Consider the following 115343-nt stretch of genomic DNA (forward strand, 5'->3'; position numbering starts at 1 on the left):
CTGGCCCGCCTCCCCAAACAGGCCCTGCCACAGCTGGCCACCATTATTGCTCAGGGCGGCGAATTCGACTTCGTGCTGCTGGCAGCCGCTGTCAGTGCCGGTGTTTTCGATCAGCGTATCGCCAGTCTCTGTGTTGCTGCCGTCACACTTTCCATGGCCGTCACTCCCCTGCTTTACCAGCTGGGTGGCCGCCTTGGGGCGCAACTCCGGGAATCCCGCCCCTGGGACAGCGACTTCGGCGACCATACGCCTCCGGTATTGATTGCCGGCCTGGGGCGTTTCGGACAAATCGTGGCTCGTATGCTCAGCACCCAGAATATCGCCTTCACCGCACTTGATCCCAATATTGCTCAGGTCGAATTCATTCGCCGCTTCGGATCACGCATCTACTACGCTGACGCCACACGCCTGGAGCTGTTGCATGCAGCTGGCGCCAGTGAGGCTCGAGTGCTGGTGATTGCCGTGGACGACAGTGAAGCTGCGCTGACCATTGCCCGACTGGCACGCGCTCACTTTCCCCAACTGCAGGTCTACGCTCGTGCTCGCAATCGACACCACGCATGGCAATTAATGGAGCTGGGCGTTGAACATGTGGTCAGGGAGACTTTTGCCGCCAGCCTTGAAATGTGTGATGAGTTGCTGCGAGGCATGGGCTATCCCGGATCGACAGCCGGTGAGGCCGTCAGGACATTTCGCGAATTCGATACCGAGCTGTTCCACCACTCCTATCAGCACCGGGATGACAATCAGGCGTTATTGCACAGTGACCGGGCGGCCATGGCGGAACTCCAGGCACTGTTTCAGCATGAACGGCATGAACAACGCCATAACGATACTGATACCGACGATTCCGCCAATGACAGGCAGTCTTCATCCACCTGAGCGACTCGAGTGATCGCTCATCGGACCAGCAGGAGAAGCAGGCATGGCACAGGCTGACCCTATTGCCATCATCGAACAGCTTGCGCTTACCCCAAGCGGCCGTCCGCAACCTCTCAGTGGCGGAGATATCGGCGATCTCTGGCGAGTCGATACCGATCAGGGCGCCGTTGTGGTCAAGCAGGCGACGGCCTATGCCATTCAGGCTGAAGCCGATGGCCTGCAGGCGCTGCGCGACGCGAATACCCCTCTGATCATTCCGGAGCTGCTGGGGGTCTTCGACGATGTACTGGTCATGGAATATCTGACACCCACACGTGGCACGCCGCAAAGCGCCACCCAGCTGGGCGAAGGGTTACGCCAATTGCACGCCAATACTGCCGATGAACATGGCTGGCAGGTTGATAACGCTGCTGGCAATACCCGCCAGATCAATACGCGTTACCGCGATGGACGGGTATTCCAGCGAGAGTGTCGTTTGCTGCCGCTGGGACGCGCGTGCCGCGACCAGGGGGGGCTGGACGGCACCAGCTTCGATCGACTTGAACGTCTGGCCCATGAGCTGGAGAACTGGCTCCCTGACGCCCCCGCCAGCCTGTTACATGGCGATCTGTGGCTGGGCAACGTTCATTTTTGTGATCGCGGTGCAGCTCTCATAGATCCGGCCGTCTATCGCCATTATCCGGATGTCGATATCGCCGCACTGGAACTGTTTGGCAAACCACCACAGGAAACCTTCGAAGCCTACTGGGATGGTGCTCCACCTGAAAACTGGCCAATGCGGCGGACCCTCTTTCAGCTCTATCCACTACTCAATCATCTGCTGATGTTTGGCGGCGGCTATCGTAGCGCTGTAACGCGCGCCATCGATCAGCTGCTACAACCCTGAACTCAGGCTGACTCCAGCTCGAGCTCAAGCTGATGAGGCTCGTAACGGGGATCAAGATCGACATAGTGCGAACTTTCTACCGGAGCCGTGGGCACCCACGGCTCCTGTGCAATTTCCGGTTGCCAGCTGCGTCGCCCTCTCAGACGCGTCATCACAAACAGCGCCAGCACCAGTGAGGCGCCTCCCAGGAAGAGCCATAATCCCCCCGGGCCGAAAAACTCCATCGACAGGGAAGCACTGTAGGGCCCGATGATCGAGCCAATGCCGTACCAGATCAATAACTTGCCGTTGGCCTGAATGGTCTCCTCCGGCTCCAGCCAATCATTGGTATGCGCCAGACTCATTGAATAGAGCGTATGGAGCATGGCCGTATGCAGACAGGCTGCAATCAACAGGATCAGGTAATCAAAACGAGCCACCACGGAGATCACGGCACCTGATGTTGTCATGACGATGGTCATGAACAGGATAACCTTGCGCCGATCAAACCGATCCGAGATACGGCCCAGCGTCCATTGAGCCACCAGAGCTACCAGCGTCGTGATCGACATGAAACGGGCTGTCTGGCTGGTAGAAAGCCCGATTTCCTGACCGTAATAAGGGGTCATGGCAAAGAAGGCCTGCACCATCATGCCGGCGATAAAAGCGCCAACCAGCCCGACTGGTGCGCGTCGATACAGGGTTTTGAGAGGCAGTTTGAGCGCGGTGTCATGACTGCTTTGCGAAGGCCCGTGAATCCGGTGAATCGACAGGGGAATCAACGACAGGGTAAAAAGAATACCGGTAACGGTGAAAAGCATCATGGTTGCAGGATCAGCCGTATTGAGCAGCCACTGTCCGCCTGCCAGCGAAGTAGTCGAAATGACCATGTACCAACCCAGCACCCGACCTCTATTGTCGTTACTGGACTCCCCCGAGACCCAGGATTCCATGACCATCAGCATACCGGCAGTCGCCGCCCCTCCGAATACACGCCAGACCAGCCATGCCCAGGGATTGATCCATAAACCATGCAGTAGCGCCGTGATGGCAAGTACGGCAGCACATGCTGCAAAAACCCGGATATGCCCGACCGATCGGATACGTTTCTCCAATGCATAGCTGCCCAGCACAAAGCCCAGTGAAAAACTCGACATCAGCAGCCCGGCCATCTGGGATGGGAATCCTTCAAGTGACATCCGTACCCCCAGCAAGGTCATGATCAACCCATGACCCAGCAGGAAAAAGATTTCACACAAAAAGAGAATGGGCAGTGTCCTGGGCAGACTGCGCAAGTGGCACCTCGCATGAGTAATCGTGGGCAGCCCGGATAAACGGGGTGATGAGTCATTTCATGACGGCGCTTATTGTAGTGGCGAACGGCTCAATGAACAGGGGCTGAGCGCAAATCACCTCCAGGACTGGGCAGTCAGGAACTGTTCCATTACGATGAACACTGTTCGGAATACTCTGGCGAAGCCTCGTCATTCTTGTAATCTATTGATGCGAAACATCAATGTCGCTCATCAAAGGTGCTGTCAGCGTACTTCTGCTGACACTGAATACCCTGCTATGGTGCCCCCCGGTGATCGTGCTGGCGCTGTTCAAGCTACTGCCCTCTGTCTGGCTGAGGCGCCACCTGCTTGATGCGCTGGAATGGCTCGCCAATGGGTGGATTGCGACCAACAATCTCTGGATACGCTACTGGCTGAAGCCGGACATCAGGTTCACATTACCGAATTCTCTATCACCTGATCAGTGGTGGCTGGTCATGGCCAATCACCGCAGCTGGACCGATATCTTTATTCTGCAGTACGCTCTTGCCGGCCGCTTGCCTACGCCACGTTTCTTTATCAAACGCGAGCTGCTTTGGCTTCCCATCATGGGGCTGGCATGGTGGGCACTCGAATTCCCGTTCGTCAGACGCTATTCACGCGAACAGCTTGAACGCGACCCGGGCCTGGCCCAGCGCGATCAGCAAGCGACTCGTCGCATGTGCGCCAATGCTCGGCAACGTCCAATGGCCATTTACAATTTTCTCGAAGGAACACGCTTCACACCTGAGAAGCACCGGCGCCAACAAAGCCCCTATCAACATTTACTGCGACCACGCGCCGGCGGCTGCGCACAGGTCGTGGATCTGCTTGGAGATCGACTGGCCGGTATCATCGATATCACGCTGGACTACCGTGCCGGCCAATCCGGATTCGGTGCTTTTCTATGCGGACGCACTGGCACCATCAGTATGAATGTTCGCCATCTTGATATCCCTTCATGGATGCATGAAGGCAATTATTCCAGTGACGCGATTTACCGGGAACGCTTTCAGGCATGGGTCAACACAGTCTGGCAGGAAAAGGATCAACAGTTATCTTCTCAAGAGTTCTGATACTGAGCATGCTGTTGCTGCTTTCAGGTTGTGCCGGTCTGGCAGGACCCTATTCTTCCAGCCGTCCGGGTTGGGTCACGGTTCATCGCGGCGACACGCTCTCCGGTATTGCACGGGAAGCCGGCATTCCGCTACTGCGTCTGCAGCGGTTTAATCCAAATGCCGATTCACGTCATCTTGAAGTGGGTCAGCAACTGCTGCTTCCCAACCATAGTGAACGTGCTCCGGGAAATGGCCGCTATCGCTATCGCATTCGTCCGGGAGATACACTTGCCGGTATTGCCAGACAACTCGGTAGCAACGTCAACCGTATTCAAAATGCCAATTCCGGATTGAATGAGCGTCACCTCGTCATCGGACGGGTGATTACGGTGCCTGTGGGCGGCGCTTCAGCAGCCGGTAGCAAGCTACGTCCTGCTCGACCCGCACCTGCCCGGCCAAGTACGGCGCCTCTCCCTTCCGGAGTAGGCAACTGGCCCTGGCCATTGCGGGGTGGTACCGTCAAACGTAACTTTGGTCCGGACCAAAGGGGACAACTACAGCCCATGATTATTGCAGCCGGTAATGACCGTACTGCCAGAGCAGTATCCGGCGGCTCGGTCAGGTTTGCCGGCACCATGCGTCATCTGGGCGGTGTGGTTATCGTGCATCACCCCCATAACCTGCAGACTGTCTATGCCCAGTGTGGTCAGTTAAAGGTCGACGAAGGCAGCAGCGTCCAGGCGGGCACTCCGATATGCAATATCGCCAACTCTGCCAGTACCGGGCGCTTCGATCTATTGTTCGATATTCGTCATGCCGGTCGCCCCGTCAATCCCAGAAGACTACTGAAATAATGTCGTCACGGGTATCTGCTGCATGACAGAGCAGGCATCATTAACGACAGCGCCGCATTCGGGTGACATGCGATATCATGCATCCGTGTACTAACATCGAACGGTCACAGGAGCGTCGTGCCGTCGTCATGGACAAGCCGTTATTATCGAGTGCGGACAATCAACCCGGCTCCCGGGCACGTATCGCCTTCGTCAGCGAAACATGGCTGCCTGAAATCAATGGCGTTACGCATACACTGCATCATCTCTCACAACATCTGATTGAAAGGGGCTACAGGGTGCAGCTGGTTCGTCCCCGGCCCGAGGACCATACAACGGCCCCCATGATGAGCGAGGAACTGCAGGTTCGGGCGATACCAATTCCCGATTACGACGGGGTCAGCATGGGCATGCCGGCCTCCAGGCAACTGCGCCATTTCTGGAAAACCCATCGTCCCGATGTCATCTATATTGCCACCGAAGGGCCACTGGGTCTCGCCGCCCTGCGCGTAGCACGCCGCCTGAAGATTCCGGTCATCAGTGGCTACCATACGAACTTCGATCAGTACAGCCGCTATTATATTCTGCTTCAGATGCTGCGGCCGCTGGTGCGCCCTTTTCTAAAACGCTTTCATAACCGCACCCTGATGACCCTGGTACCTACCCAGGGTCAGGCATGTACTCTGACAAACCAGGGTTACGGCAATATTCAGGTGCTCGGTCGTGGTCTGGACTGTCAGCAGTTCAGTCCGGACAAGCGCAGTCAGGTATTGCGCCATGAGTGGAATGCTTCGCCCAAGACCCCGGTGGTCATGCATGTTGGTCGCCTGGCCGCCGAAAAGAACATCGAATTGCTTGAACGAGCGCTCAACACATTACGTAAGCATCACCCTGAACTTCGCGCCGTACTGGTAGGTGATGGCCCCCTGCGCGCTCAGCTCGAAGAACGACTGCCATGGGCGATCTTTGCCGGTTTTCAGCGTGGAGAATCCCTGACACGCTATTATGCCAGTGCCGACATGTTTCTGTTTCCATCACTATCAGAGACTTTTGGCAATGTCGTGACAGAAGCGATGGCCAGTGGTCTGGCTGTGGTAGCCTTCGACTATGCGGCGGCAGGGGAAATTATCGAGGATGGCCTTGATGGCAAACTGGCCCCCGTTGGAGATCCGGATGCCTTCATCGCAGCTGCGCTGACACTCAGCAATGATATGGCACTCGTTGAACAAATGGGGAAGGCGGCACGCGAACGGGTATTGGCCCTGGAGTGGCCCCGAATCGGCGACACCTTCATTGAATATCTAGCCCAGGCACAGGAGGTGACCGATGCGAGAAGAGCGCGTGTACCCGGTATTTAAACGGCTGGATACGCTGGAATGGAAAGCCTGCAATCGGCTGGCTCGTCTGGGCGCCTACCGACCACTATTAAGAGTGCTACGGCTGGCCAGTCGTCTGGGAGATGCACCTGCCTGGGTCGCATTATGCTTTACCGTACCCATCTTTCGTGGCTTATACGGCTGGTTACTGGCTGTGTGTTTTGGGCTTTCTGCCGCGGTGGGAGGGCTATTCTACCGTTTCGTCAAGAATCGGCTATGCCGCGAGCGCCCTTATATCTCTTTCGAGATTCCCTGCACCATGCCGCCACTGGACCGCTATAGCTTTCCCAGCGGGCATACCCTGCATGCGGTCATGTTTACCACTCTATTTGCCACCTATGTGCCAATTCTACTGATAATTGTGCTGCCATTTGCCATTCTGGTCATGTTATCGCGGGTGATTCTCGGCCTGCATTATCTGACGGATGTCGCTGCCGGAGCGCTGATCGGTTTTCTGCTGGCTGAAGCCTGGGTAGGGATCATTACCTGGCTGACTCCCCTGCTGCCTTTATCCCTTCAGGCGGGGTGACCCCCGCCTCCACTGATCAATATGAATAACAAGCATGACAAATGAGTTTATTTGTCGCGAAAGATAACGGTATAAATCAGCCTCGATAATAGCGGGGCTTTATAAAAGGCATGGCAGATACCTGCATCGGTTGCCGCTTGCCACGCACTTCAGCATATACAGTCTGGTTTCGCTCGGTCCACGCGCGCTCGAGATAGGCCATGGCAATGGGTGCGCCAACACTGGGGCCAAAGGTTCCGGAAGTTACCTGACCAATTTCTACATCAGCTTCATCATACAGCAGCGTCCCTTCACGTACGGGGGTGCGGGTTTCACCCTGCAGGCCCACCCGCAGACGCGGGCTATCACGATTGGCCAGTTGCGTCAGAATGACATCAGCGCCAGGGAACCCCCCTTCACGCTCCCCTCCCTGACGTCGAGCCTTGCCTATCGCCCAACCCAGATTCGCATCCGCGGGAGTCGTTGTTTCATCAAGATCATGCCCATAAAGACACAGCCCGGCTTCCAGACGCAGTGAATCACGGGCTCCGAGCCCGATCGGCTCAACGGATTCGAATGACAGCAGACGTTGTGCCAGCGTTTCGGCCTGCTCCTTCGGTACCGAGAGTTCATAGCCATCTTCTCCGGTATAACCCGAACAACTGACCCAGGTCGGAACACCTTCGATCTCAACCCTTCGGTGATCCATGAAAATCATCTCTCCCACCTCAGGACAAAGCTCACTCAGAACGGTTCGCGCCTCGGGCCCCTGAAGCGCCAGTAGAGCCCTGTCTTCGAGGACTTCGATCTCTACATCTTCACCCAGTCCGGTCTGCAGCAACACCAGGTCGGCACTACGCCGCGCTGCATTGACCACCAGGTAGAAATGATCACCGGCATTGACGGCCATGAAGTCGTCATGAACCCCACCATTGTTATTGGTGAAAAGACCATAGCGCTGTCGTCCGGTTTTCAGCCCTTGTGCATCAATAGGCGCTATCTGCTCCAGGGCCATTGCCGCCTGGTTGCCATGGAGCAGGATTTGCCCCATGTGCGAAACATCGAACAGACCACATCGCTGGCGGACATGCTCATGTTCACGCTTGACACCCATCGCAAACTGCACGGGCATCGCATAACCGGCAAAAGGAACAAATTTTGCCCCTGACCGCTGATGCAGATCGTAGAGTGAGGTATGCAGTAGATCATCGGACATGGAATCCAGCCTCCCGGCAGAAATGAAATCGCTGTGTACAAGCACATGAAGAAGATAACCGGATCAGGTCATGCCAGGGAGCTACAGCTCCAGCACTCCATTCTGCAGGGCATGACCGATGACAGGCTATCTCGCCACATGCGCCGAATGAGAACCGCGCGTTTTTTTTATCCGAGCCCTTTTCGTTAACGCTGAAGGTGCTTACGATAGGCAAAAAGTTTCCGATCGGAAACTCAAGAATGAGAAGACATGATGCCGTTGCGCTGACGTCACCGGTTTGCAATGCTCACAAGAGCGGTCATGACACGCCTGCCGGGGCGCAGACACCAGAAACCGTTAGCGGCTTCCGTCATCGCATGAGAGTTCTCAGCTCCTGTCGATGCGGGCTCGATCAATAACAGGATATTCATCATCATGAGCCAGATCCCTGACAATCTTCACTATACCGATAGTCATGAGTGGATTCAGGATAATGGGGACGGTACTGCCACCATTGGAATTACCGACCATGCCCAGCAGTCACTGGGCGATGTAGTGTTCGTTGAACTGCCCGAGCTCGGGCGGACACTGCAAGCAGGTGAAGAATTCGGCGTGGTCGAATCCGTCAAGGCGGCTTCCGACCTCTATGCGCCTCTGGGTGGAGAAGTCATTGAAATCAACGAGGCTCTCGAGGATGCACCAGAAAGCGTCAATGAAAGCCCCTATGACAATGCCTGGCTGATCAAACTCCGTCTTGGTGACACCGCAGAACTCGAGCAACTGCTCAGCAGTGAAGCCTATGGCGAGCTGTTGGCGAACAGCGAAGACTGAATACCCTGCAGCACCCATGAGTCAGTGGTGCTGCTCTCCTCCCTCGTTTTGATATTCTGGCGCCCGGCCCATTGCGGATTGGACGCCATTCATCCTACCAGGTGCCACGGCGCCATTCCTCTCGGAAGACAGGATACTTCATGGCTTTTGACGCTCGTTCATTGACTGACCTGAATCACCGGGATGCCTTTATCGGTCGCCATATCGGACCCGATACTCGCGCCATCGCCACCATGCTGGATACGCTTGGCGAGAGCAGTATCGCTTCCCTGATTGATCGTACTATCCCATCGGATATCCGGCTCAAGGGTGAACTGCCGCTGGCCGGCCCGCGGAGTGAGCAGGAAACGCTCGAGCAGCTCAGAGCCATGATGAGTCAGAATCGCGTCGCGCGCAGTCATATCGGCGCCGGCTATTACGACACCATCATGCCAGCGGTAATTGCACGCAATGTGCTGGAAAACCCGGGATGGTATACGGCCTACACTCCCTACCAGCCGGAAATTGCCCAGGGAAGGCTGGAGGGATTGCTCAATTTTCAGCAGATGGTCATGGACCTTACCGGCATGAGTGTGGCCAATGCCTCTCTGCTGGACGAAGCGACAGCAGCGGCAGAAGCCATGACGCTATGTCGGCGAGCCAACCGCAAGGCAAAAAGCCGGCGTTTTTTCGTAGCACGTGATGTTTTCCCGCAAACCCTCGATGTACTACGTACACGTGCCGGCTGGCAGGATATCGAGCTGATCGTGGATGATGCCGAGCGTGTTGGCGACTATCAGGTCTTTGGTGCCCTGCTTCAATATCCCGGAGATGACGGCCGAATCATTGATCTGCACCCACTGATCGATAGTGCTCGCCATAATGGCGCCATGGTTGCAGTCGCTGCTGACCTGCTGGGGCTGACACTGTTGACACCGCCCGGTGAAATGGGCGCTGACATCGTACTCGGTTCTGCCCAGCGTTTTGGCATTCCAATGGGGTTCGGTGGACCACATGCCGCCTATCTTGCCGTTTCCAACAACCTCAAGCGTTCTATTCCGGGACGGGTGATCGGTGTCTCGCGTGATCGACATGGCGAAGTTGCCCTGCGCATGGCGATGCAGACCCGCGAACAGCATATCCGTCGTGAAAAGGCGACCTCCAACATCTGCACTGCCCAGGCGCTGCTGGCCAATCTGGCAGGATTCTATGCGGTTTATCATGGTGCTGAAGGACTATTCACCATCGCCAGTCGAATCCATCGCCTGACCACACTGCTGACCGAAGGCCTGGCACCCCTGGGTGTTCGACCCGACAACGAGTGGTTTTTCGACACTCTGACTTTCAGCGGGCTGGACCATAATACCATTGAATCCAGGGCCGTGGCCGATAATCGCAACCTGCGCTATCACGATGACGGACGCATTGGTATCAGCCTCGATGAAACCACTACGGCTGAGGATGTCGCTGCATTGATCCGGATTCTGTCCGGTCATGATAGCGAGATCGATATTGCTGCTCTTGATCGTCGAGTCATCGAAACTGGCGAAGCGCACATTCCGCTTCCCTGTCAGCGGCAGAGTAATTACCTGACTCACCCTGTCTTCCAACGCTATCGCAGTGAAACCGAAATGCTGCGTTACCTGAAGCGCCTGGAAAACCGGGATCTTTCCCTGACGCATGCGATGATTCCGCTGGGTTCATGCACCATGAAGCTTAATGCCACCACCGAGATGGCACCGCTATCATGGCCGGAATGTGCGCGAATCCACCCCTTTGCACCGCGGGATCAGGTCGAAGGCTATCATCGTCTGATTGAAGATCTTATTGCTCAGTTGGCCAGTATCACCGGGTACGATACCGTCTCCATGCAACCCAACTCGGGGGCCCAGGGTGAATATGCCGGACTGGTAGCCATTCGGCGTTATCAGCAGAGTCAGGGAGAAGGGCATCGGGATATCTGCCTGATCCCCGGTTCAGCACATGGCACCAATCCCGCTTCAGCCGCCATGGCACAAATGAAGGTGGTGGTCGTGGAGTGTGACATCCGCGGCAATATTGACATGGATGATCTGCGTCGAAAGGCAGCAGAATACTCCGATCGAATTTCCGCCATCATGCTGACCTACCCGTCCACTCACGGCGTCTTCGAAGCCGATATCCAGGAGGCCTGCCGCATCGTTCATGAACAGGGCGGACAGGTCTACATCGATGGCGCCAATATGAATGCGCAGACCGGTCTCTGCCGTCCTGGCGACTATGGCGGCGATGTTTCCCATCTCAACCTGCACAAGACTTTCTGCATCCCTCATGGCGGCGGCGGCCCGGGTATGGGGCCGATTGGTGTCAAGGCGCATTTGGCACCATACCTGCCAGGACATGTGTATGGTGGCCAAAAGCAGTTCACTCCCGGGACAGCGGTATCAGCTGCTGCCTATGGCAGTGCGTTGATTCTTCCGATCTCGTGGGCGTATATCACCATGATGGGCGCACGAGGGCTGAGGGAGGCCAGTGAGGTCGCCATCCTTGGTGCCAATTATATCGCCGAGCGATTGCAGGATTACTATCCGGTTCTCTATCGCGGTGACAAAGGGACGGTAGCGCATGAGTGCATCATCGATATCCGCCCGATCAAAAATGCCTGCAGTATCGATGAGGAAGATATTGCCAAGCGCCTGATGGACTACGGTTTCCATGCACCTACCATGTCTTTCCCGGTCGCCGGAACAATGATGGTGGAACCGACCGAGTCCGAATCACTGCTCGAACTGGATCGTTTCTGCGATGCCATGATCGCCATTCGAGAAGAGATTCGTCGAATCGAAAACGAAGAGTGGCCGCGCGATAACAATCCTCTGGTTAATGCACCACACACGCAGAGGGATCTCTATAGTGAAGAGTGGCCTCATACCTACAGCCGGGAATTGGCTGCATTTCCCAGCAATGCCGTCAAACAGGCCAAGTTCTGGCCCTCGGTGAATCGGGTAGACAACGTCCATGGCGATCGTAACCTGATCTGTAGCTGCCCGAGTATTGATGAATATCGCGACTGAACCCGGACAGCACCGTCTGTTTCTGGCACTACTGCCCGACGCATCCACGCGTCGGGCGCTGTTACGTCTTCGCAGTCGCGCTATTACTTTCGGGGTTTCGGAGGACCTTCAGGGCACAGGATGGATAGCTCCGGAAAACTGGCACATTACTCTGGCCTTTCTGGGGGCATGCAGCGTTGAAGAACGTCAGACGTTAAGCGAACTCGGCCCCGGATTGTTCGAAGATTTCCAGGGCGTTCGGCTTACGACTCAGGCAATGCAGGGGTTTCCCGAAGCCAAACAGCCCGAGCGCATCTGGGCAGTGACTTTCGCGCCCCTGGCAGGAGAAGATACAGAGCATGGAGCCAGCCCAGGCTCATGGCGGGAACATCTGTTGAGTTTTTCCGACATTGCCGAACTGGTTCAGGATCGGCACGAGTTCAGCCCCCACATCACCATGGCACGCAGTCGTCAGCCCATGTCATGGCCGCAGCGAAACTTTGCCATACAGTGTCATTTCGACCGCATTGCCTTATTGGAAAGTATCAACGATCGACGAGAAGGTCGCATTTATCAATCGCTATCAGTTGCCGGAGCTTCACTATAGCCATAAAGCGCATTACGGCGTTCCTGGCGGAAATCAGCCAACAACTGCCCATAACGGCGTGGCAATTCGCTTCCCTGTCGGGTGACAAGATAGAGCGCTTCATACACCGAAGTAATCAACGGTAACTCTCTGACCTGACGCTGCCAGGGAGACGTTTCCAATACCGAGCGCGGCACCACCGTGAATCCGAGCCCCCGGGCAACCGCATCCAGTACCACGCCGACATCATTGGTATACCCCTTCTGGGGAAAATGGCTGATCGAGCGGAATTCGCCAGCGTAATTTTCCCGCAGCAATTGACTGGCGTTATGCACACCATCGGCATAGTTGACGAACCCGAGCGCCATCAGCTCATTGAGAGAATTGCCGCGAAAATCAGCAGGGACCACCAGGCAAAGCGGTTCATGATGCCAGAGCTCGAATGAAAGGTCCGGATGCCGGGATAACGACGTCACAATGCCTACATCACAACGCCCCGCAAGCACGTCCTGAACGATCTCATCGTTGAAGGCAAAATTATAGCTGATGGTCAGCCCTGCATGGATCTGCTGATATCCGAGCGCAAACGGATAAAAAATCAGTCCGATACTGGCCGGACTGGCCATGCGGCAATCTCCGGTATCAAGCGATTCATCATCAAGTGAATGACGAAACTGCTCATGCTCGGCAAACAGACGAATGGCATAATCGTAACTGCGTCTGCCGGCTTCAGTCAGAGTAAAGCGACGGCCATGGCGACGCAGCAACGTTCGCCCAAGATATTGCTCAAGCTTGCGGATGTGCTGGCTAACGCCGGGCTGGGTCATTTCCAGCTTGCGCGCGGTATGCGTAAAGCTACCGGTTTCCACCAGCGTAATGAAGGTTCTGAAGTACTGGGCGTTGAACATCGGCGCTCAAGTATCACTCGACAGGTTGCGCCAGGGCAGCAACCGCACGATGCGAATCGTCCTATATCAAGGAAAGGTAAGATTTGCATCATAACAGACTCGAAGCCGCACCGCATGAGCTTCGTTGCTACGCATGTTAGCATCAGGAGTAATCGACAAAACACAAGGTGCCCGATCATGCAGGACCCGTTCGTCGCACGAGCCTATGAACTGAAAAGCACACTGCTGACAATGGAGCAGGAAGCTGGCGACGAGGATCTTTTCTCGATCGGCTACATGATTCCACAGCTTGAACTGGTATTGGAGATGGCCGAATACGATCCTGATAATGTCGAAACAGAAGACTTTGATCAGACATATCAGGATTGGCTGGAAGTCGCTTTTGATCAGGATGGAATGGATCAGTCGGATCGTCATCGTACCAGGCAACTCTGGCAACAGGCGTTGAGTCGCACCCATAACGCCACTGAAGCCCGGGACCAGTGACAACCCCATACTCATACCGCGCAAAGTGACCTCAGGGGAGTTTGCACGGCCACAAGGACAGAAACAGAGTCATGAACTACCCCGAAAAGCTTTCAACCACCATTGCGCCGGAAGGCAGTCTGGAGGTGCTATCACAGCACGAAGTCAATCGTCTGCGTGATACCTCTCGCCAGGGCATTCATGACGTTTTGCGTCGTTGCGCGCTGGCCATACTCAATTATGGCGGCAGTACCGACGACAGCCGGAGTGTGCTGGAGACCTACCATGATTTCGATATCGAGGTCGTTCAGCAGGACCGCGGCGTGCGGCTCAAGCTGACCAATGCCCCGGCCCAGGCTTTCGTGGATGGGCGTATGATCCGCGGTATTCGTGAGCTGCTCTCTTCGGTGTTGCGCGATATCGTCTATGTATCCAATGAAATCGAACAGCAGCACCGTTTCGACCTGCACTCGCCGGAAGGTATTACCAACGCCGTTTTTCACATCCTTCGCAATGCCGGCGTCATGAAACCCTCTCGGGAACCAAGCCTGATTGTCTGCTGGGGCGGACACTCCATCTCGCGAGAGGAGTACGACTACAGCAAGTTTGTCGGCTATCACCTGGGATTGCGCGATCTGGATATTTGTACGGGCTGTGGCCCGGGCGCCATGAAAGGGCCAATGAAAGGGGCCAATGTCGCACATGCCAAACAGCGCCGACGTGACAGCCGTTATCTGGGTATTTCCGAGCCCGGAATCATTGCTGCCGAGTCTCCCAACCCGATCGTCAATGAGCTGGTAATCATGCCGGACATTGAAAAACGGCTTGAGGCATTTATTCGTTTGGGACACGGCATCATTGTCTTTCCGGGCGGCGCCGGTACTGCCGAGGAAATTCTTTATTTACTCGGCGTACTGCTTCATCCCGCCAATGCCGATATTCCCTTCCCGGTCATTCTCACCGGCCCGGCATCCAGCGCTGACTATTTCCGTCGTATCGATGAGTTCATTGCTTACACGCTGGGCGAGGAAGCACGTCACCGGTATCGCATCATCATTGATGATCCGGTCGAAGTGGCTCGCGCCATGCTCAAGGGTGTTGATGAAGTATCCGACTTCCGACGGGATAATCAGGATGCCTTCTATTTCAATTGGCGTCTGACAATCCCCGATGATTTCCAGATGCCATTCACACCAACCCATGAAAGCATGGCCGGACTGCATCTGCATCCCGACCAGGGCACTCATGAACTGGCCGCCAATCTGCGCCGAGCATTTTCAGGTATCGTGGCTGGCAACGTCAAGGAATTCGGCATTCGCGCCATCGAGCAGAATGGTCCCTTTCAGTTGAACGCCGAAGCAGGATTGATGCAGCACCTGGATGAATTGCTGAAGTCTTTCGTGGCACAAAAGAGAATGAAACTACCGGGAAGCGAGTACGAGCCCTGTTACACTCTGGCCTCGCATTGATGCGCTAATAAACGAAATCGTGCGGCTGCCTCAGGCCTCATCCCGAGGCAGTCGCCACCAGCATATCACGACATGCAGCAACAGCCCTGTTGTGGTACCGGCGGGTAGCATGGTTGCCCAACGAGGCAACTGTCGAATATCGGCGCTCAGCTCGCTCCAGATGCTCATGATGGCGCAGCCGATCACAAAGCAAAGCATCAGTTGCATCCCCAGCCGCCAAAGCCGTTGACGCTGAGCCGAACTCATTCGCCATAAAAGCAGCAGAGAAAGCATCGCAGCACCCACGCATAAACTGATGGCCAGCATCAGGCGTTCGTGGTCGCCCAGTAGCCAATAACCAGGCATGGCTGAAAGCATCACCAGCAACAGCCCAATCAACGATGATACGCGCTCGGCCGAAAGCCGTTCACGCAGTCCGGATTGGCTCACTGCAGGCTTTCCCGAGCAATGGGCAGCCAGGACTCGATCCATGGCAGCGCCTCATCATCCGCCATGGGGGTGCGTGAGGCATCAATTTCCAGCCGTTCTCCAATACGCTGAGCACCGCATTGCTGCAGCACGTTATCCAGCTTTCGACCAGCGCCGCAAAAAGTATCGTAGCTGCTATCCCCCATCGCTATCAGCCCATAACGCTGATGAGACAGATCGGGCAGCTGATTCGCCATATTATCCGCAAAGCGCATGAAGTTACCCGGAAAATCCCCTGACCCCGTAGTGGAGATACAAAATAAAGCGATATCCGGCGGGGCATTCACAAGATCTTCCAGTTCAGGCTCTTCAAGAATATTGACCTGAAATCCGGCTTGCTCACACAAGGGTTGTGATAGTTCGGCAACATCGAGTGCGCCACCATAAACGGTCGCCACAAAAATACGCATGCTGGGCACAGCTATTCGGCTCCTTATTGAACGCAAATCGTCATCGTATCATGACGCCGCCATGCATGGGTCGCACTTGCAGGGACAATCAAAGGCAAGACGCCAGCGCCAGGAAAGGCTTTCTGGCGTCATCTGCCTGAAGAGCTAAGTCGAAGAGGTATCGGCAGTCGAATCCGAATGCTGATGATCGTGATGCTCAATTCGATTCTTGAGTTTCTGCCCGGGACGAAATGTAACGACCCGACGAGCAGAAATGGGGATCTCTTCACCTGTTTTGGGATTGCGTCCCGGGCGTTCGCGCTTGTCACGCAGATCAAAGTTACCGAATCCTGAAAGCTTGACCTGCTCGTTTTCGCGCAGGCAACTGCGAATCTCGTCAAAGAAACGCTCCACCATCAGCTTGGCTTCCCGTTTCGAGAAGCCAAGCTCGGCGTGCAGATGTTCGGCGAGTTCCGCCTTGGTCAACGCGCTCATGTTCATGTTTTCCCTGTCAGGCGCTTTCCCCCTGACCTCGCAGGGTAGCTCCGAAGCGATTGGATGCCTCGTTGACGATGGCATCAACCAGGTGGTTGATTTCTTCATCAGTGAGCGTGCGCGAAGCATGCTGCCAGGTCAACCCCAGAGCAATGCTCTTGTACCCCGTTTCTACTCCGGCGCCCTGATAAACGTCAAACAGGCGCAGCTCTCTCAGATGCTCACCACCATATTCACGTACAAGCGCCAACAGCTCTGCTACCGGCAGATGCTCGCTGACAATCATTGCCAGGTCGCGCCTTACCTCAGGATAACGCGATAGTGGAGAAAACATCGGCAAGGCTGCCTGACGGATGGCTTCGAGCTCAACTTCGAAGACGAATACTCCCATCCTGATGTCGAGTTCTTCACATATCCGTGGATGAAGCGCCCCAAGCCAGCCTACCGGCCGCTCTCGATAGAATATCTGCGCTGATTGCCCCGGATGCAGCACGGGGTGCTCAGTCGCTTCGAAACGCCAGGCCGAGGGCTGACCGCCAAGAGAAATCAGTGCCTCCACATCTCCCTTGAGATCGTAAAAGTCCACCGACTCACGGCCCGACAACCACCCTTCCGACTCGCGCGATCCACAGATGGCACCTGCCAGCGTGGAATATTGTTTCAGCGACTCGATATCGCCCTGAAAAACCTGACCGATCTCGAAGAGTCGGACGCGTGTTTGTTGGCGATTGAGATTATGCTGAATGGCGCGTAGCAATCCGGGCCATAGACTCGAACGCATGACCGCCATATCCGATGATATCGGGTTGGCCAGTTCAGGGGCCTGAGTATCCGGGGTGAGTAGCGCCTGCTGCTCGCGGGAGATGAAACTGTAGGTAATGGCTTCCTGATAACCGGCAGCTACCAGATGATGACGCAATCGATCCAGTGGCAGCCGCTCTTCGTGCAGTCGCTTCGGCACCATTCGCGCCTGAGGGGCACGTGAAGAGAAGCGATTGTAGCCATGAACGCGTGCCAATTCTTCAATGAGATCCACATCCTGGCTGATATCAAAACGCCAGCTGGGCACTTCCACCTGCCAATGACCATTCATCAGCTCATTCAGTGACATGCCAAGACGGGTCAGGATATCAACGATTTCATCGTTTCCCAGAGGGCTGCCCAGCAGCCGGGTCACGCGAGCGCTATCGAGCGTCACCTGCTGAGTGGTTGGCAGGTAATCAGGGCTTGCGATTTCAACAACCGGGCCGGGTTGTCCACCACAGATATCCATCAACAAACGAGTAGCGCGCTCTAGAGCCAGCAATTGCAATGCCGGATCGACGCCACGCTCAAAGCGATGCGACGCATCCGTATGAAGACCATAGGAGCGTGCTCGACCGGCAACACTGAGCGGAGCAAAAAACGCCGACTCCAGTACCACATGACGAGTCTGGCGGCCAACACCCGAGCGCTCACCTCCCATGATCCCTGCAATGGCAATCGGACCACTCGCATCGGTAATCAGCAGTGTCTCTTCATGCAGCTCAATCGTTTGCCCATCCAGAAGGGTCAGTTCTTCACCCGCCTGCGCCATGCGCACATCGATGTGCTGATCAAGCTGATCAAGATCGAACGCATGCATCGGCTGGCCAAGCTCAAGCATGACGTAGTTGGTTACATCAACCACGGGATCAATCGAGCGAACGCCACTACGCCGCAAGCGTTCCTTCATCCACAGCGGTGTTTCCGCCGTTACATCAATATGCTCGATGACTCGGGCCGCATAGCGCGGGCAGGCACGGGAAGCGGAGACACTGACATCAAAGGCCGTAGAAGTCTCAGCGGGCACATCGGAAATTTCAGGGAAGCTCACTGCCTGACGGTTGAGCACCCCCAGCTCACGTGCAAGACCCGCGACACTCAGACAATCCCCCCGATTGGGCGTCAGATCAATGTCGACCATGGCATCATCAAGCTGCAACCAGCTGCGCAGGTCCTCCCCCACTGGCGCATCGGAAGGCAGCACCCATATCCCCGGGGATTTCTCGTCGACCAATCCCAGCTCGGACTCGGCACAAATCATGCCATTCGACTCCACCCCACGCAGGGTAGTCCGGCTGATACGGAAATCACCGGGCAATACCGCGCCGGTGCGGGCAAATGCCACTTTCTGGTTTACCGCTACGTTCGGTGCACCGCAAACAACCTGCAGATTCTCGGCAGCACCGATATCCACCTGGCAAACACTGAGTCGATTGGCATCAGGATGAGGCTGAATCGATACCACTTGTGCCACAACTACGCCACTGAACGCACCAGCAACCTGTTCAATACTGTCCACTTCCAGGCCAGCCATGGTGAGCTGATCAGCCATTGCCTGGGCGTCCAGCGTCAGAGGGAGCCACTGACGCAGCCACTGCTGTGAAACTTTCATCTTGCCTCGCTAAACCGGTAACTATGACGCTGACGACTGCATCAATCAGCCGAACTGACGCAGGAAACGCAGATCATTGTCGAAGAACAGGCGTAAGTCGTTGACGGCATAACGCAACATCGCCAGCCGTTCGGCCCCCATGCCGAAAGCAAAACCACTATAACGGCCGGCATCGATATTAACGTGACCAAATACATTGGGATGCACCATGCCGCACCCCATGACCTCAAGCCATCCGGTGTGAGAGCAAACACGACAACCATGGCCGCTGCACATTACACACTGAATATCGACCTCGGCTGAAGGCTCGGTAAAAGGAAAATAGGAAGGCCGAAATCGCACATCCAGCTGATCGCGTTCGAAGAAGGCCTTGAGAAAAGCTTCGATCGTCCCCTTGAGATCACTGAAGCTGATGCCTTCATCCACTACCAGGCCTTCCACCTGATGAAACATGGGACTATGCGTCAGATCGGAATCATGTCGATAGACCCGGCCAGGACAGACAATACGCACCGGTGGTGTCTGCTCGGTCATTGTTCGGATCTGTACCGGCGAGGTATGGGTTCGTAACAGATGGCGAGCATCGAAATAGAAGGTATCGTGCATGGCCCGCGCAGGATGGTGTGCCGGGATATTCAGGGCTTCGAAGTTATGATAGTCGTCTTCGATTTCCGGCCCTTCGGCGACATCGAAACCTATTTCTGCAAATAATCGCTCGATACGCTGCAGAGTGCGCGTAACCGGATGCAGTCCTCCGGAAACACTTTTCCGACCCGGAAGTGTGACATCGAGCCGTTCGGCTTCCAGACGAGCCTCCATGGCTTCAGCGTTCAACCTTTCACGGCGCGCCTCGAGCTCGCTTCCCAGGGTCTGCTTGGCCTGGTTGATCGCTTCTCCAGCCTGGGGGCGCTCTTCAGGGGGCAACTTTCCCAGTCCCTTGAGTAGCGCAGTCAGTTCACCCTTCTTGCCCAGATAGCGCACTCGAATATCATCAAGTGTAGCCAGATCCTCGGCGGCCTCGATCGCCGCGCGTGCCTTTGCCACCAGCGAGGATAGGTGCTCCATCCCTTTGCTCCATGTTTTGCGCTCGGATCCGATGATGCCCGAGTGAGAACTTCACCTCAGCGCTCGGCAAGCTGCCCGATCATCTTCAGGGCGTCCATAAAAAACAAGGGAAGAGTTTTGACTCTTCCCCTGCAGCCCGTATGGGCTATCGGATCACGAAGATCCGTTCAAGGCGACCATCAGGCTGCTTTTGCCTTTTCGACAATAGCAGTAAATGCCGCTTTTTCATGCACAGCCAGGTCAGCAAGCACTTTACGGTCGATTTCGATGCCGGCTTTTTTCATGCCCGCAACGAAACGGCTGTAAGACATGCCATTGGCGCGAGCAGCAGCATTGATACGTGCAATCCAGAGCGCACGAAACTGACGCTTGCGCTGACGGCGGTCACGATAGGCATACTGGCCAGCCTTGATAACCGCCTGTTTGGCAACGCGGAAAGTGCGAGAGCGGGCGCCATAATAACCGCGGGCCTGCTTGAGTATCTTTTTGTGACGGCGGCGTGCGACGACACCACGTTTAACGCGAGGCATAGTTCAACTCCTGACTAAAGAAAAATCCGGTAAGGGTCAGATATAAGGCAGCATACGATTGATCAGCTGCCGATCGGCTTCATGAATCTGCTTCATGCCGCGCAGATGACGCTTACGTTTGGTGGATTTTTTGGTCAGGATATGGCTTCGATATGACTGCTTGTGTTTGAAGCCATTGGCAGTGCGACGGAAACGCTTGGCCGCACCACTGTTGCTCTTGATTTTCGGCATGAGATAACTCCGCACGATTTCTTTAGAAAACCCGAGGCCGATGCCCATAGACACCCGTTAAACTGCCAGCGGATCACTTTTTCCGAGGGGCCAGCATCATGATCATCTGACGGCCCTCCATTTTCGGACGGGACTCCACGGTAGCCAGCTCCTGGAGATCATTTTCAATGCGCTCCATAAGCCGGCGACCGATTTCCTGGTGGGCCATTTCACGACCGCGAAAACGCAGCGTGACCTTGCCCTTGTCACCGTCCTCGAGAAAGCGAATCAGGTTTTTCATCTTGACCTGATAATCGCCCTCATCTGTGCCAGGCCGGAATTTGACTTCCTTGACCTGAATTTGTTTTTGCTTCTTCTTCTGAGCAGCCTTCTGTTTTTTCTGCTCGAAAAGGTACTTACCGTAATCCATGATCTTGCAGACGATCGGATCGGCGTTGGAGATCTGAACAAGATCCAGATCTGCCTCAGCTGCCCGATTCAGGGCATCTTCAAGAGATACGACGCCCAGCTGCTCACCTTCATTATCGATGAGCCGAACCTCGTCGGCGCGAATACGGTCATTGATCGGGGCCCGTTTGTCCTGGGGCCGTCCACGCTGATTATTACGCTTGATCGTTAGGTCTCCGTCGTTGAGATGAAACTGCGTTCACCCGGTCTCCGCGGTCAGCCGCTCAATCAGTGCGGGGACAGGCATCGATCCCAGATCTTCACCCGACCGCGTCCGGACGGCAACGCTGCCGCTTTCAATTTCCTTATCTCCGACCACCAGCAGATAAGGAATTTTCTGCAGGGTATGTTCACGGATTTTAAAACCGATTTTTTCGTTCCTCAAGTCCGACTTGACACGTAGTCCAGCCTGTTGCAGCTGTTCAGTCAGACTTGCGGCATACTCGGCCTGGGCATCCGTGATGGTCATGACCATGGCCTGAACCGGCGCAAGCCAAGGTGGCATCGCCCCGGCATAATGCTCAATCAGGATACCAATAAAGCGCTCCATGGAGCCAACAATAGCACGATGCAGCATAACCGGAGTATGTCGACTGCCATCTTCTGCCACGTACTGGGCGCCCAAGCGGGAAGGCATCATGAAATCCACCTGCATGGTGCCCACCTGCCATTCACGGCCCAGACAATCCTTCATGTGATATTCGATCTTGGGGCCGTAAAAAGCGCCTTCGCCTGGCAGCTCTTCCCATTCGACATCATGACTGGCCAAAGCGCCACGCAGAGCCTGCTCGGCACGATCCCATTCGGCATCTTCACCCAGCCGTTTTTCGGGCCTCAAGGCAATCTTGACCGCGATATCATGGAACCCGAAGTCACTATAGACCTTCAGTGCCTGCTGGTGAAAAGCGGTAACCTCCGGCTCCACCTGCTCTTCTGTGCAGAAGACATGACCATCATCCTGGGTAAAGGCACGCACCCGCATGATGCCATGAAGCGCACCCGAAGGCTCATTGCGATGGCAACCACCGAACTCACCATAGCGCACCGGCAGTTCGCGATAACTGCGCAGACCTGAATTGAACACCTGAACATGGCCCGGACAATTCATCGGCTTGAGCGCATATTCCCGCTTCTCCGATTCCGTGAAAAACATGTTCTCGGCATAGTTATCCCAGTGTCCGGACTTTTTCCATAGAGAAACATCCATGACCTGCGGACAACGGATCTCCTGGTAGCCACCAGCTCTATAGACACCCCGCATGTACTGTTCGATTACCTGCCAAAGCGTCCAGCCGAGTGGATGCCAGAACACCATGCCGGGCGCTTCTTCCTGCGTATGGAAGAGGTCGAGCTTGCGTGCCAGCTTTCTATGATCTCGTTTCTCGGCTTCTTCAATACGACGGATGTAGGCGTTCAATTGCTTTTTATCCGCCCAGGCCGTGCCATAAATACGAGTCAGCATGGGACGCTCGGAATCACCACGCCAATAGGCACCAGCCAGTTTCATCAGACGAAAGACCTTGAGATGGCGGGTATTCGGCACATGAGGCCCCCGACACATATCAATGTATTCCTGATGATGATAAAGCCGAATGGTTTCGCCCGGCGGGATATCGCGCACAATCTCCTGCTTATACGGCTCATTGCGCTCGCTAAAGGTCGCCAGTGCCTGATCACGATCAACGTACTCACGTCGAACTTCATAGTCCTGGTCAATAAGCTCTTTCATGCGAGCTTCAATCTTTTCGAGATCATCCGGGGTCACGGAATGACCGAAATCGATATCGTAATAGAACCCATCTTCAATAACCGGGCCAATAGCCATTTTGGCTTCCGGATAAAGTTGCTTGACAGCATGTCCGAGCAAATGCGCACAGGAATGACGCACGATATCCAAACCATCGTCTTCGCGAACAGTGACTATTTCAACCGAAGCATCCTGACTGAGTGTATCGGCCGTATCCACCAACACTCCATCGACCCGTCCGGCTACTGCAGCCTTTGCGAGTCCAGTCCCGATGGATTGTGCAATTTCCATAATGGAAACAGGATGATCGAATTGACGTTGACTACCGTCGGGTAGCGAAATGACGGGCATGGAACTTCCTCGATTATTCAGTGGTGACCACCTACCAAGGGCCACTTGAAGGGCTGATCAAATACTGGGCAAAGATAATTCAATGCTCGGAAAAATCCATCCTGAGCAATAAACGGCTGAAAACGTTACCAGTGACGCGCACCGGCGTCCAGCTACAACCGCTTGATGCTGTTGCCGGCTACAGGCGCTTCATATAAAAAAAGAGAGCGCCCAAAGGCGCTCTCTGATCAAACGGGCTTTTCAGGAAAAGCCCGTTTGCAACAACAGCCATATTACATGGAACTGTTATTCTGGGTACGGTCCATTGTCTGACCAGCATCACCCAGCGGTTCAACTTCCGTACGACGGTTTTGTGCACGGCCTTCAGCAGTGCTGTTGGTCGCAACCGGGTTGGACTCGCCATAACCCTGGGTTTCGATACGGTCAGTGCTCACTCCCTGGCTGACCAGGTACTGCTTGACCGAATCGGCGCGACGCTGCGACAGATCCTTGTTGTAGGCTTCAGTGCCGATGGAATCGGTGTAGCCTTTCAGCTTGACGCGAACAGACTCGTTAGCGTTCAGCTTCTGAGCAACGCCATCAAGGATCTGCTGAGCATTGGAAGTCAGCTCGGCGGAGTCAAACTTGAAGTTGACGTTTTTCAGCACCAGGTTGGCAACACAGCCCAGCGCGTTGACCTTGGCGCCAGCCGGGGTATTCGGACACTGGTCCTGATAGTCCGGTACGCCGTCACCGTCGCTGTCCAGCGGGCAACCCTGTGCGTTGACTTCAACGCCTGCCGGAGTTCCCGGGCACTGGTCCTGATAGTCCGGCACGCCGTCACCGTCGCTGTCCAGCGGGCAACCCTGCGCATCGACAGCAACGCCAGCCGGGGTACCCGGGCACTGGTCGCGATCATCCGGTACGCCGTCGTTGTCGGAATCCAGCACTTCAGGTTCGTTGTTGGAGCACAACAGAGCGCCTGCCGTTGCACCAGCAACACCACCCACGGCACTACCGGTCTCTTCATCGTCATGTCCGCTGACGCCGTAGCCGATACCACCACCGATCAGACCACCGGCCAGGCCGCAGACGAAAGGCGAAGAATACCAGGCGTCGTTATTACTGCTGCTCGACATGGAAGACTGTGAACCGGAACTGGCACAGCCGGAGAGGCCCAGCACCAGCGCAGATCCCAGCAGTAAGCCAGTTGCAGATTTGTTCATGCAAGACTCCTTCTTTATATAAAGCGCCGGGTGATCATGGATCACTCAGCGGCTCTGGTTCAGGCGCTCAAGCCGTCGCAGGAAGAAACTGCCTTCCTGCATGGCAAAAGAAAGCACATTTGTACTATTTCAGCCAGTCGGTGCGCCTTCTTTCATCAAGGCAATTCCGTGCCCTGATGACATTAACAACGTGCCCCATACAGGGGGACGATGCAATAGTAGAACAGTGTTTTGCAGCATGCGAGCCCGCTTGTCAAACACTGTTTTCCCTATAATAGTATCCTGCCTTTCCAATGACCGACTCAAACCGGCACGCATGCCAGAGGCATGATGAAAAACCGGCCTTTTTTCGATGCATCAATAACGCCAGGACTCGAGCATGAAATCACACAGGGCTGATATTATATCACTTACAGGTACCTGTGGTTCCATTTCGTGCAGAGCGTCCCGCCGGTATGCTTTTGACATGGGCATCATCCATCCCGGCACTGTCAATCCATGCACACCTGAAAAGCTCCGATAGTCCTTGCCTCACCCAGCCTGGAAAGCTATTGCAGTTGACTACCCAACTTCCCGGAAGATGCGATAAAAGGGCCAGACCTTTACCTGGCAGCAAAATTCCTGGCGTAGCCCAACAACTGCTCGACCCTTTCATGAACGGCTTCGCGTTCTTCGGCTGCAATATGCAAGCGATCCTTATCCTCATGCATGCGTTCAGCGGGAGTCAGTTTCCTGCGTGCCTCATGTCTATGAAGATGATCCGTTCGTCGGCGAATGCGATCGAAGATAACAAATGCCCCCTGCGGATCGAACTCCCGACCCAATAGATCCAGCATGACACTGATGCGGATACACCCCTCAACAAGATCGACCTGATCCGCCAGTACGGCCCGACCAATAATATCCAGGTTCTTCAGGCAATTATCACGCGCCTGACGTTGCTCTCTTCGGTAAGCCTCTCGGCGTCTGACCACTTCACGGCGCAGTCGCAAGGCATAAACAGCCAAAGCGAATACAATCAGTATCGCCAGCAACAATAGCGATAAACTCAAGGCCATTGACATGAGACGACTCCGGGTAAATGACAAGGCAGTATAGTAAGTCGTTGATAATATCGTCATCCTGCCATCACCAGTGCAGCACGAGAATAGCTGTTGGCGAAGCGTGGCGTTACAATTATCGTTCAAAGTCGAAAGCAGGGGCTGTAGTCCATGACCCAGCGAATTGTGCTGGTGGTTCGTACTCTGCGTGTTGGAGGTATTGAGCGTGTCACGGTCAATCTGGCCAATACGCTCAATCGGCTCGGGCATGAAGTCCATGTGCTTGTGTTAAAGGGGGGACGCGAGCTTGTCCCCGACCCGGGTGTCGTCGTTCATGAGCAGGATTTTGACAAGGCTTTTCGCCGAACGGGCGTCGGACTTTTTTACGATCTGATAACACGCCTGGTGTTTAAACCCTTGATAAAGGAATCCGGTTTCATCTGGCGAGGCTGGTACGGTGGCCACTATCTGAAGCGCTTTATCGCCCGTCTGGAACACCAGTATGGTCAGGTAGATCGGATCATCATACGCGGCCAGGGCGCCTACGAAACCGTCTGGTCGTGGCGTGATCCACGACTCTGGCAGGTCAGTGTTGCCTGGCCCGGCAGCACTAATGGAGGCCTCCGGCGAAGGTGGTTATTAAGACATCTGTTTGAAGACAAGCAAATCATATGCAACTCCAGCGGCGTCATGAATCGGCTGCAGATGCTGTTGACTCATCATGGTATTCACCCGAAGCGCTGGGCCCGAATCATGAACCCCTGCGACATCGAAGCCATTCGCGAAATGGCCGACGCCCCCGTCGAGCTGCCCGAGCGTCCTTTTATTGTACATGTCGCCCGCCTGTCAAAAGTCAAAAGGCAGGCATTGTTGATTCGCGCTTACCATGCAGCAAACATCGCAGAGGATCTGGTGATCGTGGGCGATGGCCCCCTTCTCGAGTCACTGAAAGCGCTCATCACTGAACTCGGTCTTGAGCAACGCGTTCACTTGGTCGGCCACCAGCTCAACCCCTACCCATGGATGAAACATGCTCGTCTTTTTGTGCTGAGCTCCAGTAGTGAAGGACTAGGCATGGTGTTGGTAGAAAGCCTCATTTGTGGCACGCCATGTACTGCCATTAACGCACCGGGCGGGATCGCCGATGTGCTGGTGGAAGATCAGGCCCGTTTGCTGACTGACGATACCACTGAAGCTCTGGCCGAAGGTATTCGGGAAGGATTACGTCATCCACCCGAGATTCGAAGCGAGTGGATTGAGCGCTTTCGCGATACCCGAATTGCTACTGCCTTTCTTGAACTTCCCACCCATGACGAGTCAACAACCCCCTCATGAGTGAACGCTACGCAGAATTGCGTGATTATAACTATCCGCTTCAGCCGGATATCACATACCGTGTCGGGCTCAGGAACAACCAATTGTTCTCTTCCGAGAACAGCACGTTGAACCTTTCTGGCGCCTTCAGCTGGCTATTACCCCTTCATATCCGGACGACGGCGCTGGGAAGATGGCGTGAGCCCAGCGTAGAAGTTCGAATAGATGGCCAACCATATGGACGGCAGTATTTCGAACCCGGTGCGAATGGCAGACGTTTTCTCGATCTCGGTCAACCGGGTAATACCAGTGCACTCCCTGAGCTGATCGCGCACGACTGCCAATTGAATGTATCGGAACCACTCATGGGCTGGCGTCTACCCCAACTGGCAGATGGTCCATTACTGATCCTTGCACCACATCCCGATGATGCCGAGATAGCAGCCTATGGATTATATCGGCACTTTCATGAGCAGGTATGGATCATCACCCTGACCCCCGGCGAACGCTTGCCTCGTCTTGATCGCCAGTATCTGCAAGGCCTTGACGATGACCTCTCGAAGGCCACCCGCCGCAAGGGTGAATTACGCAGCTGGAATGCAGCAACAACCCCCATGCTGGCCGGCGTTCCTATACAACAGCATGTCATGCTCGGACATTTCAATCGTCACCTGAATGAGATGCTGGCCACGCCTGAACATTCCTTTTCCCATCCGGTCGTTGCTGGACTGACGCCAGATCACTTTCGCTGCCACAACCAACTCTCCCTGCCTACCGATTCACGGGCAGCATGCCGAGGATATGATCTAATGGAAGAGCTGGAGTTTCTTCTTGGCCACATTCAGCCCACAACCATTGTGCTACCCGATCCTCTGCTTGATCCCCATCCGGATCATATCGCGACCGGTCATGCGCTGCGGCATGCCATCAGTCGACAAGGAACAGCACCACAACGTTTGCTGAGCTATACCAATCATTTACGAGGAACAACGCTATTTCCTTATGGCCCGGCAGGTGCCCGCACCAGCCTCCCCCCGGCAAACCTCGTTGATCAGCCGGCCGGGGGCTACTTCAGCTTTTCACTCTCGCCGGAGCTGCAACGGGAAAAAACGACAGCGCTGATGACAATGAGCGACCTCCAGGCACCGGTCAGCCTCGAGCGTCAGCTTAAACGGCGACTAAAGGATCGCCTGTTACATCAGCATTGGCGCGACCCAGCAAGGCATGCTTACTTTCGCACTGCCATCAAGCATAACGAGGTTTTTCGACTATTTGGAAGAATCGAAGAGCTGGTACCTGAACATCAAAAGGTCTGAAGCCTTGCAGCCGCTGTTATTTCTTCAACCTGTTTTTTGCTGCAGGGAAGCAAACGAGGTACGCAACTTCTCATATTGGTGCTGATGAGAATACGAAGACGCTCGCTCGGCCAATTGCGGACCCAGCGTATCCCGCAACTCGGGCATAGCAAGCAACTCAACCATGTGTTCAGCCCACATTTCGGCATCCTGCTCTTGCATGATCAGTTGCTCGAAGCCATCTTCCAGCAGTTCGGCGCTCCCTACATTTCGGGATACCAGTACCGGTGTCGCACAGGCCATCGCTTCAAGCACCACACGCCCGAACTCCTCGATATGCGCTGGTAATACGAACAGATCCAGAGCGCCATAAAGTTTTTCTACCTCGGGCACGGTGGTGCGCCAGATAAAATCTTCGGCCACCCCGCTTTCACGTGCATGGCGTTGCAAAGGCGCCATATCATCCTTGCCAACGACCAGAAAACGGCATTGTCCCGGCAAGCGTTTCGCCAGTATTGCAGCAATATCAATGAACCCTTTCACATTGCGCTTGACGAAATTTCCGGAGGTGACCAGCCCGATCAGTTGCATACCCCGGTCAACTCCCAGGGCATCACGCGTTTCCTCACGTTGCTGCCGTGCTCGCTCCGGCGAGAACTGCTGCGGATCATAGCCTGGATAGCTGATCTCGATCTGCGCCATCGGGATGCCATAGCGTGTCTGAAAATCCTCCGCCATGAGCTTTGAATTTACAGCGACCCGACGATAGCGTTTCCCACCCAGCACATGATCATGAATGGCAGCGACTTCATGCCCAGCGGGCAATTCACGCCCATGAATCCGCTGGCTCGCCAGGTGGACGCAGTTATGCATATAAACGACATCATCGGTTTCCACATCGCCATGGCTGATCAGCAAGGCAGGCTGATGACGGCGACACCACGCGTGGACACGGCGATTGAACCAGAATCGCCGAAAAGGTCCCTTGAGGGGCCAGCGATGCAAACGCACCAGTTCAGCACCAACCGATCTGACGATATCGGGCGCACCACGTTCAGCCAGAATCACAACCCGATACCCCAGCTCTCGTAGCGCAGCAGTCTGCTCAAGCGCATTGCGGCTGGCACCGGTTCGCTTTTCCACCTGCCGAATGGCAATGACAGCCAGTGGATATTCGGACATGGCCATCAATCGGTCATCGCTACCCGAGGTGCCGACTGCAGGGACTCTCCGCGCCCCACGGCGTAATACATCAGACCAGCCTGACGCACCGTTTCGGGATCGTAAAGATTACGCCCGTCTACCAGCACCGGCATTGAAAGCTGGGCCTTGAGCCATTCGAAATCCAGAGTACGAAACTCTTTCCATTCGGTCACAATGACCAGGGCATCCGCTCCCTGAACGGCCTGAACACGATCGGCCACCAGCGACAGATCAGCGCGCTCCCCATAGAGACGACGGCACTCGTGCATGGCCTCCGGGTCATAGGCCTGTACTCGGGCCCCGGCAGACCATAGCGCTTCCATCAGGGTACGGCTGGGAGCTTCACGCATATCATCGGTATTGGGCTTGAAGGCCAGACCCCAGAGCGCAATCGTTCGACCGGCCAGTTCACCGTCAAAGGCCCGCAACAGTTTCTGGAACAGCGTCTGCTTCTGCCGATAATTCACACTTTCCACGGCATTGAGCAGCTCGGCATTGTAATCGTTCTGATGTGCCGTACGGGCAAGCGCCTGAACATCCTTGGGGAAGCAGGAGCCACCGTAACCGCAGCCAGGATAAATGAAGTGATAACCAATACGCGGGTCACTGCCGATACCGCGTCGAACAGCTTCGATATCAGCGCCCAGCCGCTCGGCCAGATTGGCAATCTCGTTCATGAAGCTGATTTTGGTCGCCAGCATGGCATTGGCAGCATACTTGGTCAGTTCAGCTGCCCGGATACCCATGAACATCAGCTTGTCGTGATTGCGATTGTAGGGCGCGTAGCACTCACGCATCAGTTCCTGCACCCGCTCACTGTCCGTGCCGACAATGATGCGTGCGCCACGGGTAAAGTCCTCGATGGCAGCCCCTTCCTTCAGAAACTCGGGGTTGGAGCAGACATCGTACTCCAGCTCGACACCCCGCGCCTCGAGCGCATCCGCTACACGGTGGCTAACGCGATCCGCAGTACCCACGGGGACCGTGGACTTGTCCACGATTACCCGATAATCCTTCATGTACCGGCCAATGGTTTCGGCAACCGCCAGCACATACTGTAGATCAGCACTGCCATCTTCATCCGGTGGTGTTCCCACGGCGATGAACTGCAAAACGCCGAACTCGACCGCCTGCTGGGCATCGGTCGTAAAGGTCAGTCGTCCGGCTTCGACATTGCGCGCCACCATCTCGGCCAGTCCCGGTTCAAAAATCGGGATCTCACCGGCTTCCAGACGAGCGATCTTGCCAGCGTCGATATCCATGCACATGACATTGTGGCCGACGTCGGCAAGACAACTTCCGGTAACCAGACCCACGTAACCGGTGCCGAAAACCGTAATCTTCATTGCTTATCCCTGTATCAATGCCGCATTGAGGGCGGCAGGATGCCGAATCCTACCACGCCTCTCCCAGTGAGCGAATCTTCCGCTCATGTCGTGCAGAGGTCTTTCCTTTATTGTTGCTCATAGCCCTGCGGATTCTGTTGCTGCCAGCGCCAGGTATCCGCCATCATGCGCTCAATACCATACTGCGCCCGCCATCCCAGCATGCTTTCTGCATAGGCAGGGTCAGCATAACAACAGGCAATATCCCCCGGCCGACGTGGCTTGATTTCATGGGGAATATCACGGCCGCTAACCCGTGCAAAGGCATTGGTCACCTCAAGCACGCTATATCCCTTGCCGGTCCCCAGGTTAAAGGTATGCACGCCCTGATGCTGCGCAAGGAAATCCAGCGCTTTCAGATGGCCATCAGCCAGATCCACAACATGGATATAGTCACGCACCCCTGTGCCATCAGGGGTATCATAATCGTTTCCGAACACGGAAAGGGTTTCGCGTCTCCCGATGGCGACCTGACTGATAAAGGGTACAAGATTGTTGGGAATACCATGTGGGTCTTCCCCGATCATGCCGCTCTCATGCGCCCCTACGGGGTTGAAGTAGCGCAGTAGCGCCACCCGCCACTCATCATCTGCCTGACACAGGTCACGCAGAATCTCTTCCACCATCAGTTTGGAACGCCCATAAGGATTGGTCGCCGAGGTCGGGAAGCTCTCCTGAATCGGCACTGTTTCAGGATCACCGTAGACGGTTGCCGACGAGCTGAACACAATACTCTTGACCCCTGCTCTTGCCATTGCACGGCAAAGCACCAGCGTGCCATTGACGTTATTGTCAAAATAGGCGAGAGGCTTTTCCACGCTCTCTCCTACTGCCTTGAGACCGGCAAAATGTACCACGGCTGAAATGTCATAGCGTTCAAACAGGCTATCCAGCAGCGCTTCGTTGCGAATATCGCCCTCGACCAGAGGCACTTCCCGGCCAGCCAGAGTAGCTACCCGTTCGAGCGCCAGAGGACTGGAATTGGTGAGGCTATCCAGCACTACCACTTCATGTCCGGCCTGTAATAGCGCCAATACCGTATGCGAACCGATATAACCGGCTCCACCTGTCACCAGGATCATTTGCGCCTCCTCCCAATTCGCGTTTCAAAAATGTCTCGAAAATGAACATGACCCAGCATAGCGTCACTGTCGGCTAGCTCCAGCCGCGCCATTCTTAAGCCAGACTGACGACCCTTCCTGGCGGCGTGATTTCGACAGCTCGCGTGACCATTCTTGCAATACTGAAATGTGATTTGTGACCGCTCTATATCAAGTCATGGGGTAATATCATGACAGAAATTTCGGATAGTACTCATCAGCAATCTGCTCGCGCCCCAACGATCGGACTCTGATCAAGCCTGATCCTTCTCATTCCTGCCCTGGGTGATTTGGCCGAGCCTGCCTGGCACTGCCTCGGGCTTGCAATGTTGAGAGCATGCTGGTGATCCTCCGAAGCACTACCTATTCCGGCAACATCGTTACCCCCGATCATTCTGGCCCCGGCTGCCGGCATCGGCACGCTGAATGACGTCACGGCGGCCTACGGCAATCCGATTATCTTTTTGTTTCTGGGCGGTTTCTTGCTTGGTCTGGCCATGTAGCGCTGGAACCTTCACCGTCGCATCGCCCTGCGCATCCTGATCCTGGTAGGCACTAGGCCACGTCGACAAATCGGTAGTTTCATGCTGGCCACCGGTTTCCTCAGTATGTGGGTCTCCAATACCGCCACCGTTATCATGATGCTGCCGATCGGCACATCCGTGTTATCCCTGTTAAAGAATAACGACGGTGATGAGAACCGGCATCGGGAGCAACAACGCTATGCAACAGCACTGCTTCTGGCCATTGCCTATTCAGCCAGTATTGGCGGCATTGCCACTCTGATCGGTACTCCCCCCAACGCCCTACTGGCTGGTTATCTTGCTGATGATCGCCAGATCGAACTGGGTTTCGCACAATGGATGACTGTGGGGTTGCCTGTTTCCGTGATCATGATGCTGATTACCTGGTGGTGGCTGACACGACAGGGTTTCCAGCTTGACCAGCAGGATCAAGGGCGGGAAATGCTTCAACGTGAGCTCTCTGATATGGGCGCCATGTCTTCAGCAGAGACACGGGTAGGCGTTATTTTTCTGATGACAGCTACTGCCTGGATCGTTCGCCCTCTGTTGACCGATTCTGGCCTTGACTGGCTCTCGGATACCAGTATTGCCATGGCGGCCGGCATTGCCCTGTTTTTACTTCCAGCGGGTACTACCCGGCATGACCGTTTGATGACGTGGGAGAAGGCTGCCGAATTGCCCTGGGGCGTGCTGCTACTGTTCGGGGGTGGGCTCGCGCTTGCAGGCCTGATCCGCAGCTCGGGCCTTGCGGAATGGATTGCCCAGCAACCGAGTGTCTTTGGTGCCCTCCCACTGCTTGGGCTGATTGGCGTAGTCGTACTGGTTATCATTTTTTTGACCGAAGTTACCTCGAATACGCCCACGGCGGCTGCCTTCCTTCCATTGCTGGGAGCGCTGGCACTGTCACTGGATATTTCACCACTACTGATTACTGCACCAGCTGCCATTGCCGCCAGCTGCGCCTTCATGATGCCCGTGGCCACACCACCCAACGCTATCGTTTTTGCAGCCGGAGAGATGCGTATCCAATCGATGATCCGTGCCGGCCTATTGCTCAACCTGGTTGGCTCGCTTGTCATTACCGGACTGGTTACCCTTTTGACCAGTTGGCTCTGGTAGTTATTGGGCATGGCTACGTTATTTTTATTTAAATAACTGTTTTGGCCAGAAGCAAAGCAGAACGATATATAACCCCATCTTTTTTTGGCCTGAAAAAAGTGTCGAATGATGGTCAGGCAAGGCGAAAACGCAGCGAAGACAAGGGTAAAATAGCGTGCCGGTTCACAAGAGGTAAATAATTTTTAAACCTGCTTTTTAACACACCATGAAAAAGCGCAAGCATCTTTCCGACAGAACCTGATCAATATTCAAGAGCGCATTCCTGAGGATTTAAAACCACCTCCAAGCCTTCAAATAGAAATCCAACCCTTACTTTTCCATTCCCGAACAAGCTGATCTTCCAGTTCGGGGAAAGTTTCAAAACACCGTCGCATCTGAATGTCATTCGCCCCATTCTTTATGTTTTCATCGTGCAGTGCTTCAATTGCCGCGGCTTGGGTAGGTAAAAACTCCAAATTGGAATGATTGATACGAACGCATTTTGTTCCGCGTTTCAGGGAAGCCATCTTGAACCAGATATCATCTGCGCTTGGCGCCATTTCAAGAAACCTCTCACTATCAGTGGCCATCTCATCAAGAGATCCAGGGAAATACAATACTCCGCTATTTCCTGTCGGCATAAGTGATAACGAGGGTGTCTCGGCCTCTCTCCCTCCCTTGTTTTTCATCAAGCCATAAGACCATTTACCGTTCATCGCTTCTGGTGTAAACATGTGGCCACGATGACATATTATACATCCCGGAAAACGTCTGCTACCTTCTAGCAAGCGCCATAACCAGTCTTTTGGATAAATAGCATCGTCATCTGCTGTAACAATATTACAGTCCGGGTACTCCCTCAACGCAAAAACAAGCTTATTGTACGATCGGAAATCATTTTTCGTAGAAACAATTCTCAGCCCCCTTCTTTCCAAACGCTTCAGTTTGTCAGGCAACCCTCCCATGGATTTAATATCTTTTTCCGAAAGATATAAACACACTATAAAATTGCATCCTTTCTGTGCAAAAATTGATTCCAAAGTTACATGAACCTGGTCTATTCTGGCAGGATAAGTTGTAAGAGAGACAACTACATCACACCCCTTTTCTTTCAGCTTTTCGCCAGCCCCTACAATATTTATTATATTGTAATAATGGTACAATAAAAAAGCGTTTACCTTCCTGAAAAACCTTTCACTCTTTCTTTTAATATTCATAAATCAGAAATAACCCGGTTAAAGTCTCAGATCCGTCACTGCCTTGGGCAACATATGCTTGAGATCATAGAGAATATGATTCTCTCTTCCCCAGTGACGGATTTGCTCAACTGACAACTCACGAAACGGGGTATGGGCTACCGCCATGATAATGGCGTCATAGGCGCCCTCTTCGGGCTGTTCGATGGGCAAAATGCCATACTCTCTGTCCGCATCCGCAGCGGTTGCCAGCGGATCATAGACTTCAACCGTCACATTGTATTCTCGCAGTTCGCTAATGATGTCAATGACACGCGTATTGCGCAGATCAGGGCAGTTCTCCTTGAAGGTTAGCCCCATGATCAGAATACGTGCGCTTTCGACATGAATGCGACGCTGCGTCATCTTCTTGACAAGCTGACTGGCTACGTAGGCTCCCATTCCATCATTGATACGACGGCCTGCAAGAATCATGTCCGGATGATAGCCAGTCGCCTGAGCCTTGTGCGTCAGGTAGTAGGGATCGACACCAATGCAATGCCCGCCGACCAGTCCAGGGCGAAAAGGCAGAAAGTTCCATTTGGTCCCTGCCGCTTCCAGCACCTCTTCAGTATCAATACCCAGCCTGCTGAAGATCATGGCCAGTTCATTGATCAGCGCAATATTGATATCACGCTGAGTGTTTTCAATTACCTTGGCCGCCTCGGCAACACGAATCGAGCTGGCCCGCCAGGTACCCGCCTCAACGATCGAGCCATAGAGTGCATCTACAAAATCAGCCGCCTCAGGTGTTGAGCCGGCGGTTACTTTCGTAACTGATGTAATCCGATGAATTTTGTCACCCGGGTTGATGCGCTCAGGGCTGTAGCCTGCATAAAAGTCTTCATTGAATCGCAACCCTGACAAACGCTCGATCACGGGCATGCAATCTTCTTCGGTGGCTCCCGGATAGACCGTAGACTCATAGATCACGACTGCCCCACGATCGATCACGCGCCCTACCGTTGCGCTTGCGCCCAACAAGGGAGTCAGATCAGGACGCTTGTGCGCATCGATCGGTGTTGGAACGGTAACGATATAAACATCGCAACCTGTTAGCGCCGATTCGTCATCGGTAAACACCAGTCCCCGAGCTGCATGCAAACGCTCGGACTCAACTTCCCTCGTATCATCCCGACCGGTACGCAGCGATGCTATACGCGCGGCATTGATATCAAATCCGATGACCCGATAGTGGCGTCCGAACTCTACCGCCAAGGGCAATCCGACATAGCCCAACCCGATCACACCGATACGCAACTCGGGAGTCAATTCATGCATGAAACAATCCTGATTTTTTCAAATCCCGGGTGATGAAACTTCAACTCAGCGTAACATGCAATACTACCGTATCATTTCTGCTCTGACTTCAGCCCCTGGTGCCCCTTATCATAAAGAAAGCCGCGGATCGAAGGGCCGCGGCTCTTTTCAACAGCAGATACTCAGGGCTTAATGCTGATTCTGGTGAGTCTCCACACCGTTATCGCTGCTCTTACCAGGACTGCGACCCAGCTTTCGTCCCAACCATTCCGAAGCCTGGATGATCATGACATAAGTCGCCGGAACAAACAGACTCGCCAGTACGGTAATGGTGATCATACCGCCCACCACTGGTGTACCGATCTGGTGACGATTGGCCGCACCCGCGCCTTCTGCCAATGCCAGCGGTAACGTCCCCCCAATAAAGGCCAGCGAAGTCATGACGATCGGCCGGAAACGCATCTCGGCGGCGCGCATGGCCGCATCGGTCACCGAAAGCCCTTCATGCTCGCGCTGTTGCTGGGCAAATTCCACGATCAGAATGGCATTCTTGGCTGCCAGCCCGACTACTGTCAGCAAGCCGATCTGCAGATAGACGCTGGTCCCCATGCCTCGTAACCATACGGCCATGATGGCCCCGACAAAGGCAAACGGCACTGCAGTCACCACGGCCAGTGGCAATGTCCATCGCTCGTATTGCGCCGCCAGGATCAGGAATACCATGATGATCCCGAAGGAGATGGCCAGCATGGCGGCATTACCCTGGCCGAGCTCCTGGTAGGCAACACCGGTCCACCCCATGCCATATTGCGAGCCAAGCTGCTTCGAGATCACCTCCTGCATGGCCTCGATCGCCTGACCGGAGCTATAGCCCGGGGCAGCACCCCCCTGGAAGCGGGCCGCAGGATAAACGTTATAGCGATCCACAATAGTGGGGGCATTGGTACGGTGCAGTGTCACGAAGGTGGAAAGCGGAATACGCTCGCCATCACCACCTCGTACATAGACCTTGGAAAGATCCTCCGGTTTGCGGCGGAAACTGTCATCCGACTGCAGATAAACCTGAAAATTACGACTGTTCTTCTGGAAGTAGTTGACGAAAGCGCTACCAAAGGTGCTGGACAGCGTAGTGTTGAGATCCGAGATACTGACCCCGTAACTCTGGGCCTTCTGTTCATCCACTGTCGCCCTGTAGCTCGGCACCCCGGCATCCAGAGTGGTAAACACCTGAGACAGTTCCGGCCGCTTGCTCGCAGCCTGCATGACCTTGACCGAGGCCTGATAGAGCTCCTTGGGCGTATCGCCTCCAAAGGACTGGAGGTAGCCAGTGAAGCCCCCCGTGGTCGAGAGCCCCAGAATGGGCGGTAGATTGAACGCCATGATATTGCCGCCATCAACCTGACTACCCACCTGCTGCAGTTTGGCAATCATCTGATCGGCTGAAATATCACGTTTGCCCCAGGGCTTGAGCGATACAAAGATAACCCCCTTGGCCGGATTGGCACCACTCGAGAGGAAGTCATAACCGGAAACTGCCGTCGCATAATTAACAGCAGGATTTGCCATCATCTGCTTCGAGACCTTCTGCAGATACTCATCAGTACGTGCAACCGATGAGCCGGCTGGTAGTGAGGCAATACCCAGTACCACACCCTGGTCGGTCGATGGCAGCAGGCTACCCGGCAAGCGGGAATAGACCAGCACCGAAATGACACAGACCGCAATCACACCCACCAGCGAGATCAGCAGGTGACGGATCAGGAAAGAGACACATTTCAAAAAGCCCCGTGTAATACGTGCAAAGCCACGATTGAACCAGTCAAAGGGCTTTTTGACGATGCGAACAAACTTCGACTCCCTCAGATTCTCCTTGTGCTTGATGAAAATCGCACACATGGCCGGCGTAAAGGACAGCGCCACCAGCGCAGAGATAGAGACCGAAACCGCAATGGTAATCGCAAACTGACGATACATTTCGCCCGTCAGGCCGGAAAGGAAACCAACCGGCACAAACACGGAGGCCATGATCAGAGCAGTAGCGATAACCGGGCCGGACACTTCTCGCATGGCTTCCAGAGAAGCCGACATGGGTGTCGCCTCGGGGTCATGCTCGAGAATGCGCTCAACGTTCTCGATCACCACGATCGCATCATCCACCACGATCCCGATGGCCAGTATCATGCCGAATAGCGACAACAGGTTGATCGAAAAATCCAGCATATACATGCCGGCAAAGGTACCAACAACTGATACCGGCACGACCGACATCGCCACCAGCGTCGAACGCCAGTTCTGCAGGAAGATGAAAATGATCGCTGCAACCAGAATCAGCGCTTCGATGAAAGTATGCTCGACAGACTCGATCGAAGCGTTGATGAACAGCGTCGTGTCATAAGGGATTGAATAATCGATCCCGGCCGGGAAGCGCTGCTTGAGCTCACGCATCCGACTCTTGACTTCCTTCGCCACCTCCAACGCATTGGCACCCGGCTGGGTATAGATGGCAATCGGCGCCATCGGGTTATTATTCACCCGCCCCCGAACGGCATAGCTGGACGCACCCAGCTCAACCCGTGCCACATCACTCAAACGCAGTGACCCGCCATCCTGCTGAGTGCGCAATACGATATTGCGGAATTGATCAACGCTGGTAAAACGCCCCTGGGTACTGATGGTGTAGGTATAAGCCGTAGGATCACGCTGTGGCGCTCCCCCCAGCTTGCCCGCTGAAACTACCGTGTTCTGCGACTGAATGGCACTGGAAATCTCGGCCGGCGTAATATCGTATTGAGCCATCTTGTCCGGGTTGAGCCAGACACGCATGGCAAATTCCTGATTCCCCAGGACCTGCGACTGCCCCACGCCGGGGAGCATATTGAGTTCATCAATGATATTGAGATTGGCGTAGTTGTTCAGATACAGCGAATCATATTGATGATTGGGCGAATACAGACCAACGAACAGCAGTACGCTGTTGGACTGTTTCTCCACGGTCACGCCCTGATTCTGCACCTGCTGTGGCAGCTGTGACAGCGCTCGCTGCACCCGGTTATTGACGTTGATCGTCGCCATATCCGGATCAGTGCCAATGTTGAAATACACGCTCATGTTCAACTGACCACTGTCGGAACTCGACGAGGTCAGGTAGATCATGTCCTGCGTACCGTTGATCTCTTCAGCCAATGGCGACGCCACGGTGTTGGAAACCGTTTCGGCATCGGCACCCGGGAAGGTCGCCATCACACTGACCGTGGGCGGCACCACACTGGGGTATTGTTGAATCGGCAGCACCCGTACTGCCATCAACCCCATCAGGGTAATAATGATGGAAACGACCGTGGCGAAAATCGGCCGATGGATGAAAAAGCTTGCAAAATTCATTCGGCTGCCCCGTTGTGGTTACTCACCGCCACTTTCACCTGTACTGGAATTGGCGCTGCTACCACCCTGTTTCGCCTGCTGTGACTGATCCGATTCCCGCTGCTCGGTCACACCTGTATTACCGGTGCCCTGTTTGGGCTCACGCTCATGACGCAACGGATGGCCCGAGGGATTGGTCGGCTGCTCGGAGCTGCCCTGATACGGCTGTGGGTCTACCTTTTGGCCGACACTGACACTACCAATGCTGCCCGCCACGATACGCTCGCCGGCCTTGAGCCCCTCGGTAATGATGGTCCGAGATCCTGCCTGCTCTCCCAGTGAGACAAAACGGCTCTGAATCACGTTGTCATCATTGAGCACATAAAGCTGCGGCCCCTTGAGGCCTTCGGTGACAGCCACATTGGGTACAGCCAGCACATGAAAGCGTTTGAGGTTTTGAAGTTCGATACGAACGAACTGACCCGGAAGAAAAAGGTGATCGGGGTTCTTGAAGATGGCCCTGGCCTGCACAGTACTGGTGGACTCATCGACCCGGGAGCCGAGGAAATCGATTTTCCCCTTCAGGGTATTGGCCGTCGTGTCCTGCTGATTGGCATAAGGAAACTTGAGCGTTGCCGTCACCTCAGGCGCATCCTGCATCTGCCGCTGACGGCGCAATGCGAACGCATCCTCCTGAGGCAGAGAGAAACGCACTTCCAAGGGATCCAGCGGTGTGACAGTGGCCAGCTCGGTATTCTGTGTCACGTAGTTGCCCACGTTGACCTCATTGAGACTCACCATGCCACTCACAGGTGATTTTACCGTGGTGTAATCAAGATCGATTCTGGCGCTTTCGAGTGCTGCTTTCGCCTGAGCAACGGAGGCCTGAGCTGTCTGCAGGGTATTCAGCGCCGTATCACGCTGTTGCTGACTGATGGCACCACGAGAATAAAGCCGCTTGTAGCGAGCCCAGTTGCGCTGCGCTTCTTCCAGATCGGCACGTGCGCTTTGCAGATCAGCCTCACGCTGATCCACCGTCGCCTGATAGGGAGGCTGCTCGATGGTAAACAGCTTCTGACCCTTTTGAACCATCTCCCCGGGCTGGTAGTGCTTCTTCTCCAGTACACCGGCGACCCGGGCCACGATATCCGCTGACAGATCACTACGGATCATCGCCGGATATTCCATGTCGAGTTCCAGATCGCGGGATTGAACCGTCATGACAGCAACCTTGCGTGGGGGTTGCTCCCCGCCACCCTTCTGACTTTGCTGTTGATCTTCATCGCTACCGCCGCAGGCGGCCAACAACAAGGCCATGACTCCGATGAGCCCCCATTGCGGGGCCCGACTGGCAAACATCCGGATCATTGGAATATCCACGATTGTCCTGATTTTCGATACATGGAATTTTAGATGCATTCCTGTATGTATGTAAACGAACCCTGTCGGGTAGCCTACGAAGAGCACCAGCATAGCCCGTGCATCCGGTTTCGGATAGCACAGTGGCCGCTCAAATGATCATGACACCCGTCTCGGCACCCTGAATTTTCGGAAAATCAATATAAAGAAAGGTGCCCGATCCATAAGAATCGGGCACCTTTCTTCACCACGTCAGACGTCTGCTTATTCGACAGGCACCAGCAATTCCATACTGCTCAGGCCAGCATCGCGCCGCCCTTCCCGATAGAGCACACGACTATGATCTACCCGCACCTGCTCATCATTCATCATCGCCCAGTTCAGCGCCATGTGCTGAAATGAGGATTCATAATCCTTCCAGCTGGCAAGCTGTGTGCTCATGCAGCGCCCTGCCGGAACAGTGACCCAGCGCAATGGCAGTGGCGGATGCCAGGTTTCGCGTCGAGCCATGCGATAACCGATGTCCTTGCGAACCCGATGCGCCGGGGTCACGCGGGGATCATCATATAAAAAGCAGACTGATTCGAGTATCGATTCCTTGGCACGCTGAGGGCAGAGCGTCAGCAGATGTTGGCGAAGACTCTCCTCACTCAGGCCACTGTCGCCAAAATCCCGAATAACCAGATAATACTCTTCTTCATTTTCACGCATTTCTACATGCGGTGTAGCATCAGGTACCCGAGGCAGAGTGCTCAGTGTATTACGCATCTGCTCGCGGTAGGCACGCGGCGAAAGGTCGAAGTGACGGCGAAAAACCCGGCTGAAGGCGGCATGATCCTGATAGCCACACTCAAGTGCTACTTCCATGATCGACTTGCGCGTATAAATGAGCAGCATGGCTGCCCGATCAAGGCGGATCGTCGCATGGTAATCCGTCGGCGTCACACCGAAGGACTGTTTGAACTTGCGCCGCAAATGTGAGGTGGACAGCCCTACCTGGCGCGCCACCATGGTCATGGGCATCAGTTCATTGGTGTGCTCATGCAGAATGACTTCTGTCGCGGCAACGTCGAATTCTCTGCAATCCATATCGTATCCCATCCCATAGGCGATATAAGTCAATTGCTGGCGTTTTGTACGCCTCTCATTATCCTGTTCTCATTTCGGCCTGTTTGACCGTTGAACGACATGTTCCATCAGGTCGTCTTTTATGAGAATCAGGCAAGTCAATACAAAAGATGATGTTGGTATGGATCTTTATATCCTCGCTCACCATCTCTTGATGACCCAAAGGGTGATTGAATCACCAGCCAGGCAATCCTTTTTTTATTATTTCCATCTGTAATGATCGCCAGACAGGTTGCAGATTAATTTATGCCAGCAACAAGTAAAGTATGAAAATTACGAAGACTATAAAATTGACCCTTTATGTTAATCGGCCACCCGTCCATTTCTCATTACTCGAAGGCATATCAACTAATCCAACACCGCCGGTTTTGCGACAAAAGGATTAGTTATTCCGATCAGAAAAGTACCAAAAAAATAGCACTATCATCATTTACCATTGTTTTTGAAGGTTTTTCCTACTGAAACACAACGTTTCACAATCAAGCGTCAGCGTTACTCTCGGTAGTGTATTGGACTGGTATCAGTCAGCCTTGCTTTTTTGCTCCGCTGTCTTTCTTTCCAAGGCTGTGGCCGGATGTCGCTATCCTGCGACAATTGGAACAATTTGTTATTCATTGAAAGCTGATATCGGTGAAAAGAGGTTTTGGCTGAAATCGATATTTAAGATTGCGGTAAGTTTGTGCAATAAAAAAACCCGGACACCAGGTCCGGGTAGCATATTGACAACAGTTTGAAGCCCTGTGTTTATCGTGATATCGGCTTTATTTTCATGAGGCATTGGGCATATGCGTGCTGCCACAAATACAGGTTTTCCTTGCTTTAATCATCGTCTTCATGAGATAGCGCCACACGAAGTCGCGCTACAGCCTGGCCGTGTAACTGACAAACGCGGGACTCACTGACACCCATGACAGCGCCAATTTCCTTGAGATTAAGCTCTTCCTGATAATAAAGCGCCAGCAACAGCCGTTCACGCTCAGGGAGCTTATCAATTGCTGCCATGAGCTGCTCGCGCTGAGCATGAGCAAGCCATTGATCATGTGGCGTATCCGGACGCTCAACACTATGGTCAACGTGTGAGGCTTCAGACTCATCCGTGCTGACATCTTCGTAAGGCATGAGGAAACCGTTATTCACATCAGTCAGCGTCTGATGATACTCATCCAGAGAAATATCCAGTTCAGCGGCAATTTCACGCTCACTGGGCGCTCGACCATTCTGCTGTTCGAGTCGCCATACCACTCGATCAATATCACGGGATACCCGGCGTACGCTGCGCGGCAGCCAGTCGCGGGAGCGCAACTCGTCGATCATGGCCCCTCTTACACGTTGCGAAGCATAGGTGGTAAAGGTTGCACCCTGACCGGCATCGAAACGATTGAAGGCATCCAGCAAACCGACCAATCCAGCCTGAATCAGATCATCGAGATCCACACAGGCCGGCAATCGAACCTGCATGGATAACGCCTGACGCCGGACCATCGGCATGTACTGATCCATCAGCTGTGAGTGATCGATTCTACCCTGAGCCGTATACATGCGCGTGGCATCCCCTGGTCTCTACACGGTTGTGCGCCCATGCGCCTGATGCGCGCAGCGCTGATGGAGAGCATTATGCGCGTTGCCTTACACTTCGAAACAATAAACAGGCCATGAATGCACGGCCTTCTTTGGCAATAGCCATACTGCCCCCCTACCGCCGCCCTTCTCCCCAAGGTCTTTTGCAGGAGCGACTTCAGTCGCGATCATCCGACCACCCAACCTCCCTAATTGGCGTAGGAGCGACTTCAGTCGCGATTGATCTACCATGCAAGCAACCCCATCGCGACTGAAGTCGCTCCTACAAGAACCTCAATAACCTGCCCCACCTCGATCACCCTCCTGTCATATGACGATTCGAGGAAATTTATCGCCTTTCCCTAAAGCCGCGCTCAAAGGTGACGTTAATCCCCTTGCCAACGCAGAGCAGGCGCTAAGCTCCAAACCCGGAATAAAATTTCGGGCTGCGCTAAAGAAAAGTCGGGATAACCCGATAACTGAATCAGGCGGCAGGCAGTGCCGCGAATACCGGCGAAATACGCCGCTTCCTTTTGAAACGCAATAGGGAATCGCAACCATGGCAATGGTCGTCAATACCAACTCGCTGTCGCTGATGGCTCAGCAGAACCTGAACAAGTCCCAGAACCAGCTCAACACGGCAATCGAGCGTCTCTCCTCCGGCTCGCGCATCAACAGTGCCAAGGACGATGCCGCCGGCCAGGCCATCGCCAACCGCATGACCTCCCAGGTCACCGGGCTCAACCAGGCCAGCCGCAACGCCAACGACGGTATCTCGCTGGCCCAGACCGCCGAAGGCGCCCTGGATCAGGTCAACGACAACCTGCAGCGCATCCGTGAACTGACCGTTCAGGCCCAGAACGGCACCAACTCCGCCAGCGACATCGACTCCATCCAGAAGGAAGTCAACCAGCGTCTGGAAGAGATCAACCGCGTCACGACCGACACTTCCTTTAACGGCACGGAAGTGTTCAGCAGCGCCTCTGCTGGTACCTCGTTCAGCATCCAGGTAGGTGCCAACGATGGCGAAACCATCAGCATCAACATCGGTCAGTCCGAGGGCGCCGTGGGCAGCACCGGCGGTTCTGGATGGAACATGTACACAAGTTCCGCAGCCAGCGGTGCCGGTAACGCCAACATTACTGCCGCCGATCGGAATGTTAAAACCAACGGCTTTGACGTCCTGAGCTCCGGCGCTCTGGCCACACTGGACGACAAGCTGAAGTCGGTCGACAACAACCGCAGTGATCTGGGTGCCGTGCAGAATCGCTTCGAATCGGCTATCGAAAACATCAACACCACCTCGACCAACCTGAGCTCTGCTCGCTCACGGATCGAAGATGCCGACTACGCCACCGAAGTGTCGAACATGTCCAAGGCGCAGATCCTGCAGCAGGCCGGCACCTCAGTACTGGCCCAGGCCAACCAGACCACCCAGAGCGTGCTCTCGCTGCTCCGCTGATCGCTGTCATACCCTTTCCTTTCGGGTAGTGCTCAAGGCCGGCTTATGCCGGCCTTTTTCCGTTGGGTAGCACCACAATATATTGAACAAAAAAGAAATGATGACAGGCACTAAAGAATCACCGTAAGCGACCGATAATTGAATCAGGCGGCAGGCAGTGCCGCGAATACCGGCGAAACACGCCGCTTCCTTTTGAAACGCAATAGGGAATCGCAACCATGGCAATGGTCGTCAATACCAACTCGCTGTCGCTGATGGCTCAGCAGAACCTGAACAAGTCCCAGAACTCGCTCAACACGGCAATCGAGCGTCTCTCCTCCGGCTCGCGCATCAACAGTGCCAAGGACGATGCCGCCGGCCAGGCCATCGCCAACCGCATGACCTCCCAGGTCACCGGGCTCAACCAGGCCAGCCGCAACGCCAACGACGGTATCTCGCTGGCCCAGACCGCCGAAGGCGCCCTGGATCAGGTCAACGACAACCTGCAGCGCATCCGTGAACTGACCGTTCAGGCCCAGAACGGCACCAACTCCGCCAGCGACATCGACTCCATCCAGAAGGAAGTCAACCAGCGTCTGGAAGAGATCAACCGCGTCACGACCGACACTTCCTTTAACGGCACGGAAGTGTTCAGCAGCGCCTCTGCTGGTACCTCGTTCAGCATCCAGGTAGGTGCCAACGATGGCGAAACCATCAGCATCAACATCGGTCAGTCCGAGGGCGCCGTGGGCAGCACCGGCGGTTCTGGATGGAACATGTACACAAGTTCCGCAGCCAGCGGTGCCGGTAACGCCAACATTACTGCCGCCGATCGGAATGTTAAAACCAACGGCTTTGACGTCCTGAGCTCCGGCGCTCTGGCCACACTGGACGACAAGCTGAAGTCGGTCGACAACAACCGTAGTGATCTGGGTGCCGTGCAGAACCGCTTCGAATCGGCCATCGAGAACATCAACACCACCTCGACCAACCTGAGTTCTGCCCGTTCGCGGATCGAGGATGCGGACTACGCCACTGAAGTGTCGAACATGTCCAAGGCACAGATCCTGCAGCAGGCTGGCACCTCGGTTCTGGCACAGGCCAATCAGACCAGCCAAAGCGTGCTCTCGCTGCTCCGCTGATCGCTTTCATACCCTTCCCTTTCGGGTAGTGCTCAAGGCCGGCTTATGCCGGCCTTTTTATTGTCTGGTCACCCTGCCCTCTAAAATGCCGGATTGGAACGGCTAACGGCTTCTATTCAAACGCTTCGCGATGCCGAGTGACTCTAGAATGGCTTCAGGTCCTACTCTCAGAGTCAGCAGGTATATTCATGAGCGCTCGCAAGCAAAAACGATCCTCAAATCGTTCAAAGCATAATGCTTCCAATTCTGCGGCTATGCTGCCACCGCACGAGCAGAAAAAACTTCTGGGGATTTACGAGTCCAGAAACTTTTCAGCAGCAGAACGCTATGCAGAAACTCTAACTCAGCGCTACCCACATGATGCTTTTGGTTGGAAAGTGCTGGGAAGCTGCCTGCACAAGAATGGTCATATCAAAAAAGCTCAGGAAACATTACAACGCTCACTGGACATCAAGGCAAATGACGCGCAAACCCAACACTTGATGGCCCGAGCCTGGTATGATCTGGGCGAGCCTCAAAAGGCATTAGGCTATGCTCGAGAAGCGATTGCCCTGGAACCCGGTTTTGCTCAGGGCCATTTTACTGTGGCCGAAATTCTGACCGAAAGCGACCTGGATAAAGAAGCACTGGAGCATGCTTTAAAAGCGGAGGAACTCGGTTATGAGAAAACCGCTTGCCTCTTTATTCGCGGCCATATTCAGACCAAGCGACGCCATTATCAGGAAGCCCTAAATATTGTTCAGGAGTTGGTCAGAGTTGATCCTGACAACCCTTTTGTTCAAAACGAGATTGCCAATCTCTACAAGGATCTGGGGCAGTTCGATCAGGCAGAAGCAGCCTACCGAAAGGCAATGGCACTGGATGCGGATTTCGATGTAGCTTTTTCCAACCTGTTGGTCTGCATGCATTATAATCCGGACGTCAGCTCGGAAAATATCCTTGACACTATCAAGCAGTGGGAAAATCAATTTCCCAGCCAGCCTGATCAATATCAGCATGCTTCCAGTAGTGCAGTAGCCAACAAGGTCATCCGCCTTGGCATGGTGTCGTCCGGGTTTCGTATGCACCCGGTAGGACAAATGATTCTGACGGGCCTGGAACGTTTGAATCCCGGCTTCGAGCTACATTTTTATAGTACCAATAATGCCGACGACGACCTGACTCAGCGCCTGAAAAAAGTAGCCACATCCTGGAATCTGGTGCGCCATCTCGAACAGGATGAACTCGCCGACCGTATTCATCAGGATGGCATTGATATCCTGCTGGATCTTTCCGGCTATGGTGAAGGCAGCCGACTGCGTACCATGTCTTATAAACCAGCGCCGCTTATTATAAAATGGGTAGGTGGTTTAATTAACACTATGGGGCTTTCAAGTTTCGATTATCTGATTTCAGATAATATTGAGACTCCTGAAGGCGTAGATGACTGGTATACGGAAAAACTGATTCGTATGCCAAACGACTACATCTGCTATCTCCCCGCCCCGGACGCACCGCCCATTACGGCCCTGCCCGCCATGAGCAATGGCTATATCACATTGGGCTGCTTTAACAACCCAGCCAAGATTAATCCGGAATTGTTAGGTGAATGGGCAAAACTGATGCACGAACTGCCCAACAGTCGATTATTCCTGAAAAGCGGGCAATATGACAGTCAGGATTACTGTGATCGCATTCGCACTATCATGCATGAACACGGTATTTCGGCTGAACGCCTGCTCCTTGAAGGGCCCTCTAACCATCGCCAACTGCTTGAAGCTTACAATAAGGTCGATATTGCGCTCGATACCTGGCCTTACTCGGGCGGGCTGACAACCTGTGAAGCTTTCATGATGGGTGTTCCGGTAGTCACCTACCCTGGCCCAACCTTTGCTGGACGACATTCAGCAACGCATCTTATCAATGCAGGAATGTCGGAGTTGGTTACCGGGAGCTGGGATGAATACCGTCAGCGTGTCATTGAGTTGGCCTCCGATATACCCAATCTGAGTGTTATCCGGGCTTGCCTGCGTCAGTTCCTGATGCAATCGCCGGTTTGTGATGCAGAAAAGTTCGGCAAACATTTTTCGACAGCCATGCGGGCTGTATGGCAACGGCACTGTGAAAGCAAAAAACCTGCTGCCTTGAGCCTGAATTCAGAAGGTAGTGCTTATTTTGATAACGAGAAGACTGCTGTAAGCATTCAGAAGCCTAGTACAGAGGGCATTACGGCTATTGATGCACATATTACTCAATCTTTGCAATCCCAATGGGCACAAGTCTCTTTCAATATATTATTGAGCAACAATCCGGCCAACAAGAAATCACATGACTTACCTGCTCCTTTAATAGTATCACTTACTTCCTACCCGAAGCGCTTTTCGACGCTACCTTTCACCTTGCAGGCCCTGTTATCACAAACCATAAAAGCAGATCACATTGTCCTCTGGATCGCTCATGAAGATAGAGAATGTTTAGATGGAAATATACGCTCTTTTGAAAACAGAGGTATTGAAATTCGTTTCTGTGAAGATTTACGCTCTTATAAAAAGATAATCCCAGCACTAGAATATTATAAAGATTGCTTCATCGTTACTGCAGACGACGACCTTTATTACAAACCTACTTGGCTAGAAGAGCTAACGGGCTCTTATAGACATGAAAAAGAGGTTGTCGCTCACAGAGCCCACAAGATCGTTCTTGACAAGAATGGTAGTCCAGCACCCTATAAAATGTGGGAATGGGAGTATTCCAATAGCCAAACAGCCTCTGAACTTATTTTTCCAACCACAGGCTATGGAACACTATTTCCGCCCAACATATTTCATCCTGATGTCAGAAAAAGAGAGATTTTTGAAAAGCTATCCCCAGATGCGGATGATGTGTGGCTTTATTGGATGTGCAGGCTCAATAACGCAACTTTCAGAGTTACGGGTGGGCAGCCTCCCTTTACGACTTGGCCTGAAAGTCAGCTTGAAACTTTATGGCACCATAATGTGCTTGATGCAGGTAATGACGAGAAGCTTAGTTCTCTGATAGGGCACTACGGTTCAATTTTTGACAAAAAAAATAAAAGTGGTCAAAGACAACACCCACTCACCAACTATAAGGATGAAAACTTTCTTTTCATTATCGGCTGTGGTCGTTCAGGCAATACACTTATGCGAAAATTGCTTATGGAACATTTGGATGTATTTATACCACCTGAGAACTATGTTCTTGGCACTCAAATTCATCATTTTTTGAGAATGAGCAACACTGAGTGGCCACATATAGTACAAGATTTCCTGAACACCTTTAAGTCACAAAAAGATTTTGAGGCTTTTGGTGTTAACGACATTTCATCTTTTAAGAAAAAAGCGATTACTTGGCCTGAAAGTGAAAGAAATTTTTCAAGGCTTGTTATAAGACTTTATAATTGGCTTGCAGCACAGCAAGGCATATCTCCAAAATGGCTAGGAGATAAAACCCCTTTAAACACATTAAACCTAGAATATATTTTAAACGCCTTCCCCAATGCTAAATTCATTTTTATGGAAAGGGATCCATTTGATGTCGTTTCTTCCTATATGGAAGCAGGAATTTATACAGATGCTACAGAAGCTGCCAGACGCTGGAAAAACTCCTACCTTAGCTGGAAAAAACAGCTTTCACATAAAGGCAAAAACCAACAAGTACTTATAAAGTATGAAGACTTTGTTACCAAACCTGAAGAAACAGTAAAAAATATAGGAAAAACTTTCGGTGTTCCGAAAAGAAGCAACAATAAAGACAGGAAAATAGCTTTAGGAGATGTGGATCTTTTGGCGCATCATGGAAATGTCAAAAAAACGACCTTTACATCTTCAATTGGGAAAGGAAGGAAAAAATTGAAAAGTGACGACATTTTTGCCATCGAAAAAGAGCTAGGCGATCTCATCACCCAGAGAAGTTATAGCTTATAACTATATATGGTCCAGTCTCGTTCAAATCAGATTTGACCATTTTTGAACGAGACTGGGTATCAAAGGTATGCAGCAATGATAACTCTCCACGAAAGCGAAGATTTAAAGATAGGTCTTTTAAACAAACCCGGGAAGCATGTCTGCATTTGCTTTACAGGGGTCGGGCATGCTTTAGGTGGCATAGATGTTCAAAAGGAAGAATTCAAGAATATTGAAAAAATAGGGAATATTATATATATTGTCGACAAAAAAAGATCTTGGGGAAACAATCTTGACATTAATGGTATTGTCGATTTTTTAACTCCTTATACTCGAGGCAGAGAAGTTTATACGATCGGAAATAGTATGGGCGGATTTCTTGGCATATTGTTTTCCAAACATTTGAAAACCAAGTGTTCAATAAGCTTCGCCCCTCAATATAGTATATGCAAATCAGTAGTCCCAAATGAGACAAGATGGAAAAACTATATTAGCGAAATAAGTAAAATAGAACATGTTTCTCTTGAAAACAGCTTTTCCCAAAGCACTAGCTATTTCTCTTTTTTTGGTGACGATACGGTAGAAAGGCAACATTGGGAGAATTTCCCTATAGCTAGCAACATGTATAGCTTCATCATTAAAAACCAATCTCATGATCTTGCAAAATCATTCAAAGAGCGGGGGATCCTTTATAAAATTATTGAGCAATGCTTTTTATTTAAAAATATTGAAACATGCCTTAAAGAAGGTAACTTTCGATACAGCTTACTTGAAATAGACTGATTTTTTCATATTATGATCAACACAACCAAAGCTCATTAATCTAATTACTGCGTTTTTAGAAACATACGGCATTAAAATGATAACAAAATTCTAAACAATATTTTTCGCTATATGATCTTCACTCTTACAAAATAAATAACGAGGGTTTCGACACCAGCCTAAAGTTGCGGGCAAGAGCGGCCAAGGATGACCAAAACCAAAGCCGCTCCCACAGGAAATGGTAGGGCCGATCTTATAGGAGCGGCTTTGCCCGCGAAGCTTTTTCCTGAGACAGCATGACAATCGGCGACGGCTCTCCCCCTTTCATACCCCAAACCAGCCTTTTGTTCAGTAGCCTCACCTTCTGCGCCCTGCTAAAAGTAAACGCTCATACTATTACAAGCGTTACCCGGGTCTTTATGGGGGCTTCGGCAATGACCAACATTTCTCAGACAGCAACGGCTGCCTCACCGCTTTCACATCAACGTTCTGCCGTTATTACCGATCCAGCCGACGTCTCCTCATCGGCCACTGTTATCAATACAGAAAAGGAAAAAACCACAAAAGCCAATCCGACCGGGCAAACTCTGGATGAAGCCATTGGCCAGCTCAATCAGACCCTGCATCGGTTTGGCGTGGAATTCGAGATCGATGGTGACATCGAGCGGGTCATCACCCGCGTGATTGATCGCGAAAGCGGTAAGCAGATTCGTCAGATCCCAGCGGAGGACGTAGTGAAAATCCTGCATCGTCTGGCCAATCAGCCAGCCGCAGCAGAGTCCGGGTTGCTATTCAGCGAGATGGTTTGATCATTCGGCCACGGCTGCGATGCTTTAACCAGACCATTCGCGACTGAAGTCGCTCCTACGTTAAGAGCTATTGGTAGGCCAATTCAGCCATCTAGCGCTCATCCACCTTGTCGTCCTTTTCACCACTGTCCGTAGTGTAAGGCGGGCGCTCCGGATGAGAGGGGAAGCGCGCGGAACCATAGCGGACAATCAGAATGGAGATGGAGAGCAGCAGTACAGAGACGGCGATATAGATGATGCCCATATCCGGGTCGTGATGACTGTGCTGAATATCGCCGATCATCATTCGTGTCAGGGCAGTAATGGCCACATAGATCAAAAACCGTACAGGCATGTGATTGGTGCGAAAGTAGATGCCAACCATCGCCCCCAGTTCCAGGTAGATGAACAGCAACAGGATATCATCGACCCCTGGTACACCTTCGGCCAGCATATCCAGAAAGGTAAACAGTGCCCCCCATGCGATCGCGCCGCCTATGGCAAAGAGAGCCATGAAGTGAAAACCACCTACCAGCAATTTGCCAATTCGGTCGGTTCTTTGATGCAGGCGGTGACTCCAGTCATTCTTCGGCATCGTGACTCGGCTCTACGAAAACAGGGGGGATTGAAAGACCATAAGGGCTCTTGAGCACCTACTTTGGCACATACAATATGGCAATCGTAACGACTTTTTTCTTCCGATCATTTGCTGACTGATAATTATCCGGTTTTTCGATCGACAAAGCTGGGAGTAGCTTCACCAGATTCCGACCGAGGAGGTAGGGTGCATCCTGCATCGGCAGGCCAGCCAGCCGCTGCAGCTCCGAGCTATTGTTCAGTCAACTGGTGTGAGTATTACTTGAGCAATTTTCGCGACTGAAATCGCTCCTACGTTAAATGGCGCAGCCATCAGGAACCTGACCCGGCCCGGGATTTGACTTGAGTTAACGGTGCTGTCTCATGGGAATGCACATCCAAAGACAGATTTGACGACCCGGCGGAAAAAATGCCACTGTGGACGTGGATAGGCGCAAGAGGCCTATGGTTGGTTGTCATCGAATCATCGATGTGCCGCTGTATAGTAGTCTTGCCCTACCCTCGCACGACCGGGTAGAACCGGCACTCTTTGTACGAATAGCGCATGATGCGCGCAGGAAGATCGAATATGGCAACTGGCACGGTTAAGTGGTTCAACGACGCCAAGGGTTATGGCTTCATCGCTCCCAACGACGGCGGTGATGACGTTTTTGCCCATTTCTCTGAAGTCCAGCAGGACGGCTTCAAGTCTCTGCAGGAAGGTCAGAAGGTTTCCTTCGAGATTACTCAGGGCAAAAAGGGGCTCCAGGCCTCCAACATCCAACCCGAATAACGCTTTATCCGGACTGATTGTCCGATAATTCGGGAAGGCATACAGGGCTCGCTTCGGCGGGCCCTGTTTTTTGTGCCTGCAGGATGTATCCAGGTGCCAGTTACCATCGCGACTGAAGTCGCTCCTACAAAACCCGAGCCAGCCGATAAGCGGAAGGCAAGCCAATCGCGGCTAAAGCCCTGTCCGCAGGAGAGCCACTGCCAACCGGCATTTCAACCACTCACACTCACCTCTGCAAAACCCGACTGCAGCAGCGACTTCAGTCGCGATTACCCGGCCTTTTGTAACAGTGCAACGGTGCTTCTCATGGAGTGAGACTGCCATTACACCTGCATATTCATGATGTCCTTGTACGCCGTCATCAGTCGATTACGCACCTGGATGCCCATCTGGAAAGATACGCTGGCCTTCTGCATATCGACCATGACATCGTTGAGTTCCACGCCGGGATCACCTCGTTCGAAAGCCATGGTTTTGGCCGCCGCAGCCTTCTTCATGCCATCTACACGATCGATGGCATTCTTGAGCTCACCGGCAAAACTGATGTCATCGGACTGTACGGGCGCTGCCTGCTGCTGGCCACCGGCCTGCTGCGCCACCTGCTGCATCTGTTGAACGAGGGCCTGTAGGCCGGCACCTGCAACTGCCATGGTCCACTCCGCTGTTTGTTACGGGAACAGGGTAAAATAATTCCCGATGTAACCAAGTGTCACGGAGCTTATAGCCTGTCGTCGCAATGTGATCCGGTCAAATAGTAAGGAAAAGGTCGGCTTTTCAATCCTTCAAAAAAAACTGTACCCGGAATAATGGCGCCATTTCGCCAGCAGCACTTTTGCGCCTGTGCAGGCGCAGCTGACCATTTGGCGGGTACTACAAGGAAGGCACTTCGTGAAATCGATCGCTCCCCTTATCACTGATTGCAGTCTGGCTCGTCAGCGTTCGTCCCGTAGCCCCGTTAACGCTCAAAGAGGAAGCCGTCGATGAGTGAAGCCAACGCGACGGCCAATTCATCTCGAGCCTTGCTTGAGCGATTGAAAGCCAACCCGCGTCTACCGCTGATCATTGCAGTCGCAGCGGTGGCAGCCATTCTGGTAGCACTGCTGCTCTGGGCACGCTCACCCGATTACCGTGTGCTTTTTTCCAATCTGAGCAATGCCGATGGCGGCACGATTGTCAGTCGCCTGGAACAGATGCAGGTGCCCTACCGGCTCACCTCGGGCGGTCAGGCCATCATGGTACCGGCCGACAAGGTCGATCAGGTACGCCTCTCACTGGCAAGTGAAGGGCTCCCCAAGGGAGGCGGCGTCGGTTTCGAACTGATGGACAACCAGTCCTTCGGCGTCAGCCAGTTCGTGGAGCACGTCAACTATCAACGTGCGCTGGAAGGAGAACTGGCCCGCTCGATCGAATCGATCGACGCTGTACAAACTGCTCGCGTGCACCTGGCCATGCCGCAGGAATCAGTGTTTGTGCGTGATCGCAAGCAGCCTACTGCTTCGGTCATCCTGACACTCTATCAGGGGCGTGCCATGGGGGATGGCCAGGTGAGTGCCATCGCGCACCTGGTATCTTCGAGTGTTACCAATCTGCCGGTCGATGCCGTCACGGTCGTTGATCAGAACGGACGTCTTCTTTCACAAGCCGGGTCGGAAGGCGGTAGCGGGCTTGACGACACACAGCTCAAATACACCGCCCAGATTGAACAGAATCTGCGTAACCGCATCGAAACCATTCTGGCTCCCGTCGTGGGCCGTGAGAACGTTCGTGCGCAGGTCACTGCCAATATCGACTTTTCCAGAGCCGAACATACCAGAGAACAATACGCACCCAATCAGGACCCCAATCAGGCTGCCGTTCGCAGCAAGCAGCTCAGTGAAAGTGACCAGCTGGGCGGCAGTGGTATCGGTGGCGTTCCGGGCGCACTGAGCAATCAGCCGACGCCTCAGGAAGCTTCCCCGATCCAGAATCAGAATGCGAATAATGGCCAGGGCCAGAATGGCAATAACGGTCAGGGAAATAATAATCAGGGGAACAACCAGAATAATCAGAACAATAATGGTGCCAACAACGCACAACAGAACGCCATGCCGCGTTCAAGCAACAGCAGCTCAACCATCAACTATGAGCTGGATCGCACCATTCGTCATGTCCAGGAAGATTCCGGACGCATTCAACGTCTTTCGGTCGGTGTGGTTGTAGATTATCGCTCTCAAACAGGCGAAGACGGCCAGGTGACCCAGGTGCCGCTGAGCGATGACCAGATGGCGAAAATTCAGCGTCTGGTGCGTGAGGCTGTCGGCTACTCGGAACAGCGCGGTGATTCGGTAGAAGTCGTCAACGCCGAATTCAGTGAAAAGATGGACCCCCAGCCTGCAGCACCCGCCTGGTGGGAGAATCCGCAGCTGATCTCGCTGGCCATGACCCTCGGTCGATACCTGCTGATCGCACTGGTGGCCTTTATCCTCTGGCGCAAGCTGATCAAGCCTCTGCTGGATCGCCAGCGTGAGAGCCTGGCCCCGGCCACCGCGGGAGGGGGCGCCAGCGGTACCTTCTCTACTGTTGCAGGTGATGATGAAGACGGCGAAGCCGGTGAAGATGATGAAGCCGAATTCAACCGCAACATGGCAGAGATGGCCCGCAAGCGGCAGCGCAAGGTCTACGACAGCCAGCTGTCGGAGGCACAGGAGCGCGCCAAGGAAGACCCCCGTCTGGTAGCGATGATTCTCAGAGGCTGGATGAATGGCAAAGACTAGTTTCAATGAAGCCGGGGTCGAACGCAGCGCCCTGCTGCTGATGGCACTCGATGAAGATACGGCAGCCGAGGTCTTCAAAAGCCTGGCGCCCCGGGAGGTCCAGCAGATCGGTATGGCCATGGCAAGCCTCGGCCAAGTATCGATGGAGCGCATGAGTGAGGTGATCAAGCAGTTCAACGAGGAACTGGGCCAGTACGATGCCATCAGCATGCACTCCAGCGACCATATCCGTGCGGTGTTGGTCAAGGCCATGGGAGAAGAACGCGCCTCCAGCCTGCTGGAAGATATCTTCGAGTCCAATCAGGATAATGGCATCGATGCGCTTAACCTGATGGAGCCCAGTGTGGTCGCCGAGATGATCCGCGATGAACATCCGCAGATCATTGCCACCATCATGGTCCACCTGGAGCGTGGTCAGGCCTCCGATGTTCTCGCACTGTTCGATGATGGTTTACGCAACGATGTGGTCATGCGCATTGCGACCTTCAGTGGCGTGCAGCCAGCAGCGCTGCAGGAACTGACCGAAGTGCTGGGCGGTCTGCTGGAAGGTCAGAATCTCAAGCGCGCCAAGATGGGGGGTATTCGTACTGCGGCGGAAATCCTCAACCTGATGAATTCCACTCAGGAAGAGAGCGTGCTCGACAGCGTACGCAATTACGACGAAAACATTGCGCAGCAGATCATCGACGAGATGTTTGTCTTCGACAATCTGGCCGATGTCGACGATCGCAGTATCAAGCGCATCCTGCAGGATATCGATACCAACTCGCTGGTTATCGCGCTCAAGGGCGCACCGGAAGAAGTCCGCGATCGTTTCACCGCCAACATGTCCAGTCGTGCTGCCGAAATGCTGCTCGAAGACATGCAGATGCGCGGGCCGATTCGTCTCTCCCAGGTGGAAGCCGAGCAGAAGAATATTCTTACGCTGGTCAAGCGGTTGGCGGATGCCGGCGAAGTAGCACTGGGAGGCGGCGACGACGCCTATGTCTGATCGTACGCACAACGATCGCAACGCCCATTGGCAGCGCTGGGAAATGGGTCAGCTTGAGCGACGCCAGTCGCGCCGCCAGGGCGATATTGATGCTGGCCGTCAATCTCAGGCAACCAGTGACGAGCTGCAACGCCGCAAGGAGGATGAATTCCGGCGGCAGGCAGTGGAACGCGGTTTCGAAGAGGGGCACTCGAGTGGTTACGAGACCGGCCATGGCGAGGGGTACGCGGCGGGTTACCAGGCCGGACTCGATCAGGCACTGGCCGATCATCAGGCACGCCTGGATGAAGAGCTGCAAACCACCCTGGAGCCCATGGCACGTTTGGCGCGTCATTTCGAACGCGCCATTTCACAGCTTGATGACGATGTCGCATATGCCCTGGTCGAACTGGCACTGGAAACCGGTCGTCAACTTGCAGGTAGACAACTGGAGCTGGCACCGGAACATATTCTCGATGACATCGAGGCCCTGATTGCAGCCGAACCGACGCTGAGTGGGTCACCCACCCTTTGCGTGCATCCTGATGATCTGGTGCTGGTACAACGGGAACTGGGCAATATGCTCAGCGATATCGGTTGGCAGCTGCGTGCCGAGCAGTCACTGGAGCCGGGTGATTGTCGCGTTGAGACAGAGCAACGCGAAATCGACGGCAGTCGTACCGACCGCTGGGAACGTCTGAGACACGCAGTCGGCCACGGCAAGCATTGAGGAACAGACCATGACCACGGATGCCATCCTGCTCAATCGCTGGCGTCGTACGCTCAATGTTGCGGCCGGTCGTGCTGCTCGGGTCTCTCCCTGGCGTGAGCGAGGACGGCTGACTCGGGCGACCGGCCTGGTACTCGAGGCCATTGGTCTTAAGCTGCCCCTGGGCAGCAGCGTGATTGTCGAACTCGCCGATGGCCAGGGCGAAGCGGAAGCCGAAGTGGTCGGCTTTACCGGCGACAAGCTTTTTCTGATGCCCCTCGTGGAAACATCCGGCCTGGTGCCAGGCGCTCGGGTCTGGCCAGCCAACCCGAGACCGGGCGATACCACGGCCGCCAGCCAGCGTCTACCTGTGGGGGAAAGCCTGTTGGGCCGGGTTGTCGATGCTCGCGGGCGAATTCTGGATGGCCGAGGCCCGCTGGAAGAGCCCGATCACGCCTCGCTTAACGCGCCCATCCTCAACCCATTGCAGCGGGCGCCGATAGAAGAAGTACTGGATGTTGGAGTACGCGCCATCAATGCCCTGCTGACAGTAGGTCGTGGGCAACGGCTTGGCCTGTTTGCCGGGTCCGGGGTCGGCAAGAGTGTTCTTTTGGGCATGATGGCACGGTATACCCAGGCCGATATCATCGTGGTCGGACTGATTGGTGAGCGTGGCCGTGAGGTCAAGGATTTCATCGAGAACATCCTCGGCGAGGAAGGCCTACGGCGTTCCGTGGTCGTGGCTGCGCCAGCGGACAATTCACCGCTGCTCCGCCTGCAGGGCGCCGCCTATGCCACGCGATTGGCGGAAGACTTCCGCGACAAGGGCAAGAATGTTCTGTTGATCATGGACTCGCTGACCCGTTACGCCATGGCCCAGCGTGAGATTGCTCTGGCAATCGGTGAGCCGCCGGCCACCAAGGGCTATCCCCCCTCGGTATTCGCGCGTCTGCCAGCGCTGGTCGAACGCGCCGGTAACGATGCGCCCGGCAAGGGCTCCATCACGGCCTTTTATACCGTACTGACGGAAGGCGATGATCAGCAGGATCCGATTGCCGATGCCGCCCGCGCCATTCTGGACGGTCACTTTGTGCTGTCGCGCAGGTTGGCAGAAGCCGGTCACTATCCTGCCATCGATATCGAAGCCTCGATTAGCCGGGCCATGACCGCGCTTATCGATGAAACACATTTCGAACGCATCAAGTATTTTAAACAAATGATGTCCCGCTATCAGCGCAACCGGGACCTGATCAGTGTCGGCGCCTATGCCGCCGGCAGCGATCCCCTGCTCGATCAGGCGATTCGTCTCTATCCGGAGCTGGAAAGGTTTCTGCAGCAACGCATGTCAGAACGCGCCGATTTCGATACATCACTCGAACAACTCAGGCAGCTGATACCGCTCGCCGGCTGAGTGTCATGTAGTGCAATTTCGTGAGTTTCAAACGACATGTCGAATCGTAACTCTTCACTGGATACCCTGATCGAACTGGCCCGCGAACACCGTGATGGTGCCGCGAAGGTGCTGGGAGAACTGCGCAACTCGCATCAGCGCAGCCATCAGCAACTCGACTCTCTGGAGCATTATCGCGAAGAGTATCGTCGTCAGTTCGAAGCGGCCATGGCCAACGGGATCAGCATGGCGGCACTGCAGAACTATCAGCGATTCATGCTCTCGCTGGATCAGGCTATCGAGCATCAGCGTCAACAGGTCAATCGCAGTGAAGGTCGCGTCGAAAAGGGCGTGACGGACTGGCAGCGACAGCAGCAGCGCGTCAACGCCTACGACGTTCTGGCTACCCGTCGGCTCGAGGAAGAGCGACAGGCCAGCAATCGGCGTGAGCAGCGCCAAACCGATGAATTCGCCAGTCGCGCCAGTGCCGCGATGGGTGGTTTCTGAACCTAAGGGAATACCGGTGTGACCACATCGATTTCTTCACTCAGCCCGACCAAAACCACCAACGCGCCCTCCTCGACCGTCTCCGGTCAGCCGGGTGGCGAAGGCGATTTCAAGGCGATGCTCACTCAGCAGCAACAGTCCGGTAGCAAGAACGACGCGAAAACTGCCGAGACAACCCAGGCCTCCGCCAGGAAGACGTCCCGGTCCGAGACCGAGCACAACACTCGTCATGACCAGCCGACAACCGGCAAAAGCGATACCGGTGGCGAAACAACACCACAGTCGGCGCATGAGCTTACTGCGAATCGGCATGCTTCGGCCGGCAAGCAAACGCGCAGCAATGCTCATGATCCGGCTGGCACGCTGCAACAGCTGGCCGCCAGGCATGAAGGCAAAAACACGCCCCGAAACGAAGACGCTGCCGCTGCCGATCGGGCCCATGAGCACGCGCGCCCGGATGCCAGCGACAAGGCTGCATTGGCAAGGCACATCAAAAAACTGCCGGACGACGCTCATGTAGCGACTGAGATGACAGGCCGACACGATAATCGGCTACAGTCTGCTTCCCGCACGGTCAATGACAAGGGTGAGGAACGTCGAGCGCACGATGACGACACTTCCATCGATGGTTCCGCTGTCCTTGCCACACTGACTGGAGCACAGCAGGAAGTTACTGCCCGACCGTCAGCACATGGCGAGCACAGCAGCAACGACCACCAGCGTGGCAGCACACTGTCTCGTCAGGCATTGGCTGCCAGTCTGCAGAGTGCTGGTGACCAGGGTAAGGGCCATCAGGGCGAACTCAAGGCTGATGGCCGATTGCTCAATGCTGTTGACACTGCCATGGCCAATGGCAGTGATCAGCGTACGTCCTGGTTGAATGCACTGGATAGCAGCGATGGTTCAGCCGGCGGACGATTCTCCCTGCATGCAACCGGACTGCAGGGCGCCGATGGGTCGAGTACAGCGTTCATGGCCCAGAACACGACGCCCGTCATGCAGACCGCTGGCGCTACGCCACAGCCGGTGCTGACCGCCACGCTGACCCCTCAGCTACAGACAGAAGGCTGGAATCAGGCCTTCAATCAGCAGGTGATGCGACTCAATCATCAGGGTGGTGGCAGCGCCGAGCTGCATCTCAACCCACCGGATCTGGGTCAACTCCAGCTGAGTCTCAAACTGGGCGATCAACAGGCCCAACTGCATGTCATGTCGCCTCACGCTCATGTGCGAGCAGCCGTAGAGGCTGCCATGCCACAGCTGCGTGATGCCTTCTCGGCCAGCGGCATCGAACTGGGTCAGACCTCGGTCAGCGATCAGGGAGCACAACAGCAGCAATCGGGCTCGCAATCCGGTCAACCCAATCGTGCAGGTAGCCTCAGTGGCAACGCCCTGTTCGGTGGCAGTGATGAAACCATTGTCATTGATGCATCGAATGGCCGACCTGTCAGTGGTATCGACCTGTTCGCCTGAAAGGTGCTTGCATCCCGGGTCAACCAAAGCACCGAGTTGACCCCCCTGGATAGCGCTATTTGATCCATCATCGTCGGATACGCAACGTAACATGGCAGCCGACGGTAACCCGGTGCTCGGGAGACGCCTCAATGTTGACCCGAGCACCACCCACCGCCCTGTTGACTCTTTTCGGAACCCTGGTGATGGCCACAATGACCGATGCTTCGGCAACTCCTGCCCGTAAACGCCCTGCCTGGTGGCTGATTGCACTGCTACTGATTATTGCGATCGGTGCCGGCGTGGCCGGTGGCTGGTATTTCCTCGGGGGCAGCGATAGCGCTGTTGCCACTACCGAAGAGACCAAACCCGCGCCCCCTCCCGCGCCGGTTTTCGTGGAACTCAAGCCGTTCACCGTCAATGTCGGTGAGGACAGCGGCCGGGTGCTGTATACAGGCATCACCCTGCAGACCAGTGATGATGCCTCCGCTACGCGACTCAACACTCATATGCCCGAGGTCCGCAACCGCATTCTGATGGTGCTGACCAGTCACGACGCCGACAGCCTGACCAGCGCCTCCGGAAAGCAGGCGCTGGCTAAAGAAATCGTCTCGGCATTCGACCAGCCGTTCGACGATGGCCAGACAAGGGCCGAGGTCACTCAGGCTCTGTTCACCGATTTTATTGTGCAGTGATGTGACGCCCATGGACGACATGCTTTCGCAGGAAGAGATCGACGCCCTGCTCAAGGGTGTCAGCGGTGATCAGGACGAGACCGTCGCCCGTGAAACGGCTGACGGCAAGAAAATCCGACCATTCGACCCTGCTTCCCAGCAGCGTGTGGTCCGAGGTCGACTGCATGCACTCGATATCATCAACGAGCGCTTTGCACGACGTTTTCGCATGTCACTGTTCAACCTGATCAGACGCAGTGCCGACATTACCGTTGGTCCGGTCAAGATTCAGAAGTACAGCGATTTCACGCGAAATCTGCCGGTACCGGCCAATATCAACCTGATCTCGATGAAACCCCTGCGCGGCAATGCGCTGCTGGTGTTTCCACCCAATCTGGTGTTCCTGATCGTCGACAATCTGTTCGGCGGTGATGGTCGATTCCTGACGAAGTCTGAAGGCCGGGAGTTCACCCACACCGAGCAGCGTATTATTCGCCGGCTGCTTGATCTGGCGCTGGAGAGCTATTCCGAGGGCTGGCAGACGGTATACCCCGTCGAGCTGGAATATCACCGCAGCGAGATGCAGGTGAAATTCACCAATATCACCAGTACGGCCAATGAGCTGGTGGTGAATACCAGCTTCCATGTTGAAGTCGGCTCTTTCGGCAGCGATTTTCATATCTGCATGCCCTATTCGATGATCGAACCCATTCGCGAGGTGTTGACTGGTCCTCTGCAAAAGAACGATCCGGATGAGGACAAAAGCCGTATGCAACGGCTGGCTGGTGAGGTCAAACGCTCCAGTGTCGAACTGATCGCGGATTTCACCACGATCGAGACCACAATGTCACAGGTCGCACGACTACAGGTCGGTGATGTCCTGCCCATTGATCTACCCGGTGAAATCAGCGCCAGGGTCGATGGCGTGCCTGTCATGACCTGCAACTATGGCACCCTGAATGGCCAGAAGGCGCTGCGCGTCAAACAGCTGGTCGATCACCGCTCCCCCGATACCTACTGGGATTCGCACGATGAGTGATACCAACAAGCCTGAAGACGAGAACAACCGCCAGACCGATCCGACCGAGGACGGGGGCAGTGCCGCGGATGACTGGGCCGATGCCTTTGCCGAACAGCAAGCCGAAGAAGGTCATGGCGCGCCGGAGGAGGATCCCTGGGCAGCAGCCATGGCAGAACAGGGCGCAGCTGAAGAGAGCAGTGATACCGGGGCCGATACCCAGGACGCCAGCGAGAGTGTTTTCAAACCGCTGACCGGAGAAGCCCCGACCGGGGAGCGCCGTGATCTCGATATGATCATGGAAATCCCGGTCACCCTGTCGGTGGAACTGGGCCGCACCCGGTTGACCATCCGCGAACTGCTCGACCTGGCGAAGGGCTCGGTCGTAGAGCTCGACGGTTTGGCTGGCGAGCCCATGAATATCCTGATCAACGGCTACCTGGTAGCCCAGGGTGAAGTGGTCGTGGTTGATGACAAGTACGGCATTCGTGTCACCGACATCATCACACCCTCGGAACGGATTCATAAGCTCAGCCGATGAGTACACAGCACGACAGCCGTGCCTTGAACGGAACGCATTCGGAATCGAGTGCGTTCCGCTCGGCAGACTCTCTGCACGAGAATCAGCCTGCGCAGGGCAATAGCGGGTACCTGCAGGGTCAGGATACCGACATGTCAGCAGCCGGCATGGGCAAGACTGCTGGCGGTCTGTTGGTGGTGCTGGCCATTATCGGGCTGTGTACCTGGCTTATTCGGCGGCTGGGGCGTAGTCGTTTGATGGGAAGTCAGCGCCACCTTAAGGTGATAGCCAGTCAGAGTGTTGGCCAGCGCGAGCGGGTCGTCATGGTGGAAGTCGAGGATACCTGGCTGGTATTGGGTGTTGCCCCGGGGAGCGTACGCACCCTGCATACCCTGCCGGCTCGTCCCCCCGAAACGCCGGGGGCAGACTCGGCACCCCCCGGGCTGAGTGAAAGTTTCAAGCGTGTGCTTGCACAGCGCTTCGATCGTCAGGATCGCCACCGATGATGCCGTTACGCTCTCCTGTTACACGGTCTGCTGTCCGACTCTGGCCCATGGCGATTGCACTGCTGGCAATGCTATCGGCCGGCTCGGCTCATGCAGCCGCTCTCCCCGGCCTGATCACGCAAACCGGCAACGGCGATAACGAATCCTGGTCGCTCTCGGTCGAGTTGCTGGTACTTCTTACGTCACTGGCCTTCATTCCAGCCGTACTGCTGATGATGACCAGTTTTACTCGCATCATCATCGTACTCGGCCTGTTGCGCAGCGCCATGGGGACGCAGACCGCGCCGCCCAATCAGGTATTGATCGGAATGGCGCTTTTTTTGACCTTTTTCATCATGTCACCGGTTTTCGAGCGGATTTACGATACGGCCTATCAGCCCTTGTCCAATGGCGAGATCAGTTTTCAGCAGGCAATCGAACGTGGTGCCCAACCGATGCGCCAGTTCATGCTTCACCAGACTCGTGAAAAGGATATCGCGATGTTTGCCAAAATCGCCGATATCGGTCCATTACAGGGGCCCGACGATGTGCCCATGCGTTTATTACTACCGGCCTATGTCACCAGTGAGTTGAAAACTGCTTTCCAGATCGGGTTCACCGTCTTCATACCCTTTCTGATTATCGACCTGGTCGTTGCCAGTGTACTGATGGCCCTGGGGATGATGATGGTGCCACCGGCCATTGTCTCACTGCCCTTCAAACTGATGTTGTTCGTCCTGGTGGACGGCTGGGGACTGTTGATGGGCTCGCTGGCCCAGAGCTTCATGACCTGATTTCTTCACTCGGGCCACAGAATATTTCTCTTACCGGCAGGAGATTGTCATGTCACCGGAAATGGTAATGAGTCTGGCCTATCAGGCCATGAAACTGGTTTTGATGATTGCCGCGCCGCTACTACTGGTTGCCTTGGCAGTGGGTCTGCTGGTCAGCCTGTTTCAGGCCGCCACGCAGATCAACGAAATGACCCTGTCCTTCATTCCCAAGATCCTGGCGGTCTTCTTTACCATCATTCTGGCGGGTCAATGGATGCTCGGTACACTGACCGACTTCACGCGTGAGCTGTTTCATAATCTGCCGATGATCATCAGCTGATCCTGCGCCGCCTCTCCATGATCGAAGTCACCGAAGCGCAACTGATGCATTGGGTCACGCTATTCCTGTGGCCCTTTTTCAGGTTGCTGGCTTTTGTCGCAGCCGCGCCGGTATTCGGTGAAAGTGCCATTCCCAGGCTGGCCAAGATCGGCATGGCAGCCGCCCTGACCGTACTGATCGCCCCCACACTACCCCCCATGCCGGAGATTTCGCCCATTTCCTATGCGGGCATCTGGTTGATTGTGCAACAGCTGCTGATTGGTGTGGCACTGGGGCTGGTCATGCGTGTGGTATTTGCCGCCATCATGGCCGCTGGCGATTTTATTGGCTTACAGATGGGTCTGTCCTTTGCCTCTTTCTTTTCGTCCGAGGCCCAGGGCAATACCATGATACTGGCCCGGCTTTTCAACCTGTTCGCCGTGCTGATGTTTCTGGCCTTCGATGGCCATCTGATCATGATTCAGCTATTGATCGAGACCTTCCAGCGTCTACCCGTAGGCGCAGGCACACTGAATACGGAAGGCTTCAGGGATGTAGCCACTTACGGCAGTGTCATTTTCAGTGCTGGCATGTTGCTGGCGATTCCACTGATTACAGCACTTTTGATCATCAACCTGTCCATGGGGATTCTCAACCGTGCTTCGCCGCAGTTCTCCGTTTTCTCGGTTGGCTTTCCCATCACCCTGTTAACCGGTGTCACTCTGCTGACCTTCATGACGCCTGAGCTGGGCAGCGTCTTTCAGCGCATATTCGAGCAGGGGCTTCAGCATATGGTCGAGATTGTCGTCACGCTGGCCGGAGGATAACGGTTCATTCTTTCGCAGCACCCTGTGAGACCCACCTGCCTCGCTATACCAGGCCCTGTCTGAAAATGCCTGTACTCGATCATGCTGTGTTAAAGGATACTCATTTACCCTGTGTAAACTGGTAAGCCCGCCTGATCGTATCTTCGCTGTTTTCTGCCTTGCCTGACCATCGCTCGACGACTTTTCAGACAGAACCTACGGACAAAATAAAGCGCCACTTCAGAAGAAGTGGCGCTGATCTTGTTTACCGAATTCGAATCAGAGCATCTTGAACAGAGAGAGATCCTGAACCTTGGTAAACAACTGCTGAGAAGCCTGCAAGCCGACCTGACTCACGGAGTAACGTGAAATGGCATCGGCATAGTCCAGATCCTGCAGAGAAGAAATCTGTGACTCGTAATTGAGCGCACGGGTACTGCCGATTTCATCCAGCGCATCAATTTCATTGAGATTGGAGCCAATGCTGGAGCGAACGGTCAGGACATTATCCAGCGACTGATCGAGCTGACGGTTGGTGCGATCAATGGTCTCCCGATATGCACCGGGCGCAATCGTGCCTCCCGTACCGTCGCCCATCGGCTGATTCAGCGCATTGATGGCAGACTTCAGGGTATTGAACAGGTTGCTTGCCGGATCAGAGCCGCTGGCATCGATATCAAAAACATCAGAGCCAATGCGATTGATCTTCATATTGCGCGATGCATCCACACGCATGCTCTGCACTACATTATCACCGTTATAAGATACCCCACCGGCGTTTTCGGTGAATGCGGGCTGATCGCTCTGCGAGCCGGCAAATATATAGTTGCCATTACCGTCCTGGCTGTTGGCCAGACCGATCGCTTCCTGATACAGCCCCTCCAGCTCGGTGGCATTCGACTGGCGATCGACGTCGGAAAGCGTGCCATTGCCGGCCTGCACTACAAGCGATTTGGCGCGGGTGATGAGATCCGTCACGCTATCGAGCACGCTATCCTGGGTGGAAAGCTTCTGCTGCGCGGTGATACGCGAGTTTTCGAACTGGCTGTTAAGCGCATTCGATTGCTGAGTCAGCAGTACCTGACCTGCAGCCCTCGGATCACTGGAGGGTGTGGCAATTCTCTTGCCGGTTGAGAGCTGCAGCCCGATTTTCGACAGATCGCTCTGGCGATCCTGCATCGCATTCTTGCTCAGCTCGAACATCATGGAGGTGCTGATACGCATGATCATCAAACCTTATGACATGATACCCAGCAGGGTATCGAAGAGACCGGAAGCCGTCCTGATCACCTGTGCATTGGCCGTATAGAGCTGCTGATAACGCACCAGATTGGCTGCTTCCTCATCGAGGTTGACCCCGGAAACAGACTGCTGCGCACTCTGAAGCTCCTGTACCACTTGCCCCTGGGCATCACTCTTGCTGGAAAGCGTGGCAACCTGATTGCCTACACTGCTGACGATCTGCGCATAGGCGCTATTGAAGCTGGCATTGCCGTTGACCACCTTTTCATCCTGCAGGGCGGCCATCTTCAGAGCGTTACTGTTACCGCCTGATCCTTCTCCCGGACTGCGAGCAGCAATATCGGCAGGATCAGAGGCCAAAAGCTGCATGTTGCTGGCAGCACCTTCAAGGGGCTTGATGGTAAACGTATCGCCCGCGGCAGCCCCACCAGACAGCGTGATGGACAGGCCATCATAAGCGCCATCGGCATCAGGGGTGACCGTCTTGCCATCACTGAGCCGAGTCACGGTGAAATTGCCGCTACCATCGGCCTCAACCTGATAATTGCTGGGACGAATGGCAGAGGCATTGAAGTTGCCATCCGCATCCAGAGCGAATTCGGCAGTCAGCGAGCCACTGCCCTCATTATCGGTACTGGTACGTACTACCGGATCGGCCGTCGAAAACAGGGCTTCGCCGGCCTGATTGCTACCCAGCACCTCACCCTGCTTGTTGAGTGCATTGATTCTTGAGCCCAGCGTTTGCGCCAGTTGGTCAAGACGATGAGAAGCCGGCTCGAGCACATCATTGCGGAAACCGATCAGCCCACCCAGCGTCCCCTTGCTGAACTGCTGTTCATTCAGCTCCAGGGTTTGACCGGTAGGTGTATTGAAGCCGATGGTCTTGCGATCCGGATCATCCTTTGAAGAGATCAGAGAGAGACTGTTGGCCTTGTCACCGATGACCAGCGGTTGGCCGCCAGGCAGTGAGACATTGAACTGCCCCTCCTGATTGACCACCGAAACATCAGTCAACCTGTTCAGATTCGTGACGATTGCATCGCGCTGATCCATCAGCCCATTGGGAGGCATACCGGTCTTGGCCGTTGTCTGGCTGATCTGATCATTGAGTTTGGCCAGCTGACTGGCGTAACCATTGATCTGCTCCACCGCAGTGCCCATTTGCGATTCGACACTCTTGTCCAGATTGTCGAAATACTGACCGGTGGAGTTGAATTGCGCTGTCATGCTTTCCGCATTACCCAGCAGGGACTGGCGCGCGGCGGTATCGGAAGGATTATCCGCGACAGTCTGCAAGCCGGCGAAGAACTGTTGCATCTGGGTATTGATGCCCGCTTCATTATCCGCCAGCAGATTATCAATCTGCGTCGCCTGACTGAGATTGGCGCTCAGGGCACTCTGCGTGGATTGCGCCGAGTTGAGCTGGTTATTCAGATATTGCTGGTACTGGCGTTCAACACCGGTAACTGTCACACCATTACCCGAGAAACTGCCCCCCGCCGAGCTTCCCGTATTCTGGGAAAGCTGGGTAATCTGACGGTTATACCCTTCGGTATCGACATTACTGATGTTGTTGCTGGTGGTATTGAGAGCAATCTGCGAAGCCCTCAGGCCACTGAGGCCGATACCGAAAAGCGAGCTGCTCATGTCGGTTCCTCGACGTAGCGTAGTGCAGTTGAAGTCATGGAGTCATTAACGGCAGGAAGAACGGAATATTGAATGGCTGCCGCACGACTTTCCTGATGCCGGTCAGTCATGAGGCCGCCTTAGAACAGTTGCGTCGGCTGACGCTGCAGTGACCAGGCGTCCGCTTTCCCGCTATCACGAGCGTCTTCCGGCTCATTGCTGGCCAGCCAGCCGGTTGAGCTGCCCGGGTCACCAAACAGTCGATCCCCCATTTGACTGACCATCTCACCGACCTGATCCGGAATCTGTGACATGACGGCAATCAGCTTGCTGGCATAGTTGGGGTCTGTTGCATAACCGCTCTGCTGAAGCTGACGAGCGGCCTCTTCCGGTGAATCGGCCTGGAGAACGCCAGCATATCGCGGGTTCTCGGTAATCAGTCGCGCATAGTCGGCAAAGGCCTGACCGTAGGAGTCATACACGCGGAAATTATCGCGCGTATTGACCGCACGGCCGTTTTCGTACTCCGTGGTAGCGACACTGGCGCTTTTGCCCTGCCAGCCGCCGGTTGCCTTGATATTGAACAGGTTATGGCTGGCCCCACCACTGCCATCACGAATCTCGCTATTGCCCCAGCCCGTTTCCAGTGCTGCCTGAGCCATGATCAATCGACTCGACAGCCCGGTTGCATGGCTAACCTGACGAGCAGCGTCGCCAACTCTGGCAATAAAGGCGCTGACATGCGCCGGCAGATCCTCGAGCGCCACGGCATGATCAGTGGCGCGTTTCACGTTTGTGCTCGTCGCCGCCAATCCCAGCAGCGAGCCATCGGTGGGCTTGTCATCGCGGCCAGCCTCGGCCGCAACCAGAGGATGGCCACTTTGCCCATCAACCGCTCGAAGTGCCTCCAGACGCCTGGCATTCAGGGCGGCGACCTGATCTTCCCCTACCGACAGGGTACGAGAGAGCGTACGTGGTGCTTCCTCTCCAGTGATCGCCGTCAGACCGGCAGGCCCCGTCTTGTCATCCACTCCGGATTTGCCACCGGTCTGACCACCCAATTGGCTCACCAGCATGTCAGCCAACCCGATGCCGCGTTCGGACAGGGTCTGTGCCCACTGCCGGTCCATCATGGACTTGTAGGTGTCCATGCTCGAATTATCCAGCAGTTCACTCTTGGGCGAGGCTTCTCGCATGCTCTTGAGCATCATGGTCAGCAGCATCGACTCGAATTGCTGCGATACCTGCTTCAATCCCTGCTGGGGTGCCTGACGAGCACTGTAGCGAAGCTTCGATAAGCCCTGAACATCGAGCGCAAACTGAGAACTGCCAGGATTGATACTCATCAGATCACCTCCAGCTCGGCATTCAATGCCCCGGCACGCTTGAGCGCCTCGAGGATAGCCATCAGATCGCTTGGTGTTGCACCCATTCGATTGAGCGCATCCACGACATCCACCAGGTCTGCCGAATCCGGCACAATCTGCAGGGCACCGCTTTCTTCCTGCACATTGACATCAGCATTGGGGACCACCGCGGTCTGACCACCGGACAGCGCATTGGGCTGACTCACGATGGGACTGTTATCGATCACGACCGATAGATTGCCGTGAGCGACTGCCGCACGTCCCAGTGTGACGTTGGTATTCATGACGACCGAACCGGTACGTGAATTGATGACCACTCTGGGCCTCGGGGCAGCCGGATTGATGTCGATGTTCTGAACCCGAGCCAGGAAGGCGACCTTGGAAGCATCATCAATGGGCGCCTGAAGGGAGATGATGCGCGAATTTCTGGCTGTCGCCACACCACTGCCAAAGACCTGGTTGATCGCATTCATGGCCCGCATTGCGGTATTGAAATCGGCATCCTTGAGCTCAAGGTCGATGCTGCCATTTTTTGCCAGATCGACAGGTACCTTGCGCTCCACGGTGGCGCCATCCGGAATACGCCCTGCTGATGTCTGTCCCACCTGTACGCTACTGCCTGCTGCAGACGCACTGATGCCCGGGATCAGCACATTACCCTGCGCCAGTGCGTAGATTTCTCCATCGGCGCCCTTGAGCGGCGTCATCAGCAGCGTGCCACCACGCAGGCTCTTGGCGTTGCCGATCGATGAAACCGTTACATCGATTTCCTGGCCGGAGCTGGTAAAGGCAGGCAGCTCTGCGGTCACCATGACTGCCGCAACATTCTTGAGCTGCATGTTGGTGCTGCCATCCACCGACACCCCGAGTTCGGAGAGCATGTTGGTCACTGCCTGACCGGTAAACGGCGTTTGCATCGTCTGGTCACCGGTATTGTCCAGACCCACCACCAGGCCGTAACCCACCAACGGGTTGGAACGCACCCCCTGGAAGTTTGCAATATCGCCAAGACGTTCGGCATGAGCCGGTGCTGTCAGCAGCATGCCCAGCAGCAGCAGGGCCTTGCAGGGATGGCGGCGCAATAGACGAATAGCAGACAGTGACATCATCACGGCATACTCAGAACGGTGAAATGTTCAAAAAGAAGCGCTGCAACCAACCCATGGTCTGGGCTTCATTGATATAGCCATCGCCGTAATACTCCAGGCGGGCATCCGCTACCTGATTCGAAACGACAGCCGAGTTGGCGTTGATCGTGCGTGGATTGACCGTACCCGAAAAACGGATGTACTCGGTGCCCTGATTGATACCGATCCGTTTTTCGCCTGCCACGGCCAGATTGCCGTTGGGTAGCACATCCATCACCGTTACGGTGATCGTTCCGGTAAAGGTATTGGAAGCATTCGCGCCTCCCTGCCCCGAAAACTGGTTACTACCGGAAAGATCGGTGGCACGCCCATCGAGCAACCCCCTGACCCCCTTCGGCACGGTGTCGAGTCCGAGCGTGGCAGAGCCGTTGCGACTGGCATTGGCCGCCGAACTCTTGGTGGCACTGACATTTTCATTGAGCACAATGGTCAGAATGTCACCAATGGCCCGTGGCCTGCGATCCTCGAACAGAGGCTTGGAGTAACGGGCCTGAAAAAGTGAGCCATTGGCATCCGGCACCGGTACCGGCTGTGGTGGCGCTGTTGTCGGCCCCTGTACGACATTCTGACGCGGAATCTGGGCACAACCGCCCAGTCCGGCCATGAGCGCCAACAGCACAATCAGCATCAGCGCGTGCAAACGCGAGCGCTCAGGCACGAGCCGATGCATATTGGCGGGGATCAGGGCAGTCATGATCACAGCTGGGTCAGACGACCGAGCATCTGATCAACGGTCGAGACGGCCTTCGAGTTGATCTCGTAGGAGCGCTGCGTCTCGATCATGTTGACCATCTCCTCGACCACATTGACGTTGGAAGTCTCGACGAAATTCTGCTGCAGCAGACCAGCGCCATTATTTCCCGGCACGTTGTCATTGCGCGGGCCGGAGGCATTGGTTTCGCGATAGAGATTGTCGCCGATACTTTCCAGACCGGTCGGGTTGATAAAGGTCGACAGCTGAAGCTGACCGACCTGGACACTACCGGTCACACCAGGCTGGGTGACGGAAACGGTGCCATCCTGAGCAATGCTCAGCGAAAGCGCATTCTGAGGAATCACGATACCCGGCTCGATCGGGAAGCCATTGGCCGTCACCATCTGCCCATTCTCGTTCAGCTGGAAAGAGCCATCCCGGGTATAGGAAGAAGTGCCATCCGGCATCTGTACGGCAAAGAACCCCCGACCATTGATGGCGACATCCTTGGAATTCCCGGTCTGCTCGAGGTTGCCCTGAGTATGCAGTCGCTCGGTTGCCACCGGACGCACACCGGTACCGACCTGCAGCCCCGAAGGCAGATTGGTCTGGACCGATGACATCGACCCGGGTTGGCGCAGATTCTGATAGAGCAGATCCTCGAAAACGGCACGTGACTTCTTGAAGCCGTTGGTCGAGACGTTGGCCAGGTTGTTGGAAATGACATCCATGTTGGTCTGCTGGGCGTCAAGACCGGTCTTGGCAATCCAGAGTGAACGAATCATCTGTGGTTCTCCATGTGCCTCTCGAGGAGGCATTCATTCAGCAAATCGATGTACTTGTCAGCTCAGCGAGAGCAGCGAATTGGCTTTCTGATCGTTCTCGTCGGCGCTCTGCAGCATCTTCATCTGCATCTCGAAACGTCGGGCGTTATCGATCATGGCCACCATTGCCTCGGTCGGATTGACGTTACTCGACTCGATGGCACCACTGACCAGCCGAACGGTATCGTCAAGCGGCTGAGCCGGTGCAGGCTGCCCATTGGGCGTACGAATGTGAAAGAGACCATCTTCCCCACGCATCAGGCTGCCTTCCGCCGGATTAACCAGCTTGAGACGCCCGATTTCCGCGCGAGCATTGGGCTGCCCTCCGGCCGCGACCGCCGAAATGGTGCCATCACTTGCAATGGAGACATCCTCGGCACCCAGCGGCATGACAATCGGACCATCCTCGCCCAGCACCGCCTGGCCGTTCGATCTCAGAAGGCCGGTGGAATCGACCTGCAGACCGCCGCCGCGGGTATAGCCTTCACTGCCATCCGGCGATTGCACCGCCAGCCAGCCCTGACCATCGATGGCCACATCCAGTGCCCGACCAGTGGTCTGGATGGTGCCGGTCTGAAAATCGGAACCGGGCGTACTCTCGGCAACTATGGCCCGGGTCTGATGACCGGCACCATTGACCGGTACGGCGCGATAGGCTGAAAGCTCTGCCCGAAAGCCCGGCGTCGAAGCATTGGCCATGTTGTTGGCCACGATCGACTGCCGTTCAAGGGTCTGCTTGGCCCCGGACAGGGCGGTATAAATCATGTGATCCATGCTGCTCTCCAGTCAGCGAGCGTGATCGTCATGTGCGTAGTAAACACCGAAGTTCTGATTGATAAAGGAACGAGAAACACACACGAAAGGAGCCAATTCGGGAGACGGTCAATCAACTTCGCAAAAAGGGCGCGCCCGAACGGGCGCGCCCTGAGGGATCAGCGCAGGGAAACGGCAGTCTGCAGGATCTGATCCTGGGTCTTGATGGTCTGCGCATTGGCCTGATAGTTGCGCTGCGAGACAATCATGTTGACCAGTTCCTGGGAGAGGTCGACATTGGACTGCTCGAGTGTGCCGGACAACAGGTTACCCAACTGACCGGTACCGGCAGTACCCAGCAGCTCCTGACCGGAACTGGTCGTCGCCACCCACTGGTTGTTGCCGATCGGGCTCAGACCCTGCTCATTGGCAAAGTCCGCCAGCGCCACCCGGCCAAGACCCACCGTGCGGCCATTGGAGTAGTTGCCGTTGATCGTGCCATCGTCATCGATCGAAATGCCGGTCAGATCACCCGGCGCATTGCCGTTCTGGCTGACATCAGCAATGGAAAACGATTTTGCCGTCTGGGTCGCGCCATTGAAGTCGAAACTGAATCCCGTCTCGGCCGAGCCATTCTGGGAATCAAAGCTCCACTGCACCTGGCTGGTGCTCAGGTTGCCGGGCTTGCCCGTCTGATCGGCTTGTGTCAGTACCCCATTACCGTTGAACGACAGCTGGATGGAGGGCTGGGTCTCGGTATAACTGATCTCACCACCACTCCAGGCACCGCCGGCGTCCTGACTGGCACCGGTAACCACGGCGCGGTAATTATGATCACCGTCAGCGAAGTTGAACGTACCATTGCCACTGGCGGTGGGATCAAAGCCACCGGGATAAGTACCGCCAGCAGCCACGGTGCCAGACCAGTTGGCTTCACTGCCCAGCGGCATCTCGGCATTGACCTGCCAGCTGTTGGAGCCATCCTTGACGAAATAGAGGTTCAGGGATTGGGCATTCCCCAGCGAGTCGTACACCGTGTTGGTGGTACTCCAGCTATAGGTATTGACATCATTCGGGTCGAAATTGGCCGGATCCCTGATCTCACTACCGGCATCCAGCGCCACCTTGCCCCGGGCTTCCGAGGTGCCCTTGGCGATCATCGAGGTGCTGGGGACCTGAATGGCCTCGGGCGTACCACCGGTCGCAACCGAGGGGTCGGTCGTCAGACTATTGAAGTTCTGAACGTTATAACCGGTCAGGCGCTGGCCGGTATTGCTGACCAGATAACCTTCGCTGTCCATCTGGAACTGACCGTTGCGTGAATAGCTGACCTGATTACCGTCAGTCAGACGGAAGAAGCCGCCGCCGTCGATCGCCAGGTCCAGATCCCGGTTGGTGGTTTCCAGTGAGCCGCTGTTGAAGTTCTGGGTCACCGCCGCCACCTTGGTGCCCAGCCCTGCCTTGGCACCGGCGTAGATATCGGCAAACTCGGTACGGCTGTTCTTGTAGCCGACGGTTTGCGAGTTGGCAATATTGTTGCCAATGGTATCGAGCTGGCTGGCGGCCGCATTAAGACCGCTGACACCCTGCGAAAAAGCCATGAGACGTCCTCTGATACATGTGTTGAGGTTGCCCGGGTGCGGCACACGGCCGCCGTATGATCGCTCTCAGTGCCCGGGGCCCTGAGTGATCCTGAATCAAAGAATCTGCTTGATATCGGACAGCGAGGCCTTGCCCAGCATGGGCCCCAGATCCAGCATGGCGCTGCCATCTGCATCCTTTGCCACGCCATTCACGAGGGCGTAACGCAGAGGCGAGGCTTTCACCTCTTCACCGTTATTGGTGGCTTCGATGGCAACGCTATAGTTTCCTTTTCCGGCCTCATTGCCGGCACTGTCCTTGCCGTCCCAGTAGAAGGACTGCACGCCAGCCTGCATGGGGCCATCACGGGTCAGATCGTACTGATCAACCACTTCCCCGGTAGCGGGGTCACTGATGGTGACCTTGACGTTATCCGCATCGGATGCCAGATCGATCCCGAAAGGCGTCACCGTCTTGCCATCCTCCCCGACCACGACCTGATTGCCATTCACCAGCACGCCCTTGTCGACCAGTGCACTGGCCTGGAGCTGCTGGGTGGTGTTGATCTGCCCTGTGATCGAGTTCAGCGTATCGTTGAGATCATTGATCCCACTGACCGTATTGATCTGGGCGATCTGCGAGGTGAACTCGGAGTTATCGGTCGGGTTGAGCGGGTCCTGATTTTTCATCTGAGCCACCAGCAGCGTCAGAAACTGATCGCTGAGCTGGGTAGGGTCGGTATTGATATTCCCCTTGCCCGCAGTCTGGCTTTTCTGAGCAGGCACGGACCCGTTGACCTGACTCATGATGGAAGTATCAAAACTCATGGCGGCACTCCTGTGGCATCGCTCGCCGCTTACTCACCGAGAGTGAGCGTCTTGAGCATCAGCGACTTGTTGGTGTTGAGCACCTCGACGTTGGCCTGATAGGAGCGCGCGGCCGAGATCATGTTCACCATTTCTTCAGTCGGATCGACATTGGGCAGGCTGACATAACCTTCATCATCTGCCGCCGGGTTACCCGGATCATACTGGCGTCGAAAAGGGCTCTGACTTTCGCTGACCCCTGACACACGGACACCGCCAACCGACTGTCCCGGCGCTGCATCCATTTCAAAGGTCACGTGTTTGGCGCGATAGGGCTGACCATCCGGACCGGCCACACTATCGGCGTTGGCCATGTTGCTGGCGGTCACGTTCATGCGCTGCGCCTGGGCAGACAGAGCCGAACCGGAAATGTTGAAGACGTTGAGCATGACTCCCCCGTTATTCCGGCTGCATGGCCTGTTTCAGCCCCTGCAACCTGCTGGTGATGAACTGAAGGTCTGCCTGATAATGCACGGCATTGTCGGCAAAATTGACACGTTCCATATCCATGTCGACAGTATTGCCATCAAGGCTTGGCTGGCTTGGCACCCGGTACATGAGATTCGAAACGCTACCGTTCCCCGGTGCCTGCCCGGGAATGTGACGTGACGAGGTGGTCGCCATGGCCAGACCGCCATTCCCTTCGGTACTGCCACCACGCTTTACCGCCTGATCCAGCTCACTGCGAAAATCGAAATCCCGAGCCTGGTAGCCGGGCGTATCGGCATTGGCAATGTTGGCCGATAGCACTTTCTGGCGCTCATCACGCAGATTCAGTGCCTGCTGGTAGAAATTCAGCGATGCGTTGAGGCGATCGATCATTGCCTCATCCCCTGACCAGGTTAACGAATGATGGGACGACTGATGGCAATATCTTTCATCGCCGGCGTTCCCCCCTCGATGCAGGATGAAGAATAGGGATTTACAAAACCATACAATCGAACAAATAGCGTGACTTTTGAGTGCCAATTCCCCCGCTGAAAATCGGACCGGGCCATTACACTGCGCCAAACATGCCCATGCTCCCGCATCGATGTATGCATCAGCGGGAATGATCCTCTCTCACCCGTGAGAAGCGACATGACGTTTTTCTGCCCCTTGCTGAAGCGGCTCTCTCAATCAGTGTTGGTAATGGCATTGAGCGCCATCGCCCTGCCTGCACTGGCCGGTAGTGAACTGCAAACTACTCTGCAGGGCTTTCTGCTGGATCAATTCGCCTCGTCACCGGGGAAAGTCAGTGTCGAGCTCGATATTCCCAACGAGCAGCAGATCAACTGTCGTGATCCGGAGCCCTTTCTGCCCGGTAATGGACAACGGCTGTGGGGAAGGACAACAGTCGGGGTGCGCTGTCCAAAAGACCGCCCTTCAACACGTTATTTTCAGGCCTACATACGGGTAGAGGGTGACTATTATGTTGCAGCCCATGACATTGCTCCGGGCAATACGCTTACCGAAAGCGATGTGACGCTACAAACAGGTGATCTGACGCGGCTGTCACAGCAGCTGTTGACCGCCGATAACGAGCCTGCCGGTCAGGTCACCACACGTCGTATCGGCAAAGGGATGCCGTTGCAGAGCAATATGTTGCGCGCTCCTCTGCTGGTAAAAAGTGGACAGCAGGTCAAGGTCATCGTGCAAGGCAAGGGCTTCGCGATCCGTACCGATGGGACCGCACTTTCCAGTGCCGGTCGAAACGAAAAACTGAGAATACGAACAAGTGAAGGCAAGCTGGTGACCGGCACCGCTATCAGCGCCGACACCGTTGAATTGCGCTAGGATTACTGCCGGACACCGATCCGAAACAAACGGATACGAACTCGTGGACACTCGTGCCTAAAGATCCCCATCATGGCGTCGATAAAGGCTACAGTGCAGTCACGCATTCATCCGCGCCCGAACCGCTCTCGGTCGCATGCTCGAGAGGACAGTCAAAGTGAAAATCGATTCCAGCACCAACATCACGCATATCCAGACCGGTACTACCCGGGATACTCAACGTGGCAGTGGCGACAAGAGTGCTACGCAGGTGAGTGAAGTCTCCTCCAGCTGGAAGCCCTCCAGCGCCAGCGACGCTTCAAGGGATATCGATACTGCGAAGGTCGACGAAATCCGTCAGGCCATTCGCGATGGCAGCTTTGAAATTCGTTCCGACCGTATTGCCGACGGTCTGATCCAGAGCGCACAGGAACTGATCGGCGATCAATCCTGAGTGCATGACCCAGTGAGATAACGTGCATGTCCCAGAATCCAGCTGTTCTCCTGACGCAATTGTTTGAGACGCTCGAACGCTTTAATGCACTGCTCGATGAAGAGGCCGCCCTGCTCACCGAAACACCGGTGACAGCAGGGGCGCTGGCCGATGTCACCGAGAGAAAAAGCGTTATCACCGCAACGCTTGAACGACTGGAAGGCCAACGCTGCCAGTGGCTTCGCGAACAGGGATTCAGTGTTGATCGCGAGGGCAGTCGCGAAGCAGCTCAGCAGTACGAGGTTGCCGATCTTTGGCAGCGTATCGTCGAAGCTGGAGAGCAGGCTCGCACGCGTAATCGCGTCAATGGATTATCCATTGGCCTGCGGCTGGACATGCATGAACGTGCGCTTCGTTTTTTCAAAACCGCCAGCAGTACCAGCCTTTACAGCCGCAATGGGCGCTCCAACCCGGTCAGCCAGGGGAATACCTACGGTCAGTTCTGAGGTTTGAGCAGGCTACAGGCTGGATGAAAGGGCCCCGACGAACCACTCGTCGGGGCCCTTTTATTTGGCCGCTCCCGGGAAGAACAGGCAAGGACTCATCGCTTTTCTCCGATGCCCTACTCCCTGCGATCGGATCATTCCGATAGCAGATAATTGACAATCAGCTGCAACGATTTCCCCTGCATGACCGGCGAAAGCCGCTGCCCCTCTCCTGGCATGATGAAGTGAAACGTCCACATACCGCCCACTGGCTGATCGGCAAAGCTCTGCGTTTGTCCACGGACAGCGGATAGTGGCAAACAACGCTGACGATGGCAGAGTACTGTTTGCAGATGCGTATTCAGCGGCGATAGCTCATAGCGCCAACTGACCGTGCCAACCCTGCTTGCAGGCAGGGTAGCCGGTGGTGTCAGCGTAAGCTGATAATCATGTCCGGCATGACGTAATACCGGCACCTGCCCATCCCCGACCCATGCCCCACCGACTGCCGCCGAAACCGACGACCAGGGAAGCAGACTCAATAACACCAGCGTTACCTGCCGGAGGCCACCCCTCGAGCGCGCTCCGACCGACCGGCAGGCATTCATTACCGCTGCCCGCCGATCATGGCGGTCACCCGGATATGACGCTCTTCAGGAATTTCAGCCTGCGAGAGCACCACCAGACGATCCAGGCGTCGCCTCAAAAAGCGCGACAGCAACGGACGCAGAGCATGCTGAACCACCAGCACCGTGGGCAGGCCACGGGACTCCTGATTGGCAATGGCCTGATCCGCCTGGTGAACCAGGGTCTCGGCCAGACCGGGTTCCAGCCCGCCACCATTCGACATGGCCTGCATCAGCATCTGTTCAAGCTGACCATCCAGTCCAATGACATCAGCCGGCTCATTACCAGGCAAATGCTGCTGGGTAATGGCACGCCCCAACGCCAAACGTACGGCGGCAGTCAACTCCAGCGCATCCGTGGTATTGGCCGCATGTTCGGCAATCGTTTCCAGGATGGTGCGCATGTCGCGAATGGACACGTCTTCTTCGAGCAGATGCTGCAACACACGCATCAGTGTCGTCATCGATACCAGCTTGGGCACCACATCATCGACCAGCTGCGGAGAGTCCTGCTTGACACGATCAAGCAGCTTCTGGGTTTCGGTACGCCCCAGCATGTCACTGGAATGATGCGTCAGCAGATGATTGAGATGAGTCGCCACCACAGTGCCGGCATCCACCACGGTATACCCCTGGACCTGAGCCTGGTCGCGTTGCTCGGCATCAATCCATGTGGCTGGCAGGCCGAAGGCAGGATCACGCGTTTCGCGTCCGCTCAGGGAGCCACTGGCCTGCCCCGGATCGATGGCAAGGAACTGACCGGGCCAGGCCTCCCCTTCGCCAATCATTACACCATTGAGCGTGATGCGATAATGGTGAGGAGAAAAAGACAGATTATCGCGAATATGTACCACTGGTGGCAGAAAGCCGATCTCCTGGGCGAACTTCTTGCGCACGCTCTTGATACGCCTGAGCAGCTCACCATCCTGCTGCTGATCCACCAGCGAAATCAGACGATGCCCTACCTCCAGTCCCAACGGATCCACCAGCTGCACATCATCCCAGCTGGCTTCACCGGCTTCCGGAGTAGCGGCTGCGGCAGTGGGCACAGTACTCGCTTCTTCCGCCTCGATGGCTCGCTTCTGACGGATCAGCCACCAGGCAAGTCCCCCCAGCAGAGCGGTGAAAAACAGAAAGACCAGATTGGGCATGCCGGGGATGATCCCCAGCAACCCCAATACGCCTGCAGCCAGTACCAGTACCTGCGGGTTGGTAAACAGCTGACCCAACAGCTGCTGACCAACATCCTGCTCGGTATTGACCCTGGAAACAGTCACACCAGCTGCAGTGGAAATGACCAGTGCAGGGATCTGCGCCACCAGACCATCACCGATGGTCAGTAGTGTATAAGTGTGCGCTGCGGTGCCCACATCCATACCATGCTGCGCCACGCCGACAATCAGCCCGCCAATGATGTTGATCACCATGATCAGGATGCCGGCGATCGCATCCCCGCGTACGAACTTGCTGGCACCATCCATCGACCCGTAGAAATCGGCCTCCTGAGAGACTTCACTACGCCGATGCTTGGCCTGGGTCTCATCAATCAGCCCCGCATTGAGATCGGCATCAATGGCCATCTGCTTGCCCGGCATGGCATCGAGTACAAACCGGGCACCGACCTCGGCAATACGCCCGGCCCCCTTGGTAATAACCATGAAGTTGATGACGACCAGAATGATGAATACCACCAGCCCCACGGCGAAATTACCGCCCACCAGGAACTCGGCAAAGGCCTCGATGACCTGACCGGCGGCATCACCGCCATTGTGCCCATTGAGCAGTACTACTCGGGTCGAGGCGACGTTGAGCGATAGCCTCAGCAGGGTGGAAAACAGCAGCACAGCGGGAAACGCAGCGAAATCGAGTGGCTTGGTGGTGAACATGCTCACCAGCAACACCATGATCGACAGGGCAATATTGAAGGTGAACAGCATATCGAGCACGAATGGCGGTAATGGCAGTACCATCATCGCCAGAATCATGATGATCAGTACCGGCCCGGCCAGTACCTTCAGCTGCCCTGACTGCGAGAGACCAACGCGTTGGAACATCGCGCTCACAGCGTTCATGGCAATACACTCGGCGTCGGGATCATCATCTCGCTTTTCCTTCAGGCATGAGTCGCTGGCTCATCGCCAGCGGTCGAATCAAGTTCGGGAGGTACCGCAATATCCTGCGGCGTATTCGGAGCCGGCCCACCTTCGCTTTGAAAGCGGCGCAGCTGATAAACCCAGGCCAGCACTTCAGCCACGGCGGTATACAAGGGCCCGGGGATCTCACGCTCGAGATCGGCGTGACGGTACAGCGCCCTGGCCAGTGGGGGAGCCTCCAACAGGGGAACATGGTGTTCCCGCCCCACTTCACGGATCCGGGCAGCCACGGCATCGGCGCCCTTGGCCACGACCCGCGGCGCTCCCATTTCCTCTTCACGGTAGGCCAGTGCCACGGCAAAGTGGGTCGGGTTGGTAACGATCACGTCCGCCTGCGGTACTTCGCTCATCATTCGGCGGCGAGCCATGGCCTGCTGCTGCTGACGAATTCGCCCTTTCACCTGGGGATCGCCCTCGGACTCCTTGTGCTCCTGACGGATATCCTCGCGGCTCATGCGCAGCTTCTTGTGGTGACTCCATATCTGATAAGGCACATCCAGCAGAATTACGCCGATGAAGGCGAGCATGATCAATGCACAGCAGGTGGCCGCCATGGTCAGCGAGGAGCGCATCGCCGCCAGTATGCTCTGACCTGCCAGCGCCACCAGCTGCTCCTGATGAAAATAGAGATACATCGCTGCCACTACGCCGATCAGAATCGACTTGGCAATGGTTTTGGCCAATTCGGCCAACGCCTGCGAGGAGAAGATACGCTTGAGACCGGAGACCGGATTAAGCTTGTTGGGGTCGGGCTTCAACGATTTGGTTGAAAACAGCCATCCGCCCAGCAACATTGGCGAAACAAAGGCAATGACGGCCAGTACACCCAACAAAGGCGCCAATGCCAGCAGTGCATGTACACCCAGATTGAAGCTATCAATCAACATCCGCGAGTCATCGAAAAGCTCATCGTGAGCGAAGCTCATGCTGCCGCGCATGACATCGGCCAGCATGCTGCCCATCCAGCCGGCCATCAGCCACAGGGTGCCAATGCCGACACTGATCAATGCAAAGGTTGTCAACTCGCGCGAACGCGCGACCTGCCCCTCTTCGCGCGCCTTTTCCAGACGGCGGGGTGTCGGTTGTTCCGTTTTTTCCTGATCGCTGTCGTTCGCCATGACCGAACCGAGATAACCACCGGGAGTTTCCGGAAGGCTATTGTGGTCGGCAAGCGCTCATGACGATTACGCGAAAAGCCCAGCGTTTGCCGGGCTTTTCATTCGATACAATGAAGACTGTCGCTCAGAAGCCGAGGCTGTCCAGCAGATCATCCACCTGGGACTGATCACTGACGACATCATCCCCCTTCTCGGCCGCCACCTGCGGACCATTGAGCAGCGATGAAGGTCCGGTCGCTTCTGCCTTCTGAGTGCGATTACGCTCCCGGTGTTCTTCGGGGATATTATCGATCAGCACCTGCACAAGCTGACGCTCGATTTCCCGAATGACATCCATCATCTTCTTGATGACCTGGCCGGTCAGATCCTGGAAATCCTGTGCCATCATGATTTCCAGCAACTGGGCGTTGGTCGCCCGGGTCTGATCCGGCACCCATGCCAGATAGGCACGAGTATCCGCTACCAGTTCACGTGCATCACCCAACTCGATGGGCTGTTCGAACCAGCTATCCCAGCGTTCGGCAAGACCGTTGGCCTGAGCCTCGATCTTGTCCTGCAACGGCTGTGCGACTTCGGTAGCCGATAGAGCACGCTCGGCAGCCTGTTCCGTCATGGTGGCAATATAATTGAGACGATCGCGCGCATCCGGAATAGCCTGAGCCGCGCGCTCAACCTCCTGATCCAGCCCCAGTTCACGCATGTTTTCATGCAGCGCACGGGTCAGCTGGCCAATGCGAGCGATCAGTTCGAAGTTTTCAGCTTCGGTTCTCGCTGCGGAGTTCTGACTCGTCATGGTGATTGCTCCCTATTGAGCCGTGATGGCGCAATCGCCATTACTTGTCGAGTTTCTCGAAGATCTTGTTGATCTTCTCTTCCAGCGTTGCAGCCGTGAAGGGTTTGACAACATAGCCGTTGGCACCTGCCTGAGCCGCGGCGATGATATTTTCCTTCTTGGCTTCCGCGGTCACCATCAGTACCGGAAGATGCTTGAGAGCATCGTCAGCCCGAATCTGCTTGAGCATTTCCAGACCATCCAGATTCGGCATGTTCCAGTCGGAGACCACGAACCCGAACCCCCCGGCCTTCAGACGCTCCAGGCCGGCAGCGCCATCCTCGGCCTCTTCCACGTTGTGATAACCCAGCTCCTTGAGCAGGTTGCGTACAATTCGACGCATGGTGGGAAAGTCATCCACCACCAGAATATTGATGTTCTTGTCAGCCATGAGAATCATCCTGTTTTACGGGCGTTGGACGCCCCGTTGAATCACTGATCGCGTCTGCGAGATCAGACACGAAGGCTTTGGCGATGGCTGCTGGCCATGACGGCCATGGCGTGCTCGCACATCGACTGAATGGGTACCACCTCACAGGCAGCCTCCAGGGCAATAGCCTCGCGCGGCATGCCGAACACCACGCAGGTCGCTTCATCCTGAGCCAGGGTATAAGCACCGGCGTCACGCATTGTTTTCAGGCCCTGGGCACCATCCCGCCCCATGCCGGTCAGCAGTACGCCGATGGCATTGCGTCCGGCATGGCGCGCAGCACTCTCGAACAGCACATCGACCGAAGGCCGGTGACGATTGACGGGTGGCCCTTCTTCAAGCTCGATGACATAGTTGGCCCCGCTACGGCCCAGCTTGAGATGACGTTCACCGCCCGGCGCGATATAGGCATGACCAGGTAGCACTCGTTCGCCGTGAACGGCTTCGCGCACACTGATGCGACACAGGGTATTCAGACGCTCGGCAAAGGAGCGAGTAAAACCGGCCGGCATGTGCTGAGTGATCAATACGGCTGGCGCATCCGGTGGCAACGGCATCAGTAATTCACGGATCGCTTCGGTCCCACCGGTCGAAGCACCCACGATCAACAGCTTTTCGCTTGAGGTCATGGGCGCCCGCACTGTGGTCGCAGGCGTCTGAGGCGTTACCGGCTTTTTAAGACGTGCTCTCGCTGCCGCACGGATCTTATCGGCAATCAGCTCGGTATATTCAATCATCCCATCCCGGATACCCAGTTTGGGTTTGCTGACGAAATCGACAGCCCCCAGCTCCAGCGCCCGCATGGTGATCTCCGAACCCCTTTCGGTCAGAGACGAGATCATGACGACCGGCGTAGGCCGCAGGCGCATCAAACGTTCCAGGAAGTCCAGCCCATCCATGCGCGGCATTTCGACATCCAGTGTCAGAACATCCGGGTTATGTTGCTTGATCAGCTCTCGAGCGATCAGCGGGTCCGGAGCCGTTGCCACGACCTCCATATCTGGCTGACTGTTGATAATCTCGCTGATCAGGGCCCGAATCAGTGCCGAGTCATCAATACACAGCACCCGAATCCTGTTGGTCATGTTCTGAACTCCTTAACATCAGGCATGAGCGCCCGGACCTCCTTTGGCAGTTCACGCGATGGCAGCTCGGCAATCAGCCGGCTTTCCTGCTGACGCACACGTTCGGCACCCTCCTGAGCACCGAGCTTGCGCACCAGCATCCGACCACTGGCGGGCAGATAGTGCACGCGCCGCGCCGAAGGCCCTCCCAGATCTCTGGCAAGCAGTGTGATGCCATGCTCGGCCAGTGACTGAACGACATAGTCAGCGTTGGCATCCCCTACACGAGCAGCACTACCCGACATGACTCGTCCCCCACCCGCCACCTTGGCTTCAATACGTTCGCGTCGGGCACCCATTCGCTCCATGGCTTCAATCAGCACCGCCATGGCGTGATTGCCATAACGCAAACCATGACGTGGATCACAGGCCTGAGGCGTCCACGGCAGCATGTAGTGATTCATGCCCGCCACGCCCGCTACCGGATCGCGCAGACAGGCCGAGACGCAGGAGCCCAATACAGTCGACAGCACGCCAATTTTCTCCTGCGGCCCTTTCTGACCCGAGCCCGCTGCCATGACATCAAAGCGGGTTACAAAATACTCGCAAGGCAACAGCTTGATAGCTGCCAGTCCGGTATCACGATCGACATAATGATGGGTCGCTACCGCTTCCGGCATCATCTTCATGACGCCATCCGTCGTCGGGATGATTGTTCATAAACGGTGTGCCCCCTCAGTCGGAAAGCATCCGTCAGGTACGTAAAGTTTTCCGAATGCCCTGCAAACAGCAGACCATCATCCTTGAGCAGCGGCACAAATCGCTCCAACAGCTTTTTCTGAGTCGGCTTGTCGAAATAGATCATGATGTTGCGGCAGAAAATGGCATCGAACTGCCCTTCCAGCCCCCAGCCGGACTCGAGCAGGTTGAGCGGCCTGAACTCCACCATTGCCCTGAGCGCAGCATTGATGCGTGCCATGCCACTGCGCGCTCCGGTGCCGCGCTGAAAATAGCTTTTACGCTGCTGCTCACTGAGACGTTCGATCTGGTTCATCGGATAGATGCCCTGGCGAGCCACTTCGAGCGCTCGGGTATCGATATCGGTGGCAATGATTCTGGCGTTACTGGCACGACTGCCCAGCGCTTCGCTCAGAGTGATCGCCAACGACCAGGGCTCCTCGCCGGTGGAAGCCGCACAGCACCAGATACGAACCGGTTCGGAACGATTGCGAACATGTTCGGCCAGCAACGGGAAGTGATGCGCTTCACGAAAAAATGAGGTCAGATTGGTTGTCAGGGCATTGACGAAGTGCTCCCATTCCGCACCCTTTTCCCCCTGACCTTCCAATGCCTGAAGATATTGTTTGAAGCTCTTGTGTCCCAGTGCCCGTAACCGGCGTGCCAGGCGGCTGTAGACCATCTCGCGCTTATGCATCGCCAGAGCGATGCCCGCACGCTGGTGAATCAGCTGGCGCACCTTCTCGAAGTCCGTATCTGTAAAGGTAAGTTCGCGATGTTCTGCCGCTTCTGCCACTGCCGTATCCTCTTGTTCGCGACACCGTAGTGTTCGCTGGACCTTCTGATCAGAAGGTCTCCCATTCATCATCGGCGACCTTATCGGCAGCCTCATGCGATACATTACGGCTTGTCATACCTTTCGATCGGTTCGGCGTACCCTGCCTTCCCGCATCATCGCGCTTTGCCGTATACATCCCGGAACGTGCCCCTGACTGCCCTTTTGTTCTTTCCGAACTCTCTGTCGAAGAGTGAACTGATCTGGTGATAGCGGACTCGGACGGACGGGCCGAATGACATTCAGATGACGATCCGGTTATCGGCGCGCTGGTCACTTTCTTGATGCGAAAAATCGAAATTGCACCGCGCAGCCCTTCTGCCTGCTGACTCAGGGCATTGGCCGAAGCAGCTGACTGCTCAACCAGAGCAGCGTTCTGCTGGGTCATCTGGTCCATGCGATTGACCGCTTCCGTAACCTGTTCAATCCCGCTGCGCTGCTCCACGGCGGCATGGGAAACTTCTCCCATCAGAGTGCTGACCCGATGAATCGACGTCACGATTTCATCCATGGTGCGGCGCGTCTGTTCTACCAGCGTACTGCCGGCCTCGACGCGTTCGGTGGAGGTTGTGATCAATGACTTGATCTCCTGGGCCGCCTCGGCACTACGGCCAGCCAACGCTCGGACTTCTCCGGCGACCACGGCGAATCCACGCCCCTGTTCACCCGCACGAGCCGCTTCCACCGAGGCATTCAGCGCCAGAATGTTGGTCTGGAAGGCAATGTCATCGATCATGCCGACAATGTCGGTAATACGTGTCGAGGCCTCACTGATTTCTTCCATGGTGCTGACTACCTTGCCGACCTCCTGGCCGCCCCGTTCAGCGATTCCCGAGGCTTCTTCGGCCAGACGCGAAGCATTGCCGGCGCTTTCGGCTCCCTGCGCAACCGTGGAATTCAGCTCTTCCATGCTGCTGGCTGTCTGCTCGAGTGCCGCTGCCTGCTCTTCGGTACGTCGGGAAAGATTGGCGTTACCACTGGCGATATCGGCCGTCGCCGGCGTGACCACATCGACCCCCTGTTTGACATCCTCGACAATACTAATCAGACCGCGACGCATGGCATTCAATGAATTCATCATGCGACCGAACTCATCTCGACGTTTTGTATCAAGTTCTGCTGAAAGATTGCCTGCCGCGATCTGACGCGACAGGTCGAGAGTGGCTTGCAACGGTTGAACGATACTGCGAGTTACCAGCACTCCTCCCACCAGCAGCAACAGAAAGACCCCCGCGGCCAGCCCCAGCATCCCCCAAAGGGCGAGCCGGTAGCGCTCATCAGCCTGCTGCTGGATGGCCATTGCGGTCTGACGGGTTTCCCCTACCAGATCGTTGACCAGTTCGTGGAGCTGCTCGATTCGAGGCTGCGTCTGAGTACGCCATTGCGAAATGGCCGCAAAGTAACTGCCACTTTGCATATCCTCGAGAATGGAAGGGATATCGTTGTTCAAAAACCGGGTCAGCAGCTGATCCATCTGCTGACGACTCTCCGCCCCCTGCTGACTGGCGTGTTCCAGATACGCCTGCCAAAGGGAGCTGACATTTGCACCCGCCCCCTCCAGACTGTTTTTGAGATTGTCCAGATCGGCACGATTGGCCTTGCCTACGGCGGTATTGATGAGATTGCCGTATTTACCCAGTCGCTGGTCGATCGCTTGCAAACGCCCTGTCTGGGCCAGACCACGCTCGGCAATCTGCTGACCTGAGAGATACATGCTATGCAAACCATAGCCGCCGGCCAGGGCAAGTCCTGCCAACCCCAGTGCCGCAATCGCAATCATGATGGCCAGACGACGCCCGACTGTCAGACGCGTCATCCTTTCCAGGCGAGCTTTCAGTGAGTGCGCATGAATCTCACCTCTGACCAGATGAGCCCGAGGCTTCTGCCCGTCACGCAGCCGTGCGTAAACAACTTCTGCCAGGCGCTTGTCCTTCTTGTTCGGTCGCATCCGGACCGAAGCATAGCCCACGACATTGCCTGATTCGGTGATGGGCGTTACCGTCGCGTGAACCCAGTAGTGATCACCATTCTTGCGTCGATTCTTGACCAGGCCGGTCCAGGCTCGACCACTGCGAATCGTTTTCCAGAAATCGGCAAAGGCTTCAGGAGGCATGTCCGGATGACGCACCATGTTGTGGGGTGATCCCATCAACTCTTCCCAGTCAAAACCACTGACTGCGACGAAATCCGGATTGGCAAACACAATGTTACCTTTCAGATCCGTCTGTGAGATCAGATACTGGTGCTCATCAAGTTCATATTCCCGTTGAGTCACGGGTAGATTCTGTCGCATGGCTTTTTCCGAATTCCGGCTTCGCAGAGAGGCACCTTTTCGATGCTTCAGGTTTACCCTACGGTCCCCGGTAACAGGGGCCCCATACCGCTTTAACGACAAAATGCGCCTGACACTTGAAGCGCCAAAACCGATGCAGGCGTAGTGCACATAAAAAAACGCCGGCCCATAAGGCCGGCGTCAGCATGACTTTCAGAGCACGGATGAGGCTGTCTCAGACCACCTCGTCTACCAGTGCCATTTCTTCGCTGGTCATCAGCTTTTCAATATCCACCAGGATCAGCATGCGTTCATCAACACTGCCCAATCCGGTCAGATACTGGGTCGAGAGTGATGCGCCAAACTCCGGTGCCGGCTTGATCTGCTCGCTCGACAGAGTCAAAACGTCAGATACCCCATCAACCACAATACCGACCACGCGATTACCAATATTGAGTACGATAACCACTGTCTGGCCGGTATACTCGGCACTCCCGATGTCGAAACGCAGCCGCAGATCAACGATCGGTACGATCACGCCACGCAGATTGGTAACACCCTTGATGAATTCGGGTGCATTGGCGATTCGGGTTACCCCTTCATAACCACGAATTTCCTGCACCTTCAGGATGTCGATCCCGTATTCTTCGTCGCCCAGTCGAAAGACCAGAAATTCATGACCTTCATTGTCGACCTTCTGCAGGTCGCGTGCAGCGGCGTCCATCATGCCGTTTCTCCCCTGTTGACTTTGGCCTGCTGGCGCGCTTTCTCACGATCGCGCGTGGTCCTCGACAGAGCCGGAATATCCAGAATCAGGGCAACGCTGCCGTCACCCAGTATGGTGGCCGCGGAGACTCCGTTGACCTTGCGGTAGTTGGTCTCCAGATTCTTGACCACGACCTGGTGCTGACCGATCAACTGATCGACCAACAAGCCAAAATGACGCCCTTCGCTCTGAACGATAATCACGATGCCTCGTGTTACATCCTGCTCGGCGTCCGGTATATCAAACACCCGATGCAATTCGACCAGTGGAAGATACTCGCCCCGGACAAAAAGCAACCGCTCGCTACCGGTGACAGTATTGATATGGTCTTCACTGACCTGCATCGATTCCATGATGGCGCTCAGCGGGAGGATATAGATCTCTTCGCCGACACGTACCGACATGCCATCCAGAATGGCCAGGGTCAGCGGCAATACGATTCGGATACTGGTGCCCTGCCCCGGATTGGAGAGAATATCGACATGTCCTCCCATCTGCTGAATGTTGCGCTTGACCACATCCATGCCTACGCCACGACCGGAAACATCCGTGACCTGATCGGCCGTCGAAAAGCCCGGGGCGAAGATCAGCTGCCAGACATCGTCATCACTCATGCTCTCCGAGACCGACAGGCCATTCTGGGCTGCCTTGGCGAGAATGCGTTCGCGATTCAGTCCGGCACCATCATCACTGATCTCGATCAGAATATTACCGCCCTGGTGCTGAGCAGCCAGCGTCAGCTTGCCTGCTTTCGGTTTGCCCGCTGCCACCCGTTTCTCGGGAGATTCAATACCGTGATCGAGACTGTTACGCACCAGGTGCGTCAGCGGATCAATGATGCGTTCGATCAGGCTCTTGTCGAGCTCTGTCGACTTGCCCACTGTCTCGAGCTCGACTTCCTTGCCCAGCTTGGCCGCCAGGTCGCGTACCAGTCGCGGGAAACGGCTGAACACATAATCCATCGGCATCATGCGTACTGACATGACGGATTCCTGCAGATCCCGCGCATTGCGTTGCAGCTGATTCATGCCGCTCATCAGTTTGCCATGCACGACCGGATCCAGCTCGCTGGCCCCCTGCTCAAGCATTGACTGGGTAATGACCAGCTCACCAACCAGGTTGATGATCTGATCGATCTTCTCGATGGAAACACGCAGCGAACTCGACTCACTGGCGCCGGCACGTGGCGCAGGGCGGGGCTTTTCGGCACTCTTGCCTCCCGCTTCACCACTCCCCGTCGCTTTCGCCGGCTGAGTTTCCGCTGACACCGCGGCTTTCTGTTCGGAAGCCGCCGGTTCATCCGCTTTGGTTTCGTTCTCTTCAGGCGCAGCTATCGCCTGGAAAGGCTGAATGTCGATCTGATCATCGTTGAGCACGAACCCCAGTACGGCGCGCACATCATCGGCGCTGTTCTGGGTCGCCAGACTGATCTTCAGATTGTCACCATCGCGTACCTGCTCGCTGATCTCACCGAACAGTGCCAGCTCTTCGACCAGCGCTTCCGCCGATTCGGCAGGCACACCCTTGAGGATCAGGCGCAAGCCCCCGGCATCATGTGACGCATCCTGCGAGGAAGGTGAAGGATCGGATGAAAGGGTGCTTTCACTTTCCGCAGACGCTGCAGCAGCAGCCTGCTCACTACCCTCTTCAGCCAGGGTCTTGAGTACCTGACAGATTCGATCGAACGCTTCGGCATCCGGCTCGGTCTGTTGACGGTAAGCTTCCAGCTGGTCGCTCAGCATATCCTTGGTTTCCAGAAAGATGTCGATCGTCGCCCGGTCCAGCTGCAGTTCTCCATGCCGAGCCCGATCAAGCAGGTTCTCGAGCAGGTGTGTCGTCTCCTGCAGCACGGTAAAACCAAAGGTACCGGCCCCACCCTTGATGGAGTGTGCTGCACGGAAGATGGCGTGCAGCTGTTCGGTGTCAGGCTCATCCGGATCCAGTGCCAACAGCTGCTGCTCCATTTCTGCCAGCAGTTCCGCGGCCTCCTCGAAGAAAGTCTGATAGAACTCGGTAATATCAATGCTCATGGTCACCTGCCTTTTGCGGCCTCTGCCGATACCAGATACGGACAGTTACCCCATCTTTTGGTGTAATCAGGGCGTTGCCGGCTTGCTGGAAATCTCTTCAGCCGATACCGGTTTGACACCCAGCATATCCCCCAGAGTCGAGGGTGGATCACTGGCGTTAATCCGAGCCGGGGTCCCCGGCGTACTATTTTCCTGCTCAAGCTGCTGCTGGGCCTGTTTATTCAGTACCAGGATACTGATACGCCGGTTGATCGGCGCATCAGGCCGAGGATCAAGATTCATGGTGTCAGCCATACCAATCACCCGCAGCAGCTTGTCACTGTCCAGCCCCCCTGCTACCAGTGCGCGTCGCGAGGCGTTGGCGCGATCACTGGAGAGCTCCCAGTTGCTATATCCGGTTTCACCCGAGGCGTAAGGCAGATCATCTGTATGGCCTGCCAGCGTAATCCCATTGGGTAACTCATTAAGCAGCGGCGCAATATGCTCCAGAGCATCACGCATATACGGCTGAATTCTGGCGCTGCCCAGCTCGAACATGGGGCGCTTCTGACTGTCGATGATCTGAATACGCAGCCCTTCCGGGGTCAGATCCAGCTTGAGTTGTGAGCGCAATGCACGCAGCGCCGGATCTTCACGAATCAGATTTTCCAGTCGGGTCTTCAGACGGCGCAGAGCGCGGTCAGGCTGATAGTTACTCGGTTGTAAAACCGTTTTGGCCACCTCCCCGTCCGAGTGAATGACATCATCTCCTCCACCCGGAATGGCACTATCGCTTGCCGTGTTCCTGTCTCCACCGGTCAACGCTACCTTGAGCGGGGTTCGAAAATATTCACTGACATGTTCAAGCTCACTTTTACTGGTACCGGAAAGTAGCCACATCACCAGAAAGAAGGCCATCATGGCCGTCATGAAGTCTGCGTAGGCAATTTTCCAGCTGCCATGGGATCCATGCTCTTCGGCTTTCTTGCGACGAATAACGATGGGGCGTCGATGCTGACTCATGGCGTTTACCTGCCACCCGTCGGCTGAGAGCGCACGGAGCGGACATGCTCTTCCAGTTCAGTAAAGCTCGGTCGCTCGCTGGAAAACAGCGCCTTGCGGCCAAATTCGACTGAAATCGGCGGCGCGTAACCGTTAAGATTGGCCAGCAGCGTCACCTTGATGCATTGCAGCATCTTTTCCACTTCTGCCACCTGGTGCTTGATACGAGAAGCCAGTGGCGTGACGAACCCATAAGCCAGCAGAATGCCCAGAAAGGTGCCCACCATGGCATTCGCAATCAGAGGTCCCAATTGCTCCGGCGCCAGATCAGGGGCCCCCAGCGCATGAACCACCCCCATGACTGCAGCCACGATACCGAATGCCGGTAGTCCATCGCCTACCGAACTCAGGCTGTGAACCGGAATCTCGGCTTCATGACGGAAGGTTTCGATTTCATGGTCCATGAGCGCTTCAATCTCGAAAGCATCCATGTTGCCGCTGATCATCAGGCGCAGATAATCCGTCAGGAATTCCATCAGCAGCGGGTCAGAGCGCAGCATGGGATATTCTGCAAACAGCGGGCTTTCCTCGGGGTTATCGATATCCCGCTCAAGCGCCATCATGCCTTCCGAACGGCCTTTGGCCAGCAGCTGGTACAAAAGCCCCATCAGGTTCATGAACATGGTCTTGTTATACTTGCCCGCCTGACGAAGGCGCGGAAAAACCCGAATGGTGGCCTTGATGCCCTTGCCATTATTGGAAGCAATAAAAGCACCAATGGCGGCCCCAGCGATAATGATGACTTCGGCCGGCTGTACCAGCACACCGAGATGGCCGCCAACGATGAGGTAGCCACCCAGTACTGAACCGATAACCGCTATATAACCAATAAAGATAAGCACGAGAGTAGCCCCTAGCTGATGCCTTCATGCTCCTATCATCGGCATGCCGGGACGGGGCTTGAGGGTAGAGGTGGTAAAGATTAAGGACGAACAGGGCTGACGGTGGCAGTCAGCGCAGAATTGCCACCGTCAGTTGGAGATGGCGCCGCTCTGAACACGGCGCAGCTTCTCGCGTTCTGCTGCACGGCGTGTCTTGCCGGCCCTTGAGGGAGGTTGGCAGATGCCACAGACAAAATCGTGATCAAGGCTGTGCGCATGGGCCACAAAATGACCACCGCAACGCTGACAGGTGGACAGCTGCATCATGTCACTTTCAAAAAAACGGATCAGAGTCCAGGCGCGGGTCAATCCAAGCACTGGCTCACCTTCTTCCAGCATGGAGACCTGCTCCAGATACAACCGATAGGCCTTTATGATACCGTCCATTCGCTCACAGCCGCCCTGCTCAAGCAGATAACGATAGATATTGTAAAACAGCGACGAGTGAATATTGGGCAGCCAGGTCACGAACCAGTCGGTCGAAAATGGCAACATCCCCTTGGGTGGCGAAGCGCCCCGGATTTCCTTGTAGAGACGGATCAGCCGACCACGGGAAAGCTCGGTCTCCGTTTCCAGCACCTGCAGTCTGGCTCCGAGCTCAATCAACTCGATCGCCAGCTGAATCTGATGCAGCTCACTGACGACACTCTTATCCGCCATGTCGTTTTGTCCCGGCCATGGCGCGAACAGGCAGCGTCTCGTCGTCATGCTCGACCTGCTGACCGGCCAATAGAATGGCAGCATGAGTGCGTTGCAGATCCTGATCGCGGGAAGGACCGGTCAATGTGGAAAGCATGCCAGGATCGGTCAGCGAAAAATGGCAGAGTAGCTGATTGGTATTCGCCAGTTTTGCCAGTTCCGAAATCGGTAGCGCCCCAAGCGCATCCGCCATGTGCTCACTGATTTTCAATCTGAAAATGGCCAGCGATCTATCTTCATTGATCAAACGCTGCACCAACAGTAGATAGGACAGATTAACGTTACGGATATCTTCCAGAAGATTATCGTTACTGGTCATGCCTGCGTTTCCCCATTCGAGTTATATAATGTCCGATTCGGAAATCAGTCGGAGATGCTCTATCTCCTTGCACCGATAGCAGCCTGATGCCTATCCAATCCGTCGCTGACTGTAATCCCGAGCTCGCATTTGAAACCATAGACAACCATTTGGTTACCTTGCGTTACGCAACATATCATGACACTCATACTTTACGCTTACAAAGCTTTTTACGCCTTCCAACGTGAATTTATTTCCAGCCTGGCAGATTTCATCAGATATGAAATGTCATATTGTTCATGCCATTGCGGGATAAAATGAAAGGCGAAATAATTTAAACCAAATAAAATCAAAAGGTTATGCAGAAAAGGAGGCGGGAGTGGACCATAGACTTACGGCCACCTTAATTAGATGTGCTCATGATATGGCTGAAGGAAAGACTGGAAGCAGTTCACCTTAAAGACTGATTTTCCATCAGCCATACCTGCCGATCAGGCCGCCATGGCTTACGCCATAGCGATGAGGGAGTATCAGGAAGGGTCTTTTTTGCTTTCCGTTTTCCGCTCTCTATCTTCCTGATCCATCTCGTACACCCAGGCCAATAGCTCGGCAATGGCCAGATAAAGAGCTGCCGGAATGCGCTCATCCAGATCCAGCGGCATCAGCAGTTGAACCAACTCTCGAGACTGATGGACATACAGACCGTGTGCATTGGCCTGCTCGATGATGCGCTCAGCTGTTAACCCATAACCTTTCGCAACGACTCTTGGCGCTACGTCCTGCTCTGAATAGGCAATGGCAACGGCCGAACGACGCGACTCATCATCTACTGCATTGGGATTGGTATCATCGTCATGCTCGATCACTAATCACTACCTCCTTTTTTGAAGGTAGGACGAGGCACCTGAAAACCGGCTTCCATCAGACGCTGCTGGAGAGCATTACCGCCCTGCTCAAGTTGTTGAGCTGTTTCAGCCGAGAGATCCACGCCTCTGATCTGCAAGCGATCACCCGTGAGCATCAGTCGCAACTCGATCGCTCCCAGTGAAGGCATGGTAAGATGAAGACGTGTCGACCAGGGAGCAGGATTTTCACCGCTGCTTTCCTGCGCGCCTTCCTCGATCTCCCACTCCATTGGAACATCCGGCCAGATGTCGCCATGCCAGCGAAAGACACCGCTGGCCATCAGTTCCAGTTGCTGACGCAGCAATGCCTGCGCATCCTGATGAATGATGGAAGTAACGCTCCCACCGGCAGGAGATGATGACTCCATACGCATGGACGCCACCTCGGCGTCAGCATCGTGCTTCCCTGTCCCTTGCATGGAGAGCATCAAACTACCTTGCGGCTCTCGTTGTAGGCTCTGGCGATCCAGACGCCCCTGTGTCCACCTGGCCAGATGCGCTTCATAGAACAAGCCACTGAGCGCGATTTCACGGCCCAGGGCGTGTGCCAGAAGCCCAACAGTGGGAGGCCGCATCTCAGTAATCAGTGGCGTCCCCCCCTGGACCGGGGGCGAGCTATTGGGGAAGCGAGAAAGTACAGAAGCAATGGTCCGCGCTTCGGGACTGAAATGCTGCCGTGTGGAGACACTGCTGTTCTGATCAGTCACCGGCGAGCGATATGATGTGGCTCGCAGGTCTTCGGTCATCGGTCGATGACGCTGAATTGACGATTGCCCACTGGCAGCCGACTGATGCTCTTCCGGAGTATCTGAAGTCGCATGTCGGGGAGGTGGCGTATAGGTCACCGCTCCCAGTGGCTGCTGCACCGGGCGGGCAGCCACACGATCAAGATCGGCGCGTCGGCCCAGCACCTGATGCAACAGGGTGTCCAGCAAGGGAGAAATGACGCTCACGAATCAATCCTGCCATCACATGCGATCAATGCTGGAATAGGCATTTTCTACTCTCCGACGGCTGCCGGCATCACTCATCAGGGTTCTGAGCTCCTGCTTGCGTTCTTCCAGCAGTTCCTGAATGAGATGGCTGTTGCCAAGCAATTGCTGCAGGATTTCCTTGTACTTCTCATCCGACTCGCCAGTAGCTACATTCGGCGAATCATCGGTTTCCAGCCTGCGAATGTGCTGAATGCACTCTACATAACGACTCTCAAGCGCAATCAGTTCCTCCCAATGCTGGTTGCGTGCGCTTTCCAGCATTTCCTGACTGATTGTCAGGGCTGCTCGATATGCTACCGGAAGGGCACTGCCAAATGAGGTCATATCAGGCACGCACTGTTGGCGAGGAAGATGCCGTGTCGGCACCTTCACCAATGGATTTCCAGGCATCACCGATATCTGCCAAAAGGCGTGATACGCCATCCATACGCTCTACATCACCATGTAGATTGGCCTTTATCAATTGCCGCACCATATAGTCATAGAGCGATGACAGCCGTTCGGCCAGTTCTCCCCCTTTCTCCGGGTCGAGTCCACCCTTGAGACCTTCATCGATGATGCGGATGGCCTTTGAAAGTGCCTGACCGCGTGCAGCAACATCATTTTGGCTCTGCGCCCAGCGCGCCTTGCGTAAAGCCGCCTGAGCACCATCGAAAAGCAGAACGATCAGCTGATGCGGTGATGCACTCATGACACCAGTTTCAACACCTACGGAAGCGTAGGCCTGGGCACCCTGTCGTGTATACATGATTGTATCAATCCTGCCTTAACTGTTGGAGTTACCACCCATCGCCGAAAGTTGCTGGCTGAGGTAATTGCTGGTTGAGTTGAGGCTTGCCATGGCGCTATCCAATTGAGAGAACTGCTTCTTGTAAAGCGCAATGGTAGAGTCAATGCTGTCCTGCATATCGGATCTGCGATCCTTCAGACTATCGATGGTAGTTTGAAGACCATTGGTAGCGCTGGTAATCAGTCCGTTATCATCCAGCATGCGATCCATGGAATCATTCAGAATACCGGCTATTCCTGAATCACCGGACAGCAGCTTGCTGACATCATCCGGACTATCAGCCAGAGCGGCATCAAGCTTGTCATCATCAATTGACAGCTTGCCCGACTTGTCAAAGGAAACGCCCATCTGGGAGAGATACTGATAGCTGCCATCGTTACTGTTCTGGTCGGTTACCAGCCCACGCAAACGATTTTCCAGCGTACGGATGGTAGAATTACCGGTCAGTATCCCACCCTGATTGGTCTCTGATGAATATGAAGTCAGGGAGTCAATCTTGGAAGCCAGGGTATTATAGGCGGAGACGAAATCTTCAACGGCGCCACGCATCGCATCAGTGTCATCAGTCACAGCCACCTTGCTGGAGCCAGTATCATCCAGCGTCAATGTTACGCCCTGGATCGCTTCCTTGACCGTATTGCTCTGACTGGTTATCGACAGGCCATTAACACTCAACTCTGCATTCTGCGCCGAAACGGTTGTTTGAGTGTTGGTGAACAGGTCGTTCAGTGCCGTATCACCGCTCACCGCAAAGTTCATGGCTGAATCGGAACCGGTACTGCTGGAGGACAACACCAGACGATAGGGGCTTGCGCCACCGTCATTGACAATGCTGGCCGTAACGCCGGCATCAGATGAGTTGATGGCATCCCGAATCCCGGCAAGCGTATTATTGCTGTCATCCAGAGTGATGTCAGTGGCTTTTCCGCCGACCGTAATCTTCACGGTCCCGCTGCCAATTGCCTTGTCAGTTTCGGTCTGGCCCTGCGCGACCTGGGTCTCTCCCTGTGCCAGCTGGGTGACCTCGATCTGATAGTTACCGGCTACCGCACTCTTGTCAGCTGAAACACCAAGTGAGCTGTTGCTGCTCTCGGCGGCTCTGGATTTGAACAGATCCGGTGATTGCAACGCGCTGGCGGCATCCTGAAAACCTTCCACCGCACTGCGGATCTGGCCCATGGCAGTGAATTTGGAACTATAGCTACTGATCTGATTGTTGATGGGCGTCAGTCGCTGCTTTTCGCCTGTCGCCAGATCCTGCAACAGACCTGATAGATCCAGCCCGGACCCAACACCGAGCGATGTAATACTCGCCATGCTCCATACTCCCGTTCACATGATCCGGCCAATGATAAAGGCCGCATGACAATACCGTTGTTCCGGTTATCGGCAGGGAACGGGAGTTGTTTATCCCTTTGAAGGTATTTTTATTGCTCAGCAGTTATTCCAGACCGATGAACCCCTGAATATCGTCTGAAACGGCCGCTGCGGCAAAAAACGGATTAAGCAGGCTATCGCGTGTATTATAGAGCAGCCGCGCACCTATCTCTCCATCTTCATTGAGCTCTCGAACGCTCCCGCCAGCTTCTTCCAGAACAAGTTGAGCAGCCGCGGTATCCCATTCGCTTGTTGGCCCCAGACGAGGATAAAAATCAGCACGACCTTCAGCGATCAGACAGAACTTGAGAGAACTGCCAATCCCCTGCCACTCGCTTTCACGCAACCGTTCCACCAGCGCTTCGGTACTGGCCCCCTTGTGTGACCGACTTCCTACCACCCTCAGCTGATCCTGTTGTGAAGCAGGACGACATCTCAGCTGCTGCACCTCCTGACCCTCTACCATGAAAGCACCCTGCCCGGCGCTGCCATACCAGCAGATTCCACTGGCTGGTGCGAGGATTACTCCCATGACAGGTTCATGATCACGGATCAATGCTATATTGACCGTGAATTCCTTGCTGCGACGAATAAACTCCTTGGTACCATCCAGCGGATCCACCAACCAATAGGTCGACCACTGCTTGCGCTGCTCGATCTCCTCAGCTGGAGATTCTTCCGAGAGAATCGGCCATTGAGGCGTTAATTGAGCCAGGGCCTCTCTGATAATTCCATGGGCCGCCAGATCCGCCTCAGTAAGCGGGCTATGGTCCTCTTTCTCTTCCACTTCGAAATCGCGATCATGGATGGCCATGATGGCATTACCCGCCTGTTTGGCGATGTCGATTACTGAATCCAACAGGGTTCTTTCCGTCATTGCCTCTCTTCCTTTCACGTCATTACCGAGTATCCGGAGCCGGTTACAGCCCGCTACGATAGCGGAGATTCAGTCAGCCAAAAACAAAAAACCCCGCGTAAGCGGGGTAGAAAGTCATTATCCAGAACACACTTAGCGCCGGGTCTTCAGCCATGTATAAAAATTGGCCAGCTCAGGGGAAACAAAAAGAAGACGGGTTTTCATGGGCAAATGAAGATGATTGCGACGCACAAAAGGCTTCAACTCCTTGACCCATGCTCGAATCAAAGGTATTGACTTTATAAACCCATAATAGTTATTAGTAATTATTTTGTAATAAAGCAATGTCTGACACGCCACCAAAATCATGAACTCTTTGCAAAATGGGGTAGCGCATTTCTCGGCACCCCTTAGATGCACACAGATATGGCTTCCAATATCACTTATATCACTTTGAGTCGGATTGGTTACTATTCCACCAAAATTGACTCTATAGTACACCAAAGGCTTTTGAGAGGCTGCAACAGCATTTGCTTCAAGATAAACAAAAGGTGTCAAAAAAAGGTCTTCATAACGCTCTCCTCGAGGAAAACGTAGATTTTCGAAAAGAACCGATCGATAAATACGCGACCATATATACCATTTTGAATTAATGGCAATCTCACGCAACTTTCCGGAAGTAATTTCACCCTGAAAATCTCCAAAACTGTTAAAAGTCAACAGCTCCTGAGAAACAGTACCATCGTCAGACTCTCTGTATTCAATGGCATTGAATTCAAGCAAATCATATTTTTCACTGAAAGGTTCGCCAACGAGCTCTGTAACAGTAGAGTAATAATTCTGCGCCCAGAAGTCATCTCCATCCAAAAAGGTTACGTAAGGTGTATCAAGCAAATCCAGAGCCCGATTTCTGGCTTCACTCGGACCAGAATTTTCCTGGTCTACTAATTGAACATACGCCTGCTTTTGTGGAAAAAGTGCAATGGTTGCCTCGATAGTCGACAGAGTTTCATCCCTGGAACCGTCATTGACGATAATCAATCTCACCCTGTCATCAATCTGAGATAGAACAGACCGAATGGCCTGTTCTATGTAATCCTGAACATTATAAGCAGCGACAATAACCGTCAACCAGGGGCGCGAGCCTTTATTTTCCATGTCAAGTAATGCTCATTTAACACTTACAAGACTTTCCAAATATTCTTGCCATTGAACCACAATGACATCAGAAGTAAATTGGGCAACTGAATCACGAGCACTCCTCGAAAATCTGATACGAAGCTCGCTGTCCAGGATCAGCCCCATAAGCTGCTGTGCAAAAGCATTAGTATCCCCTTGGTGAACCAGAAAGCCGGAGCCCCCATCCGATATGATTTCAGCAGGACCTGTATCACAATCAAAGGCAACTATTGGTAAACCATATGACTGTGCTTCAAGCAGAACCATAGGGAATCCTTCGAAACGGGAGGACATGGCCAGAATGGAAGCATGACGGTAATAGTAATCTACATCTTTTGTGGCTGGCAAAAACTCGATAGAATTCTTTACCCCCAATTTATGTGCCTGTTGCTTCAGGTTCTGCTCTTCCTCTCCATCACCTAAAATTCTCAAAATCCAGTTCGCAGTGCCGGCGCTATCTTTATTTTTCATCACTGCCCAGGCTTCAATAAGACGATCAAAACCCTTTTGATAATTCAGTCTACCTACAGCCAGCACTATAAGAGTGTCAGGTTGATAATTAACCTCAGGCATTTCAAATGGTACCGGATTAGGAATAGCAGTAATTGCCCCACGAACACTCGCCCCCTTCTGCCAGTATTCTCGATCTCTTTGCGTTAAGGTTATTATGCCGTGAGTCATTCGTGCAATCAGTCGCCGCCCCAGAAGCTTGTGCGGTTTGTCCAGATCAAGATTGAAGCTGAAGTGCTCCCAATGAATATGCTTGACATTCAGCCCCGCTACAGCCGGCAGTGCAACCTGTCCCAAGAGGTAATCCGTATCAATCAGGATATCCTGAGGATGTTGGCGCAGTAGTCTGCGCAAACGCCAGGAAGCCAGGGGGAACCGCCCTAATCGCCGAAGCATGGCTACCCATTTATTGGTAGAGCGCACCTGGGAGGAAAATAACTGATAAAGAGTTACAGCCTCATGTTTCGGATAGAATGGCTCAAGGCCACCCCAGAGGCTGATAATAGACACATCAAAGCCTCGCTCAACCAACCTGTTGGCTATAACAGACGTGACCCGCTCTATTCCGGAAGGCATTGATATATTACGAACAAGAAAACATATACGCACCGGTAGACCTCGAATCAGGCGGTTTTGAAATTGATAACTATCGTTGTTGCCATACTTGTGGCACCAAAATTCTTATCAGGCTGTTTTTCGGACGGTAACTGCTTGCATGCACAATGACTGCCACTGCTCTACGATTCTCTCCTGATCAAAGCGCAGTGCGTTACGGCTGGCCTCTTCAGACATACTGGCATAGGTTGCTGGCTCATCAACTACTTTACTAATGGCTTCGGCAAAGCCTTTTGTATCGGATACTGGCACAAGATAGCCATCCTGGCCATGAGTGACTATTTCCCGAGGACCGGTCTCGCAATCGAAAGAAACAATAGGCAAGGCAAAAGATTGTGCTTCAATAAGTGACATCGGCAGGCCTTCAAAACGCGAGCTCATCAGCATCAAATCCGCCTCCCTATAGAAGGATTCTATATCCTGACTCTGCCCATTTAGTACACAGCTATCCTGCAGGCCGCTCTCTAATATCATTTTTTCCAGCATGGGGCGGTCTTCCCCTTCCCCGACAATGACTACTTTCCAATCAGGGTGATGTTCTGCAAAAGCCTTCCAGGCGGGTATAAGCAGATCGAATCCCTTTTGTGCAGTCAACCGTCCTACAGCCAACGCCTTTTTATTATCCGGTTGATGACGAGCAGCAGAGATATTTGAAAAGGGAGTAGGATTGGGAATCTGAACAAATTTTTTCATATCGGAAAAATTTTCCAGATCCCGCTCTGTGAGAAAAACCACTTTATCGTAGCTTTTGAATGCAACCCTTTTCATTTTTTGAATTGTCGAGGAATGACTGGTAAAAGCTACATGCTCACAGGCAATGTGGCATGTGTCTTTCATGTATTTCTTGTTAAAGGCAACAAATGGAGCTGCAAATACGCTTAGCCTTCCCATTGTGAGATACAGAACGACATCAGGCTGATCTTTTCTCAAAATCGAGAAAGCCTTGTTAAGAACTTTCAGGTAGCCTAACTGACCTGATGGAACCGATTGACCAAGAGCTCTGATCTCAACATCGCTGAACGAATAAACAGGTGTTGATGAATCGTCCAGCAATCCTAGAATAGTAACGCGATTACGCTTGGCAAGTAGTGGCAATATTATGCTACAGACTCTTTCTATCCCTCCGCCTGTACATATATTATCTATTACCACATAAATATCAAGAGAGCATTCATTATCACTCATCCGGCTTTTTCCTTGCACTCTTTTTGCTGAACAAGAGTCTGGTATAAAGTATAGTACTTATCTGCCATTATCTGCCCGGTATATTTTTCCCTGTAAAGCCTTTTGGCATTTGCCCCCAGCTCATACCTTTCGGAAAAAGCACCTGAAATTGCGCTCCTAAGAGAGCTTATATTATCCAGCTCAAAGAAACAGCCGGATTCCGGGTTCAATATTTCTCTAAAGCTCGGAATATCCGAACATACACACGGCACTCCAAACGCCAACCCTTCTATCAAAGCCAGACCAAAACCTTCATCTCGGCTTGCCATGGCATATACGTCATAATATGGCAAGAAATTGACAGCATTCTTTCTGAACCCTGTAAATAGGCAACGATCAGCCACATCAAGCTCTTTTGCAAGCTGTTCCAAATTCTCACGATAAGGCCCATCTCCTACAACCACCAGAGCGTAATCAGGCATATCCTGTAGCGCCCGGATTATCTGGTCGAGACCTTTCCTTTTTATGACATGAGAATTTGAACCAATTAACTTATAGCTTCCCTTTAATTTTTCAATCCTTGTTCTGTCTTCTTCTTTCAATGGTTTGTTAGAAAGACTAAAGTCCATTCCATTACCTATAACATTCAGGCTTTCCTGCTTAAACCATTTCTTGTAATAACGCTTTGAGTCATTAGTCAGCACAACCAGTGCGTCAAGCTGGTTCCAGGCCCGGATCCATAACGGCGAAATAACCTTGGAGGCCTTTGCACCATATATATTGTGCATCTCTTCATATACATAATTGTGAATGGTACTGATATGGACTGTTTTTCTATGTAAAAGGGCAGAGAGTGCAGCGATGCCATCGGGACGCAAACCATGAGAATGTACTACGTCGTAATTTTTTAGCTCTGAGAAATTTTTGACCGTTAATTTTCTAGCATCCAATAAGTTATCAAAACCTTCCAGGTCTTTACAGTAATAAACCTGAGACTCTACCGAATGAGGTAAGTGCAAAATATTTTCAGACATTACTTTGCATGGCCCACCCAGCTTAAGGTTCGTAATAATATGGGCAACCTTCATCACAACACACCTTTTTTATCCCTGGCTAGTAAGCAGGAAGTTGAATGCCGAACTGAACAAGAATGTTGGGGCAGCACCAACCATAACAAACAACATCCTTATCACAATTCTGGAATTATCTTCACCGAAACTTCGGTCCAGTTCGGCAATGAATAGCGGAGTCACCAAAACCAGCAGCATCATTCCTATTCGTTCCGCTTGTGCAGGACCCAGCACTGGTACAAATAGAGCAAATGTAAATAGCGCATAAACTATATAAAAATGCCTTTTAACAAATTTTATTAGTTGAAAATGTGAAAGATAAAGCGCTAAAAAGAACATGGCGACAAAAAGGAGTCCATAGGCAAAACTTAAACTCAACCCGGTCGAAGAAGAAGATTTACTTAGCGCCGAGTCTCCCAGAGATGCGTAATAAACACCACCAACTTCAAAAAGATAAACAACTCCAAATATTATTTTTTGTGAGACCTTAACTCTTGGGATGGAAAAATTTCGCGTCGCGCTATAAATATAAATTAGCGGCGCGTAAACAATGGACGCGTTATGAATAAACAGCGCCAAAACACCGAAAAACGCAGCACTATAAACACTCCTTGTGCCAAAAAAAGCATAAATGATAAACATTGATGCAATAAGCTGACGGTAAATATTTTCATACCCCATCAATGATGGAAAGAAAATCACCATGAATGGAATTGCGTAAAGCGGTATGCTTATATTGCTATGACTTCTCCCCAAAGCAATATGCAGTAATGCCAGCCATATCAGATCGATGACCCAAAAGGTCAACTGCTCATCCTGGACCCATTGATAAATGTAACTTGCGCCTGACCAGTACAGGAACTCCCTGATGAAATAAACATTATTAAGATTGAAAACATAGTCATAATGCAAGGCAGCCGCATAAGTATTCATATCTGTATCAAGCCCGGCCATGCGCACAATCCATAGAAAAACCGAACTTATAACAAATGATAACACCACCAAGTACTTTTTCTTATTCAGAAAGGTATAGCCGAGCGTTAGACCCACCATGACTATATAGAGATAAAGTTCCCAATTCATAAATTACTCGGCATCCTTGGCAATATACTCATCACTATTTCAAACCATTCAACACCATCAGAGCAACTTTATCATGTTGCTTTTTTTCTTAAAAAGTTTCTGTAAAACCAATTAAGCCATGTGACGGGTAATAAGCGAAACGGTGCACGAGCCAATGAATTGACAAACACATCGTGCCAACCAATGAACCCTATTTCATGAAACTTACGCTGTAAGGCAAGGTCCTGTTTAAAATAGTGCCATCCTCGCCGGCGAGCGATCATTCCGTTGCCGACTCTTGCTTTAACAACCACATCAGGTAGATTGTCCATTTCATAACCTGAAGCCAACAATCTTGCCCAAAGGTAATAGTCTTCCATTCCGAGGAAAGTTTTATACCCCCCCACAGCTTCTATTGCTTTTTTCCTGAAAACAACAGTCATATGATTAACTGGACATCTTTTTTTTGCAAACTTTTTTACCTGTTTTATACCTGTTGGCAAAATGCGATAAGAATGCGGACTAGTAGGGTCCGCATCAAATTCAGCAATAGCGCCGCCCAACAGCACCACATCATCAGGAGCATTGGCAAGATGAGTAATTTGTTTCTCGAATCGATCACTGGTGCACAAATCATCAGCATCCATTCTGGCCACAAGATCATGACTGCAAATGGCCAGACCTTGATTAAGTGCTTCTCCCAGCCCCACATTCTGACTTAAAGGAAGAGAGACTATGGGAAGCGTACTCAAAAACTCATTAACAACATTTTTCAGATCCTCCCCTATGGGCCCATCTTCTACAATAATTATTTCTGATGCCGGAAGAGTTTGCTCAGCAAGACTTGCCAGACAGCTTCTTAGAAAATCTGGCGATTCTTTATGATAAACTGAAATCAATACTGAAAAATCAGGCACGTTATTTACCTTAAATATAAATCTTGATTAAAAAGTGGGATTTTGCTTATTTCCTTGCGAAATTCCCAACGACTGACCGGAAGAAAAACAAAGATCTGGAAAGTAATGGAAAAAGCCCAGCATTTGTCATAATGTCGCCGACCAGCTTTATGAGCTTGTACTTCATTTTTATGCGTGAGAGCATAACTAATGAAGAAAAATAGCGATACGCTTCCTCGTTTTCTACCAACGCGGCAAGTATAAAATGACGCTTGCAAAAGCCTGAAACATGAACACTATCATCGAGATATTTGCTGATAAAATATCGACTTGCCTTGATATTCATAGCCCCGCTCATTCTGCTACCTCGTACACAATTAAGCTTAACGCCCGGCGTAACATCGTAAGACCAGCGTGTGCATTGTGCTAAAGTATCAATCAGGAAAGCCCAATCCTGGTGTTTTTCTAGATTTTCATTAAATCTGAAACTCTCTTTTTTATACCCAACAAAGCTTATAGTGGACGTTCTTATATCTTTATCTTCTATAAAAAGGAAATCTTTGGGATCAATTCCACGGGGCACTTCACAAACAACAGTTTCCTTGTACTCGGTCACATTAATATAACTGCCAAACACGAACTCATATTCCCCTGCTTCCATCATCCTTATGCGATGACTAATATAACCGGGTTCAAAGTGATCATCTGAATCGAGTAGGAATATATATTTGCCGCGCGCCTTTTTTATTCCAATATTTCGGGAAATTGCCGCATTACTCTTCTTATCTTTTTCAATCAGCAAAGCTTTTGAAAATTGCTTAACGACCTGCCTCAAACATACAATATCCTCTGAGCAGTCATCGACAATTATTATTTCAAAATCATAAGAAGCTGCCGCCTCGATTACACTTTCTATAGTGTCACTTATGAAAGCACCGCTATTATATGAAGGTATAACCACGGAAATGGTTTTTTCGAACACCTGACCCTCAAAATTATAAAAGCAGCTCACCCGTCAACCTTTTTTAAAACCATTTTGTTTACCGAAAACATGCAAGCTTAAATACATGTTTTCGGTTCGAGTAAATTAACTGTATCTTTAGTCTGGGTTTCTAATTCATGGCTGCATCAATATTCACCGGGCCCCATGCCCAGTAAATATGGTCTTGATAGTTCTGATAACAATCAACATGTCCATCCAGAAGGAAAAATGCCGAATATAGTAAAAATCATATTCGAGCTTTCTGGTCATTCCTTCGATTTCAGCAGCATAACCCTGCTCTACCTGGGCCCAGCCAGAAATACCCGGGCGTACCACATGGCGGTAGTGAAAAAACGGAACATCCTTTTCATACCATTCCGCAAGGCTACTGGACTCTGGTCTCGGCCCAATGAGACTCATATCGCCCTTTAGCACGTTGAAAAGCTGGGGCAGCTCATCAATACGGTATTTGCGGAGAATACGACCCACTTTGGTAATTCTTGGATCTTCTCCTTCTGCAGTAAAACCAAGGCCTTCCTGGTTTACATACATGCTACGAAACTTGTAGACGCTGAAGGTACGGCACTGAAACCCCATGCGCTTTTGAACAAAAATGGCCGGGCCGGGGTCATCCCGTTTGATCATGATGGCAGTGACAGCCATGATCGGCAGAACAGCCGGCATAACAAGCAGTACACCTACGATATCGATACATCTCTTGATGATCTCGTAGTCTTCTCTGGGGAGCAGAGAGCCATAGCGATTCTGATAAAGATGATCCAGTCCGACGCGCCCGGTCATGTTCTCATGTACTTCACGGGCGTCATAAACGGGGATTCTATGAATGGTGCAATCTGCCAGGAAACGCTGCCAATCTTCATCCAGCTCGGTTGCCAGATCGGCTACTACCCCATCAACCCGCATATCCTGAAGATCAGGCTGTGAAAGCCAGCGCCAGTCAATGGGTCCGGTCTGACAGAATTCATTGACTCGCCCCATGGGAACGACAGCCAGCTTCTGAGTCCGATAACGATTGGCGAGCAGATAGCCGGCACACCCATAGATCATGGAAATGACATAAGAGGCCACCATCTGGCTACGTGCAAAAGGTAACGCCAGGAACAACAGCAAGCATACAATCAGTATGTAAGATAGCGTTATTGAAGGGATGACGTACGCGAAAGCCCGGGTGCCGGGAAAAACCGAAAGCCGGTGTACGGTACTGATCGAAATCAGATAGGCAACAGCAGTCGCTACCAATGTCGTAACACGGACGTCGGGCTGAGCGCTCCAGAATGTCCAGCCCCAATGCCACAGTGCAGGCAGACCAACGGCAACAATCAGCCCTAGTAGCAGATGTATGCGAAAACTCAGAAGAATTCGCTCGTACCATAGAGAGTGGCGGCGATTTTTTTGCATGGGCTTTATCGAGATGTGCACAGAAGTGTTCCTCAAGATGATCAGCACGTCATTGAAGCGCTAATAACGTCACCATCATGACTCGAGAGCCTTGACAGAAGGGGCATCCATTCATGGGATGCCCCCCCGTTTTCAGCGGTAGGCGTAATAGTAGTTGCTGTATCGAGACGATGCATGCTGCTCAATGGCATTGAGTATGCAGCCTTTTATCTCGACACCGCTGGTCCGGAAGCGCCGCATGACATGTTCAAGCTCGCGCGGCGGATTCACGCCATATCTGGCAACCATAAGGCTGGTCCCCGCCTGCTTGCCCACAATGGCAGCATCGGTCACTGCAAGAATGGGTGGTGTATCCATGATGATCAGGTCGTAATGGCGATCTGCCCATTCAAGAAACTCACTGAACCGGACATTCATCAGCAACTCGGCCGGATTGGGAGGTACCGTGCCGCGCGCCACATAGTCCAGATTCTCAACGGTGGTATGCCGGATAATGTTTTCGGGCACATCATTGCGTAACAGGATATCACTCAAGCCTGAAGATGATTTGCCATCAAACATCTGATGCAGATGCCCCTTACGCATATCTGCATCGATCATCAGTACCCGTTGTCCTGCCTGGGCACAAACCACACCGAGATTGGCCGTGATAAAGCTTTTACCAACTCCCGGACTCGGACCAGTGATCATCAGACGCGAATCCGATGCTTCCATCATGGCAAACTGAAGACTGGTACGTAGACTTCTGACGGCTTCCACGGAAGGATCCATGGTGTCGCTGATAGCCAATACACCACGATCAACAGTCCCTGTACCACGCTTTCCACGTCCCAGCATGCCCAGGCGTCTTGTCAGACGATTCTGACTGCTGGACAAGGGTACGGAAGCGTAAACCGGCAAGCCAATATTCTCGATCTGATCACTTGATTCCACGCCCTGCTTCATGGCGCCACGAATCAATACAAATACGACCGAAAGAACGAAACCTATTACCATGAAGATAAAGGTAATCAGGGTCTTGCGTGGTGCTACAGGCCAGGGTTCAACCACGGCATTATCAATGATTCTGACATTACCGATAGCACCCGCCTTGGCAATATTCAGCTCCTGCATACGATTAAGAAGCTGAGTATAAATATCCTGGGTTACATTGACATTACGCTGTAGCCTCAGCACTTTCTGCTGAGTTTCAGGCAGATTGTTTACCTGCTTTTGAAGCTGTGCCTTTTCATTCTGAAGCTGTTGTTTCTTCTCAAGCAGCGACTTGTATTCCGGGTGGTTCTTGGTGAATCGCTGCGAGATATCTGCTTCATTGAAGCTGAGCTGGTTCAGCTGACCTTCCACGTTAACCAGGCGGTTGAGTACTGACTGGGTTTCCTGATTGAGATCCACGGAATCCTGCGAAACCCGGTAGTTGTTCAGCTCATTCTCAGCGTTGGAGAGCTGCTCTCGCACCTGAGGAATCTGTTTTTTCAGAAAATCCAGACTCTGCTGGGTTTCGGCTGACTGTCTTTCGATATTCTGAGTGACGTAGATTTCGCTGATCGCTTTCAGGCTATCTTCGACCTGTTGTGGTTCAGTGCCCTTTAACGTCAGATCAAGGATACCCGTTGAAGATTGTCCGGCCTCTTCAACGTTGAAGCGACCTCGAAGCCCATTGATCGCAGAAAGTTGAGAACGCTTCAAAAGCGTAAACTCGGCTCCCTTGCCAGAATTGATATCCATCACACGGATTTCAACATTGCCATTGCGCGATTGAGCCAGTTTGCCGACCTGCCCTTCCACTACGGTATTGCCACCATCAAGCAGTGCATAACTGTCTGGTCCGGTAACACGCAATGTCAACGGGCGGCCCACCCATTCACGAGGAATAACGAAATGGGTCACATTGACGTTTTCATTGGCCCATACCGAAGACCAGCCGCTGGCGAAACCGGGGCGTTCAAAACCACGCCGGGCCAACATGGCACCAATCACCGGGAAACGCTTCGGCTTGACGACCATTTGAAGGTTTTCACGGTCTACCGCCTTGCCCAGAACCATGCGTGATTGAAGAATCTGGATTTCAGAAGGAGACCGACTGGTAGCCTGACCAAAAATACCGATATCCTGAACAGGATTGGAAGAGTTGGCTCGCTCTTCTATTTCCATCAGGGCATTTGCCTGATAAATCGGCGTTTGCATGGCACCGTAAATAATACCCAGTGCCGTAAAAGCCGCTGTTATAGCTGCAATCAGCCATTTGTGATCCAGCAGCAGACCAAAAAGGCGGCCCAGATCGACTTCGTCACTGGTACCCGCTGATTGGTCTTTCTCAATTGATGAGGCCATGAATTATCGCTCTCTACTGATAGCTTGTAACAACTTTCCGAAAAGACCGTTGCACTCTTTCCCGGGTCAACAGCAATGACCGACGTGCCCTTGTCCTGCCGGCACGTCGGCTCAGCTATACCTTAGTTGTCCCTGATGTCGTTACGTGTATCGACGCCCTGACTGAATAGCCCTGTGGTGGGCAGCAACTGGCTGATGACACGGTTCCAGCGCGAGATCGGAGCCGTTGTCACATACACGATATCCTGTGGCTCAAGCTCGAACTCGGTCCCAAGCGCCATGGCGGCGGCATTTTCAGCATTGAGCTGATAGACGGTCGCCAGCTTGTTGCGTTCCGGTGTACGGCGTATCACGAAAATACCGGATGCATCGGCTGTAATCTGATCCATGCCACCGGCCTGACTCAGTGCATCTGTCAGGCTCATGCGATAGCTACCCATCGCCAGCCCTTGTGGATTCCTGACCTCACCCATGACGTAGACTTTCTGATCACCCACTTCGGGGACATGAATCACGTCGCCGGCATGCAGCAGCTGATTGGCACCCAATTGCCCATGCCGGAGCAGATCATAGGCATCAATGATCTGCTTCTTCCCATCTCGGGTCAGCATGACATGGTGCCAATCGGCATTATCAGTCATGCCTCCGGCACGTGAAATGGCATCCAGCAATGTCAGAGGCACATTGGTAACGGGCTGAACGCCGGGATTGTTAACCTCACCGGTGACATAAGTCTTCTGCGACTGAAAGTCCGAAATATTGACTTCGACCTGAGGTTCGGCAACGTAATCACCCAGCCGCCGGCTGATCTCATCACGAATCTGGGCAAGTGTCTTGCCTGCTACATGCACTCGGCCGATATAGGGGAAGAACACTGTTCCATCACTACTGACGACATGACCAGCACCACTGGAGTTGTTATCCGACCCAGAGGGGTTGGTCAGTTCCGGGTGGTCATAAACGATCACGTTAACCGTATCGCCAATACCCACATGATACTGATAATCCGACAGATTTCGGGAGAGCGCTACCGAGCGACTGGAAAGCTCCGTCTCGGATGACATCGTCCTGCGTGCCTGATTCTGTGACTGCACCAGTCCCATGGTGATCGGCTTGACATCCACGAGATCGTCTATGGGCGGGGACGAAGTGTCATAAGGCATATTGCTTCCGGGAGCCAGAGCACACCCTCCCAGTACCAGTGTGCTTCCCAGAAGCACCAAACTCAGTAGACGTTTCATGAACCGCGCTGCTCCTGTTAAGTAGCGAAAAAATCAGTTTCGGGCACGCTACCGCCCCGGGGTAACCTGACTATCCCCTGGGCCATCCTTTTGTAGTACGTACTGTAACGACCGCCGGCCGGCTTTCGGCTTGATCGTTCGATCTTCCGAGCCCGCACACTTTAGTGGCATTACTGCGAATCACCAGTAACGTTAGGTAACCCCACAGGGTATGCTGGAATTGAAGCCGGGTCATTCCATAACCATCAAAAAATTGTCGGTTATAGTGAAAAGAAGGCTATCAAACCTTCTCACACTTGGGTGTGCCGCTTCGCGCACCCATTTCGCATCATACAGCCACATGATAATAAAGAATATTTTGGATTGGGAAGAAAGATGAAGACTGATGCTGAAAAGATACAATTCGATAGTTGTGCCGTTGTGATTGAAAAACTATTGACAGTCTCGAATCATTTTTCATCCACATGGTAAATGAAGATAATGTGTATGATAAAAGCTGTAGCACAAGTATCGTCCCGACCGGTCGTATGAAAGGAAGGCTCGTCGGTCTGCCTGCAAGTCTCGATATGGCCGGCATGATATTGTAAAAGGAGCGCTCATGAGAAAATGGATTTTCTCGTTTCACCCAGTGGATCTCGCGAGTCCGGTTCATGGTTAATCACGCTGCAACTTGCAGAAATACCTTCAGGCTCGGCGTACGCGCCGGCTTCATGCTTTTATTGATGACGCTTGCCGGTTGCAGCGCGGTGGGCTTCAAATCCCTTTCTTCCAGCTGGGATTCGCTGTTTGGCCACGCCCCTCCCTCTGAGAAGACGCTACGTGCGGCGCCTGAACATGCCGTCTTGGTAAAAACCAACGATCAATATCGCATCCACGAACTGGCCGGCTCCAGTGCCATTCGGAATTACTGGCGAGCCGCATACCCGTCCAGGCTTGTATCAACACTCGATCAGCGGCTCAATTCAACCGCGGGCTACAATGACGAGCTGCTCGATCTGCATTATCACTACTCGGGCACACCCCCCTGGCAACGTCCACCGTCCCGGTTACCTGCTCATTACAAAGTGACGGCCTATTTCAAAAATAAACAGGAACATATGCTGAACGGTAAAGCCGAGTTGCGCTGCAAGCCACACACCGGCATGGTAAAGCTGCCTTTGGCGCAGGTCAGTGCATTCGAGTGTCTGGAACATATCGAGTGGGCTGATGGCAGTAACACTGATAATCATATCTGGCGCGACAATCAAGGCCATATTGTGCGTTTTCGCCAGGCCCCCTGGCCTGGTGCCCCCGAACTGAGCTGGGAAGTGATCAAACCATGGTGGTAACAAGACACCTGTTCTCGACAACACTACTGGTGGCGGCATGCCTGCTCACAAGTCATGCATCAGCGGTAAACGCCACCCCACTCAGCCGGATTACCCTGCAGGAACTGGCAGACAAGCCTGTTTCATGGCCTTTTGCTTTTTATGACGCGCCTCGCCAGCATGATCCGGACATGACTCGCAACCGGTTCGCTGCCGAATTCGATAACCTTTCCCTGCGCTATCGCATCAAGGGGCTTTCGGCAGCTTCACGGGCCATGCAGCAGTGGCGCCAGGCCGTGCAATCACTTTCTGATGATCAGCGTGTCCCCGGCAATATCGATCCCGCCTGGCTGATGGCCCACCCGCGTCATGACACGGGTATCACCCACACCATTACCATTGGCTACTGCCAGCCTTCCAGTACTGTTTCCCGTTGGGGAACAGACGGGATAAAACAGTTTTCCTGGCAGAGCGGGATGACCACCCACGACATTACCGCCAACTGGTCTCTGCCTGAGGGCTTCTCTCATGACTGGGCCTGGTTGATCACACCGACCGGACACGTGCAACGCTTCGGTTATTCCGGATGGAACAGTGATCCCATTCCCATACCGGCAGGTAGTCGTATTGTACCCGAGCTGACACTGTCAGCCGTTGCTGCGCAATGGATGAATCATGCCCTGCCCCAGTTTCTGGCAACTCGGCTGCCGGGTAATGATTGTCGGCAGTGGCAATATGATCCTGATACGCTGAAAGGCGATGCAAGGATGTCTTTTTCTACAATGAACGATAATTCCCAATGAAAAACAGATACTGGTATCCCCTGCTCGCCTGCTGCCTCCCAGCAGCAGCCTACGCCCAGACCGGTCAGATGCAGAGCGATTTTGGTGGTGTCGGACTGATGCAGACCCCGACGGCACGAATGGCACCGGCAGGCGAAGTCTCCTTCAGCTTCAATCGAGCTGTTCCCTATGAACGTTACAATCTCAGTACCCAACCTCTGAGCTGGCTCGAGTTCGGGATACGCTACGCCCGAACCACAGAAACTCCGCAAGGTTTTGATGACCTCGTCGAAGGCAACGACTATCTCAACAATGGTATTGATACCAAGCTGCTGTTGAATCGTGAAAGCGCAGTTCTACCTCAACTGGCAATAGGCTTTCGCAACCTGGGTGGCGCCAGTCTGTTTCGCAGTGAATATCTGGTGGCCAGCAAGCGCTGGTACGACTTCGACTTCAGCCTTGGGTTGGGTTGGGGCTATCTTGCCGGCGACGACGATCTGGATGAGGCTCTGGACAACGTCACCATCAACCCCGATCGCAGCGTGAGCACTTCAGGGGTTGATGACTTCTCGGTCAGTGACCTGTTCAGCGGTTCACCCAGGGCCTTCGGAGGCGTCGAATACCAGACGCCCTGGCAACCATTGAGACTGGCCATCGAATATGATGCCAATGATTATGATAACGAACCGCTCAAGGAAGCCCGGGAGCAGGATTCGCATGTCAACTACGGCGCCCACTACCGCCTGACCGATAATATTGACATGCATGCAGGTTGGGAACGTGGTTCCACCTTCATGTGGGGATTGACCCTGTCGACCAACCTGGCCGGACTGAGCCAGGCGCAGGATAGCACCCCACCGGAAAAGCTCGACACGAAGCAGCCCTCAGCTCAAACGGATTGGCAGGCAACCAGTGATAAACTGGCCGATAACGCCGGTTTTGATGTCCACCGCATTACCCGAAACGATGACACGTTGACCCTGGAAGGTGAGTCGCGCACTTATCGCTCATGGCGGAAAACCGAAGGGCGCGCCAATCGGATTCTGGCTAATCGGGTGGATCCCGCTATCCAGACCTTTCGCTATCGGCAACTGGACCATGGCCTGGTCATTCGCGATGATTTCCATGATCGGCAGGATTTCGTACAGGCGGTCCGCGCACGCGATAAGGCAACGCCGTATGAAACCGGCATTTATGCCCGGAGTACGCTGAATCGCCCCCAGGGTGAAACTGTTGAAGACCAGCAGCCCGATCGATTGCGTTTTGGTGTCAGCCCTCATCTGCTGCAAAACGATGGGAGTCAGGATGGGTATCTCTATCAGCTTTTTGCGACAGCCGATGCCGAATTTTTCACTGACAGCCGCGGCTGGTTTTCCGGCGAAGCAGGCCTGAACATTACCGATAACCTGGATCGCTACGAATATCGGGATAATGGCAAGTTGCACCGTGTCCGTTCTCGACGAGAAGACTATCTCGATGAAAGTCGAGCAGGACTTTACAACCTCCAATATACGCGTGTGGGTCAGCTTGATCGCGACTGGTCGGTAATGGCTTATGGTGGCCTGCTGGAAATGATGTATGCCGGTGCTGGCGGTGAATTGCTTTATCGTCCACTCGAAAGCAATGTTGCACTGGGCATGGATATCAACTGGGTCAAGCAGCGTGATTTTGATCAGGGCTTTGGGACCCGGGATTATGATACCTGGACAGGGCAGGCCACAGCCTACATCGATACCGGCTATCATGATGTATTGGCCAAGGTCAGTGCAGGAAGATATCTCGCCAGGGACTGGGGAGGTACGCTGGATTTATCCCGTGAGTTTGTCGATGGAGCCAGGATTGGCGCATGGGCTACATTTACCGACGCCAACGATGATTTCGACAAGGGCGATTTCAATCGCGGCGTTTATATCAGCGTACCGCTTGATGCCTTCTTTGCAGGCGCAGGTGATCAGCAGGGGCAAATTGCCTGGCAACCGCTGATGCGCGATAGTGGCGCAACTCTTGACCGCCGTTACCAGCT

At 54.0% G+C, this 115343-nt stretch carries 104 protein-coding genes and 2 pseudogenes (2 of these 106 only partly in view); 39 read left to right on the forward strand and 67 right to left on the reverse strand.

Going from position 1 to position 115343, the window contains the following annotated elements; all coding sequences use genetic code 11:
* Together FY550_RS08415 and FY550_RS08420 are read left to right on the forward strand one after the other, a co-directional pair.
* A protein-coding gene (locus FY550_RS08415) for a monovalent cation:proton antiporter-2 (CPA2) family protein (protein WP_070977507.1) crosses the window boundary here: on the forward strand, positions 1-882 show its 3' end. It extends 939 nt beyond the left edge of the window; the window shows 882 of its 1821 coding nt (coding positions 940-1821); its start codon lies beyond the left edge, outside the window; its stop codon occupies positions 880-882.
* A 43-nt stretch (positions 883-925) separates the two neighbouring features.
* Positions 926-1768 carry a fructosamine kinase family protein gene (locus FY550_RS08420; RefSeq protein ID WP_070977508.1) on the forward strand — a complete coding sequence of 281 codons (843 nt, stop codon included), beginning with the start codon at positions 926-928 and terminating at the stop codon, positions 1766-1768.
* Positions 1769-1770: 2 nt separating this feature from the next.
* On the opposite strand, the gene FY550_RS08425 is transcribed toward FY550_RS08420, so the two are convergent.
* Positions 1771-3042, reverse strand: coding sequence for an MFS transporter (locus FY550_RS08425; RefSeq protein WP_070977509.1), 1272 nt, complete (start codon positions 3040-3042; stop codon positions 1771-1773).
* Positions 3043-3263: 221 nt separating this feature from the next.
* On the opposite strand from FY550_RS08425, the gene FY550_RS08430 reads away from it, so the two are divergent.
* The 4 genes from FY550_RS08430 (at position 3264) to FY550_RS08445 (ending at position 6856) form a co-directional block, all read left to right on the forward strand.
* Positions 3264-4136, forward strand: a complete 873-nt coding sequence (locus tag FY550_RS08430; protein ID WP_070977510.1) for an acyltransferase — start codon at positions 3264-3266, stop codon at positions 4134-4136.
* Positions 4137-4144: 8 nt separating this feature from the next.
* Entirely contained in the window at positions 4145-4972 is an 828-nt protein-coding gene (locus FY550_RS08435; protein WP_084388008.1) for a LysM peptidoglycan-binding domain-containing protein, read from the forward strand.
* A 77-nt stretch (positions 4973-5049) separates the two neighbouring features.
* Complete coding sequence (locus tag FY550_RS08440; protein ID WP_233350183.1) at positions 5050-6309, forward strand: glycosyltransferase family 4 protein; 1260 nt, start codon at positions 5050-5052, stop codon at positions 6307-6309.
* Positions 6278-6856, forward strand: a complete 579-nt coding sequence (locus FY550_RS08445; RefSeq protein ID WP_070977512.1) for a phosphatase PAP2 family protein — start codon at positions 6278-6280, stop codon at positions 6854-6856. Before FY550_RS08440 ends, FY550_RS08445 begins: the two co-directional genes overlap by 32 nt.
* Positions 6857-6932: 76 nt before the next feature.
* Here the strand turns inward: FY550_RS08445 and gcvT are convergent, their stop codons facing one another.
* A complete protein-coding gene (gcvT, locus tag FY550_RS08450; protein ID WP_070977513.1) occupies positions 6933-8051 on the reverse strand; it encodes a glycine cleavage system aminomethyltransferase GcvT in 1119 nt (372 codons plus the stop codon).
* A 414-nt stretch (positions 8052-8465) separates the two neighbouring features.
* Between gcvT and gcvH the strand changes: the two genes are divergently transcribed.
* The 3 genes from gcvH to FY550_RS08465 all read left to right on the forward strand — a co-directional run bounded on the left by gcvH (position 8466) and on the right by FY550_RS08465 (position 12479).
* Entirely contained in the window at positions 8466-8861 is a 396-nt protein-coding gene (gcvH, locus tag FY550_RS08455) for a glycine cleavage system protein GcvH (protein WP_070977514.1), read from the forward strand.
* A 140-nt stretch (positions 8862-9001) separates the two neighbouring features.
* Positions 9002-11893, forward strand: coding sequence for an aminomethyl-transferring glycine dehydrogenase (gene gcvP, locus FY550_RS08460; protein WP_070977515.1), 2892 nt, complete (start codon positions 9002-9004; stop codon positions 11891-11893).
* Positions 11877-12479 carry a 2'-5' RNA ligase family protein gene (locus tag FY550_RS08465; protein WP_149054473.1) on the forward strand — a complete coding sequence of 201 codons (603 nt, stop codon included), beginning with the start codon at positions 11877-11879 and terminating at the stop codon, positions 12477-12479. Before gcvP ends, FY550_RS08465 begins: the two co-directional genes overlap by 17 nt.
* On the opposite strand, the gene FY550_RS08470 is transcribed toward FY550_RS08465, so the two are convergent.
* On the reverse strand, positions 12446-13366 hold the full coding sequence (locus FY550_RS08470; RefSeq protein WP_070977517.1) for a LysR family transcriptional regulator: 921 nt from the start codon (positions 13364-13366) through the stop codon (positions 12446-12448). The genes FY550_RS08465 and FY550_RS08470 overlap by 34 nt on opposite strands.
* A 177-nt stretch (positions 13367-13543) precedes the next feature.
* Between FY550_RS08470 and FY550_RS08475 the strand changes: the two genes are divergently transcribed.
* Positions 13544-13852, forward strand: coding sequence for a YfcL family protein (locus FY550_RS08475; protein WP_070977518.1), 309 nt, complete (start codon positions 13544-13546; stop codon positions 13850-13852).
* Between the two features lie 71 nt (positions 13853-13923).
* Entirely contained in the window at positions 13924-15300 is a 1377-nt protein-coding gene (gene ppnN / locus FY550_RS08480) for a nucleotide 5'-monophosphate nucleosidase PpnN (protein WP_149054474.1), read from the forward strand.
* A gap of 30 nt (positions 15301-15330) precedes the next feature.
* Here the strand turns inward: ppnN and FY550_RS08485 are convergent, their stop codons facing one another.
* The 11 genes from FY550_RS08485 to FY550_RS16855 form a co-directional block, all read right to left on the reverse strand.
* Entirely contained in the window at positions 15331-15729 is a 399-nt protein-coding gene (locus FY550_RS08485) for a hypothetical protein (protein WP_070977519.1), read from the reverse strand.
* Complete coding sequence (locus FY550_RS08490; RefSeq protein ID WP_149054475.1) at positions 15726-16187, reverse strand: flavodoxin domain-containing protein; 462 nt, start codon at positions 16185-16187, stop codon at positions 15726-15728. Before FY550_RS08490 ends, FY550_RS08485 begins: the two co-directional genes overlap by 4 nt.
* Before the next feature lie 135 nt (positions 16188-16322).
* On the reverse strand, positions 16323-16652 hold the full coding sequence (locus FY550_RS08495; protein ID WP_070977521.1) for an integration host factor subunit alpha: 330 nt from the start codon (positions 16650-16652) through the stop codon (positions 16323-16325).
* Positions 16653-16668: 16 nt separating this feature from the next.
* The gene (gene pheT, locus FY550_RS08500) at positions 16669-19068 is read right to left on the reverse strand and encodes a phenylalanine--tRNA ligase subunit beta (protein ID WP_070977522.1); all 2400 of its coding nucleotides are present in this window, start codon (positions 19066-19068) and stop codon (positions 16669-16671) included.
* Positions 19069-19113: 45 nt separating this feature from the next.
* The gene (gene pheS, locus FY550_RS08505) at positions 19114-20133 is read right to left on the reverse strand and encodes a phenylalanine--tRNA ligase subunit alpha (RefSeq protein WP_070977523.1); all 1020 of its coding nucleotides are present in this window, start codon (positions 20131-20133) and stop codon (positions 19114-19116) included.
* Between the two features lie 179 nt (positions 20134-20312).
* Positions 20313-20663 (reverse strand): 50S ribosomal protein L20, encoded by a 351-nt coding sequence (gene rplT / locus FY550_RS08510; protein ID WP_070977524.1) that lies wholly within the window; start codon positions 20661-20663, stop codon positions 20313-20315.
* 36 nt (positions 20664-20699) lie between these two features.
* Positions 20700-20894, reverse strand: coding sequence for a 50S ribosomal protein L35 (rpmI, locus tag FY550_RS08515; RefSeq protein WP_070977525.1), 195 nt, complete (start codon positions 20892-20894; stop codon positions 20700-20702).
* A gap of 73 nt (positions 20895-20967) precedes the next feature.
* A complete protein-coding gene (gene infC, locus FY550_RS08520; protein WP_084388009.1) occupies positions 20968-21507 on the reverse strand; it encodes a translation initiation factor IF-3 in 540 nt (179 codons plus the stop codon).
* Positions 21508-21540: 33 nt separating this feature from the next.
* Positions 21541-23439 (reverse strand): threonine--tRNA ligase, encoded by a 1899-nt coding sequence (thrS, locus tag FY550_RS08525; RefSeq protein WP_070977527.1) that lies wholly within the window; start codon positions 23437-23439, stop codon positions 21541-21543.
* A gap of 272 nt (positions 23440-23711) precedes the next feature.
* On the reverse strand, positions 23712-24644 hold the full coding sequence (locus FY550_RS08530) for an OmpA family protein (protein WP_070977528.1): 933 nt from the start codon (positions 24642-24644) through the stop codon (positions 23712-23714).
* Between the two features lie 602 nt (positions 24645-25246).
* The gene (locus FY550_RS16855; RefSeq protein ID WP_168201480.1) at positions 25247-25708 is read right to left on the reverse strand and encodes a DUF2489 domain-containing protein; all 462 of its coding nucleotides are present in this window, start codon (positions 25706-25708) and stop codon (positions 25247-25249) included.
* A gap of 147 nt (positions 25709-25855) precedes the next feature.
* Here FY550_RS16855 and FY550_RS08540 point away from each other — a divergent pair, with 147 nt between their 5' ends.
* Positions 25856-27019, forward strand: coding sequence for a glycosyltransferase (locus FY550_RS08540; RefSeq protein WP_070977529.1), 1164 nt, complete (start codon positions 25856-25858; stop codon positions 27017-27019).
* Positions 27016-28314, forward strand: a complete 1299-nt coding sequence (locus FY550_RS08545; RefSeq protein WP_084388011.1) for a PIG-L deacetylase family protein — start codon at positions 27016-27018, stop codon at positions 28312-28314. Before FY550_RS08540 ends, FY550_RS08545 begins: the two co-directional genes overlap by 4 nt.
* Before the next feature lie 24 nt (positions 28315-28338).
* Here FY550_RS08545 and FY550_RS08550 read toward each other — a convergent pair whose 3' ends face one another.
* The 3 genes from FY550_RS08550 to galE all read right to left on the reverse strand — a co-directional run bounded on the left by FY550_RS08550 (position 28339) and on the right by galE (position 31963).
* Positions 28339-29475 (reverse strand): glycosyltransferase family 4 protein, encoded by a 1137-nt coding sequence (locus FY550_RS08550; RefSeq protein WP_149054477.1) that lies wholly within the window; start codon positions 29473-29475, stop codon positions 28339-28341.
* 5 nt (positions 29476-29480) lie between these two features.
* On the reverse strand, positions 29481-30842 hold the full coding sequence (locus tag FY550_RS08555) for a UDP-glucose dehydrogenase family protein (protein WP_070977531.1): 1362 nt from the start codon (positions 30840-30842) through the stop codon (positions 29481-29483).
* A gap of 107 nt (positions 30843-30949) precedes the next feature.
* Positions 30950-31963: a UDP-glucose 4-epimerase GalE gene (gene galE, locus FY550_RS08560; protein ID WP_070977532.1), complete on the reverse strand. Its 1014-nt coding sequence runs from the start codon at positions 31961-31963 to the stop codon at positions 30950-30952.
* A gap of 533 nt (positions 31964-32496) precedes the next feature.
* On the opposite strand from galE, the pseudogene FY550_RS08565 reads away from it, so the two are divergent.
* Positions 32497-33624: pseudogene (locus FY550_RS08565) on the forward strand (SLC13 family permease); the annotation flags it as partial.
* A gap of 290 nt (positions 33625-33914) precedes the next feature.
* Here the strand turns inward: FY550_RS08565 and FY550_RS08570 are convergent.
* From FY550_RS08570 to FY550_RS08595, 6 genes are all read right to left on the reverse strand, one after another.
* Complete coding sequence (locus tag FY550_RS08570) at positions 33915-34820, reverse strand: glycosyltransferase family 2 protein (RefSeq protein WP_139148649.1); 906 nt, start codon at positions 34818-34820, stop codon at positions 33915-33917.
* Positions 34821-34838: 18 nt separating this feature from the next.
* On the reverse strand, positions 34839-36119 hold the full coding sequence (gene tviB / locus FY550_RS08575) for a Vi polysaccharide biosynthesis UDP-N-acetylglucosamine C-6 dehydrogenase TviB (RefSeq protein ID WP_070977534.1): 1281 nt from the start codon (positions 36117-36119) through the stop codon (positions 34839-34841).
* 168 nt (positions 36120-36287) lie between these two features.
* On the reverse strand, positions 36288-39479 hold the full coding sequence (locus tag FY550_RS08580) for an efflux RND transporter permease subunit (protein ID WP_070977535.1): 3192 nt from the start codon (positions 39477-39479) through the stop codon (positions 36288-36290).
* Between the two features lie 18 nt (positions 39480-39497).
* Positions 39498-40826: an efflux RND transporter periplasmic adaptor subunit gene (locus FY550_RS08585; RefSeq protein ID WP_070977536.1), complete on the reverse strand. Its 1329-nt coding sequence runs from the start codon at positions 40824-40826 to the stop codon at positions 39498-39500.
* Between the two features lie 255 nt (positions 40827-41081).
* Entirely contained in the window at positions 41082-41906 is an 825-nt protein-coding gene (locus FY550_RS08590) for an AraC family transcriptional regulator (protein ID WP_168169287.1), read from the reverse strand.
* 858 nt (positions 41907-42764) lie between these two features.
* Positions 42765-43484 carry an RNA polymerase sigma factor FliA gene (locus tag FY550_RS08595; RefSeq protein ID WP_070977538.1) on the reverse strand — a complete coding sequence of 240 codons (720 nt, stop codon included), beginning with the start codon at positions 43482-43484 and terminating at the stop codon, positions 42765-42767.
* A gap of 577 nt (positions 43485-44061) precedes the next feature.
* On the opposite strand from FY550_RS08595, the gene FY550_RS08600 reads away from it, so the two are divergent.
* From FY550_RS08600 to FY550_RS08620, 5 genes are all read left to right on the forward strand, one after another.
* Complete coding sequence (locus FY550_RS08600; RefSeq protein WP_149054478.1) at positions 44062-44964, forward strand: flagellin N-terminal helical domain-containing protein; 903 nt, start codon at positions 44062-44064, stop codon at positions 44962-44964.
* Positions 44965-45182: 218 nt separating this feature from the next.
* Positions 45183-46085 (forward strand): flagellin N-terminal helical domain-containing protein, encoded by a 903-nt coding sequence (locus FY550_RS08605; RefSeq protein ID WP_149054479.1) that lies wholly within the window; start codon positions 45183-45185, stop codon positions 46083-46085.
* Positions 46086-46273: 188 nt separating this feature from the next.
* Positions 46274-50008 (forward strand): O-linked N-acetylglucosamine transferase family protein, encoded by a 3735-nt coding sequence (locus FY550_RS08610; protein ID WP_084388012.1) that lies wholly within the window; start codon positions 46274-46276, stop codon positions 50006-50008.
* A gap of 75 nt (positions 50009-50083) precedes the next feature.
* Entirely contained in the window at positions 50084-50770 is a 687-nt protein-coding gene (locus FY550_RS08615) for a hypothetical protein (RefSeq protein WP_070977540.1), read from the forward strand.
* Between the two features lie 275 nt (positions 50771-51045).
* On the forward strand, positions 51046-51558 hold the full coding sequence (locus FY550_RS08620) for a flagellar protein FlaG (RefSeq protein ID WP_084388013.1): 513 nt from the start codon (positions 51046-51048) through the stop codon (positions 51556-51558).
* A 91-nt stretch (positions 51559-51649) separates the two neighbouring features.
* Here the strand turns inward: FY550_RS08620 and FY550_RS08625 are convergent, their stop codons facing one another.
* Positions 51650-52132, reverse strand: coding sequence for a phosphate-starvation-inducible protein PsiE (locus FY550_RS08625; protein WP_070977542.1), 483 nt, complete (start codon positions 52130-52132; stop codon positions 51650-51652).
* Positions 52133-52702: 570 nt separating this feature from the next.
* On the opposite strand from FY550_RS08625, the gene FY550_RS08630 reads away from it, so the two are divergent.
* Positions 52703-52906 (forward strand): cold-shock protein, encoded by a 204-nt coding sequence (locus FY550_RS08630; RefSeq protein ID WP_070977543.1) that lies wholly within the window; start codon positions 52703-52705, stop codon positions 52904-52906.
* A gap of 323 nt (positions 52907-53229) precedes the next feature.
* Here the strand turns inward: FY550_RS08630 and fliE are convergent, their stop codons facing one another.
* On the reverse strand, positions 53230-53556 hold the full coding sequence (gene fliE / locus FY550_RS08635; protein ID WP_070977544.1) for a flagellar hook-basal body complex protein FliE: 327 nt from the start codon (positions 53554-53556) through the stop codon (positions 53230-53232).
* Positions 53557-53886: 330 nt separating this feature from the next.
* Here fliE and fliF point away from each other — a divergent pair, with 330 nt between their 5' ends.
* The 13 genes from fliF (at position 53887) to fliR (ending at position 65303) form a co-directional block, all read left to right on the forward strand.
* A complete protein-coding gene (fliF, locus tag FY550_RS08640; RefSeq protein WP_149054480.1) occupies positions 53887-55659 on the forward strand; it encodes a flagellar basal-body MS-ring/collar protein FliF in 1773 nt (590 codons plus the stop codon).
* Complete coding sequence (gene fliG / locus FY550_RS08645; protein WP_070977545.1) at positions 55646-56650, forward strand: flagellar motor switch protein FliG; 1005 nt, start codon at positions 55646-55648, stop codon at positions 56648-56650. Before fliF ends, fliG begins: the two co-directional genes overlap by 14 nt.
* Positions 56643-57359 (forward strand): flagellar assembly protein FliH, encoded by a 717-nt coding sequence (locus FY550_RS08650; protein WP_149054481.1) that lies wholly within the window; start codon positions 56643-56645, stop codon positions 57357-57359. The genes fliG and FY550_RS08650 overlap by 8 nt, the downstream gene beginning before the upstream one ends.
* A 10-nt stretch (positions 57360-57369) precedes the next feature.
* A complete protein-coding gene (fliI, locus tag FY550_RS08655; RefSeq protein WP_070977547.1) occupies positions 57370-58749 on the forward strand; it encodes a flagellar protein export ATPase FliI in 1380 nt (459 codons plus the stop codon).
* A gap of 36 nt (positions 58750-58785) precedes the next feature.
* Complete coding sequence (gene fliJ, locus FY550_RS08660; protein ID WP_070977548.1) at positions 58786-59235, forward strand: flagellar export protein FliJ; 450 nt, start codon at positions 58786-58788, stop codon at positions 59233-59235.
* A gap of 18 nt (positions 59236-59253) precedes the next feature.
* Positions 59254-60708: a flagellar hook-length control protein FliK gene (locus tag FY550_RS08665; RefSeq protein ID WP_070977549.1), complete on the forward strand. Its 1455-nt coding sequence runs from the start codon at positions 59254-59256 to the stop codon at positions 60706-60708.
* Between the two features lie 131 nt (positions 60709-60839).
* The gene (gene fliL, locus FY550_RS08670) at positions 60840-61382 is read left to right on the forward strand and encodes a flagellar basal body-associated protein FliL (protein WP_084388014.1); all 543 of its coding nucleotides are present in this window, start codon (positions 60840-60842) and stop codon (positions 61380-61382) included.
* A 10-nt stretch (positions 61383-61392) separates the two neighbouring features.
* A complete protein-coding gene (gene fliM / locus FY550_RS08675) occupies positions 61393-62400 on the forward strand; it encodes a flagellar motor switch protein FliM (RefSeq protein ID WP_070977550.1) in 1008 nt (335 codons plus the stop codon).
* A complete protein-coding gene (fliN, locus tag FY550_RS08680) occupies positions 62393-62920 on the forward strand; it encodes a flagellar motor switch protein FliN (RefSeq protein WP_070977551.1) in 528 nt (175 codons plus the stop codon). The genes fliM and fliN overlap by 8 nt, the downstream gene beginning before the upstream one ends.
* Before the next feature lie 131 nt (positions 62921-63051).
* Complete coding sequence (fliO, locus tag FY550_RS08685) at positions 63052-63405, forward strand: flagellar biosynthetic protein FliO (RefSeq protein ID WP_070977896.1); 354 nt, start codon at positions 63052-63054, stop codon at positions 63403-63405.
* A gap of 47 nt (positions 63406-63452) precedes the next feature.
* Entirely contained in the window at positions 63453-64178 is a 726-nt protein-coding gene (fliP, locus tag FY550_RS08690) for a flagellar type III secretion system pore protein FliP (RefSeq protein WP_070977897.1), read from the forward strand.
* 49 nt (positions 64179-64227) lie between these two features.
* A complete protein-coding gene (gene fliQ / locus FY550_RS08695; protein WP_070977552.1) occupies positions 64228-64497 on the forward strand; it encodes a flagellar biosynthesis protein FliQ in 270 nt (89 codons plus the stop codon).
* A 17-nt stretch (positions 64498-64514) separates the two neighbouring features.
* Positions 64515-65303: a flagellar biosynthetic protein FliR gene (gene fliR / locus FY550_RS08700; RefSeq protein ID WP_070977553.1), complete on the forward strand. Its 789-nt coding sequence runs from the start codon at positions 64515-64517 to the stop codon at positions 65301-65303.
* 258 nt (positions 65304-65561) lie between these two features.
* Here the strand turns inward: fliR and flgL are convergent, their stop codons facing one another.
* The 11 genes from flgL to flgB form a co-directional block, all read right to left on the reverse strand.
* Positions 65562-66506, reverse strand: coding sequence for a flagellar hook-associated protein FlgL (flgL, locus tag FY550_RS08705; RefSeq protein WP_070977554.1), 945 nt, complete (start codon positions 66504-66506; stop codon positions 65562-65564).
* 12 nt (positions 66507-66518) lie between these two features.
* Positions 66519-68171, reverse strand: a complete 1653-nt coding sequence (gene flgK / locus FY550_RS08710; protein ID WP_070977555.1) for a flagellar hook-associated protein FlgK — start codon at positions 68169-68171, stop codon at positions 66519-66521.
* Between the two features lie 119 nt (positions 68172-68290).
* Positions 68291-69496, reverse strand: a complete 1206-nt coding sequence (gene flgJ / locus FY550_RS08715) for a flagellar assembly peptidoglycan hydrolase FlgJ (protein ID WP_149054482.1) — start codon at positions 69494-69496, stop codon at positions 68291-68293.
* Positions 69496-70623 carry a flagellar basal body P-ring protein FlgI gene (locus FY550_RS08720; protein ID WP_070977898.1) on the reverse strand — a complete coding sequence of 376 codons (1128 nt, stop codon included), beginning with the start codon at positions 70621-70623 and terminating at the stop codon, positions 69496-69498. Before FY550_RS08720 ends, flgJ begins: the two co-directional genes overlap by 1 nt.
* A gap of 13 nt (positions 70624-70636) precedes the next feature.
* Positions 70637-71359, reverse strand: a complete 723-nt coding sequence (locus FY550_RS08725) for a flagellar basal body L-ring protein FlgH (RefSeq protein WP_149054483.1) — start codon at positions 71357-71359, stop codon at positions 70637-70639.
* A gap of 2 nt (positions 71360-71361) precedes the next feature.
* Entirely contained in the window at positions 71362-72144 is a 783-nt protein-coding gene (gene flgG, locus FY550_RS08730; protein ID WP_070977557.1) for a flagellar basal-body rod protein FlgG, read from the reverse strand.
* Positions 72145-72201: 57 nt separating this feature from the next.
* On the reverse strand, positions 72202-72957 hold the full coding sequence (gene flgF, locus FY550_RS08735; RefSeq protein ID WP_070977558.1) for a flagellar basal-body rod protein FlgF: 756 nt from the start codon (positions 72955-72957) through the stop codon (positions 72202-72204).
* A 158-nt stretch (positions 72958-73115) separates the two neighbouring features.
* On the reverse strand, positions 73116-74537 hold the full coding sequence (locus FY550_RS08740; RefSeq protein WP_070977559.1) for a flagellar hook protein FlgE: 1422 nt from the start codon (positions 74535-74537) through the stop codon (positions 73116-73118).
* A 96-nt stretch (positions 74538-74633) separates the two neighbouring features.
* The gene (locus tag FY550_RS08745) at positions 74634-75344 is read right to left on the reverse strand and encodes a flagellar hook assembly protein FlgD (protein ID WP_070977560.1); all 711 of its coding nucleotides are present in this window, start codon (positions 75342-75344) and stop codon (positions 74634-74636) included.
* 29 nt (positions 75345-75373) lie between these two features.
* Entirely contained in the window at positions 75374-75772 is a 399-nt protein-coding gene (gene flgC / locus FY550_RS08750; RefSeq protein WP_070977561.1) for a flagellar basal body rod protein FlgC, read from the reverse strand.
* Positions 75773-75782: 10 nt separating this feature from the next.
* Positions 75783-76205 carry a flagellar basal body rod protein FlgB gene (flgB, locus tag FY550_RS08755; protein ID WP_070977562.1) on the reverse strand — a complete coding sequence of 141 codons (423 nt, stop codon included), beginning with the start codon at positions 76203-76205 and terminating at the stop codon, positions 75783-75785.
* Between the two features lie 258 nt (positions 76206-76463).
* Between flgB and flgA the strand changes: the two genes are divergently transcribed.
* The 3 genes from flgA (at position 76464) to FY550_RS08770 (ending at position 78077) form a co-directional block, all read left to right on the forward strand.
* Complete coding sequence (gene flgA / locus FY550_RS08760) at positions 76464-77159, forward strand: flagellar basal body P-ring formation chaperone FlgA (RefSeq protein WP_149054484.1); 696 nt, start codon at positions 76464-76466, stop codon at positions 77157-77159.
* 157 nt (positions 77160-77316) lie between these two features.
* Positions 77317-77592, forward strand: coding sequence for a flagellar biosynthesis anti-sigma factor FlgM (gene flgM, locus FY550_RS08765; protein ID WP_070977564.1), 276 nt, complete (start codon positions 77317-77319; stop codon positions 77590-77592).
* Between the two features lie 26 nt (positions 77593-77618).
* On the forward strand, positions 77619-78077 hold the full coding sequence (locus FY550_RS08770; RefSeq protein WP_070977565.1) for a flagella synthesis protein FlgN: 459 nt from the start codon (positions 77619-77621) through the stop codon (positions 78075-78077).
* 134 nt (positions 78078-78211) lie between these two features.
* On the opposite strand, the gene FY550_RS08775 is transcribed toward FY550_RS08770, so the two are convergent.
* From FY550_RS08775 to FY550_RS08925, 31 genes and pseudogenes are all read right to left on the reverse strand, one after another.
* Positions 78212-78664 (reverse strand): flagellar protein FlhE, encoded by a 453-nt coding sequence (locus FY550_RS08775; protein ID WP_070977566.1) that lies wholly within the window; start codon positions 78662-78664, stop codon positions 78212-78214.
* A complete protein-coding gene (gene flhA, locus FY550_RS08780; RefSeq protein WP_070977567.1) occupies positions 78664-80754 on the reverse strand; it encodes a flagellar biosynthesis protein FlhA in 2091 nt (696 codons plus the stop codon). Before flhA ends, FY550_RS08775 begins: the two co-directional genes overlap by 1 nt.
* A gap of 41 nt (positions 80755-80795) precedes the next feature.
* Positions 80796-81953, reverse strand: coding sequence for a flagellar biosynthesis protein FlhB (flhB, locus tag FY550_RS08785; protein ID WP_070977568.1), 1158 nt, complete (start codon positions 81951-81953; stop codon positions 80796-80798).
* 124 nt (positions 81954-82077) lie between these two features.
* A complete protein-coding gene (gene cheZ / locus FY550_RS08790; RefSeq protein WP_070977569.1) occupies positions 82078-82746 on the reverse strand; it encodes a protein phosphatase CheZ in 669 nt (222 codons plus the stop codon).
* Between the two features lie 40 nt (positions 82747-82786).
* The gene (cheY, locus tag FY550_RS08795) at positions 82787-83176 is read right to left on the reverse strand and encodes a chemotaxis response regulator CheY (RefSeq protein WP_070977570.1); all 390 of its coding nucleotides are present in this window, start codon (positions 83174-83176) and stop codon (positions 82787-82789) included.
* Between the two features lie 62 nt (positions 83177-83238).
* A complete protein-coding gene (locus FY550_RS08800; RefSeq protein WP_070977571.1) occupies positions 83239-84300 on the reverse strand; it encodes a protein-glutamate methylesterase/protein-glutamine glutaminase in 1062 nt (353 codons plus the stop codon).
* A complete protein-coding gene (locus FY550_RS08805) occupies positions 84297-84968 on the reverse strand; it encodes a chemotaxis protein CheD (RefSeq protein ID WP_070977572.1) in 672 nt (223 codons plus the stop codon). The genes FY550_RS08800 and FY550_RS08805 overlap by 4 nt, the downstream gene beginning before the upstream one ends.
* Positions 84965-85813, reverse strand: a complete 849-nt coding sequence (locus FY550_RS08810) for a CheR family methyltransferase (protein WP_070977573.1) — start codon at positions 85811-85813, stop codon at positions 84965-84967. The genes FY550_RS08805 and FY550_RS08810 overlap by 4 nt, the downstream gene beginning before the upstream one ends.
* 481 nt (positions 85814-86294) lie before the next feature.
* A pseudogene (locus FY550_RS08815) lies at positions 86295-88145 on the reverse strand (methyl-accepting chemotaxis protein); the annotation flags it as partial.
* A 214-nt stretch (positions 88146-88359) separates the two neighbouring features.
* Positions 88360-88848 (reverse strand): chemotaxis protein CheW, encoded by a 489-nt coding sequence (cheW, locus tag FY550_RS08820; RefSeq protein WP_139148671.1) that lies wholly within the window; start codon positions 88846-88848, stop codon positions 88360-88362.
* Complete coding sequence (gene cheA, locus FY550_RS08825; RefSeq protein ID WP_070977899.1) at positions 88848-90914, reverse strand: chemotaxis protein CheA; 2067 nt, start codon at positions 90912-90914, stop codon at positions 88848-88850. Before cheA ends, cheW begins: the two co-directional genes overlap by 1 nt.
* 72 nt (positions 90915-90986) lie before the next feature.
* A complete protein-coding gene (motB, locus tag FY550_RS08830; RefSeq protein ID WP_070977577.1) occupies positions 90987-91922 on the reverse strand; it encodes a flagellar motor protein MotB in 936 nt (311 codons plus the stop codon).
* 5 nt (positions 91923-91927) lie between these two features.
* A complete protein-coding gene (motA, locus tag FY550_RS08835) occupies positions 91928-92803 on the reverse strand; it encodes a flagellar motor stator protein MotA (RefSeq protein ID WP_070977578.1) in 876 nt (291 codons plus the stop codon).
* A 129-nt stretch (positions 92804-92932) separates the two neighbouring features.
* Positions 92933-93502, reverse strand: coding sequence for a flagellar transcriptional regulator FlhC (gene flhC, locus FY550_RS08840; protein ID WP_070977579.1), 570 nt, complete (start codon positions 93500-93502; stop codon positions 92933-92935).
* Entirely contained in the window at positions 93492-93860 is a 369-nt protein-coding gene (flhD, locus tag FY550_RS08845; protein WP_070977580.1) for a flagellar transcriptional regulator FlhD, read from the reverse strand. The genes flhC and flhD overlap by 11 nt, the downstream gene beginning before the upstream one ends.
* Positions 93861-94369: 509 nt before the next feature.
* Positions 94370-94705 carry an EscU/YscU/HrcU family type III secretion system export apparatus switch protein gene (locus FY550_RS08850; RefSeq protein ID WP_233350184.1) on the reverse strand — a complete coding sequence of 112 codons (336 nt, stop codon included), beginning with the start codon at positions 94703-94705 and terminating at the stop codon, positions 94370-94372.
* On the reverse strand, positions 94705-95697 hold the full coding sequence (fliK, locus tag FY550_RS08855; protein ID WP_070977581.1) for a flagellar hook-length control protein FliK: 993 nt from the start codon (positions 95695-95697) through the stop codon (positions 94705-94707). Before fliK ends, FY550_RS08850 begins: the two co-directional genes overlap by 1 nt.
* A 15-nt stretch (positions 95698-95712) precedes the next feature.
* Complete coding sequence (gene fliT / locus FY550_RS08860; protein WP_070977582.1) at positions 95713-96063, reverse strand: flagellar protein FliT; 351 nt, start codon at positions 96061-96063, stop codon at positions 95713-95715.
* Position 96064: 1 nt separating this feature from the next.
* The gene (fliS, locus tag FY550_RS08865) at positions 96065-96487 is read right to left on the reverse strand and encodes a flagellar export chaperone FliS (RefSeq protein ID WP_070977583.1); all 423 of its coding nucleotides are present in this window, start codon (positions 96485-96487) and stop codon (positions 96065-96067) included.
* A gap of 18 nt (positions 96488-96505) precedes the next feature.
* Complete coding sequence (fliD, locus tag FY550_RS08870; protein WP_070977584.1) at positions 96506-97846, reverse strand: flagellar filament capping protein FliD; 1341 nt, start codon at positions 97844-97846, stop codon at positions 96506-96508.
* Positions 97847-97970: 124 nt separating this feature from the next.
* A complete protein-coding gene (cysQ, locus tag FY550_RS08875) occupies positions 97971-98783 on the reverse strand; it encodes a 3'(2'),5'-bisphosphate nucleotidase CysQ (RefSeq protein ID WP_070977585.1) in 813 nt (270 codons plus the stop codon).
* Between the two features lie 132 nt (positions 98784-98915).
* Positions 98916-99920 carry a glycosyltransferase family 2 protein gene (locus FY550_RS08880; protein WP_070977586.1) on the reverse strand — a complete coding sequence of 335 codons (1005 nt, stop codon included), beginning with the start codon at positions 99918-99920 and terminating at the stop codon, positions 98916-98918.
* Between the two features lie 12 nt (positions 99921-99932).
* Positions 99933-101027: a glycosyltransferase family 4 protein gene (locus FY550_RS08885; protein ID WP_149054486.1), complete on the reverse strand. Its 1095-nt coding sequence runs from the start codon at positions 101025-101027 to the stop codon at positions 99933-99935.
* 108 nt (positions 101028-101135) lie between these two features.
* A complete protein-coding gene (locus tag FY550_RS08890) occupies positions 101136-102251 on the reverse strand; it encodes a glycosyltransferase family 4 protein (RefSeq protein WP_070977587.1) in 1116 nt (371 codons plus the stop codon).
* On the reverse strand, positions 102248-103318 hold the full coding sequence (locus tag FY550_RS08895; protein ID WP_070977588.1) for a glycosyltransferase: 1071 nt from the start codon (positions 103316-103318) through the stop codon (positions 102248-102250). The genes FY550_RS08890 and FY550_RS08895 overlap by 4 nt, the downstream gene beginning before the upstream one ends.
* A gap of 15 nt (positions 103319-103333) precedes the next feature.
* Complete coding sequence (locus FY550_RS08900) at positions 103334-104383, reverse strand: EpsG family protein (RefSeq protein ID WP_070977589.1); 1050 nt, start codon at positions 104381-104383, stop codon at positions 103334-103336.
* Positions 104384-104454: 71 nt separating this feature from the next.
* A complete protein-coding gene (locus FY550_RS08905; protein ID WP_149054487.1) occupies positions 104455-105279 on the reverse strand; it encodes a glycosyltransferase in 825 nt (274 codons plus the stop codon).
* 46 nt (positions 105280-105325) lie between these two features.
* The gene (locus FY550_RS08910; protein WP_168169292.1) at positions 105326-106240 is read right to left on the reverse strand and encodes a glycosyltransferase family 2 protein; all 915 of its coding nucleotides are present in this window, start codon (positions 106238-106240) and stop codon (positions 105326-105328) included.
* Positions 106241-106393: 153 nt separating this feature from the next.
* Positions 106394-107659: an exopolysaccharide biosynthesis polyprenyl glycosylphosphotransferase gene (locus tag FY550_RS08915; protein WP_070977592.1), complete on the reverse strand. Its 1266-nt coding sequence runs from the start codon at positions 107657-107659 to the stop codon at positions 106394-106396.
* Positions 107660-107791: 132 nt separating this feature from the next.
* Positions 107792-109990 carry a polysaccharide biosynthesis tyrosine autokinase gene (locus tag FY550_RS08920; protein ID WP_084388023.1) on the reverse strand — a complete coding sequence of 733 codons (2199 nt, stop codon included), beginning with the start codon at positions 109988-109990 and terminating at the stop codon, positions 107792-107794.
* 122 nt (positions 109991-110112) lie between these two features.
* Positions 110113-111231 carry a polysaccharide export protein gene (locus FY550_RS08925; RefSeq protein WP_070977593.1) on the reverse strand — a complete coding sequence of 373 codons (1119 nt, stop codon included), beginning with the start codon at positions 111229-111231 and terminating at the stop codon, positions 110113-110115.
* 650 nt (positions 111232-111881) lie between these two features.
* On the opposite strand from FY550_RS08925, the gene FY550_RS08930 reads away from it, so the two are divergent.
* The 3 genes in view from FY550_RS08930 to FY550_RS08940 are tightly spaced (each overlapping or abutting the next) and all read left to right on the forward strand, a layout consistent with a single transcriptional unit that may run on beyond the window.
* On the forward strand, positions 111882-112559 hold the full coding sequence (locus tag FY550_RS08930) for a hypothetical protein (protein WP_139148654.1): 678 nt from the start codon (positions 111882-111884) through the stop codon (positions 112557-112559).
* On the forward strand, positions 112550-113341 hold the full coding sequence (locus FY550_RS08935) for a capsule biosynthesis GfcC family protein (RefSeq protein ID WP_070977595.1): 792 nt from the start codon (positions 112550-112552) through the stop codon (positions 113339-113341). The genes FY550_RS08930 and FY550_RS08935 overlap by 10 nt, the downstream gene beginning before the upstream one ends.
* A protein-coding gene (locus FY550_RS08940) for a YjbH domain-containing protein (protein ID WP_233350186.1) crosses the window boundary here: on the forward strand, positions 113338-115343 show its 5' portion. It continues 67 nt past the right edge of the window; the window shows 2006 of its 2073 coding nt (coding positions 1-2006); it begins with the start codon at positions 113338-113340; its stop codon lies off the right edge, out of view. Before FY550_RS08935 ends, FY550_RS08940 begins: the two co-directional genes overlap by 4 nt.

The sequence above is a fragment of the Kushneria phosphatilytica genome, assembly GCF_008247605.1.
Lineage (GTDB): Bacteria > Pseudomonadota > Gammaproteobacteria > Pseudomonadales > Halomonadaceae > Kushneria > Kushneria phosphatilytica.

Coding starts and splice junctions, on each gene's coding strand:
- cheW (WP_139148671.1), bottom strand. CDS start 88,848: ATGGACGCCGCTGCACGCGACCTGCAGAAGGTCGACAATGAAGGTCAT.
- FY550_RS08890 (WP_070977587.1), bottom strand. CDS start 102,251: ATGAGTGATAATGAATGCTCTCTTGATATTTATGTGGTAATAGATAAT.
- FY550_RS08605 (WP_149054479.1), top strand. CDS start 45,183: ATGGCAATGGTCGTCAATACCAACTCGCTGTCGCTGATGGCTCAGCAG.
- tviB (WP_070977534.1), bottom strand. CDS start 36,119: ATGCATGAATTGACTCCCGAGTTGCGTATCGGTGTGATCGGGTTGGGC.
- flgL (WP_070977554.1), bottom strand. CDS start 66,506: ATGCGTATCAGCACCTCCATGATGTTCGAGCTGAGCAAGAATGCGATG.
- flgJ (WP_149054482.1), bottom strand. CDS start 69,496: ATGAGTATCAATCCTGGCAGTTCTCAGTTTGCGCTCGATGTTCAGGGC.
- cysQ (WP_070977585.1), bottom strand. CDS start 98,783: ATGACGGAAAGAACCCTGTTGGATTCAGTAATCGACATCGCCAAACAG.
- FY550_RS08470 (WP_070977517.1), bottom strand. CDS start 13,366: ATGTTCAACGCCCAGTACTTCAGAACCTTCATTACGCTGGTGGAAACC.
- gcvH (WP_070977514.1), top strand. CDS start 8,466: ATGAGCCAGATCCCTGACAATCTTCACTATACCGATAGTCATGAGTGG.
- fliD (WP_070977584.1), bottom strand. CDS start 97,846: ATGGCGAGTATTACATCGCTCGGTGTTGGGTCCGGGCTGGATCTATCA.
- FY550_RS08615 (WP_070977540.1), top strand. CDS start 50,084: ATGATAACTCTCCACGAAAGCGAAGATTTAAAGATAGGTCTTTTAAAC.
- fliF (WP_149054480.1), top strand. CDS start 53,887: ATGAGTGAAGCCAACGCGACGGCCAATTCATCTCGAGCCTTGCTTGAG.
- fliM (WP_070977550.1), top strand. CDS start 61,393: ATGGACGACATGCTTTCGCAGGAAGAGATCGACGCCCTGCTCAAGGGT.
- FY550_RS08440 (WP_233350183.1), top strand. CDS start 5,050: ATGCATCCGTGTACTAACATCGAACGGTCACAGGAGCGTCGTGCCGTC.
- gcvP (WP_070977515.1), top strand. CDS start 9,002: ATGGCTTTTGACGCTCGTTCATTGACTGACCTGAATCACCGGGATGCC.
- FY550_RS08745 (WP_070977560.1), bottom strand. CDS start 75,344: ATGAGTTTTGATACTTCCATCATGAGTCAGGTCAACGGGTCCGTGCCT.
- FY550_RS08585 (WP_070977536.1), bottom strand. CDS start 40,826: ATGATCCGGATGTTTGCCAGTCGGGCCCCGCAATGGGGGCTCATCGGA.
- galE (WP_070977532.1), bottom strand. CDS start 31,963: ATGATCCTGGTGACAGGTGGAGCCGGTTATATCGGTTCGCATACGGTA.
- rpmI (WP_070977525.1), bottom strand. CDS start 20,894: ATGCCGAAAATCAAGAGCAACAGTGGTGCGGCCAAGCGTTTCCGTCGC.
- pheT (WP_070977522.1), bottom strand. CDS start 19,068: ATGAAAGTTTCACAGCAGTGGCTGCGTCAGTGGCTCCCTCTGACGCTG.
- FY550_RS08650 (WP_149054481.1), top strand. CDS start 56,643: ATGTCTGATCGTACGCACAACGATCGCAACGCCCATTGGCAGCGCTGG.
- FY550_RS08540 (WP_070977529.1), top strand. CDS start 25,856: ATGACCCAGCGAATTGTGCTGGTGGTTCGTACTCTGCGTGTTGGAGGT.
- fliO (WP_070977896.1), top strand. CDS start 63,052: ATGTCAGCAGCCGGCATGGGCAAGACTGCTGGCGGTCTGTTGGTGGTG.
- flgF (WP_070977558.1), bottom strand. CDS start 72,957: ATGGATCACATGATTTATACCGCCCTGTCCGGGGCCAAGCAGACCCTT.
- flhD (WP_070977580.1), bottom strand. CDS start 93,860: ATGACCAGTAACGATAATCTTCTGGAAGATATCCGTAACGTTAATCTG.
- FY550_RS08530 (WP_070977528.1), bottom strand. CDS start 24,644: ATGAACAAATCTGCAACTGGCTTACTGCTGGGATCTGCGCTGGTGCTG.
- fliR (WP_070977553.1), top strand. CDS start 64,515: ATGATCGAAGTCACCGAAGCGCAACTGATGCATTGGGTCACGCTATTC.
- fliI (WP_070977547.1), top strand. CDS start 57,370: ATGACCACGGATGCCATCCTGCTCAATCGCTGGCGTCGTACGCTCAAT.
- FY550_RS08475 (WP_070977518.1), top strand. CDS start 13,544: ATGCAGGACCCGTTCGTCGCACGAGCCTATGAACTGAAAAGCACACTG.
- FY550_RS08555 (WP_070977531.1), bottom strand. CDS start 30,842: ATGAAGATTACGGTTTTCGGCACCGGTTACGTGGGTCTGGTTACCGGA.
- FY550_RS08920 (WP_084388023.1), bottom strand. CDS start 109,990: ATGGCCTCATCAATTGAGAAAGACCAATCAGCGGGTACCAGTGACGAA.
- FY550_RS08550 (WP_149054477.1), bottom strand. CDS start 29,475: ATGTCCGAATATCCACTGGCTGTCATTGCCATTCGGCAGGTGGAAAAG.
- FY550_RS08915 (WP_070977592.1), bottom strand. CDS start 107,659: ATGCAAAAAAATCGCCGCCACTCTCTATGGTACGAGCGAATTCTTCTG.
- FY550_RS08435 (WP_084388008.1), top strand. CDS start 4,145: ATGCTGTTGCTGCTTTCAGGTTGTGCCGGTCTGGCAGGACCCTATTCT.
- fliP (WP_070977897.1), top strand. CDS start 63,453: ATGGCGATTGCACTGCTGGCAATGCTATCGGCCGGCTCGGCTCATGCA.
- FY550_RS08495 (WP_070977521.1), bottom strand. CDS start 16,652: ATGAGCGCGTTGACCAAGGCGGAACTCGCCGAACATCTGCACGCCGAG.
- FY550_RS08725 (WP_149054483.1), bottom strand. CDS start 71,359: ATGACTGCCCTGATCCCCGCCAATATGCATCGGCTCGTGCCTGAGCGC.
- FY550_RS08620 (WP_084388013.1), top strand. CDS start 51,046: ATGACAATCGGCGACGGCTCTCCCCCTTTCATACCCCAAACCAGCCTT.
- FY550_RS08895 (WP_070977588.1), bottom strand. CDS start 103,318: ATGAAGGTTGCCCATATTATTACGAACCTTAAGCTGGGTGGGCCATGC.
- FY550_RS08445 (WP_070977512.1), top strand. CDS start 6,278: ATGCGAGAAGAGCGCGTGTACCCGGTATTTAAACGGCTGGATACGCTG.
- fliL (WP_084388014.1), top strand. CDS start 60,840: ATGTTGACCCGAGCACCACCCACCGCCCTGTTGACTCTTTTCGGAACC.
- fliN (WP_070977551.1), top strand. CDS start 62,393: ATGAGTGATACCAACAAGCCTGAAGACGAGAACAACCGCCAGACCGAT.
- FY550_RS08805 (WP_070977572.1), bottom strand. CDS start 84,968: ATGAAGATGATGCCGGAAGCGGTAGCGACCCATCATTATGTCGATCGT.
- FY550_RS08800 (WP_070977571.1), bottom strand. CDS start 84,300: ATGACCAACAGGATTCGGGTGCTGTGTATTGATGACTCGGCACTGATT.
- fliE (WP_070977544.1), bottom strand. CDS start 53,556: ATGGCAGTTGCAGGTGCCGGCCTACAGGCCCTCGTTCAACAGATGCAG.
- flgC (WP_070977561.1), bottom strand. CDS start 75,772: ATGCTCAACGTCTTCAACATTTCCGGTTCGGCTCTGTCTGCCCAGGCG.
- FY550_RS08610 (WP_084388012.1), top strand. CDS start 46,274: ATGAGCGCTCGCAAGCAAAAACGATCCTCAAATCGTTCAAAGCATAAT.
- gcvT (WP_070977513.1), bottom strand. CDS start 8,051: ATGTCCGATGATCTACTGCATACCTCACTCTACGATCTGCATCAGCGG.
- FY550_RS08935 (WP_070977595.1), top strand. CDS start 112,550: ATGGTGGTAACAAGACACCTGTTCTCGACAACACTACTGGTGGCGGCA.
- thrS (WP_070977527.1), bottom strand. CDS start 23,439: ATGCCCGTCATTTCGCTACCCGACGGTAGTCAACGTCAATTCGATCAT.
- fliJ (WP_070977548.1), top strand. CDS start 58,786: ATGTCGAATCGTAACTCTTCACTGGATACCCTGATCGAACTGGCCCGC.
- flgG (WP_070977557.1), bottom strand. CDS start 72,144: ATGATTCGTTCACTCTGGATTGCCAAGACCGGTCTTGACGCCCAGCAG.
- fliG (WP_070977545.1), top strand. CDS start 55,646: ATGGCAAAGACTAGTTTCAATGAAGCCGGGGTCGAACGCAGCGCCCTG.
- flhB (WP_070977568.1), bottom strand. CDS start 81,953: ATGGCGAACGACAGCGATCAGGAAAAAACGGAACAACCGACACCCCGC.
- flhA (WP_070977567.1), bottom strand. CDS start 80,754: ATGAACGCTGTGAGCGCGATGTTCCAACGCGTTGGTCTCTCGCAGTCA.
- FY550_RS08740 (WP_070977559.1), bottom strand. CDS start 74,537: ATGGCTTTTTCGCAGGGTGTCAGCGGTCTTAATGCGGCCGCCAGCCAG.
- flgA (WP_149054484.1), top strand. CDS start 76,464: ATGACGTTTTTCTGCCCCTTGCTGAAGCGGCTCTCTCAATCAGTGTTG.
- FY550_RS08570 (WP_139148649.1), bottom strand. CDS start 34,820: ATGAATATTAAAAGAAAGAGTGAAAGGTTTTTCAGGAAGGTAAACGCT.
- FY550_RS08430 (WP_070977510.1), top strand. CDS start 3,264: ATGTCGCTCATCAAAGGTGCTGTCAGCGTACTTCTGCTGACACTGAAT.
- rplT (WP_070977524.1), bottom strand. CDS start 20,663: ATGCCTCGCGTTAAACGTGGTGTCGTCGCACGCCGCCGTCACAAAAAG.
- FY550_RS08630 (WP_070977543.1), top strand. CDS start 52,703: ATGGCAACTGGCACGGTTAAGTGGTTCAACGACGCCAAGGGTTATGGC.
- FY550_RS08590 (WP_168169287.1), bottom strand. CDS start 41,906: ATGGATTGCAGAGAATTCGACGTTGCCGCGACAGAAGTCATTCTGCAT.
- FY550_RS08600 (WP_149054478.1), top strand. CDS start 44,062: ATGGCAATGGTCGTCAATACCAACTCGCTGTCGCTGATGGCTCAGCAG.
- FY550_RS08625 (WP_070977542.1), bottom strand. CDS start 52,132: ATGCCGAAGAATGACTGGAGTCACCGCCTGCATCAAAGAACCGACCGA.
- cheZ (WP_070977569.1), bottom strand. CDS start 82,746: ATGACGAGTCAGAACTCCGCAGCGAGAACCGAAGCTGAAAACTTCGAA.
- FY550_RS08925 (WP_070977593.1), bottom strand. CDS start 111,231: ATGAAACGTCTACTGAGTTTGGTGCTTCTGGGAAGCACACTGGTACTG.
- flgB (WP_070977562.1), bottom strand. CDS start 76,205: ATGATCGATCGCCTCAACGCATCGCTGAATTTCTACCAGCAGGCACTG.
- FY550_RS08885 (WP_149054486.1), bottom strand. CDS start 101,027: ATGCCTTCCGGAATAGAGCGGGTCACGTCTGTTATAGCCAACAGGTTG.
- FY550_RS08900 (WP_070977589.1), bottom strand. CDS start 104,383: ATGAATTGGGAACTTTATCTCTATATAGTCATGGTGGGTCTAACGCTC.
- FY550_RS08545 (WP_084388011.1), top strand. CDS start 27,016: ATGAGTGAACGCTACGCAGAATTGCGTGATTATAACTATCCGCTTCAG.
- FY550_RS08420 (WP_070977508.1), top strand. CDS start 926: ATGGCACAGGCTGACCCTATTGCCATCATCGAACAGCTTGCGCTTACC.
- FY550_RS08930 (WP_139148654.1), top strand. CDS start 111,882: ATGGTTAATCACGCTGCAACTTGCAGAAATACCTTCAGGCTCGGCGTA.
- fliT (WP_070977582.1), bottom strand. CDS start 96,063: ATGACCTCATTTGGCAGTGCCCTTCCGGTAGCATATCGAGCAGCCCTG.
- FY550_RS08720 (WP_070977898.1), bottom strand. CDS start 70,623: ATGTCACTGTCTGCTATTCGTCTATTGCGCCGCCATCCCTGCAAGGCC.
- flhC (WP_070977579.1), bottom strand. CDS start 93,502: ATGGCGGATAAGAGTGTCGTCAGTGAGCTGCATCAGATTCAGCTGGCG.
- FY550_RS16855 (WP_168201480.1), bottom strand. CDS start 25,708: ATGTCAATGGCCTTGAGTTTATCGCTATTGTTGCTGGCGATACTGATT.
- FY550_RS08775 (WP_070977566.1), bottom strand. CDS start 78,664: ATGAATGCCTGCCGGTCGGTCGGAGCGCGCTCGAGGGGTGGCCTCCGG.
- FY550_RS08770 (WP_070977565.1), top strand. CDS start 77,619: ATGTCCCAGAATCCAGCTGTTCTCCTGACGCAATTGTTTGAGACGCTC.
- fliS (WP_070977583.1), bottom strand. CDS start 96,487: ATGTATACACGACAGGGTGCCCAGGCCTACGCTTCCGTAGGTGTTGAA.
- cheY (WP_070977570.1), bottom strand. CDS start 83,176: ATGGCTGACAAGAACATCAATATTCTGGTGGTGGATGACTTTCCCACC.
- FY550_RS08580 (WP_070977535.1), bottom strand. CDS start 39,479: ATGAATTTTGCAAGCTTTTTCATCCATCGGCCGATTTTCGCCACGGTC.
- ppnN (WP_149054474.1), top strand. CDS start 13,924: ATGAACTACCCCGAAAAGCTTTCAACCACCATTGCGCCGGAAGGCAGT.
- flgK (WP_070977555.1), bottom strand. CDS start 68,171: ATGAGCAGCTCGCTTTTCGGTATCGGCCTCAGTGGCCTGAGGGCTTCG.
- FY550_RS08880 (WP_070977586.1), bottom strand. CDS start 99,920: ATGGAAAATAAAGGCTCGCGCCCCTGGTTGACGGTTATTGTCGCTGCT.
- fliQ (WP_070977552.1), top strand. CDS start 64,228: ATGTCACCGGAAATGGTAATGAGTCTGGCCTATCAGGCCATGAAACTG.
- FY550_RS08465 (WP_149054473.1), top strand. CDS start 11,877: ATGAATATCGCGACTGAACCCGGACAGCACCGTCTGTTTCTGGCACTA.
- FY550_RS08595 (WP_070977538.1), bottom strand. CDS start 43,484: ATGTATACGGCTCAGGGTAGAATCGATCACTCACAGCTGATGGATCAG.
- pheS (WP_070977523.1), bottom strand. CDS start 20,133: ATGGAGCACCTATCCTCGCTGGTGGCAAAGGCACGCGCGGCGATCGAG.
- motB (WP_070977577.1), bottom strand. CDS start 91,922: ATGAGTCAGCATCGACGCCCCATCGTTATTCGTCGCAAGAAAGCCGAA.